This is a genomic window from Arthrobacter sp. zg-Y238 (assembly GCF_024385525.1).
GTDB classification, from domain to species: domain Bacteria; phylum Actinomycetota; class Actinomycetes; order Actinomycetales; family Micrococcaceae; genus Arthrobacter_B; species Arthrobacter_B jinronghuae.
Genome location: NZ_JANFLU010000010.1, coordinates 1 through 115,343 on the forward strand (window position 1 = coordinate 1; position 115,343 = coordinate 115,343).

Consider the following 115,343-nt stretch of genomic DNA (forward strand, 5'->3'; position numbering starts at 1 on the left):
GGGGGCCGGCCCCGCACCCTGCGGGCCTCAACACCACCCCGGGGGGCGGCCCCCCCCCCCCCCCCCCCCCCCGCTTTGGGTTTAACTCAACCGCGTCCGGTGAGCTTCTGCCAGCGGGCAGACAGACCCCAGCGGGTCACGTTGGCCATTGCCTCAACGACAATATTTCCGCTCATCTTGGAGTCACCGAGTTCGCGTTCGACGAAGGTGATCGGCACCTCGGTGATCTTCAGGCCCAGGCGTGCCACGCGGAAGGTCATATCCACCTGGAAGCCGTAGCCGACGGACTCGACGGCGCCCAGGTCCAGCTGCTCCAGCGTGCCGCGGCGGAAGGCCCGGTAGCCGGCGGTGATGTCCCGGACGGGGATGCCCAGCATGAACCGCGAGTAGGTGCTGCCGGCGCGGGAAAGCAGCTTTCGGTGCAGCGGCCAGTTGACCACCGATCCCCCGGTGACCCAGCGGGAACCGATGACGAGGTCGGCGCCTGCCTTGGAGGCTTCAAGCAGGCGGGGCAGCTCCTCCGGGCGGTGCGACCCGTCAGCGTCCATTTCGACCAGGATGTCGTAGCCGCGTTCCAGGCCCCACCGGAAGCCGGCAATATAGGCCGCGCCGAGGCCTTCCTTGCCCTTGCGGTGCAGCACATGCACCTTGGGATCGTTGGCAGCGGCTTCGTCGGCATAGCCGCCGGTGCCGTCCGGGCTGTTATCGTCCGCAATCAATACATCCGAATCTGGAACTGCGTCCCGCAGCCGCTTCAGTGTGATGGGGAGCGACTCGATCTCGTTGTAAGTGGGGATGATAGTCAGGACACGCACTCAGTAAGCCTTTCAGCGGACGCACGCCGCGTTGTTCGCGGCAGGGACGGGGTTACTCCCCCGGCAGACTATCCAGTATATGGGAGTACGCGGCCCCACGGGTCAGCACCGCGCGGCCCCGGACAGCGCAACCGGGCGGATCCAGCCGTCTTCGGGCCAGTTCCGGCGAACTGCCGGCCCTGTTTTCTACTGACGGTTGAATCCACCCGGTTGTGTGATGCTGGACCCGGTAACCGGCACCCGCGGAGCATCCGCCCCGGTGCGCGTAGTACGGGCCATGGCAGCGCGGGCCGGCCGGAGCATCACCCGGCCACCGTCTGGAAAAGAGCTCCGGACGGTGACCGGGATACCTCAAAAAGCCGGTCCCGACTACAGTCCTCATAGCCTACGTGCTGTCGAGCCCCTGTCAATAAGGCTCCTGACTAGGACGTTTACACATCAATGCAGGTCAGACGCGGTGCGGAGAAAGCCGGAGCAGGCAGGTAGTTTCGCTGTTCAGGCAAGATCCGGAGCGCGGTAGAGCTCCCGGCCGTTATGGACCGTCTGCAGGCAGCGCGGCTCGTCCCCGTTGTCCAGTGCGGGTAGCAGCGGAGTGCCGGCGCGCGGATCCGTGCTCCAAGCGGATACGTTGGCATCCGGTGTCTGGACCATCAGTTCCTGCACTTCCCAGAGCGCGAAGGATGCGGGTGCTCCGGCGGCCAGCTGGCCCCTCATGAAGTTGGTCTCCCCGGCTGCCCGCCAGCCCGCCCGGGTATGCCCAATGAACGCTGCCCGTGCAGAGACCCGCTCCTTCGGGTTGGAATGCGATACGGCGGCCCGCACGCCGGACCAGGGGTCCAGCGGGAGGACGGGTGTGTCGGACCCGAGGGCGACGGGCACACCTGCGGAGAGCAGTGAGGCCATCCGGTTCATGTTCTGCCGTCGGTCCCCGAGGCGCTGTTCATACAGTCCGCCGGGATGCCCCCAGGCCGCATCGAATCCGGGCTGCAGGCTGACGCTGACGCCGAAGCGCAGCAGCTCGGCAATGGCGGCGTCGTCGGTCAGTTCCGCGTGCTCCAGCCGGTGGTGGGCTGCCCGGACGGCCGGTTCCCCGACGGCCTCGGCAGCCAGGCGCAGCCCGGCCAGCGCGGTGTCCATCCCGGCGTCGCCAATGACGTGGAAGCCGCCCTGCAGTCCGGCCTTCGTCATCAGCTCCAGGTGCCGCCCTGCCTGTTCCGGCGTCAGGTACATGGTGCCGGTGCTGTCGGGACGGTCAGCGTAGGGCTCACGCAGCGCAGCCGTGCGGGCGCCGAAGGACCCGTCAATGTTCAGGTCGCCGGCCAGGCCCAGCAGCCGGCCCTCAAAGAAGTCCACCAGTCCGGCTACCTGCGCCTCGGTCTCCACCAGCTGCCCCCAGTACGGGAGGATCTGGGGCAGCGCCTCGTCGCTGAGGGGCCCGTCCAGGCCCAGCAACCGGCGAAGGTCCTCCGGCGGTGCGATGTGCGGTGCGGCCATTTCAGCGACGGCCACCACCCCGCGGGAGGCGGCATGCTTCAACGCGGCCAGCTGGAAGACGCCGCGCTGGTCCGGATCGGCGTTGCGGGCCACGGTGCGGGCGGCGTCGTGGGCGGCACGGACTACGAAGCCGTTGTCCCACCCGTCGTACTCCTGCAGCCGGAGTTCGGCCGCCAGCGTGCCGGAGACGGCCGCACAGTGCACATCGGAGCGGGAGAGGTACACGGCGCGGTTGCCGGAGGCCGCGTCGAGCTCGGCGGCGGTGGGCGCCCGGCGTTCCGGCCAGCGCGATTCGTCCCAGTTGGATCCGAGGATCAGGCCGGTGGTCCCGGCCGCATGGTTCCGGAGCTTGTCCAGCAGCTCGTCAAGGGAGGCGCATCCGCTCAGGTCCAGGGTGACCAGGGACATGCCCAGCTCGGTGGTGTGGACGTGGGAATCCACGAACCCGGGCGCCACCAGCGCTCCGTGCAGGTCCACCACGTCCATCTTGCTGTCCTGGATGGAGGTGGCGGCCTGTTCCGACCCCACCCAGGCGATGGTGTCGCCGTCGACCAGCATTGCGGTGGCAAAGGGATCGCCGGCGCTGTAGACGGAACCGTTGCGGTAGAGCGTCAGGGTGCGGGCGCTCGGGATGGGACTGCCGTTCAAGGACTCACCTGTTTCTGTAGGGCGATGGAGGGGGGCGGCGGTTTAGTCGCCGACGTTGGAGTAGGCGACGACGCCGCGCCGCACCAGGGAAATGGCGTCCAGGAAGCGGCGGCGCATGCCGGGCGGCAGGTCCGGGACCTTGGCCAGCTGGTCCAGCATGTCGATCACCTGCTTGGCCCAGCGGACAAAGTCCCCTGCAGCCAGCTCAGTGCCGTTCAGGGCCACCTGCAGGTGCTTGCCCTTGACCCACTTGTACATGGGCCAGACCAGGCCCAGTTCCGGTTCGCCGGTCTGCGGCAGCCGGGACGCCTCTTCGAGGTCCGTGAGCTCGGACCACTGTCGGATGACGATGTCCACCGCCGACTCCAGCGAAACGCTGGGCATCTTCGGCCGCAGCCCGCGCTCTTCCCGCTTGGCCTGGTAGACCAGGGCGGAGGCAAGGCAGGCCAGTTCGGCGGCGTCGAGGTCATTGAAGGCCCCCTGCTCCAGGGAGAGGGCCACGAGGAGGTCCTTTTCGCCGTAGATCCGCCGCAGCTTCTGTCCGGCCGGGGTCACGGCGTCGAAGCCGGACTCGTCCGGGGCCACGTAGCCGTACCGGGTAAGCACCTCGCAGACCCGGTCGAAGGTCTTGGCAATGGTGTTGGTACGGCCCCGGATCTGTCCGACGAGGTTGTCGGTTTCCCGGCGCAGCTTCCACCAGCGCTCGGCCCAGCGGGCGTGGTCTTCCCGTTCGCTGCAGCCGTGGCAGGGATGCGCCCGCATTTTCCGGCGCAGCTCAGCGATCGCTTTTTCCTGCCGCTCCGTGCCTGCCGTGTGCATGGCACTGGTGCGGGCCGACGCCGGCCGGGGCGGCCGATGGTCGTGCAGCGCGTTGCGCAGGGACGAGGCCAGATCGCGCCGGTCCTTGGGCGAGCGGGCGTTGAAGGACTTGGGGATGCGGATGTGCGAGACCGGTTCAAGGGCGTCATCGATGTCGGCAGCGCTGATCCGCCGGATCTGCTTGTCCTCGGTCAGGACGGCCGGCCGCACCTCGCGGGCGGAGGCATCCACGTCCAGGACGACGGCGTGGCCGGAGTTCCGGCCGGCGGGAAGGAACACGATGTCCCCGGGACGCAGGTTCTCCAGCGAGGCTGCGGCGTAACTCCGCCGGTTCCGGGCCTTGGTTTTTGACGCGGTGCTCTCCAGGTCCGAGAGCTGCCGGCGCAGGGCCGCGTACTCGTTGAAGTCCCCCAGATGGCAGGTCATCGCCTTTTCGTAGCCGGCAAGTGATTCTTCGCGTGAACGCACCTGCTTCGCCAGGCCCACCACGGACCGGTCCGCCTGGAACTGCGCAAAGGAGGATTCGAGGATCTCGCGGGCCCGTTCCCGGCCGAACTGCGCGATGAGGTTGATGCTCATGTTGTAGGTGGGCCGGAAACTGGAGTTCAGCGGGTACGTGCGCCGCGAGGCCAGGCCCGCCACGGCAGCCGGGTCGGTGCCCGGCTGCCACAGGACCACGGCGTGGCCCTCGACGTCGATCCCTCGGCGCCCTGCCCGGCCGGTCAGCTGGGTGTACTCTCCGGCGGTGATGTCCACGTGCGCTTCGCCGTTGAACTTGTCCAGCTTTTCCAGCACCACTGACCGTGCCGGCATGTTGATGCCCAGGGCCAGCGTTTCGGTGGCGAAAACCGCGCGGACCAGCCCGGCAGCGAACAGGCGTTCCACCACTTCCTTGAAGGTGGGGAGCATGCCGGCGTGGTGGGCGGCGAAACCGCGCACCAGGCCCTCGCGCCAGGTCCAGAAGCCCAGCACCTCGAGGTCTTCTTCGGGGATGTCCTGGGTGGCTTCGTCCACCACCCGGGCAATCTCGCGGCGCTCGTCTTCGTTGGTCAGCCAAAGCCCCGAGTCGACGCACTGGCGCACAGCACCCTCGCAGCCGTTGCGGGAAAAGATGAAGGTAATGGCAGGCAGCAGGCCGTTGCGGTCCAGTTGGGCGATGACCTGCGGCCGCGATGCCCGCTGGATGCGCGTGATCGGCGGCCCGCCGTGGCCGCCCGGCCGTCCGCCGCGGGAGGAGTCACGGCGTCCGCCGCGGGAGGAACCGCGCGGACCGCCCCAGTGGCCGCGCTGGCTGACACGGGACTCGGCACGGGCCAGTTCCATCAGCTCGGGGTTGACCCGGTAGCGTTCCTTGGCACCGGGCTGTTCATCGGCTGCCTCGTCGAAGGAAACATCGGATTCGAACAGGTCGAAGATGTCGCGGCCGACCATCACGTGCTGCCAGAGCGGAACGGGCCGGTGCTCTGAAACCACCACGTCGGTGTCGCCGCGGACGGTGTCCAGCCAGGCGCCGAATTCCTCGGCATTGGACACGGTGGCGCTGAGTGAAACCACCCGGACGTCGGAAGGCAGGTGGATGATGACCTCTTCCCAGACCGCACCGCGGAACCGGTCCGCCAGGTAATGGACCTCGTCCATGACCACGTAGCCCAGGTCCATGAGGGTGTCCGAGTTCGAGTACAGCATGTTCCGCAGCACTTCGGTGGTCATCACCACAACGTCGGCGTCCGGGTTGATGCTGGTGTCTCCGGTCAGCAGGCCTACCCGGTCACTGCCGTAGGCCGCTGCCAGCTCAGTGTATTTCTGGTTGCTCAGGGCCTTGATAGGGGTGGTGTAGAAGGCCTTCAGGCCCTTCTGCAGGGCCAGATAGACGGCGAACTCCCCCACCACCGTCTTGCCGGCCCCCGTGGGAGCTGCGACCAGGACGCCGCGGCCGGCTTCGAGGGACCGGCAGGCTTCCGACTGGAAAGCATCCAGTTCGAAGCCCAGCGACTGCTCGAAGACCCCCAGCTGGGTCTTGGCATGTTCGGAACGTTGTTTTGCGGCAAGGTACCGCTCCGAAGGAGAAGTCATGAACCAAGCCTATGCGCTGCGCCCGCCGCGGTACGCCAATATCATCGGTGGGCGAACGCGCCCGGGGCCTTACAGCTTGTCAATGGGGGTGGCGGTGTCCGCTTCGGCCTCCACGGCTGCTTCCCGCTCCGCCTGCTTCCGGACCCGGCGCCGGTCATTGAGCAGGCAGATGCCCACCGCTACGGCGAACAGCAGCAGCAGCGGCGCGGCGAGGTAGAACATGCTTAGGGCGTCCGCGCCGGGGGCGGCCATAGCGGCGAAAAGGCAGATCAGGAACACCGTGATCCGCCAGTATTTGATGATGGTCCGCCCGCTCAGCAGGCCGGCGAGGTTCAGGCCCACCAGGAACACCGGAATCAGGAAGGCGATGCCGAAGGCCAGGAGCAACCGCAGCACGAAGGCCAGGTAGACCGAAGCCGTAATGACGTTGGACCCGCCTGCGGGCGTGAAATCGGTAAGGACCCGCACCGCCTGGGGCAGGATCAGCCATGCCAGGACAATACCGCCGATGAACAGCGGAACGGCGGCGGCCAGGAAGCCCAGGGCCGCGCGGCGTTCCTTGCGCTTGAGCCCGGGCGTGATGAACGCCCAGGCCTGATAGAGCCACACCGGGCTCGAGGCCACGAGTCCGACGAAAACCGACACCTGGACCATCTGGTCGAACGGAGTTGCCACGCCTTCGAAGTTGATGGTGGTGAAACGGCCGCCGCTGTTGCCGGCGTCCAGGAGCGGCCGGGTCAGCGCCTCAAAAACGGGCAGGTAGACGAAGAAGCCGCCCACGGTCCCCAGGACCACGGCGATGGCGGATTTGAAGAGCCTGTTGCGGAATTCGCGCAGATGCTCCTTGAGGGCCATCCGCCCTTCGGGGTTGGATTTGCGCCCTTTGCTCAGCGCCACGGCTGCTAGCGGCTGGTTGGCGGGTTACCCGCAGAATCCGCGGACCCGCCCGGGGTTCCGGTGGGCGGAGTCTGTCCGGGGAAGAATGTCTGTTCGGACGCCTTCGGCTGCGGTGCGGGCGGCACTACCTTGCCCTCCACCGGATCGGTGGACGCCGTGTTAGAGGGACCGTCGTCCTTCATCTGGCGGACTTCGGATTTGAAGATGCGAAGGGACTGCCCCAAGCTCCTTGCCAGCCCCGGAAGCTTCGGAGCGCCGAAGAGCAGAATGGCCAGTACAACAATGACGATGATTTGCCAGCCTTCAAGCCTCATGGCGGTGTCCTTTCGTTGGGAAATATTCTATGTCAGAGTTCCGGGAAATCCCGCCACGCACGCGGCTGTCCCTTGGCGGTGCGCCGCTCGATCCGGCGCAGGCGCCGGGCTTCCCGGCGGGCCGCCTTGCCGGCGTCGTAGGCCTTGCGTGCCTCGTCCGGCTCCGTGAAGATGCCGGCAGGCTCTTCCCGGAGGACGGAAGACGGGACGGTATCCGGAGTGCGTAGGGACAGCTTCGCAGATGCGGCTTCGAATTCCCGGAGGATACCGAGGAACCTTTGGAAGAGCCGGTAGCCGATCAGGGCGTAGAAGGCCGCCGCGCCTGCCGCGAGGGCAAACCAAATGAGTATCCAGGACCACCAAGGCATATCCCAAGCATAGTGGAGACTGCCGGCCCGGCCCGACCGGCACCTAGGCAGGCGGATAATTTCCGGCAGCTTCCTGCAGCCAGGCCAGGGTGGCGGAACGCAGCTCGTCCGGCGCTGCAACCGCGGCAGCTCCGCCCAGCCGGGCGGTGAAAGCCGGAATCCAGCCGGTATCCGCCGTGCGCAGTTCCACCGCCGTCCGTCCGTCCGCCAGCGGGGCCTGCCGTTCGGCGTCGTAGGCCTCGGCCACCCAGAGGGCGGCGGGGTCCAGGACCAGCGTGACCCGGTGATCCAGGGGGCCCGGAGTGAACAGGCTGGCGGGGAACGCCGCTCCGGGCTCCGGGGCGTGGGTCAGTGCCGGGCCGGTGTCCCGCACGCCGTGGATCCGGTCAACGCGGAAATTCCGCGGAGCTTCCGCCCGGTGGCACCATGCTTCCAGGTACCAGGTGTTGTCCACGGAGAAGAGCCGCCTCGGGTCGACGGTGCGGAGAGTGACTTCGTCGCGGCGCGGAACCAGGTAGCGAAGTTCAAGCTGGCGCGTACCGCTGATCGCCTGCTGGAGTTCGGCCAGTACGGCGCCGCCGGACGCATCGTCCAGGCGGGCCGCGACGGCGGTGCCGACGCCGCCGGCCTCCCCCGCCGCCTCGGTCAGCTTCTCCAGGGCGCTGGCAACCGCTGCGGAGGAACCGATACCCGGCAGGGCCGACAATGTGTCCAACCCCACGATCAGGGCCGCGGCCTCATCCATGCCGAAACGGACCGGCTCGGAGAGGTTCTCGGCGTTTTCGATGTAGATCCGGTCGTCGTCGAAACTGACGTCCATCAGCCCGTTGGGATAATGCCGGGGGCCGCTCACGAACAGCAGGGCCAGGTCCTTGCCCAGCTGTTCCTTGCTGACGCCAAAGGCAGCGGCGGTCTCGTTCATGTCCGCCCCCTGGTTCGCCAGGACGTAGGGCACCAGGTCCAGCAGGCGGGTGAGGTGGTCCTGCGCCCCCGACGCCGGACGGCGGGCCGGAGCGGCGGATACGGCCAGTTCGAACTCTGGCAGCGGCCGGCGCTGGGTTTCCAGGGCCCGCGTGAGGGCGGTACGGACGGCGTCGGCGAATTCGGCCGGTTCGACGGCGACGGCAGCCGCGCCGAGGGCGGCAGTGTCCGCGGCCAGCGCATCCAGGTCGCGGACCCGCAGGTGCAGCCGGTCCCGGCGTGCCTCTCCGGGCTCGATGGATTCCGCCTGCAGCCGAAGGGCCGCCCCGGCGCCGGGGTCCACATCCACTGCTGCCGGCCGCGGTGCGTAAACGTCGTCCAGGGAGGCGAGCGAGGTGTCGATGTCGAAGTCCGCCGGCACCGTGTAGGCGCCCGGCCGCAGCCGTACCGGCCCTTCCATGCGGGAGAGCCGGAAGATCCGTTCCGCGCCGCGGTCCAGGTCGTAGCCCACGAGGTACCAGTGGCCGAAGCGGCTGCCCATGCCCCACGGCTGGACCTGCCGGACGGACTGCTCCGTGCTGCCGACCGGCCGGTAGCCGAAGGTGACCGGGGTGCGGGTGGTGGCGGCACGCCAGATCTCGTCGAAATGCGCGTCATTGGTGCGGATGCTGGGCTGCAGGGGGATGGTCGCGGCGTCGTCGGGAAGCACTCCCCGGGCGTGGAGCTTGCGCAGGGCGCGGGCGGCGGCAGAGCCCAGCGAGGCCTGGTCCCACATGCGGGCGGCCAGGGTCAGGACGGCGGACTCCTCGGGCGTGAACCGGACACCCGGAAGCCGGTACGCGTCCTGCCGGATGCGGTAGCGCTGGGTGGTGTTGTCCTCGAACAGGGTCTCTTCGCTGTAGGACTCCACCGGGATGCCCTGCTCGCGCAGGAAGGCCTTGTCCCGGTCGAAGAGTTTTTCCCGGGCATCTGCCGTGGAGGCTTCGGAATACAGTTCAATCTCTTCGAACAGCTCGTGCTTGGTGAAGCCCCTGCGCGTGGACAGCAGCGCAATGACCAGGTTCAGCAGGCGTTCGGTTCTCTTGGCGGACACGGGAGCTAATCTACCTTCCTTCCGGGCCGGGACATGCGAAAGGGCGGAACCGCCGTCACAGGTGACAGCGGTCCCGCCCTTGGCAGGAGGGACGGATCAGCGGACGCCGAGCAGGTCCACTACGAAGATCAGCGACTCACCCGGAGCCACGGCGGAACCGGCGCCCCGGTCCCCGTAGGCCATCGAGGAGGGGATTTCGAGCCGGCGGCGGCCGCCGACCTTCATGCCCAGCAGTCCCTGGTCCCAGCCCTGGATGACCTGGCCAACGCCCACACGGAAGTCCAGGGGCGTGCCCCGGTTCCAGGACGCGTCGAACTCTTCGCCGGTGGAGAAGGCCACGCCCACGTAGTGGGTGGAAACCGTGTCTCCGGCCTGTACTTCCCGGCCGTCGCCTACCACCAGGTCCTCAATGACGAGATCCGTGGGGGCATCGTGGGCCGGGAAATCGATTTCCGGCTTCTCGCGGTCGTATTCACGCTTTCCGAATGACATTGGTGCTCCTTATGTCTGGTGGGTAAGGAGTTAAGGCTACTTGACTTCCTTGATGTCCACGACGAAGACCAGCGGACCCGAGGGGCTGCTGCCGCCGGCGGGATCGCCGTAGGCAAGCTCGGACGGCAGGACGAGCAGGACCTTGGAGCCGGCCTTCTGCTCGGCCAGGCCGTAGGTCCAGCCCGGAATTACGTTGCCCAGGGGGAACTCGGCAGGCTCGCCGCGCTCGTAGCTGGAGTCGAACGTCTCGCCGTCCCGCAGGCCGACGCCCAGGTAATCGGCTACAACGGTCCCGGTGGATTCGAGCACCGGACCGTCGCCTTCTTCAAGGACCTTTACCACCAGGCGCTCCGGTTCCTCGGCGCCTTCCGGGATGGTGATGGACGGGGTGCCGTCTTCAGCGAAGGTAACCTCGGGGAGCTTTCCTTCGGCTTCAAGGGCATCGACGTCTTCGCTGCTCATCAGCAGGGTGCCGTCGGCGTTCCGGGCAGCGGCTTCGTCCGGGGTCAACGTCGGGACCGTGTCCATCGCATCAGTGATCGTGAAGACGAGGAAGTTCGCTTCGGTTCCTGATTCCTCGTTGGCCGGAATGTAATACGCGAAGTCGGAGCCCACGGGAGCACCCAGCAGGGCGTCATACATCTGTGAATTGCCGGTCTTCAGGCTCTCGTTCACGGCGATGCCTTCGGCGTTCTCGGCACTGTAGGTTTCCTGGCCGACCGTACCGTCTTCCGGGTTGACGATCGCGAGGCGGATCATTGCCGTCTGGCCATCGGCTACTTCGTCGCCGTCCCCGTCGTTGATCCGGGTCAGGGTGGGCTCCTCGACGCTCAGCGGCTCGTCGAACTCGACGCTCGGGACGGAGGTTTCGTCGTCGCCCCGCTCGATCTTCACGGAGGACAACGGCCCGCTGCTCTTGGCCTCGTCGTCGCCGGAGCAGGCGGTGAGGAACAGCAGGAAGGGCAGGAGGATTGCTAGTACTTTACGCACAGTACTTCTTTCAGTGGTGGACAGTGAGCAGGGCGGCCTTACCGAAGTTGCCGGTACGCCGGGCAGACAGACGCCGCGCGGCCGCAATACGCCCCAGAGTAGCCGGTCCAGCTGGATGAAGCCTAGGTGAGGCGCTGCGGCGGCTGCGGCGGACCGTGGCGAAGAGGAATCAGAGAGTGGAAAGCAGTGCCTCGACCCGTTCATCGACGGACGCGAAAGGATCCTTGCACAGCACCGTCTGCTGGGCCCGGTCATTGAGCTTGAGGTGCACCCAGTCCACCGTAAAGTCGCGGTTGGCGGTCTTGGCGCGCCGGACGAAGTCGCCGCGCAGCTTGGCACGGGTGGTCTGGGGCGGCTGGTCCACGGCTTCCTTGATATCGCTGTCCTCCACCACGCGGGCCGTTTCCCCGCGGGACTGCAGCAGGTAGAACAATCCGCGGCGCCGGGAGATATCGTGATAGGTCAGGTCGATCTGGGCCAGGCGCGGGGAAGACATCTCGAGTCCGTGCCGCTCAGCCACCCGGTCCACCAGTTTCTTCTTGATGGCCCAGTCGATTTCCGTGTCGATCCCTGAGTGGTCGCCGGAATCGATGGCGTCCAGCGTGCGTGTCCACAAATCGATGATCCGTCCGACATGCCGGTTGTGCTCGCCGTTGGCAGCGACGAAGTCCTGGACCCGCTGCAGGTAGATGCGCTGCAGGTCCAGCGGCGACATGGTGGAACCGTTGGCCAGTTTCAGCGGCTGCCTGCCGGAGAGGTCATGGGAGGTTTCCCGGATGCTGCGGATCGGGTTCTCCAGGCGGAGGTCCCGCATCAGCACGCCGGCCTCGATCATCCGCAGCATCAGGTCAACGGACCCGGCCTTAAGGAGCATGGTGGTCTCGGACATGTTCGAATCCCCGGCGATCACGTGCAGCCGGCGGTAATGCTCGGCGTCGGCGTGCGGCTCGTCCCGGGTGTTGATGATGGGCCGGGACCGTGTAGTCGCAGAGGAGACGCCCTCCCAGATGTGGTCTGCCCGCTGGGAAAACGCGAAGAGGGAACCGGACTGGGTCTTCAGCACCTTTCCGGCACCGACCAGCAGCTGGCGGGTGACCAGGAACGGAATGAGGACGTCCGCCAGCCGGGAGAATTCGAGGCGGCGCGGAATGAGGTAGTTTTCGTGGCTGCCGTAGGAGTTGCCGGCGGAATCGGTGTTGTTCTTGAACAGATAGACGCTGCCGTTGAAGCCTTCCGCCTTCAGCCGGTCCTCCGCTTCCTCCACCAGGTCTTCCAGGATCAGCTCGCCAGCCCGGTCATGGGCCACCAGCTGTGCCAGATCGTCACATTCCGCGGTGGCGTACTCCGGGTGCGAGCCGACGTCGAGGTAGAGGCGTGAGCCGTTGGTCAGGAAGACATTTGATGAGCGGCCCCAGCTGACAACCTTGCGGAAGAGGTAGCGGGCCACTTCCTCGGGGGAAAGGGGACGCGAATCGGGGCCGGAATAGGCGATGCCGAATTCCGTTTCCACTCCATAGATCCTGCGGTCCATCAGTCTCCTTCCGCGCTGGACAGCAAACGGTCCAGCTCAACGGTGTTTATCCTGCGGAACGCCCTGACGGTGCCGCGGGTGGAAAGCGGGTCCCGGTCCAGGACGGCGACCTCCAGCAGGCCGGCGCCCAGGGGCTCTGGTGCCTGCCCGTCGCCCGAACCATTGGCTGTGCGCGTGGCGGAAAGCGCCTGGACCGCCGTCCGGATGGCGGAACCGAAATCCGCGTCCTGGTTCCACGTCCGGCTGAGGGCCTCGTTGACGATCTCCGCCTGCCCGCCCATCACCGTGTAATTGCTTTCATCCGCGATGGAGCCGTCGAAGTTCAGGCGGTACAGACGGTCCGTATACGGGTCCTCCCCTACCTCTGCGACGGCCAGCTCCACTTCGAACGGCTTTCCCTCGGTGGTGAAAACGGAACCGAGGCTCTGCGCGTAGACGCTGGCCAGCCCGCGCGCGGAGACGTCGTCGCGGGAATAGGAGTAGCCGCGCACATCCGCGAACCGGATGCCGGCCTGGCGCAGGGACTCGAATTCGTTGTACTTGCCGACGGCGGCGAAACCGATCCGGTCATAGATTTCGCTGAGCTTATGGAGGGACGGTGAAGGGTTCTCCGCCACCAGGGCAATCCCTTCCCTGCAGGTCAGGACCACCACCGACCGTCCCCGGGCGATGCCTTTGCGGGCGAAGTCTGCCCGGTCCTTCATCAGCTGTTCGGGCGAGACGTAGAACTGCTGGGTCACGGCTACGCCTCCAGTCCGGCGGCGGTGCGCCTGGAGATGAGTTCACGGGAGAGTTCCTGCAGTTCCCGTTCGGGGATCTCCCGGTTGCCGGCGCTGTTGACCACATAAACCACCGGCCACAGCCGCCGGACCATGTCCGGGCCGCCGGTGGCCGAGTCGTCGTCGGCCGCGTCGTACAGGGACTCCACGGCCACCCTGACCGCATCCTCCTCGTCCAGGTTCGGCTGCCAGAGTTTCTTCAGGGCGCCGCGTGCGAACACCGAGCCGGAGCCGACGCTGTGGTGCTCGTATTCCTCATACCGGCCTCCGGTCACGTCATAGGAAAAGAGCCGTCCGGTCCGCCGCTGGGTGTCGAACCCGGCAAAGAGCGGGACGACGGCCAGGCCCTGCAGCGCCAGCGGAAGGTTGGAGCGCACCATGGCCGCGAGCCGGTTGGACTTGCCGTCCAGGCTCATGGGAGTTCCTTCTATTTTCTCGTAGTGCTCCAGTTCCACCTGGAACAGCCGGATCATGTCCAGGGCGAGCCCTGCCGTACCGGCGATCCCCAGCACGGAGTAGTTGTCCGCCGGAAAGACTTTCTTGATGTGCCGGCTGGCGATCATGTTGCCCATCGTGGCCCGCCGGTCCCCTGCCATCAGGACTCCCCCTGCATAGGTGAGGGAAACGATGGTGGTGGCCTGCGGGGCCAGCTCCCCCGCCGAGCCGTTCGACGCCGGTCCCAGGGATCGGGAGGACGGCAGCAGCTCGGGGCGGTGGAGGGCGAGATGGTCGGTGAAGGAAGAGGACGGGGCTTGATGGATGGAGGCGGCGGGGTCCCGGGGGGCCATCCGTTACTGACCGCCCTTCTGGATGAAGCCGCGGACGAACTCTTCGGCGTTGCTCTCCAGCACGCCGTCGATCTCATCCAGCAGGTCGTCCACGCCTTCAGTCTCGGTGGAAGCTTCCGCTTCGGCTGCGGGGGGCGGGACGGCCTCGGTTTCTTCTTCTTCGACGGGATGCGTTCCGGTGTTTTTGCGGTCCTGGGTTGCCATGATGCCTAGCCCTTTCTTGCCCGGGGGATGAATCCTAGTCCTATGGTGCCACGGCGGCGTCGGAACCGGTCAGGAGTCTGGCGACAAAATCCTCCGCATCGGCTGATGTGTTGAAAAGTTCCTCGGTCAGGGCCCTGGTGCCGCGCAGCGGCTCGCGGGTAGGGATCCGCTGGAGCCGCCGGCGGGAGGGAAGTTCGAAGATGATCGAATCCCAGCTGGCGCCGATCACTTCCTTGGGGAACCGGGTAAGGCAGTTCCCGCGGAAGTAGGCACGGGTGTCGTCGGGCGGGGAGGTAACGGCGCGGGCAATCTCCTCGTCGGTAAGCACCCGTTCCATCTGCCCACGGGCCGCCAGCCGGTAATACAGCCCCTTCTCCGGGCGCATATCCGAGTACTGCAGATCCACCAGGTGCAGCCGGGCGTCTGACCAGGCCAACCCGTCGCGCTCGCGGTAGGCCTGCAGCAGCTTCAGCTTCGCCACCCAGTCCACGGCAGCGGCGGCCTCCAGCGGGTCGCGCTTCAGGGTGCCCAGCAACGCGGACCAGCGGGCCAGTATGTCTTCGGTGTCTGCGTCCGTTGGGCCGCCGGCGCGGGAGTGCGCCGCTGCTGCTTCGAAGTAGATTTCCTGCAGGTCCAGGCCGCTGACCATCCTGCCGTCCGTCAGTTCCACCAGCTGTTCCAGCGACGGGTCGTGGCTGATGGCCTGCAGTGCGCCCACCGGGTCCCGGAGCTCGACGTCGGGGGCGCTGCCGGCTTCGATCATGGACAGGACAAGCGAGGTGGTGCCGATCTTCAGCAGGGCGGAAACCTCGCTGAGGTTCGCGTCCCCGATGATGACGTGCAGGCGCCGGTATTTTTCGGCCACCGCGTGCGGTTCGTCCCGGGTATTGATGATTGGTCGGCGGATGGTGGTTTCCAGTCCCACTTCCGTTTCGAAGAAGTCCGCCCGCTGGCTCAGCTGGAATCCCTGGCGCTGGTTGTTGGTGCCGATGCCCACCCGGCCGGAACCGGCGATGACCTGGCGGGAAACGAAGAACGGCACCAGCCCGCGGACGAGGGCTCCGAAGGGAACGCTGCGGGGAACAAGGTAGTTTTCATGCGACCCGTAGGAGACGCCCTTGTTGTCGGTGTTGTTCTTGTACAGGTTGACCGGAGCGAATCCCGGCATCCTGGCGATATGCCGCATGGCGGACAGCACCACCATGTCCCCCGCCTTGTCCCACAGCACGGCGTCGCGGGGGCGGGTGACCTCGGGCGAGGAGTACTCCGGGTGGGCGTGGTCCACGTACAGCCGCGCACCGTTGCCCAGGACCATGTTCATCAGCACCGGGTTGTCCTGCGTCTGTTCCCCGTAAAGTGCTGCGGGTCCGCCGCCCTCCATGGCGATCTGTTCGGCGTCCAGCACTGGCGGTTCGTCGGTCAGCTGGGTGGGATCCGCAGCGGCACGGGGCACCGCGAATCCGCGGGCATCGTTCAGCGGCGCCTCGTCGGTGTAGTCCCAGCGGGTGCCCGACAGGTTGCCCGCTCCGGTCCGCAGCGTGGCCGCGTACGCGTTGACTATCTGGCTGGACAGGACGGTGGCGTTCGCGGACGGCAGGGACGGAGCGAGCACGCCGTACTCGGTTTCCGTCCCCATGACACGGCGCACGGTCACAGATACTGTCCCGGGTTGGCCGCCGTTTCGATGGTCCGGCCCGGTTCCTGGCCGGCCTTGCCCTGGACGATGGTGCGGATGTAGGTGATCCGCTCGCCCTTCTTCCCCGAGATCCGTGCCCAGTCATCCGGATTGGTGGTGTTGGGCATGTCCTCATGCTCGCGGAATTCGTCCACCACGGCACGCATCAGGTGTTCGATGCGCAGGCCGCGCTGGTGCAGCTGCAACAGGTCCTTGATGGCGTACTTCTTGGCCCGGTCCACCACGTTCTGGATGACGGCGCCGGAGTTGAAATCCTTGAAGTAGAGCATCTCGGTGTCGCCGTTGGCGTAGGTGACCTCCAGGTATTCGTTGGCCTTGTCCTCGGCGTACATCTTCTCCACCGTGCGCCGGACCATGTCGTTGACCGTTTCCACCGGGTCGTAGCCGTGCTCGGCCAGGTCGTCGCGGTGCAGCGGCAGGTCCGGGGTCAGGTACTTCGCGAAGATTTCCGCCGCGCCTTCGGCGTCGGGCCGCTGGATCTTGATCTTCACGTCCAGGCGGCCCGGACGCAGGATGGCCGGATCGATCATGTCCTCCCGGTTGGAGGCACCGATGACAATCACGTTCTCCAGCTTCTCGACGCCGTCGATCTCGCTGAGCAGCTGCGGAACAATGGTGGTTTCGACGTCGGACGATACCCCGGTGCCGCGGGTGCGGAAGAGCGAATCCATCTCGTCGAAGAACACCACCACGGGGCTGCCGTCGGAGGCCTTCTCCCGGGCGCGGCCGAAGATCAGCCGGATGTGGCGCTCGGTCTCCCCCACGTACTTGTCCAGCAGCTCGGGTCCCTTGATGTTCAGGAAGTAGCTGCGGGCACCAAGGGTGCCGGTCTGCTCCATCACCCGTGCCGCGAGGGCGTGGGCCACGGCCTTGGCAATGAGTGTCTTGCCGCAGCCGGGAGGGCCGTAGAGCAGGATGCCCTTGGGCGGCTTCAGTCCGTGTTCGCGGTAGAGGTCAGGGTGCATGAACGGCAGCTCGACGGCGTCGCGGATCTGCTCGATCTGCGGGCCGAGGCCGCCGATGTCTGCGTAGGAGATGTCCGGAACCTCTTCGAGGACCAGGTTCTCCACTTCGCTGCGCGGGATCTTTTCCAATGCGTAGCCGATGCGGGTATCCACGGTCAGGGCATCCCCTACCCGGACCTTTTCCCGGCCCAGGGGCCCGTTGAGGCGCACTACGCGCTCGTCGTCGGCCCGTCCGATCACCAGTACCCGGTCCGGGTCCAGGAGCTCTTTCACCGTAAACAGTTCCCCTGCGCGTTCGAAGCCGAGGGCAGCAATGACGGTGAGGGACTCGTTCAACAGCACCTCCTGGCCCGGGACGATCTGTCCCAGGTCCAGGAGGGGCGAAACGGCTACCCGGAGCTTGCGGCCGGACTGGATGATGTCCAGGCTTTCCTGCACTGCCGCGATGGTTGTCACGCCGGGTTCCGCTTCGCGGCGCTGGTTCACTCCGATGACGGTGCCGAAGCTGAAGGGCGTTGCCCCCTCGTTCTCCAGGGCATCCTTCAACCGGATGATTTCGGCTTTCGCGGTCTCCAGCATGGTCACGAGCCGGGCGTTGTTGTGCGTAAGGGCAGCGAGCTGCCGGTCCAGATTCCGGAGTTTGTCCCGAAGGACATTCAATTGGCGTGCTTCGGTGCCTGCTACAGCCGCTGCGGACACCGGGCGGGATCCCCCGGTCCCGGGTCCAGCGTTTTCGGGTTCAGCCATGATACCGACCGCCTTCACGTAGCTCTGGGTCTGTCCAATGACAGTAACCCAGCGCTGCGCAAGATACACGGGGTCCGGCGTCTTGTGTTTCGCCGGTTACCCCCGCTATGGGGTATCTGTCTCCTGCTGGAACTTTTCGGCGTTTTCGAGGGCTCCGCGCTGCACTGTGGAACTGGCATCCTTGGCCGCACGGCGCAGCTTGTGGGCGGAGACTTCCCGCTCACCCACTGCCGCGGGAGTCCAGGCGTTGAGATCCTCTTCGCTGAAGTTGGTCTTCGACGCACGGCGCTTGGCGACCAGGCCGGTGGCGCCCTCTGCGAGCCGGCGCGCGGTGAGCAGGAAACCGGTGTGGGCCACCATGCGGTGGTCCGGGCGTACGGCCAGGCCCTCCAGGTGCCAGCCGCGGACCATGGATTCCCAGCCATCCGGCTCGGTGAAGCGGCCGTCGGCCCGGATGGCTTCCGCGGTGCGGGAGAGCTGGGTGACGGTGGCCACGTAGGAGATCCACACGCCGCCCGGGGCGAGCACGGTGGCTACGGCGTCGGTGCACTCCCAGGGGGCGAGCATGTCCAGGACCACGCGGTCCACGCTGCCGGGCTCTTCGGTCTTGACGACTTCGTCCTGGAAATCCCCGAGGGTGATGTCCCACGCCGGATGCGGTCCGCCGAAGAAGGTCTCCACGTTGCCGCGGGCGATCTGCGCGAATTCCTCGCGCCGTTCAAAGGAGTGCAGGCTGCCGTGGTCGCCCACTGCACGCAGCAGCGAGATGCTCAGGGCGCCGGAGCCGACGCCGGCTTCGACCACGCGGGCGCCGGGGTAGATGTCCGCCATGGTGACAATCTGGGCCGCATCCTTGGGATAGACGACGGCGGCGCCGCGCGGCATGGACAGGACGAAGTCCGAGAGCAGCGGGCGCAGGATCTGGTACTGGTGTCCGGCCGTGTTGGACACGACGGACCCTTCGGGCAGTCCGATGACGGTGTCGTGCTGCAGGTAGCCGCGGTGCGTGTGGAAGGCGCCGCCCTCGGTGAGGGTGATGGTGTTGCGGCGGCCCTTCTCATCGGTGAGCTGGACCCGTTCCCCGGGCCGGAGCGGTCCCCTGCGGATCTCGGCCCCGTGGGGTGCAGCAGCGGCGGCCTGGTTATCGGCGTTCATGGTATTCCTTTGGTTCTCTTGCTGGATTATGGGTGCCGGCGTGCTTGTGCCGGCGGGGCGGTAAAAAGCGGGAGGTGTCAGCGCTGCGGCCGGGCGGGTTTCCCGGTGACGGCGGCGACGACGGCGGCTTGGCGCAGCAGGCCAGTGACCATTCCGTCCCGGTCAATGACCGCGTATTCGCTGCCTTGCAGTTTGGCCAGGTACTGGACGAGTTCCTGCCCGGCCGCGGCTTCGGGGACGTAGGCGCCGGCCGCCAGCGGGCGGGCGACGGCGCTCACCGGCACCTGGCCGGCCTGCTCGTCCGGAACCGAGGCGAGGGCCCCGCGGTCCACGACGGCCTCCGGCTGGCCGGTTGCGGCAGTGACCAGCACGGCGGCGTCCGGATACTGGCGGGCCAGCCGGAGCGCCTCGCCGACGGATGCCCGGCCGGGCAGGGAAACCGCCGGTTCCATCAGGGCACCGGCACTGACCTGCGGCAGCCGCAGGCGCACCCGCGCGTTGGAGATGGCAGCGCCGGCCCCCATCCAGAGGAAGCCGCACAGCAGGGCCGCCAACAGGACAAGGCTCAGTGCAGGCGCCTCTCCCCGGAGGTAGGGCGGAATGAAAACGGCAGCCAGGAGCAGGACCGAAATGATGCGTCCGGCCCAGCCGGCGGCAACGGTGCCGCGTTCCTGCGACCCGGTGATCTTCCAGACTGCGCTTTCCACAATGCGCCCGCCGTCCAGCGGCAGCCCGGGCAGGACGTTGAAAACGGCTATCAGCACGTTGGCGGACACAAAGATGAAGGTGACCAGCTCGGCCACGCTGCCTTCGGGAACCAGCTGCAGGACCCCGAATCCGGCTGCTGCCAGCAGGAAATTGGCTGCCGGGCCGGCCAGGGCAACCAGCAGGGACCGTCCCGGGGTGGAGCGCAGGTCCCCGAACTGGGTGTGTCCGCCCCACAGCGTCAGGACGATCTTGGAGGTAGGCCAGTGGTAGGCGCGGGCGGTTAAGGCGTGCGCCGCCTCGTGTGCCAGGACCGAGAGCAGCAGCAGGACCGCGTAACCCAGGGCCACGGCGAAGGCACCGGCGCCGAGGCGGGGGAAGGCCTCCCGTACCTGGGGACCGAATACCGCCACGATCAGCGCCGCGATGAGGAACCACGAATACGCCAGGGTCACCGGTACTCCGGCGATGCTGCCCAGCGGGATACCTTCCCGGCGTTCCGTTCCGGCGGGCCCGTTGCTGCTCACCTAGCGGACTCCAGGACGGAACCGGGAAGCAGCTCGCGCAGCTGGTCTATTCCGCGGCCGGCCAGGGACTGCCATTCATGCTCGAACGCGCCCGGCGGCAACGGAACGAAGTTGGGCACCGTCAGGGTCACCAGGCCGGCCGCCTGCGCCGAGGTTGCCCCGGGCAGGGAGTCCTCCACGGCGACCACGCAGGCCTTGTCCAGGTCAGGAACGGAGCCGGCAAGCGTGTCGAAGGCCAGCTGATACGGCTCGGGATCCGGCTTGCCGTTGCTGACCATGTCACCGGTCACCACGACGTCGAACGTTCCGGCGGGAAGGGCGCGGATAATTTCCCGGGCCAGCACCGGCTCCGACATGGTGACCAGGGCGCAGGGAATATCCGCTGCCTGCAGCTCCGCCAGCAGTTCGCGGGCACCCGGGCGCCAAGGCACCTCGCGGCGGACCTGTGCCGCAACCTGGCCGATCAGCCGGTCGATGATCGCGCGGTTTTCCAAGGGGACACCGGCTCGCTGCAGCATACCCGCGCTGACCTCCAGGGCCTGGCCGACCATTGCCTCGGCTTGGGCATCCGTCCAGCCGACGTTGAAACTCGAGGTCAGTTCCTTTTCGGCGGCGATCCAATACGGCTCGGTATCCACGAGGGTGCCGTCCATATCCCAGAAAACAGCCTGCAGTGCTGCGTCGGCGTGGCTGTGGGAAGAATCTTCTGCGGAAAGGAGGGGCATGTCCTAAGTCTACGGGGCGGCGGAAGCCGGTGTTTCTTTTGCTCTCCGCGAAGCGCCGTTGCCCGGTCCTGACATGCGGGGCGGACGGGGCATAGTGTGAAGTGGTGAGCAATACCGAAGGCTTTGAAGCCACAGGCCTCCAGGACTTTTTTGGCGACGGGACGTCCTCCGAACGCGTCACGGTGATGCTGGCCGCGTTCGAAGGCTGGAATGATGCGGGTGAAGCAGCCTCCGATGCCCTGAAATTCCTGAGCCGGCACTGGGACAGCGAAAAAATTGCCAGTATCGACGCGGACGAATACTACGACTTCCAGTTCACCAGACCGTCCCTGAAACGGACGGCTTCCGGCGGGCACCGGATCAAGTGGCCGACGACGCGCATCTCCCGTGCCGAGGTGCCGGACAGCAACCTGGACATCATCTTCGTCACCGGCGTCGAACCGTCCTACAAGTGGCGGGCCTACACCGCCGAGCTCATAGCCCTGGCCAAGGAACTGGATGTGGACTGCATTGTCCTGGCCGGTGCGCTGCTCGCCGATGTTCCGCATTCCCGGCCCATCCCGGTCAGCGCTTCCTGCGAGGAACCTGACCTGCAGGAAAGCCTGAGCCTGGAGCCGTCCTCCTACGAGGGGCCGATCGGGATTGTGGGCGTGGTGTCCGAGATGGCCGGCCTGGCGGATATTCCCTCCATCTCGCTCTGGGCAGCCGTACCGCACTACGTGGGGCAGGCGCCCTCGCCCAAGGCGCAGCTGGCGTTGCTGAACCGCATCGAGGAGCTGCTGCAGGCGCCCCTGGATACGCATCTGCTGACCGAAGAGGCCGAAGCCTGGGAACGCGGCGTGGATGAACTCGCCACCGAAGACCCCGAGGTTGCGGCGTACGTCCGCCAGCTGGAAGAGGCCAAGGACACCGCCGATCTTCCCGAAGCCAGCGGCGAATCGATTGCCCGTGAATTCGAGCGGTACCTGAAGCGCCGCCGCCGGGACTGAGTCCCGGCGGCTGGACGTCCCTGGAACTGAGCCCCTAGAGCTGGAGTCCGAGCAAGGCGTTCAGCGCGGAACAAACGAGTTCGGCGCCGGCCTGGCTCCCCTTCGTTTCGCCGCGGACCGCTGCACCGGCCCAGGCGTCGACGGCCTGCAGCGCGGCCGGAGCATCCAAGTCATCAGCCAGTGCGGCGCGGATCTGCTGCAGGAGCGCGGCGGCGTCGTCATCATTGGTGAACTGCAGGGCCTTCCGCCACGCCACCAGGCGTTCCTCTGCCCGCCGCAGCTGGTCTGAAGTCCAGAACCAATCGGTGCGGTAGTGATGGGACAGCAGCACCAGGCGGATGGCTGCCGGCTCCACTCCCTCGGCACGCAGCCGGGAAACCAGGACCAGGTTGCCCAGCGACTTGCTCATTTTCTCGCCGTCGAGCCCCACCATGCCGGCATGGGCGTAGTGCGAGGCCAGAGGCGTACCCTCGCAGGCAAAGGCGTGTCCGGCACTCATTTCGTGGTGCGGGAAGACCAGGTCCGAGCCGCCGGCCTGCACCGTGAAGGGACGGGGCAGGAAACGCTGGGCGATGACGGAACACTCGATGTGCCAGCCTGGACGTCCGGTGCCGAGCCGGCCGCCGTCCCAGGACGGCTCACCGGTCCGGGCCATGCGCCACAGCAGCGGGTCCAGGGCGTTCCGCTTGCCGGGACGCTCCGGGTCTCCCCCGCGCTCCGCGAAGACCGGCAGCATCTGTTCCCGGGTCAGGTGCGAGACCTGTCCCAGCCACCAGGCATCCGGATCCCCTTCAGCCAGACGGGAAGCGGCGTCGACGTCGAAGTAGAGGTCGCCGTCGGGCTCTCCGCCGTTGCCGGAAACCCGGTAGGCCAGGCCGCGGTCCATCAGGTCCTCCACCACCGGCACGATCCACTCCACTGCCTCTACAGCGCCGATGTAGTGGTCCGGGGCCAGGACGTTCAAGGCCTCCATGTCATCACGGAAAAGCTGGGTCTGCTCCTGCGCGAGCTGCCGCCAGTCCGCACCGGTGGCGTTGGCGCGCTCGAGCAGCGGATCATCGACGTCGGTGACGTTCTGGACGTACCGGACGGTGTGTCCGGCGTCGCGCCACTGGCGGTTGAGCAGGTCGAACGCCACGTAGGTGGAGGCGTGGCCCATGTGCGTGGCGTCGTACGGAGTGATCCCGCAGACGTACATGCTCGCGTCCCCGCCGGGACGCACGGTCACCCTGGCCTGTGCGGCCGTGTCATAGAGCCGGACGTCGTCCGACTTTCCGGGCAGGGAGGGCAGGGAGGAAGATTTCCAGGCAATCACCCTTCCACTCTAACGGGCACGGCTAGGCGGTAAGGACGCCGAAGCCCAGGAGGAGGTAGATGCAGATGCCGAGGAGGATGCGGTACCAGACGAAGAGGCGGTAGCTGCGGGTGGAGACGTAACGCAGGAACCAGCCGATGATGATGAAGCCCACAACGAAGGCGACCACCGTAGCGGCACCGGTCTGCAGCGCGGTGTAGGGCATGGGCTCGTCCAGCGACTTGACCAGCTGGAACAGGCCGCTGCCGAACACTGCGGGAATGGCCAGCAGGAAGGCGTACCGGGCCGCGGCTTCACGGGTGTAGCCCATGAGCAGCCCGGCGGTAATGGTGCCGCCTGACCGGGAAACGCCGGGGATCAGCGCCAGGGCCTGGGCAAAGCCGTACAGGATGCCGTGGCGATAGGTGAGCTGGTCCAGTTTGCGCTGCTGGCGGCCGACCGCGTCGGCTACGGCCAGAATGATGCCGAAGACAATCAGCATGGTGGCGACGATCCAGAGGCTGCGGAAGGTGCTTTCGATCTGGTCCTGGAAGAGCAGGCCCAGGACCACGATGGGGATGGTGCCGATAATGATCAGCCAGCCCATGCGGGCATCCGGATCATTGCGGGGCACCCGGCCGGACAGCGAACCGAACCAGGACTTGATGATCCGGACAATGTCCTTCCAGAAATACACCGCGACGGCGGTTTCCGTGCCCAGCTGGGTGATGGCGGTAAAGGCCGCTCCCGGGTCCTGTGCCCCGGGCAGCAACTCCCCCACGATGCGCAGGTGTGCGCTGGAGGAGATGGGGAGGAACTCTGTCAGACCCTGGATCAGGCCAAGGAAGATCGCTTCAAACCAATTCACACCTAAGACTCTAATAGACTCCTGTGACGCATCCGTTCACCCGTGGCGGCCGCTACCGGTTGGCTGAGCGTCCCAGCGGGCCGTTGTCCTGGTCTCCGGCAGCTGTCGGATCCTGCGGAACTTCGTCCACCTCGTCCGCGGCGTCGTAGTCGCCTTCGTCCTCATCGTCTTCGTAGATCTCCAGCGGCGTCACTTCGCCGTAGGCGTCGTAAAGGACTTCCTCATAGACTTCGAAGGCATCGGCGATGGCCAGGTACGCGCTTTCGACCACCGGATCCTTCTCACCGCGTCGTGCGGCCGCGGCCGCGAGGTGCTCCTCGAACGCAGTGACAAGGGACTGGAGCGCGATGCGCGGATCTATGCTCATGACCTAGACGTTATCGGTAAAGTAGGGAAAATTGGAGGGAAATGCGCGAACAAATTCTTGCACCTGATGTCTCCCGCCGGCGCGAAAATTCCCGGGACTACGAGTACCTGGTGGTGTCGGTGGACCCGAACGAATCACTGCCCGATGCCCGGCGCCGCCTCGTGGAGCACGCCGAGTACGGCAAGTGGGAACTGCACCGGAGCCGGATCTACAGCGGCGGCGGACGTCGGTTCTGGCTGCGCCGAAGAGTCCTGCGCGTCCAGCGGACCACCTAGCCTCCGCCCGCCGGTTCTTACTCCGCCGGGCCCAGGACCGCGTTGGCCACGCTGCCATGCACCGAATCCTCGCTTGAGGGGTGGAACATGCCGGCGAGGACGTCACGGTAGAGCCGTTCCAGTTCGGAGCCCCGGAAATAGCTGCGGCCGCCCGCAACCCGAACGGCGGTCTCCACCACGCCGCGCGCCGTTTCGGTGGTCCGGTACTTCAGGCCGGAAAGCAGCGGGAACCAGTAGCTGCCGTGGTCGGTGCCTTCCTCAAGATCCCGTGCCACTGCTCCGAGCTGCAGATGGACGCCGTCCATCCGCAGCGCGGCGTCGGCAATCTTCCAGCGGGTAGCGGGATCCGCCGACGCCGGAGTGCCCTCGCGCCCGACGCGCCCGGAGGCTGCCTCAACGGCCAGTTCCACGGCGCGGTCCCCGATGCCCGTATAGACGGCGGACAGCAGGGTTTCGAACAAGGCGAAGATTCCGAAGACAAAGGCATCCCCGTGCGGGCCCACCGGCGTCGTGCGGACCATCCGTGCGGCCGGCACCACGGCGTTGTCCAGGTGGGTGGTGCAGGACTGGCTGGCCCGCATGCCCATGGTGTCCCAGTCATCCGCGATGGTGATGCCCCCGGTACCGCGGTCCGCGAATCCGAAGACCAGCCGTGGCTCCTCCGGGTCCGAGGAGTCCTTTCCGAAGATGCCCAGCCGGGTCCAGGCCGGGGACAGGCTGGTGAAGATCTTGGTGCCGGTGAAGGCGTAGCCGCCGTCGCCCGTGGGACGGGCCGCGGTGTGCGAATCGAAGAGCACGGCGGGGTTGCCGGGCTCGGACACTCCAAAGGCAAACAGCTCGCCCGCCGCCGCCTCGCGGAGGACGAAGTCCAGCGAGTTATCCCCCGCCAGGGCGAGCAGGTGCGCGACGCCGCACCAGACCAGGTGCATGTTCACAGCCAGTGCCGTCGCCGGAGCGGCGGAAGCCAGGAGCCGCTGGCAGGAGACGACGTCGGGAATCCCCAATCCGGCTCCGCCCTCGTCCTTTGAGGTGAACAGGGCGAGGTAGCCCGCGGCGCGCAGGTCCGTCAGGTCCTGGGTGAAGAAACTGTTGGTTTCGTCATAGCCTGCGGCACGGGAGCGCAGGCGCTCCAGCAGTTCCGGGGTGAGGATATCGGCGGCGGCCGGCAAGGGGTTCTCCTTCGGGAGGCGGGAAGGGATCAGTAGTCGGTCAGCAGGCGGGACAGGACCCGGGTGCCGAACTTCAGGGAATCCACCGGCACCCGTTCATCAACGCCGTGGAACATGCCCGTGAAGTCCAGGTCCGCCGGGAGGCGCAGCGGGGCGAAACCGTACCCGGTGATGCCCAGCCGGCTGAGGGACTTGTTGTCCGTGCCCCCTGAGAGCGTGTAGGGCAGCACCGGAGCACCGGGATCCTCTGCCTGCAGGGCGGAGATCATCGAGTCGACCAGGTTGCCCTTGAACGGCACTTCGAGGGACACGTCCTGGTGCTCGTAGCTGATGTCGATGCCTTCGCCGGCAAGTTCGCGGATGGTGGCCAGCACCTGTTCCTCCTGCCCGGGCAGGGTCCGGGCATCGATCAGGGCCTCGGCGGTGCCGGGGATGACGTTGTGCTTGTACCCGGCCTTCAACACGGTGGGGTTGGAGGTGTTCTGCAGGGTGGCGCCCACAAACCGGGCTACGGTGCCCAGTTCGGCAAGGATCCGGTCCGGGTTCTCCGGATCGAACTCGACACCGGTCAGTTCGGTGACGCCGTCCAGGAAGGCGCGGGTGGTATCCGTCAGCTCGATGGGCCAGGGGTGGCTGCCGATATTGGCGACGGCGCGGGCCAGCCGGGTGACCGCGTTGTCGGTGTTGATCTGGGAACCGTGCCCGGCACGCCCGTGGGCCACCAGCCGCAGCCAGGAGATGCCCTTTTCCGCTGTCTGCAGCAGGTAGGTCCGCTTCCCGCCGATGGTGGCCGAGAAGCCGCCCACCTCGGAGATGGCCTCCGTGGCGCCGTCGAACAGTTCCGGGCGGTGTTCCACTGCCCAGCGTGCACCGTAGTCGCCGCCGGCTTCTTCGTCGGCGAAGAACGCGAAGACGATGTCCCGCCGCGGACGTGTTCCGGTGCGGGCCATGGAACGCATAACGGACAGGATCATGGCGTCCATGTCCTTCATGTCCACGGCCCCGCGGCCCCAGATCAGCCCGTCCCGTTCCTCGCCGCTGAACGGGTCCACCGTCCAGTCCGCTTTCTGGGCCGGAACCACGTCAAGGTGGCCGTGGACCACGAGGGCGGGCAGGGAGGAGTCGGTGCCCTCCATCCGGGTCACTACCGAGGCGCGTCCGGGAGCAGACTCGAACAGATCGGCGGACAACCCGGCTTCTTCGATCAGTCCGGCGGTGTACTCGGCAGCGGCACGCTCCCCCGGGCCGGAGTTGTCACCGAAGTTGGAGGTGTCGAAACGGATGAGCTCCTGGCAGATCCGGGCCACCTCGTCTTCGGCGCGGGGCTGCTCGGCACGGACGTCTGTAGGCATGTGCTTCTCCTTCGATGAACTGTGCAGCCAGCTTAGCCAGAGCAACGGCAGGATGGGCCGTATTTCGCGGCAACGGCAGGCCAACAGGCCTCCGGCTTGGGCCGATTCGTGGTTCACGCATAAACCGTGTTAGAGTTTTTCCCGTTGCTTCCACAGCTTTTGAACAACTGAAGAGCCTGTGGAGATCACCCAGCGCGGGTGGCGGAATGGCAGACGCGCTAGCTTGAGGTGCTAGTCCTCTAACGAGGGTGGGGGTTCAAGTCCCCCTCCGCGCACAGTGAAGTCCTCCCGGAATCCACGGATTCCGGGAGGACTTTTTTGTTTGTCCGGAACCGTCCGCTGTGATCTTTGACTCACATCGCCTGCCGCCCTTCGGTACCCTCGCACCATGGACGGCAGCGGAGTCTTTAATCTCCTGCTCGTGGCTTTTTTCATTCTGCTGGGCGGAATCTTCGCCGGCGCGGAGATGGCGCTGGTGTCCCTCCGGGAGAGTCAGATCAACGCCATCGAGCGAACCGGGAAGCAGGGTAGGCGAACAGCACACCTGGCCCGCAACCCCAACCTGTTCCTGTCGGCGATCCAGATCGGCGTGACCCTCTCCGGTTTCTTCTCGGCCGCTTACGGTGCCTCGGCGCTGGCCCCGGCCGTTGAGCCCGTGCTGCGGCAGTGGGGGCTGCCCGAGTCCGCGGCGGAGGCAACGGCGTTCATTTTGCTGACCCTCGTGGTGGCCTATCTGTCCCTGGTGTTCTCGGAACTGGTGCCCAAGCGGCTGGCCATGCAGAATGCGGTCCTCTACGCCCGGATCCTCTCCCCCGCACTGAACCGGTTTGCCATGCTGATGCGTCCCGTCATCCGGCTGCTGTCCTTTTCGACCGATGCCGTGGTGCGCCTGCTGGGCGGAAATCCGAACGTCAAGACCGTGCCGGTGAGCAGCCAGGAATTGTGGGACATGGTGGCGGCGAGTCCGATGCTCGCCGAGGACAGCCGCAGGATTCTTTCGGACGTCTTCGGAGCAGGCACGAGGCTGGTGCAGGAGGTGATGCGGCCCCGGACCGAAGTGGTTTTTGTCCGGGCAGACCTTCCGCTGGAGGAAGCAAGGAACCGGGTGCGGCACCAGCCCTATTCCCGCTACCCGGTCACCGGCGGATCGGTGGATGACATCCTGGGGTTCATCCACGTCCGGGACCTGATGCCGGACCCGGAGGCGGCGGGTCCGGATAAACGCACCGTAGCCGACATCCTGCGGCCGGTCCTGTTCCTGCCAGGGACCGCAGCGGTCCTGCCGTCCCTGGGCAGGATGCGCCGGGAGAACAGCCACATCGCGATCGTGGCGGATGAATACGGCGGCACTGACGGCATTGTCACGTTGGAAGACCTGGTGGAGGAACTGGTGGGGGAAATCTACGACGAGTACGACACAGTCCGGGACCCCGAGGACCGTTACCGCAGGGAAAAGGGACAGCTGGTGGTGGACGGCGCACTTATCCTGCAGGAATTCGAGCGGCTCACGGGCGTCGGCCTGCCCGAGGGCCAGTATGAAACGGTGGCCGGGTACATCCTGGAGCAGCTGGGCCGGATGGCCCGGCCCGGTGACGCGGTGCAGGCGCCGGGCTGCCGGCTCGAGGTACTGGGCGTGCGCGGACGGCGGATCGGTGCGGTCCGGGTAATTCCGGCAGCATCCGGGTAAACCGCCACCGCAGCCCATTGCCTAAAGACGGCGCCACCGCGCAGAATACCGACCAACGCGGCATCCCTGAACGTCCGGAAGGACAGCCATGGCTGACATCAAGGCGGAAACCGTCCAGCCCGAGCTCAAGCGGGTCATGGGCACCAAGCTGCTGCTGCTCTTTATTGTCGGCGACATCCTGGGCACCGGCGTCTACGCCCTGACCGGACAGGTGGCCGGCGAAATCGGCGGTGCAGCCTGGGCGCCGATCCTGCTCGCTTTCGCGGTAGCGACGATTACTGCTTTGTCCTATCTCGAACTGGTGACAAAGTATCCGCAGGCCGCCGGTGCAGCCCTCTACACGCATAAGGCCTTCGGCGTGCATTTCCTGACCTTCCTCGTGACCTTCGGGGTGCTGTGCTCCGGTATCACTTCCGCGTCCACGGCGTCGAAGTTCCTTGCCGAGAACTTCATGGTCGGATTCCACCTTGGGTGGGGGCAGACCGGGGTCACCGCGGTCGCTGTCACCTTCATGCTGCTGCTGGCCGTGGTGAACCTGAGGGGCGCCGCGGAAAGCGTGAAGTTCAACATCGTCCTGACGGCAATTGAGCTGACCGGGCTCCTGATCGTGATCGCCATCGGGTTCTGGGCCATGGGCCAGGGCAATGTGGACTTCTCCCGGGTGGTCGTGTTTGAAACGGAAACCGGCAAGAGCGTGTTCCTCGCCCTCACGGGTGCCACCGCCCTGGCGTTCTTCTCCATGGTCGGCTTCGAGGACTCGGTGAACATGGCGGAAGAAACCCGCGATCCGGTGAGGATCTTCCCGAAAGTGATGCTTACCGGCCTGACCATCACGGTCTCGGTCTACCTGCTGGTGTCCATTGCCGCCGTCGCCGTGGTGCCGGTGGGGCAACTCTCCGAATCCGCCACCCCGCTGCTGGAGGTGGTGCGTGCCGGTGCCCCCAACCTTCCCGTGGACGTTATCTATCCCTTCCTGTCCATCTTTGCCGTCGCCAACACCGCCCTGATCAACATGCTGATGGCCAGCCGGCTGCTCTATGGCATGGCAAAGCAGGATGTCCTGCCCCGCGGGCTGTCCGCGGTCCTGCCCGGACGCCGCACCCCCTGGGCGTCCATTGCGTTTACGACGGCGATCGCGGTGGGCCTGATCATCGTGGTCACCAACTTCATGGGCCGGGAAACGGTGACGGCACTCGGCGGGACCACCGCACTGCTGCTGCTGGCCGTCTTCACGGTGGTGAACATCGCGTGCATCGTCCTGCGACGAACGCCGATCGACCGGCCGCACTTCCGCTCCCCCGGCATCATGCCCTTCATCGGCGCCGGAACCTGCGCCTTCCTGCTTGGCCCGTGGGCGCAGGATGCCATCGAGTACCGGATTGCCGGGTTGCTGCTGCTGCTCGGACTGGCGCTGTGGGTGCTCACCTGGATCTGGAACCGGGCGGTCAAGGCGCGTAAAACCCGTTTCAGCGACCCCTCGCAGCTGAGCTGAGCGAGCCAGTGGCGAAGCAGGCAGGAAGAAGGAAACCATGACCGTCGTCGTCGGATACGTACCTACACCGGAGGGGGAAACAGCGCTGCGCGCCGCGCTCCGGGCGGCGCGGGACCTGGCCACCGGACTCGTGGTGGTCAACGTGGAGAGCACGCGCAAACCGCGGCCGGAACATACCCCGGATTATCTGCAGACGCTGACCGGGGTCCTGCAGGGCAGCGGGGTTTCCCATGTCCTGCTTCACCCCATGGGGGATTTTGATGCCTCCGAGGAAATCCTGAAGGCCGCCCAGGACCACGGTGCGCAGTTGGTGGTGCTGGGGATCCGGCACCGGACGCCGGTAGGGAAGCTTTTCCTTGGCAGCACGTCCCAGCGCGTGCTGCTGGAGGCTGCCTGCCCGGTCCTGGCGGTCAAAGCGGGCCAGGCGTGAGGCCTGTTAGTCCTGGAGCTTGGCCAGTACCGCTTCGATTCCGGTGAACGTCTCCACGAAGGACGTGGACAGGGGCGACAGGCCCAGTCGGATGCCGTCCGGATTGCGGTAGTCCGGAATGATCCCCTGCTCCCAGAGTGCGGCGGTCACTGCTTTGAACTTCGGATGGTCGATGGTGATGTGGCTGCCGCGGCGCTCCGGATCGCGCGGCGAGGCCAGCACGACGCCGCGCGGAGCCAGCAGCGCATCAACGGCCGTGACAGCGTATTCGGTAAGCGCCTGCGACTTCGCGCGCACTGCCTCCATGCCGGCCTCCCGGAGCAGGGCAATCATGTCCTGCATGGCGAGCATGCCCAGGATGGGAGGGGTGCCCGAGACCAGGCGGCGGATGCCCTCGGCCGGAACATAGCCCTGCGCCATGCCGAACGGGTCACTGGAACCCAGCCAGCCCTGGATGGGCTGGGAGAAGTCCGCCTGATGGCGGGCCGCCACGTAGGCCCAGGCCGGGGCGCCCGGGCCGCCGTTGAGGTACTTGTAGCTGCAGCCGACGGCGTAGTCCGCTCCCTCGGCGTCCAGCTCGGCGGGTACGGCACCCACCGAATGGCACAGGTCCCACAGGACCAGCCCGCCGGCGTCGTGCACGATTTTGTTGATGGCCGCTGAATCGGCAAGGTACCCGGAGCGGTAGGCCACGTGGCTGAACACGGCCAGCGCCGTCTGCGGGCCGACGGCGTCCGCCACGGCTTCGGCGCTCACTCCGCCGGCGTAGTCGGCGGACGCCCAGCGCAGGGTCAGGCCGCATTCGCGGGCCACGCCTTCGAGGACGTACCGGTCCGTCGGGAAGTTGTCGGCATCGAGCAGGATCTCGGTACGGCCGGGACGGGCGGCGACGGCGGCCCGTGCCAGCTTGTACAGCAGCACGGTGGTGGAATCCGCCACGATGCACTGGCCGGGGGCGGCACCGAGCGCCACCTCGCCGAGGGCATCGCCGATCCGGCCGGGCAGTTCGAGCCATTCCTCGTCCCAGCCGCGGATCAGGCGCCCGCCCCACTGGCGGGAGACGAAGTCCTGGAGGTTTTCGGCGGTGGCACGGAGCGGGCGGCCGAGCGAATTTCCGTCCAGATATGCGTGGACTCCCTCCGCCGGCAGGAACCGGTTCCGGTATCCGGCGAGGGGGTCTGCGGCGTCGAGTTCCTTGGCGGCAACCAGCAGGCCGGGAGCATCAATCATGAGGGAACCTTAGCATCAGGCGCATCCAAGCCCGTCCGCTTCCGGGTGCTGCCGGAGGCGGACGGGCTCTGGGGCCGGGGGCTCAGGCCCGGGCTGCGGCCAGCGGAGTTACCGAACCGGAGAAATGCCGCCGGTGGGAACGCGGGTTCCAGCCCGTGAAGGTGGAGCCGGACCAGCCGCCGGGCGTCTGCTCGTCCGAGATGGCCACGGCCACGGTCGCCGGCAGGAACACCGGAGCCTCGAAGTCGATGGTCCACTGGAACGGGCCCTCGTGGGTCTGCACGGAATCCGCGACGACCCGTGAGGCCAGGTACATGCCGTGGGCCAGTGACTGCTTCATGCCCAGCGCCTTCGCCGACAGGCGGCTCAGGTGGATGGGGTTGAAGTCGCCGGAGACCCGGGCGTAGTTGCGTCCGGCGTCGGCACCCAGGCGCCACAGCGCCGTCGGGAGCGGGGGAACGAATTCCGCGCGCACCGCAGACTTGTCCGGGCGGTCGAACTTCGGCAGGAAAACACCCTTGGCCAGATAGGTGGAACGGCCCCGCCACACGGTTTCCGGGCAGCCGTCGGCCTCAACGGTGACCTCCGCGACGAGTTCCACCTGGGTGCCGGCACGGTGCCCGGCGAGGTTCTCCGCCCACGCCGTAACCGTCAGCGCTTCGCCGTAGTGGATCGGCCGCAGATGCTGCACCTCATTGCGCAGGTGCACCATGCCCAAAAGCGGCAGCGGGAAGTCCTCGCGCGCCATCAGGCTCATGGCCACCGGGAACGCGAAGGTATGCACGTAGCCGGTGGGCAGGTAGTCGCTGGCGCTGTGCTGGACCAGGCGCTGGAAATCGGTGAGCCGGGCCAGGTCCACGGACGCCCCGCGGACCACGTGCCGGTCCGCCGTCAGCGTGCCCGCGGCCTTCGACGGTGACAGGCGTGACTTCGCCGCGCTCCCCACCGCACCGGCGTAAAGCCGCCCGAGCGTGGGAATCTCGCTCAGCTGGGTGTCGGTCATGCGCCCACCATGTTCTGACCGCAGACCCGCACTACCTGGCCGTTGACGCCGGCTGTGGCGTCGGAGGCGAGGAAGGAAATGGTTTCGGCCACGTCCACCGGCAGGCCGCCCTGCTGCAGGCTGGACAGCCTGCGGGCCACCTGCCGGGTAAGCGCGGGAATGGCAGCGGTCATGTCGGTTTCAATGAAGCCCGGTGCGACGGCGTTGATCGAGCCGCCGCGCGGTGCCAGCAGCGGGGCGGTGGCCCGGACCATGCCGATGACGCCGCCCTTGGAGGCTGCGTAGTTGGTCTGGCCGCGGTTGCCGGCAATGCCGCTGGTGGAGGCCAGCGAAACGATCCGGCCCTCGGGGCTGAAGCCGCTCGAGGCGAGGAAGGTTTCGTTCATCCGCAGCTGCGAGGCGATGTTGACGGCAATGACCGAGCCCCAGCGGGCTTCGTCCATGTTGGCCAGCAGCTTGTCGCGGGTGATGCCGGCGTTGTGGATCACGATGTCCAGGTGCCCGTAGCGTTCGACGGCGTGGGTGAGGATGCGGTCCGCAGCGTCTTCGCGGGTGATGTCGACCTGCAGCGCGGTGCCGGAGATTTCGTTGGCCACCTTCGCCAGCTGCTCCCCCGCGGCCGGCACGTCGACCACAATTACGGAGGCGCCGTCGCGGTGCAGCACGCGGGCGATGGCCGCACCGATGCCGCGGGCGGCACCGGTGACGACGGCGACCTTGCCGGCGAGAGGCGCGTTCCAGTCCTGCGGAAGCTCACCGGCATCGGAACCGACGGTGATGAACTGGCCGTTGACGTAGGCACTCTTGCCCGACAGCAGGAACCGCAGTGCGGCCGCCACCGAGGGGGCCGTTGCCTGTACGCCGTTGGCCAGCACGATGCCGTTCGCCGTCGCACCGCCGCGCAGTTCGTGCGCAATGGAACGCAGGGTGCCGTCGACACCCTGGCGGGCCGCGGCGGCGGCCGGGTCCTGGGCTTCCGCGGCGGGCCGGGAAACGGTGACGATCCGTCCGCCGGGAGCCAGGTCCCGCAGGGCTGCGCCGGCGGCCAGGGTCGGTTCGCCCAGGTCCGTAGGCGCCGCGGCGTCGTCGACCACAATCAGGATGGCGCCGAGCTTTTCCTTCGGCGTGGCGTGCCGGCGGACGTCCTGGTCCCAGTCAAGGAGCAGGCGGGAGAGCTCATCGGCGGCAGTGCTCTTTCCGAGCACAAGCACCGGGCCTGGCACCAGGGGCTTGGACGGGTCGAAGCGGCGCAGGATGGCCGGCCGGGGCAGGCCGAGCTTCTTGGACAGCTCCTTGGTGAAACCGCTGTTTACGAGGTTCAGGTAGGTATCACTCATGATCAGCGCGCCTCGAGGATTGCGACGAGGCCCTGGCCGCCGGCAGCGCAGATGGAGATCAAGCCGCGGCCCGAACCCTTTTCATGCAGCATCTTGGCCAGCGAGGCCACAATTCGTCCACCGGTGGCGGCGAAGGGGTGCCCGGCTGCCAGCGAGGAGCCGTTGACGTTGAGCTTGCTGCGGTCGATGCTGCCCAGCGGCGCATCCAGGCCCAGCCGGGTGCGGCAGAATTCCTCGTCCTCCCAGGCGGCCAGGGTGGAGAGGACGGTGCCGGCGAAGGCCTCGTGGATTTCGAAGAAGTCGAAGTCGTCGAAGGTCAGGTTGTGGCGGGCCAACAGGCGCGGTACGGCGAAGGCCGGAGCCATCAGCAGACCGTCCTTGCCGTGCACGAAGTCGACGGCGCCGGCTTCTGCATCCACGATGTTCGCCAGCATCGGCAGGTCGTGTTCGCGGGCGTAGTCCTCGGAGCCCAGCAGCACCACGGAGGCGCCGTCGGTCAGCGGGGTGGAGTTGCCGGCGGTCATGGTGGCTTCATCGCCCAGGCTCTTGCCGAAGGCCGGCTTGAGCTTGGCGAGCTTTTCCATGGTGGTGTCGGGGCGCAGGTTCGCGTCCTTTGCCAGGCCGCGGTACGGGGTCACGAGGTCGTCGAAGAAACCGCGGTCGTAAGCGGCAGCCATGTTGCGGTGGCTGTTGAAGGCCAGCTCGTCCTGGGCCTCGCGGGTGATTTTCCACTGGGCGGTGGTCAGGGCCTGGTGCTCGCCCATGGACAGTCCGGTGCGCGGTTCGCCGGTGGACGGCGCGTTCGGGGACAGGTCCTTGGGGCGGATCTTGGCAACGGCTGCCAGCTTCTGCTTGGTGGTCCGGGCGCGGGAGAGGTCCAGCAGCGCACGGCGGAGGCCTTCGCTGACGGCGATGGGTGCGTCCGAGGCGGAGTCGACGCCGCCGGCGATGGCGGATTCGAGCTGTCCCAGCTTGATCTTGTTTGCCAGGCTGACCACTGTCTCGAGGCCCGTGGCGCAGGCCTGCTGCACGTCATAGGCGGGGGTTTCCGGCGACAGCGCCGAGCCCAGGACCGCTTCGCGGGTCAGGTTGAAGTCGCGGGAGTGCTTGAGGACTGCTCCGCCGGCTACTTCGCCGATCCGCTCGCCCTGCAGGCCGAAGCGGGCAATCAGCCCGTCAAGGGCGGCCGTGAGCATGTCCTGGTTGGAGCTGTACGTGTACTTGCCGCCCGAGCGGGCGAAAGGAATGCGGTTTCCGCCGATCACCACCGCCTTGCGCACCGAAGACCCGGCGCCGTTGTTCGTGGGTGTAGCTCGTGCGGGTTCAGGCTGTGCAGCCATTCGTCGTTCTCCTTGGGAGTCCATGGGGGTGGGTGTGACGCCAGTTACTGTAACCCAGCGTACCTGATACGCTCAGTATCGTGAACAACGCACTTGAAGATCCTTCCGCGCCGTCCCCGGCTGCGGACGGCCGCGCCCTCCGCTGGGAAGCGCACCGGGCCGAGCGCCGTCGTACCCTCATCAAGACGGCGCGCCGGGCCGTCCACACCCTGGGCTGCGCGGCGTCGATGGAAGAGATTGCCGCCGCGTCCGGGACCTCGAAGTCCGTCTTCTACCGCTACTTCGGGGACAAGGCCGGACTGCAGAAGGCCATGGGCGAAATGGCGGTGGCCCGGATGCAGGAAAAGATCCTGGATGCAGGCCGTACTGCCCCCTCCGCCAGGTCGGGGCTCCGTGCGATGGTCTCCGCCTACCTGCAGATGGCCGAAACCTCCCCCAACGTCTACCTGTTCGTGACCGGACAGCTGGCCGACGGCGGACCGGGACAGATCGACAGCACCCTCTCCTCCTTCTTCGAAGCCATCACCGCGATGATGGACTCGGCCATGCGCCATTACCTGGCGGGCCGGGAGGTTCCGCCCGAGGCCAGCGCTACCGCGCAGTACTGGCCTACGGCGGCACTCGGGATGATCCGGGCAGCCGGTGAGCGCTGGATTGCCGCTCCCCCGGGCCCCGGGAAGCCGACCGAAGAACAAATGACCGACCAGCTGACCGCCTGGCTCTTTGACGGCATCGGCTACGACCGGGGGCATCAGCTCCCGACCCCTCCAGCTACTCCCTCCAACCACGAGAAGGAAACGCAATGACGCAAACACTTTCCCCCACCGAACGGCAGCTCCCGGCCAGTGCCACGATCCGCGACAACGACGCCGCCGTCGTGGACGTCGAGTCGCTGGGCCGTGTCCTGCTCGGCAAATGGGCCGACAATCGGCTCGCGGCCCGCAAGATCGCCGGCATGGAAGCCATGCAGACTCCCGCGGGGCTGACGTATACCGAGCACCGTGAGCGGGTCATGGACCAGTTGAAGATCCTGGTGGAGAGCAAGTCCGTCCACGGCGCGTTCCCCAAGTACGTGGGCGGCGAAGACAGCCACGGCGCCAACGTCGCCGGCTTCACGGAACTTGTGGTGGCCGATCCGTCCCTGCAGATCAAGGCCGGCGTCCAGTGGGGTCTCTTCGGTTCCGCCGTGATGCACCTGGGCAACCGGGAGCACCATGAAAAGTGGCTGCCCGGCATCATGAGCCTGGAAATTCCGGGCTGCTTTGCCATGACGGAAACCGGACACGGTTCCGACGTCGCGAGCATCGCCACCACCGCGGAATACGACGCCGCGTCCGAAGAGTTCATCATCAACACCCCCTTCCGGGCCGCCTGGAAGGACTACATCGGCAACGGCGCCGTCAACGGCAAGGCCGCCGTCGTCTTCGCACACCTGATCACCCAGGGCGTGGACCACGGCGTGCATGCCTTCTATGTCGAGCTTCGCGACGACAACGGGTTCCTGCCCGGCATCGGCGGCGAGGATGACGGCATCAAGGGCGGTCTGAACGGCATCGACAACGGCCGGCTGCACTTCTCCAATGTGCGCATCCCCCGGACCAACCTGCTCAACAAGTACGGCGACGTCGCTGCGGACGGCACCTACACGTCCGATATCGAGAGCCCCGGCCGCCGCTTCTTCACCATGATCGGCACCCTGGTGCAGGGCCGCGTTTCGCTCGACGGCGCAGCCGTCAACGCGAGCAAGCTGGCGCTGAAGACGGCCATCCAGTACGGCACGGAGCGCCGCCAGTTCAACGGTGCTTCCGACATCAAGGAAGAGGTGCTGATGGACTACCAGCAGCACCAGCGCCGCCTGCTGCCCCTGCTGGCCACCACGTTCGCTGCAACGTTCGCGCACGAGGAACTGCTGCACAAGTTCGACGACGTTTTCTCCGGTGCCCATGACACCGACGAAGACCGCCAGGACCTGGAAACCCTTGCGGCGGGATTGAAGTCCCTGTCCACCTGGCACGCCCTGGACACGCTGCAGGAATGCCGCGAAGCCACCGGCGGCGCCGGGTTCCTGGCCGAGAACAGGTTCACCGCCCTGCGCGCGGACCTGGATATCTACGCCACCTTCGAGGGCGACAACACGGTGCTGCTGCAGTTGGTTGCCAAGCGCCTGCTGGCTGATTACGCGAAGGAATTCGCCGGTGCCGACTTCGGCGTCCTTGCGCGCTACGTGGTTGGCCAGGCCACGGACGTGACCCTGCACCGCACCGGGCTGCGCCGGATTGCACAGTCCTTCCGTGACTCCGGGTCGGAGAAGAAATCCGCCATTGCGCTGCGCGATCCGCGCACCCAGCATGATCTGTTGGCGGACCGCGTCGGCACCATGGTGGCGGAGGTTGCCACTGCACTCAAGGAAGCCCGCGGGCTGCCGAAGGACAAGGGTGCGGCGGTGTTCAACGAGAACCAGCACGCCCTGATCCAAGCTGCGCGCGCCCACGCAGAACTGCTCCAGTGGGAAGCCTTCACCCGGGGCCTGGAACGGATGGAGGACGCGGGCACCCGCCAGGTCATGACCTGGGTCCGCGACCTGTTCGGACTGTGCCTGATTGAAAAGAACCTGGGCTGGTACCTCATGAACGGGCGTCTGTCCGCGCAGCGCGCCCGCACCCTGGGGCCGTACATCAACCGCCTGTTGGCCAAGATCCGTCCGCACGCCCTGGACCTGGTCGACTCGTTCGGCTACGGCCAGGAACACCTGCGGGCCAAGATTGCCACGGGTGCGGAGAAGGTCCGCCAGGATGAGGCCATGGAGTACCAGCGCCTGCTGCGTGCCAGCGGCGCCGCACCGGTGGACGAAAAGGTCCTGATTGCCCGCAGGAAGGCTGAGCAGAAGAAGTCCCGGAAGTAGGTTTCCTGCGGTCCGGGCAGCCGGGCAGCTGAAAGCTGGGCAGCCGGGCAGCTGAAAGGGCGCTGTCGCACACACTGTGCGGTGGTGCCCTTTCTGCGTTCCGGCCGGGGTCCGGGGTTGAGAGTCCGCACAGCGTCCCAGTGGGTGGGGCCCCTGTTGCCTGGTGGGGTCCCACCAGTCACAGGAGCACCAATCTGTGGGACCCTCTGCGGCGGGGCAGGTCGCCGGGCCTGGGGCACAGCGTCCCACGATGTGGGGCTGGTGTTGCCTGGTTGGGTCCCATCAGTCACATGCGCACCAAACCGTGGGACCCTCTGCGGCGGGGCAGGTCGCCGGGCCTGGGACCAGCACAGCGTCCCACGATGTGGGGCTGGTGTTGCCTGGTTGTGTCCCATCAGTCACAGGAGCACCAATCTGTGGGACCCTCTGCGGTGGGGCGGGTCGCCGGTCCCCGGTCCGGACAGCGAAAAGGCGCCGCCGCAGCTGCGACGGCGCCTTTCGGGTGTTCCGGTGCTAGGCCAGGACAGAGCGGTACACGGCGAGGGTTTCCTCCGCGATGGACTCCCAGGAGAACTGCTCGGTGGCCCGGGCGCGGCCGGCCTCGCCCATCCGCTGTGCCAGCGCCGGATCGGTGACCACTTCGGTCAGCGCCTCAGCGAAGTCCCGCACGAACTTCTCGGGGTCCAGCGGCGTGCCGGTTCCGTCGGTGACCTGCTCGATGGGCACCAGCAACCCGGTGACGCCGGTATCGACGACCTCGGGAATACCTCCGGTGGCGCTGGCGACGACGGCGGTGCCGCACGCCATTGCCTCAAGGTTCACGATGCCCAGCGGTTCGTAGACCGACGGGCAGGCGAACACGGTGGCGATGGAGAGGATCTTGATCAGCTCGGCGCGCGGCAGCATGCGCTCAATCACCACGACGCCGGTGCGGGTGCGCCGCAGTTCCTCGATCAGCACTGCGGTTTCCGCAGCCAGTTCAGGCGTGTCGGCGGCGCCGAGGCACAGCACCAGCTGGACCTCCGGCGGCAGCAGCGCGGCAGCGCGCAGCAGGTACGGCACACCCTTCTGGCGGGTGTTGCGGCCTACAAAGACCACGCTGGGACGGTCCGGATCGATGTCGAAGGCGCGGACGCCGTCGGGGTCGATGTCCGGCTGCCACTGCTGCACGTCGATGCCGTTGTGGACTACCCGAACCCGCTCCGGGTCCACGTCGGGGTAGCTGCGCAGGATGTCCTGGCGCATGCCTTCGGAGACGGCGATGATGGCCGCGGCTGCCTCGTAGGCGGTTTTCTCCACCCAGGAGGACACGGCGTATCCCCCGCCGAGCTGTTCGGCCTTCCACGGACGCAGCGGCTCCAGGCTGTGGGCGCTGAGCACGTGCGGAACGCCGTGCAGCAGCGAACCCAGATGACCGGCCATATTCGCATACCAGGTATGTGAATGGACCAGGTCCGCACCGGCCAGTCCACCCAGGATTTCAAGGTCCGTCCCGAGGGTCTGCACGGCAGGATTCGCAGACTTCAGCTCCGCCGGCACCGCATAACTCTTTACTTTGGCTCCGTGGAAATCTTCGGGGCGCGGGGCCCCGAAACAATGCACATGGAGATCTACTTCTCCGGCCAGGACCCGGCTGAGCTCGGCAACGTGAACGCCTGCTCCTCCGTAGATTTCCGGCGGGAATTCCTTCGACACAATATCTACTCGCACTAAACCAACGTAGTGCACCGGGCAACCAGTGATCTAGTCTGAAGTCAGTAGACTTATTTTCGGAAGAGGTTCAACACAATGGCGCCAAAGAAGGTCCTGGCAGTAGTTCTCGCAGGCGGCGAGGGTAAACGGCTAATGCCGCTTACAGCAGATCGGGCTAAACCGGCGGTTCCCTTTGCCGGGCGCTACCGCCTCATCGACTTCGCACTTTCAAACCTGGTGAACTCCGGGTACCTGCAGATCGTGGTCCTGACCCAGTACAAATCCCACAGCCTGGATCGGCATATCTCCGAAACCTGGCGGCTTTCCACCCAGCTGCAGAACTATGTGGCTTCCGTGCCCGCACAGCAGCGCGTGGGCAAGAGCTGGTTCCTCGGCAGCGCGAACGCCATCTACCAGTCCATGAACCTGATCGAGGATGCCCAGCCGGACATCGTTGTCGTGATCGGCGCGGACCACGTGTACCGCATGGACTTCTCCCAGATGGTCGAGGCGCATATTGCCTCCGGCGCATCGGTGAGCGTTGCCGCCGTGCGGCAGCCGCTGCACCTCGCGGACCAGTTTGGCGTGATCGAAACCGATTCCGAGAACCCGGAGCGCATCGCTGCGTTCGTGGAAAAGCCGGAGACCACCCCGGGCCTGCCCGATGATCCGGGCAGCTTCCTGGCCTCCATGGGCAACTACGTCTTCAACACCGACGCCCTGGTTAAGGCACTGCAGTGGGACGAGGAACGCCTGGTCACCAAGCACGACATGGGCGGGGACATCATCCCCTACTTCGTGGAACGCGGCGACGCCGCCGTGTACGACTTCACCCGGAACATCATCCCCGGTGCCACCGGCAGCGACCACCAGTACTGGCGCGACGTCGGCACCCTGGACTCCTACTACGACGCCAACATGGACCTGATCTCGCCCCTGCCGGCGTTCAACCTGTACAACCTGCAGTGGCCCATCTACACGCGGCAGAGCATCTCCCCGCCCGCCAAGTTCGTGCGCAGCGCCTCCGACCAGGCCGGCACCGCCTTCGACTCGATCGTTTCCGACGGCACGGTGATCTCCGGCGGCAAGGTGACGGGTTCCGTGCTGGCGCAGGACGTCTATGTGGGCTCCAACGCAGAGGTGACCGACTCGGTGCTGATGGACAAGGTGCATGTGGGTGAAGGGGCGATCATCCGCCGCGCCATCATCGACAAGAACGTGCGGATCCCCGCCGGAGCCACGGTTGGTGTGGACCGGGAACTGGACCTCAGCCGCGGTTTCACCGTGACCGAATCCGGCCTCACCGTGCTCAGCAAGGGACAGCGCGTCCCCGAGGCCTGAAAAAATAGGTAGGAGCAGGGGCGCCGGGTGTGAGATTCCCCGGTGCCCCTGCCCCCGATACGGGTGCCTGCGGTCTTCTCCGGTATCCTCGGAAGGCGCACATGGTGCGCCTGCACTGTGGATCCTCCGGTGCCGATGAGCGTAAAGGCCCCAATGAGCACCCCTGAACTAAGCCCGGAAGAAATCCAGACAGCCCTCAAGGTCCTGGCTTCCATCCATGTCCTGGATGAAGAAAACCCCGACTACGTCGCGGTCCGGCGGGCCACCGCCAAGATGTTCAAGTCCGTGAAGAAGCACCGGAAGACCGAAAAGCGCTCCGCTATCGCAGAGGCGGACCGCGCCGTCGTCGCCCTCACCGCCACCGGCGCCGCTGACCGGATTGATGATGAAACCCGCGGGGCGCAGCTCACCACCGCCGCGCACGGACCGTCCGCCGGCACGCTGCTCAAGCCGCGCAACTGCTACATCTGCAAGCAGCCCTACACCGTGGTGGATGCCTTCTACCACCAGCTCTGCCCCGAATGCGCCGGCTTCAGCCACACCAAGCGGGATGCCCGCACCGACCTGACCGGCAAGCGGGCACTGCTGACCGGCGGCCGCGCAAAGATCGGCATGTACATCGCCCTGCGGCTGCTGCGCGACGGCGCGCACACCACCATCACCACCCGCTTCCCGAAAGACGCGGCACGCCGTTTCGCCGCGATGGAAGACTCGGCGGACTGGCTGCACCGGCTGCGTATTGTCGGCATCGACCTGCGCGACCCGGCCCAGGTCATCTCGCTGGCCGAATCTGTGGCGGAGGCAGGCCCCCTGGACATCCTGATCAACAACGCCGCCCAGACCGTCCGGCGTTCCTCCAACGCCTACCGGCCGCTGACCGACGCCGAACTGGCGCCGCTGCCGGATGGTCCCATGCCCGAGCTGGTGACCTTCGGCCACACCTACGACGCGCACCCCACGGCGCTGGCCGGATCAGTCGCCGCGCACCCGGTCCTGGCGGCCGACGCCGTCACAGCCCTGGCGCTCACCGCCGGCTCTTCCTCACTGGCGCGGATGGAGGCCGGAACGGCGATCGACGCCGGCGGGCTGGTGCCGGACACGGCGCCCATTAACAGCTGGACGCAGGTGGTGGACCAGGTGGACCCGCTGGAGATGCTCGAGGTGCAGCTGTGCAACGTCACGGCGCCGTTCCTGCTGGTCAACCGGCTCCGCCCCGCCATGGCGGCGTCCTCGGCGCGGCGGAAGTACATTGTGAACGTCTCGGCCATGGAAGGTCAGTTCTCCCGCCGCTACAAGGGACCCGGGCATCCGCACACCAACATGGCCAAGGCAGCGCTGAACATGCTTACCCGCACCAGTGCCGAGGAAATGCTGGAAACGGACGGGATCCTCATGACGGCGGTGGACACCGGCTGGATCACCGATGAGCGTCCGCACCCCACCAAGGTGCGCCTGGCGGAGGAAGGCTTCCACGCCCCGCTGGACCTGGTCGACGGCGCTGCCCGCGTCTATGACCCGATTGTCATGGGTGAAAACGGCGAGGACCAGTACGGCGTCTTCCTCAAGGACTACAAGCCCTCCCCCTGGTAGGACTTCCGTCCCGTCGTCGTGAGCTCCGGCCGACGACGGCGGGCGGACAGCCGCTGCACCGCCTTGCCGATCTCGGAGACCACCAGGACGGTGGCGCCGACGGCGAAGCAGAGGAACCACTGCGCCGAGGTCAGCGGCACCGTGTCAAAGATCCCCGCGAAGAAGCTCAACTGAACCACCAGGATCTGCAGCACCACCACAGCCACGAGGGAAACCCAGATGGCGCGGTTGGTGAAGGTCCGCAGGGTGAAGATGCTGCCGGTTTCGGAGCGGACGTTCAACAGGTTGAACACCTGGTAGAACACGAAGGTGGTAAACGCCATGGTGGTGGCGAAGTTGGTGCTGCCGGCGCTTTCGGGGAACCACCGCGGCGCATTGACCAGGACGGTACAGGTACCCACCGCCATCACGATGCCGAGCATTGTCAGCACGGCAATCCGCCTGCCCGTCAGCAGGGGCTCGGTGGCCGGCCGCGGCGGCCGTTTCATCACCTCCGGATCGGTCCGGTCCACGCCAAGCGCCAGGGCCGGCGGGCCGTCCATGATGATGTTCACCCAGAGGATCTGCAGTGCGGTGAAGGGCGCCCCTCCGGCGAAGCCGAAGGTTGCCGCTGCAAGGAAGATCAGCACGAAGCCCCAGGCAGTGGTCAGCTGGAACCGGACGAATTTCAGGATGTTGTCGTAGATGCCGCGGCCCTCTTCGACAGCCGCCACAATAGTGGCGAAGTTGTCGTCGGTGAGGATCATCTTGGCCGCGCCCTTGGACACGTCGGTGCCGGTGATGCCCATGGCAATCCCGATGTCGGCGCGTTTCAGCGCCGGAGCGTCATTCACGCCGTCGCCGGTCATGGCCACGATGTAGCCGTCCGCCTGAAGCGCCTCCACGATCCGGATCTTGTGTTCGGGAGAAACCCGGGCCAGCACCCCCAGCTGCGGCGCCTGCCTGCGCAGCTCAGTGTCATCCATGACATCGAGCGCGGTGCCGGCTGCGGCCCTGCCCTCGATCCCGAGGTCCCTGGCAATCGCCGAGGCCGTGATCAGATGGTCCCCGGTGATCATGTGCACGTCGATTCCGGCGGCCCGCGCCCGGGCAATGGCTTCGGCTGCCTCCTGCCGCGGCGGATCCAGGATCCCGACGACGGCGTACAGCACCAGGCTCGCTGCCTCGGCAAACAGTGCACCCGGGCTGGCCGGCAGGGGTGCGTCGAGCACCCGCCCCGCCACGGCCATGGTCCGAAGGCCTGCATTGGCCAGGGACTCCACGTCGCGGGAAATGCGTGCGCGTTCTTCGGCGTCCAGCGGGACCAGGCCGTCCGGGGTCTGCAGGAACGCGGTCCGGTCCAGGACGACGCCGGGCGCCCCCTTGACGTTGCAGTGCACGGGGGCTCCGGCGTCGTCGTCGCGGTTGAACGTGGCCATGAACTTGTAGTCGGAGTCGAACGGAACTTCCGCGACGCGCCGGTGGGTGGCCCGGGCGCCGGCGACGTCGATCCCGCCCTTTTCCGCCAGGACCACGAGGGAGCCCTCGGTCGGGTCGCCGGTCAGCCTGCCGTCCTCGACCGAGGCGTCGTTGCACAGCGCCATGGCCATGTATGCCTCCGGGGGCAGGGGGGCGGCCTCCCCGTCGGGGCTGAGGATCTTTCCGTCCGTGGAGTAGCCGTTCCCGGTCACCCGGAACCTGCGGCCCGCGGGCGAGTACAACCGCCGCACCGTCATTTCATTGAGGGTGAGCGTGCCGGTCTTGTCCGTGCAGATCTGTGACGTGCTGCCGAGGGTCTCCACGGCTGCGAGCTGCTTGATGATGGCCCCGCGCGCGGCGAGCCGGGAGGCACCCATGGCGAGGGTGAAGGCAACGACGGCGGTCAGCCCCTCGGGAATGGTGGCCACGGCCAGCGAGACGGCGGTCAGGAACAGGTCTTCCCAGCTGTCCCCGCGCAGCAGCCCCAGCACGAACACGAGGGCGACGACGGCGAAGGCGATGTAGGTCAGGACCCGCGCAAGCTGGTCGATGCTGCGCTGCAGGGTGGTTTTTTCCTCGCGGGTGCTCCCCAGCAGATGCGCAATGGTGCCGATCTGGGTGTCCATGCCGGTCCCCGTCACCAGCAGCACGCCGCGGCCGCGGGTCACATCGGTGTCCATGAACAGCAGGTTGACCCGGTCGGCCACCGGAAGCTGAGGATCTAAAAGCGGGGCGGCTGCCTTGTTGGTGGGCTTGGACTCGCCGGTGAGTGCCGCCTCGGCCACCTGCAGGCGCACCGCCTCCAGCAGCCGTCCGTCCGCCGGCACGCTGTCCCCGGCCTCCAGCAGCACGACGTCGCCGGGCACCAGGTCCGTGCGCTCCACGGTCACCGGGTTGCCGGACCGGAGCGCCCGGCAATTGTCCACCGACGCGTTGCGCAGGGCCTCCAGGCTGTTCTCGGCCCGTTGCTCCTGCACATAGTTCAGGGTGGTATTGAGGATGATGACCAGCAGGATCACCACCGGGGTTTCCCACTCCTGGGAGACAACGGCACTGACAACCGCGGCGATGATCAGGACGATGGTCAGCCGGTCCGAGAGCAGCGCAAGGATCTTCCGCCACACCGGTACTTTTTTACCCTCGGCGAGCTGGTTCGGCCCGTAGCGGTCCAGCCGGTTCCGGACTTCGCCGGCGTCGAGCCCGGCATCCGGGTTCGTGTCCAGCGCCGAGGCCACCTCTTCCGCGGGGAATAGCCACGGGGACTCCAGGACCTGCTGCTGCATGGAAACGCTTGGGACGCTTCCACTGTTGCCTTGCGAACTCATGGGTGCTTCCCGGTTCCTTGAGGATGGTGCCCTAATGGTAGCAACGCAGGCCGCGGCAGCAGTATGCCTACTGCGGGCCAGCCCGCGCCGGAGACACCGAAAGCCGGAGCGCGTTGGATGCGCTTTGGATAACTGACGCGACTGCGGCAGGGTGTAGACGTGCCAGAATCCCCCGCAGCCTCCTCCCCCGCACCGTCCTCCCGATGGGACCGCCTGCGCGGCACTGTCCCCGGACTGCTGACCGCGGCTGCCGCCGTCGTCGCGTCCTTCCTCGTACATCTGCTCCTGCCCGCGGTACCTGTCCTGACGGCTGCGGTGGTGCTGGGCCTGTTGGCGGCGAATGTACCCGGTAGTGCGGCCATGGCCGCCGGTGCCTGGAAACCGGGACTGGCCCTGGCTGCGCGGAAGTTCCTGCGCCTTGGAATTGTGCTGCTGGGGCTGAAGGTTTCGCTGGTCGACATCGCCGGACTGGGGTGGACAGCGCTGCTCCTGATCGTGGCGCTGGTGCTGGCGGCCTTTGCGGGCACGTACGGCATCTGCCGGTTGTTTCGCCTTCCAGGGGATGAACCGGTGCTGATCGCCGCCGGCTTCTCCATCTGCGGTGTTTCCGCCATCGGGGCGATGGCCGCAGTCCGCAGGACCCGCACCGAAGAAACGGTGGTGCCGGTCGCCCTGGTGACGCTTTGCGGCACGCTGGCCATTGCAGTGCTGCCGCTGGCCGGCAGGATGCTGGGCCTGCCGGCGGAAGTCTTTGGTTCCTGGGCCGGGGCGTCGGTGCACGACGTCGGGCAGGTGGTCGCCACCGCGCAGACCGCCGGTACAGCGGCGCTGGCGGCCGCCGTCGTCGTGAAGCTGGCGCGCGTAGTGCTGCTGGCACCGATGACCGCAGCCGCCGGGCTGCGGGCCCGGCGCGCGCAGCTTCCGCTGCAAGGCAAACGCCCTCCGCTGGTCCCTTTGTTTGTCCTGGGCTTCCTCGCGCTGATCCTGGTCCGTACCTGGGGCGTGCTGCCCGGGGCGGCGCTGGAAACCGCCGCCGTCCTGCAGGAGCTGCTCTTCGCCGCGGCGTTGTTTGCGCTGGGGGCCGGTGTCCGGGTGAGGGCGCTCTTCGCGTCCGGTGTCCGTGCGGCGGCAGCGGCGTTGACGTCGTGGGCCCTGATATCCGGCCTGGGCCTAGCCGCGGCGTTGCTGCTGGCCGGATAGTGGGACCAGGGTGCCGTCAGGGTAGCAACCAGCCCCTGCCCACCCAACTCCCCTGCCCACCCACCCACCCACCAAGGACTTGTGAGCCATGTCCGGAGAAGGAGTTGCGCAACACACGGTAGATGGCGCCCAACGGCGTCATGCCGCGCCGTTGCGAATCCGCCCGCAGCTCGCGAACTTGCCGGCTGCCGCCGGTCTGGTGCTGTGCGGGTTGATCCTGTGGGCCCTGCTGACCAACGTGGTGTTCCCGCACTACGGTGCTTCGCAGTACCGCACCGGGTGGGCACTGCTGGCCGCGGCAGTGGTACCGGGGCTGATGGCCGGGCTGTATTGGCTGCTGCGGAGAACCGCGGCGGCAGCTGCGCGGCACCGCCCCTGGACGTACCTGCCGTGGGCAGGGGTGTGGGCGCTGCTGCTGTGGATCCAGATGCGGGTGGCCTACGCCGTCCGGCTTCCCCCGGACTGGGATGCGTATGCCGTCGCCGATGCCGCCGCCGGGCTGGCAGGAAAAACGATTGACTCCGTGCCTCCCTATTTCGAGACCAACCCGAACAACCTGCTCCTGATGCTGCTGATAGCGGCGTACTACGAGCTGGCGCTCTCGCTCGGTTTTCAGGACCTGGGAATGATTACGGCATTCCTTAACGGGTCGGTGCTCTTCGCCGGGACGGTGCTGACGTATTGCGCGGTACGCATGTTGGGCGGCCGGATCGCCGCCGCCGTTTCGCTGGTGCCGACGACGGTCTTCCTGGTTCTATCGCCGTGGGCGGGAGTGCTCTACTCGGACACGGTCGGTGTTCTGTTCACCGTCCTGATCCTCTGCCTGCTCTTGGTATCCCGGCGCTCGGCCAGGCTTACCGTCCGTGTGCCGCTGTGGATCCTTGCGGGTGCGGTGGCCGCGGTGGGCTACGGGATCAAACCCACCGTGCTGATCTGTCTGGTGGCTGCCGGCATCACGGCGGTATGCCTGCTCGCCGGGCGGAAGGACACCCTGGTCCTGCTGCTCGCCGTGGTTATTGTCGGCGGGAGCTTCTTCATCGGTAACCGGCTGATTGCGGGCTTTGAGCAACGGAGCCCGGTGATTGCGTTCGACGTCCAAGACAATCCCCACGCGATGAACATGGGCCATTTCCTGAAGGTCGGCGCGCGCTCTACGGAGGGACCTCACGGGCCCTACTACGGGGCGTACAACGAGGATGATTACCAGAGTACGGTTGCCATCACCGGTGAAGAGGAGAAATTCCGCCAGGGCGTGCAGGCCTACCAGAACCGGGTGTCCGCCATGGGACCGGGCGGTTACGTTGCCTTCCTCCACCATAAGCTGGCATGGATTACGGGAGACGGATCCTTCTTTTCCTTTGGCGAGGGACGGATGACCGGGGAGAATTTCCTTTCATCGCGCCCCGCGGACCAAGGCATCCAGGACCTGTTCGGCAATACCCGTCCGAACTTTCAATGGATGCTCTCCATCTGGCAGGGAACCTGGTTCGCGATCCTTGCCCTCGTGTCCGTGCCGTTGTTCCTGCGGACGCCGCGCCTCCTGCGCCCGGAGCTGTCGGCAATGCGGATTGCACTGTTCGGATTGCTCCTGTTCCTTTTGCTCTTCGAGGCGCGTGCCCGGTTCCTCTATCTCTACGCACCGTATTTCATAGTGCTGGCCTCATTGTCCTTCTCCGCGGTGATGGAACGATTGCCCGGCAGCGGTTCGGAGCCGCGTAGGGGTCCGGTTACGGCGACCGTCGCATCGGACGGCACCGCCGGCGCCCGCAGAAGTGATTGAATGAACAGGTGCCTAACCAGAACCTGAGCCGTGACGAAGCCGCTCTGCGGTCCCGCCTGCTGTCCGTGACCTCCTACGATGTCCATCTGGACCTGGGCAATGCCCAGGACCAGGACGCCGCAGGCTTCCGGTCCCGAAGCACCATAACCTTCGGCTGTTCAGAGCCCGGTGCCGAGACGTTCCTGGACTTCATCCACGGCGGGGTGTCCTCGGTTGTCCTGAACGGGGCCGAACTGGACCTGGCAGACGTTGTGGGCTCCTCCCGGATCCGCCTGCCCGGCCTGCAGCGGCAAAACACCGTCACCGTCGACGGCACGGCCCTCTACAGCCGGAGCGGCGAGGGCCTGCACCGCTTCCGCGACCCGGCGGACGGGCAGATCTACCTCTACACGCAGTACGAGCCCGCCGACGCGCGGCGCGTATTTGCCGATTTTGAGCAGCCGGACCTGAAGGCGTCCTTCAGTTTCACGGTGACGGCGCCGAGTGGCTGGGAGGTGGCTTCCAACGGCGTCGAAACGCAGCGGACACCGCTGGGTGACGGCGCCCTGAGCCGTTGGGAGTTCGCTGCCACCCAGCGCATCTCCACCTACATCACCACGGTCCTCGCCGGGCCGTACCACCGCGCCGACGACGAGTGGTCGACCCGGCTCGACGACGGCACCGACCTTCGCGTTCCGCTGGCGGCGTACTGCCGTTCCTCCCTGGCCGAGTACTTCGACGCGGAAAACATCTTCGCGGTCACTAAACGGGGCCTGGACTACTTCCACCGCCTCTTTGCCTTCCCGTATCCCTTCGGGAAATACGATTCCGCCTTTGTCCCCGAGTACAACCTCGGCGCCATGGAGAATCCCGGACTGGTGACCTTCACCGAGGCATACGTGTTCCGCTCCAGGGCCACGGAGGCGCAGTACGAGGCGCGCGCCAACACCATCCTGCACGAGATGGCGCACATGTGGTTCGGCGACCTGGTGACCATGAAGTGGTGGGACGACCTGTGGCTCAAGGAGTCCTTCGCGGACTACATGGGGGCCCTGGCCGTGGACCGTGCCACCGACTTCACCAACTCCTGGGTGAGCTTCGCGAACCGGCGCAAGGCCTGGGCCTACGTCCAGGACCAGCTGCCCACCACGCACCCCATCGTGGCGGACATCCCCGATCTGGAGGCCGCGAAGCAGAACTTCGACGGCATCACGTATGCCAAGGGCGCCTCGGTGCTCAAGCAACTGGTGGCCTACGTTGGGTTCGATGCCTTTATCGAGGCTGCCCGGGGGTACTTCCGTGCCCATGCCTTCGGCAACACCACGCTCGCGGACCTCCTCAGTGCCCTGGAAACGGCGTCCGGCAGGGACATGGCGCTGTGGTCCAGCCGCTGGCTCCAGACCGCCGGCGTTCCGGTCCTGGTCCCGGAGACCGAAACCGACGACGCCGGTGCCTACACTTCCGTGGTTATCCGGCAGAATGCTCCGGATCCGGTCAGCGGCGAACAGGTCCCCCGGCCGCACCGGCTCCGCGTCGGACTGTACGATTTCGACGCCGCCGGAGCCCTGGTCCGCATTGACAGCGTGGAACTGGACGTCGCCGGTGCACGGACGGAGGTACCTGAACTGCTCGGCAGGCAGCGTCCTGCCCTTCTGCTGCTCAATGACGAGGACCTTACCTACGCCAAGATCCGTTTCGACGACGCGTCACTGGGCACGCTGCTGGAGTCCCTGCACCGGCTCACCGATCCCCTGGCCCGGGCCATCACGCTTTCAGCGCTGTGGAACAGCGTCCGTGACGGGGTCCTCAGTGCCAAGGACTATGTACGGCTGGTCCAGCGGGTGGCGCCGCAGGAAAGCGGTGCCGGCGTACTGCAGGTACTGCTGGACAATGCCCTCAGTGCCATTGAGTATTACGCACCGACGTCGCGGCGGGACGGACTGCGCGAGGAGTTCTACGCACACATTGCCGAGCAGTTGAAGACGGCGGCACCGGGCAGCGACCGGCAGATCATCTGGGCCCGGGCCGCCGCAGGGGCCGGGCGGCGCAGCAGCACCTACAACCGGCTGCTGCGCGGACTGCTGGACGGCAGCGCCGGCGTCGAGGGCCTGGCAGTGGATTCCGATCTTCGCTGGCGCCTGTGGGTTGCACTCGCAGCCACCGATTCCGCCACCCGCGCGGAACTGGACGCCGAACTGGAACGGGACACCACGGCGTCGGGACGGGTGGGCCACACGACCGCAGCGGCTGCCTTCCCGGATCCAGAGGTGAAGGCTGCGGCCTGGCAGGCGGCAGTCCATTCCGATCGCCTCTCCAACGAGCTGCTCTCGGCCACGATCACCGGGTTCGGCCTGGGCAGCCACGAGTTGCTGGACGGATACGTGGAGGACTATTTCGCCTCCCTCACCGAGGTCTGGTCCGCACGCAGCATCGAGCTGGCCTCCCGCGTGGTCGGCGGGCTCTACCCCGGGCACCAGGATGCAGCGCCGGGCATGGCACCGGCCGACCATCCCGTAGTGCAGAAATCGGTCGAATGGCTGGAGCTTCATCCCGGCGCGCCGGGCGCCCTGCGGCGGATCATCATCGAGCAGCAGGACCAGCTGCTTCGGTCCCTGCGCGTCCAGGCGGCCGGACTGTAGGTCCGGGGAGGCACCAGGCCCGGCGTCAGGCCAGCTGCGGCTTGGCGACGGTGAGGAGGATGGCCGAGTCTTCCAGGGCCGCGACGGAGTGCCGCGCCTGCGGAACAATCAGCAGGTCTCCCGCGGCGCCGTCCCAGGTGTTGCCCTCCGCGGCCAGGGCAACCCGGCCCTTGAGGACATAGACCGTGGCCTCGCCCGGATTCTCATGCTCGTCCATAACAAACCCGGCCCGGAGGGCAATCACGGTCTGCCGCAGCACGTGCTCGTGTCCGCCGTAGACAGTGGAGGCGCTGCGTCCGCTGGCCGCCTGCCGTGAGGATTCCATGTGTTGGCGGGCGAGGGCGGTCAGCGACTTTTTCTCCATCTCCGCAGTCTAGGCCTACGGACCGCCGCCGGGGTAGCGGACGGTCCGCAGGCCGGCGGGTTAGGGGACGCGGCTCAGCCACTCCGGGGTGTTGAACTTTTCGGCTACCTTCTGCTCCGCTAGGGCGAGCTCCTCGTCGGAGATCGACGCCTCGACTGCGCCGTAACGCGTGGCGAAGGTGTCCATCATGGTTGCAATGATGTCTTCGCGGGAAAGCCCGGTCTGCCGCTTAAGCGGATCCACCCGCTTCTTGGCGCTCGTAGTGCCCTTGTCGGAGAGCTTTTCCTTGCCGATGCGCAGCACCTCCACCATCTTGTCCGCGTCGATGTTGTAGGACATGGTGACGTGGTGCAGCATCCCGCCGCTGCTGAAGCGTTTCTGTGCGGCACCGCCGATCTTGCCCTGGTCCGTGGCCATGTCGTTCAGCGGCACGTACCAGGCGGAGATTCCGAGCTTCTTGAGGGATTCCATCACCCAGGCGTCCAGGAAGGGGTAGGAATCCGCGAAGCTGAGCCCGTCCACCAGGGACTGGGGAACGTAAAGGGAGTAGGTGATGGCGTTGCCGTGCTCCATGAACATGGCACCGCCGCCGGTGATGCGCCGGACTACGGTGACACCGTGCCGTTCCGCTCCCTCCGGATCCACCTCGTTCTTCAGGGACTGGAAGCTGCCGATCACCACGGAGGGCGACTCCCATTCCCAGAACCGGAGGGTGGGATTGCGCTTACCCGTGCCCACTTCCTCCGCCAGGACCTCGTCCATGGCTACGTGCATATGTGTGGACAGCGGGGTGGGCGGGATGATCTCCCACTGGTGGTCGCCCCAGCCGGTGGCCTTGCCGAGGGCGCGGCGTACGGTGGTGGCGACGGCTTCGGGCGAGAAACCGAAGAGGACCGTATCCGGGGACAACCGGGAGCGGACGGCTGCGGCAATATCGCCGAACGACGTCTCGGCAGGCAGGCCCTCAAGGGCGGCATTGATATCCCCGAGTGCTTCATCGGGTTCCAGGAAGAAATCGCCGCCAAGGGAAACGTCGGCCAGCTTGCCGTCACGGACTTCCAGGTCCGCTACAACGAGTTTGCCGCCGGGAACTTTGTATTCCCCGTGCCGGCGTCCAGTGTTATCCGTGCTTGCCATCAAGACTCCTTAGCTCCGAACCGCTCTGCCGGGACCGGACGGGCCCCCGTTACAGGGAAAGGCCCGCCGGGCTGATGCCGGCGGACCTTTCTCTAAGTACTGCTGTATTTCCGTGCTGGCTACTTCTTCGCGCCGAAGCCCTTGAAGCGGGCGTTGAAGCGCTCCACGCGGCCGGCGGAGTCCATGATGCGCTGCTTGCCCGTGTAGAACGGGTGCGATGCGGAGGAGATTTCCACCTCGATGAGCGGGTACGTGTTTCCGTCTTCCCACTCGATCGTCTTGGAGGAGGTGGCGGTGGAGGCCGTCAGGAAAGCGGTGTCGGACGCGAGGTCACGGAAGACAACCGGAGCATACTTGGGGTGGATATCAGACTTCACAGTTTTACCTTCTTTTGGTGCCTGGATTTTGCCAGGCACAGTGTGGTTGAAAGCTTTATCGGCCGTACATTCGGCCAGCAACCCATACTAGCGCATTTCCCGGACCCGGAGGAAACCCTTCGGCTCTCGTCTCAAGAGAGCGGGTGGGTGCCCCACTGGGCGTTGACGGCGGTGATCTTCGAGGTGATGCCCTGGTTAAGGCCGGTGATTTCAATCTGTACGGGGCGGTAAAAATCATCCAGGCACAGTGAAAAGGAACCGGCCGGAAGCACCGCGGATGAGCCTGCCGGAAGTCCGGTGCCGTTTCCGGGCTGCTGCGCCTCGCCCGTGTCGAAGCTCCCGCTGATCTGCGTGCAGGGCTTCCCGTCGAGCACTACCCCGTACCGGACGGTGACCTCTTCCGCCGGTGCAAGCAGTGCGGCCACTCTCTCCGGCCGGACGGTCAACTCGGCGGCATCGGCAAGGATCGCCGCGTAGGCCTCTTCAGCCGTTCCTTCCCGGTCCGCGGAAATGTCCTGGTTCTCCTTGTGCAGCACCCGCTGCCCCTCGCGGATGGTGATTGAGAGGTCCGCTTCCGTGTCCTGCAGGGTCATGGCGAAGTCGGGGCCGGTGGCGAACCGGACGCTGTACGTGCCGGCCGGGAGCCAGCTGGTGTCTGTCCGAAGGGTCTGGACGCCGCCTCCGCCCGCGGCCATGGCGGCGGAGACGCAGGCCCCCGCTTCGGCCCCGGACGCAGGCTCCGGATCCCGGCGAAGGAGCCACTGGCAGGCATCCTGGACCGGCTGCGGCATACCAACCTGGCTGCCGGTGACACCCACCTGCGTCGGCGGAGCGGTGGTTTCGGGAACGGGCGACGGCGGCCGGGTGGGATAGGGGGTGCGGGACGGCTCTGCGGCAACGGTGCCGGACGGCGCCGCTGAAGCCGATGTTTCCCGTTCCTGCAGTTGACCGGCGGTGGGGCCGCAGGCCGAAACGGTCAGCAGCAATCCGGCGCACAGCACCAGGACCTTGCCTGGCCGGGTGCTTGCACGGGATTCCATGGCAGCTCCGCTGGTCTCCTCGAAGGGTGGATGACTGCGCACAGTCTGGCACCTGAGGGACTGCAGGGTAAGGGCAGCGGACTGCCCGGCGGCATCAGGGCCGGCACTCCCAGAATGCCACGGCACTGGCAGCGGCTACATTCAGCGAATCGACGCCCCCGCTCATCGGGATGCGTACGGCCAGGTCGACGCCGGCGAGGGTGGCCTCGGCCAGTCCGTCGCCTTCCGTGCCGAGGACCAGTGCAAGGCGCTCGTCGCGGCGGGCGCTCAGTTCATCCAGGGTCAGGGAATCCTCGCGCAGTGCCAGGGCAGCAGTCACAAAGCCGGCTTCACGGAGCTGTTCGAGTTGTCCCGGCCAGTCCGTCAGCCGCACCCACGGAACCTGGAAGACTGCTCCCATGCTTACGCGGATGGCCCGGCGGTACAGCGGGTCCGCACAGCGGGGTGTCACCAGCACGGCGTCCACCTGCAGGGCAGCGGCGGATCGGAAGATCGCACCGATGTTGGTGTGGTCGACAATGTCTTCCAGCACCGCGATCCTGCGGGCCGTACCCAGCAGGCCGGGCAGGTCCAGGGGCGCAGGGCGTTCCATGGCCGCCAGGGCGCCCCGGTGCAGGTGGAAGCCGGTGATCTGCTCCAGGACCTCCGGCGTACCTACGTAGGCAGGCACGTCCGGGAACCGGGCCAGGACGTCCGCCAGGTCCGGAAGCCATTTCTCGGCCAGGAAAAAGGACCGCGGGCGGTGTCCGGCGTCGACCGCGCGGCGCAGGACCTTGGAGGATTCGGCAATGTACATGCCCTCCTCCGGTTCCCGCCGCTTCCGGAGGGAGGTGTCCGTGAGGGAGGTGTAGTCGTAGACGCGGGGATCGTCGGCGGACTCTAAATACTGGAGGTTCACCCGGAAACTGCTCCTAGCCGCGACGGGCAGTGGCCGAATACCGGCCGCCGTCGCGGCGCAGGTCCAGCGGCAGGTCAAAGGCGGTGCTCAGGTGTTCTTCGGTGAACACCTCTTCGATGGGACCGGACGCCACCACGCCGCCTTCGCGGAGCAGCAGGGCGTGGGTGAAACCGGTGGGGACTTCTTCCAGGTGGTGGGTGACCAGCACCATGGCGGGTGCTTCCTCGTCCCGGGCCAGTCCGCCGAGCCGGAACAGGAGGTCCTCTCGGCCTGCGAGGTCCAGGCCGGCGGCCGGCTCGTCCAGCAGCAGCAGTTCCGGATCCGTCATCAGGGCGCGGGCGATCTGGACGCGCTTGCGCTCCCCTTCGCTGAGCGAGGAGAAGCGGCGGTTCATGAAGGTGGACATGCCCCACTCGTGCAGCAGGCGGAAGGCGCGCCGTTCGTCGAGCTTTTCGTACTTTTCACGCCAGCGCCCGGTCATTCCGTAGGACGCCGTGAGCACCACGTTGAGGACTGTTTCGTCCTCGGGGATCTGCCCGGCAAGTGCCGCGGAGGCCAGGCCGATACGCGGGCGGAGTTCAAAGACGTCCACTGCGCCGAGGACTTCCTCGAGGATTCCCGCTACGCCTCGGGTAGGGTGCATCCGGCCGCTGGCAATCTGCAGCAGCGTGGTCTTTCCGGCACCGTTGGGACCCATAATGACCCAACGTTCCCCCTCCTTGACCTGCCAGTTAACGCCGTCCAACAGGTTTTTGCCGCCGCGGACAACGCTTACGCCGGCAAATTCAAGAACTTCACTCATAGCACTAGACATTAGGCTAAAGAAAGGGGCATTGGCGAAACGATGCGCCCGGCCGCCACGCAGACGCAGCCGGAGATCCCCGTACCGAACACGTACTTCCCCGTTGGACCGAGCAGAACGGAAACCATGCCGAACTCCCCCGAATACAGTGTCGTCAGCTACGGGCGGGACCTGTCCGACGCCTATCTGGGGGCGGTGCAGGGCGCCGTCTCCGGGTTGGGGGCACAGATCCTGGAACTGGAGAACGCTGCGGGGAACGGTTTCACCGTGTCCAAGCTTTATGTGGGGTACGACGGCGGCCTCCCCCGGCTGCGGCGCGCCGTCGCCGCAGCTGCGGCAGCCGTACCGGCACGGCCGGGCGGTGAGCAGAGCGCCGTGGTGCCGCCGTCGCTGCTTGAGGATGCCCGGAAGCTGCTGGTGCTGGACGTGGACTCGACCCTGATCAAACAGGAAGTCATTGAACTGCTGGCGGCGCATGCAGGACGGGAAGCGGAGGTCGCAGCGGTGACCGAGGCCGCCATGCGCGGGGAACTGGATTTTGCCGCGAGCCTGCATGCCCGGGTGAAAACGCTGGCCGGACTGCCGGCGTCCGTCATCGACGAAGTGGGGGCCAGGATTGAACTTTCCGACGGCGCGGAGCTGCTGGTGAAGGAGTTCCTTGCGGCCGGACACGGGGTTGCCGTGGTGTCGGGCGGTTTCACCCAGGTGCTTGACCCGCTGGCCGATCGCCTGCGGCTCAGCTTCCGCCGGGCGAACCTCCTGGAAATAAAGGACGGGGTGCTGACCGGCGCGGTGTCCGGGGAAGTCGTGGACCGTGCGGTCAAGGCGCGTTCACTGGCCGAGTGGGCGCGGGCCCTGGAGGTGGCACCCGGGTCCACTATTGCGGTGGGCGACGGCGCCAATGACCTGGACATGCTCGCGGCGGCCGCACTGGGAGTGGCGTTTAACGCCAAACCGGCAGTGCAGGCCGCCGCGGATGCCGTGGTGAACCTGCCCCAACTGGACGTGGTTCAGCACTTCGTGAAGCTTTAGGCGGGCCCGCCTGCCGCTCCCGCGGTCAGGTAGTCCGCACCGCCCACGTATTCGGTGTGGCCGGACGGAACATCGGCCGTGGCCATGCGCGCTACTTCGGCGCCGAACTCCTGCACCGAGTAAAGCCTTCCGGCTTCTTCGCGGCGGGCTTCGATGGCGCCCGGGTTGGCCCGGTCCAGCAGGGTGGCCGTCACGGTGCCTTCGATCATGTCACCCGAGACCACCACCAGGGTGATGCCCTTCTCTTCCAGCTGCGGGAGCATGCTGCGCAGTGCATCCTCGCCGGCACGCTTGCTGAGTGCGACGGCTTCGTATTCCGGCATGGTCGGCACCGACTTGATGAAGTGCGCCTGGTGGCTGGTGACGAAGACCACCCGCGAACCGGCAGGCATCACTTCGAGGGCAGCAGTGAGCATGTTGACCTGCGCGTCGCGGTTCAGCTTCAGCGCGTAGTTCTCTTCCACGCCGGTTTCCATGCCGCCGGAGGCATTGAGCACCAGGACGTCGAGCCCGCCGAAGTTTTCCTGCGCAGCGGCCACCAGGGCAGCTGTCCCCTCGGCGGCGGTGAGGTCTGCGCCAACGGCGACTGCGCGTCCGCCGGCTTCCTCAATGGCAGCCACCACCTTGTTGGCACGCGGTGCCTTTTGGCGGTAGTTGACGACGACGCCGGCACCCTCGGCTGCCAGGAACCGGGCCACTTCGGCTCCGATTCCGCGCGATGATCCGGTGACTATCGCTGCTTTGCCCTCCAGCAGACCCATGTGAACTCCTTGTTGTAGAAAGTATCTAAGCGTTCAGCTCTTTGAACCCATCCTGCCAGCCGGGAACCCGGCTGGCAGTTGAGGAAACCTCCAATGATTCCGGAGCGCCGCGTTGGGCCGGGCTAGTGCCCCATGCCCAGGCCGCCGTCGACCGGGATGACCGCACCGGAAATGTAGCCTGCCTCGTCGCCCGCAATCCAGCGCACCACGTTGGCAACTTCCTCCGGCTCGGCGAACCGGCCGGCGGGGATGGAGGACAGGTAGTTCTTCTGCGTGTCCTCGGGCAGGGCACGGGTCATGTCGGTGTTGATGAAGCCCGGCGCCACGACGTTGGCCGTGATGTTGCGGGAACCCAGTTCGCGGGTGAGGGAACGGGCAATGCCGATCAGTCCGGACTTGGAGGCGGCGTAATTGATCTGCCCGGGTGAACCGTAGAGCCCGACCACCGAGGAGATCAGGACCACCCGGCCCTTCTTCATCCGGAGCATGCCCTTGGACGCACGCTTGACCACCCGGAAGGCGCCCGTGAGGTTGGTGTCAATCACATCGGAGAAATCGTCTTCACTCATCCGCAGCAGCAGCATGTCCCGGGTAATTCCGGCATTGGCCACGAGGACTTCAACCGGCCCGTGCGCAGCCTCCACCTCGGTAAACGCGGCATCAACCGATGCCATATCCGTCACATCCGCCTTGACGCCCAACATTCCGTCGGGGACCTCGCCGCTGCGGTACGTGATGGCCACGCGGTCACCTGCGGCGAGGAACGACTTGGCGATTGCCAGTCCGATTCCGCGGTTTCCTCCGGTCACCAGGACGCTGCGGCCGGACTCGTTCTCTGTTGTGTTCTGCACGGATGTTCCTTCTTTCAGCCAGCGATTGGGGGTTGTCTCGATCCTACGTGCGCCGGATTCAACTTCTGCAACGCTGCTGCTAGTGAGAGAATGAACGAACCTGTTTGGAGGGTGAGGAAGACTACCGATGGCTACTGATGGCTAGGGACACGAACCGCGGGGAGAGCGTCCCCAGAATCACCGACGCACCCAGCCCGCACACGGACGAAATGCGCGCGCGCATGATCAAGTACAGCGTGTCCATGGGCATCCGTGTGGTCTGCCTGTTCCTGATGTTCTTCGTGCACGGCTGGTTGCTGTGGGTGGTGATTGCCGGAGCGGTGGTGCTCCCCTACTTCGCAGTCATCATTGCCAACGGAGGGTCGGATTCCCGCCTTATGACCGCCTCGGATGCGATGATTGACAGTCCGCCGGCCACAACGCTGGACGCTCCGCGGGCGGCGGAAGAACCCGGAGAAAGTCCCGAAACCACTGTGTTGCCGGGCGAAATCGTAGACAATGACTACGAAATCCATGACGACGAAGACAAGGCCTGATCCCCCAGCATGAACCTCCTCGACTCCCTCTCCGGCAACCCGGACACAGGCGCCGGCACCCCGGTGTGTTCCCGAAAGGCCTGCCGGCTCAACGCCGGCTGGCAGCTGCTGTGGAACAACCCCCGCATCCATACCCCGGAACGCCGCAAGACCTGGCTTGCCTGCGATGAGCACCGGGACTGGCTGGAGGATTACCTGCGTACGCGCGGCCTCTGGAAGGAAACTCTCCCGCTGAACGGCAGCACTGAAGGTGGTACGGCGTAGATGTACCGTTTCCTCTTTTCGGCCCGCTGGCTCGGCTGGTTTGTCCTCGTCTGCGTCCTTGCTGCTGCCTGTGTGGGTCTGGGTCAGTGGCAGATGGACCGCCGCGCAGCCTCCCTGGCCGATACCGACCGGATTGAATCCAATTACGACGCCGCGCCGGTCCCCTATGACGAGGCCAAGGACTACTTCGACACGTACGACGAAGCAGTCGAATGGCTGCCCGTGAAGCTTGAGGGAACGTACGACTCCTCCGAGCAGCGCATCATCCGCAACCGCCCGCTGAAGGGCCGGCCCGGCTACGAGGTCCTGGTGCCGCTGAAGCTTGATGACGGCACCAGCGTGGCGGTCAACCGCGGCTGGCTGCCGATCGGCGACGACGAGGCCGGCAGGCCGGACAGCATCCCTGCCGCCCCCGAGGGACGGGTGAGCGTGGTGGCCCGGATCAAGGCCGCCGAACCCACCCTGACCCGCAGCGCCCCTGAAGGCCAGCTGCCCTCGATCGACCTGGGCGCCTTTGCCGAGCAGCTGGACTATCCGCTGCATCAGGGCTCCTACGGGCTTATGGCCAGCGAGGACCCGGGGCCCGCCGTCGTACCCGAAAGCGCGCCGCGGCCGGAAGTGGACGACGGCCTGCACCTCTCGTATGGGCTGCAGTGGTACGGGTTCGCGCTGATGATGTTTATCGGGCTGGGTTACGCGGCACGGCAGGAAGCCCTGAACCGCTATTACGAGGGCATCGACGACGAAGACGAAGAGGACGACGACGAAATTATCGCCGCCCACCCGGCTCCGTCCCGGCGTCGTCCGCCGCGCCGCAGGAAGCGCGGACCCACCGGCGAAGAGGAAGAGGACGCGATCCTGGACGCTCAGGGGTTCTAGCCCCGACCGTTCCCCGCACACTCCCACTGGCACAAAGGCGGCCCTGCTCCAATCGGAGCAGGGCCGCCTTTTTGTACGGGGATGGGTGGGCGGTTAGGCCAGGGTCACCAGGTCAAGGTAGTTCTCGTTCCAGTGGTCCTCGTCGCCGTCCGGCAGGAGTACTACGCGTTCCGGGTTCAAGGCCGCAACGGCGCCCTCATCGTGACTGACCATCACCACGGCACCGGTGTAGTTGCTCAGGGCGCCCAGGATCTCGGCACGCGACGCAGGGTCAAGGTTGTTGGTAGGTTCGTCCAGCAGCAGGACGTTGGCGGAAGAAGCCACGATGGTGGCCAGGGCCAGGCGCGTTTTCTCGCCGCCGGAAAGGACTCCGGCCTTCTTGTTGACGTCGTCGCCGCTGAACATGAAGGAACCCAGCACGCTGCGGACCTCGGCGTCGTCCATGTCCGGGGCGGAGGAGCGCATGTTCTCCAGGACGGTCCGGTCTGTATCGAGGGTCTCGTGCTCCTGGGCGTAGTAGCCCACCTTGAGTCCGTGTCCGGCAATGACCTTGCCGGTGTCCGGCTTGTCGACGCCGGCCAGCATCCGCAGCAGGGTGGTCTTGCCGGCGCCGTTGAGGCCCAGGATGACTACCTTTGAACCGCGGTCAATGGCCAGGTCCACGTCGGTGAAGATCTCCAGGGACCCGTAGCTCTTGCTGAGGCCCTCGGCGGTCATGGGGGTCTTGCCGCACGGGGCCGGATCCGGGAAGCGGAGGGCTGCCACGCGGTCATTGGCGCGGACGGCGTCCAGGCCGCCCATCAGGCGGTCCACGCGCTTGAGCATGCTCTGGGCCGCGGAGGCACCGGACGCGCGGGCCTTCATCTTGTTGGCCTGGGCCAGCAGGATGCCGGCCTTCTTTTCGGTGTTGGCACGTTCGCGCTTGCGGGCGCGCTCGTCGGTCTCGCGCTGGACCTTGTAGCGCTTCCAGTCCATGTTGTAGATGTCGATGGTGGCGCGGTTGGCGTCCAGGCTGAAGACCTTGTTGACGGTCGCTTCGAGCAGCTCGGTATCGTGGCTGATCACGATCAGGCCGCCGGTGTGGTTCTTCAGGAACTCGCGCAGCCAGGCGATGGAGTCGGCGTCGAGGTGGTTGGTGGGCTCATCGAGGAGCATCGTCTCGGCGTCGGAATACAGGATGCGGGCCAGTTCCACGCGGCGGCGCTGGCCGCCCGAGAGGGTCTTCAGGGGCTGGTTCAGCAACCGGTCCGGCAGGGCCAGGTTGGAGCAGATGGTGGCCGCTTCGGATTCGGCAGCATACCCGCCGGCAGAGAGGAACTCGGACTCCAACCGGTCATAGCGGTTCATGGCCTTCTGCGAGATCTTCGGATCATCGCTGGCCATCTCGTCCTGGCACTTCTTCAGCTGCGCGGAAACCTTGTCCAGACCGCGGGCGGAGAGGATCCGGTCCCGGCCCAGCTGGTCCATGTCCGGGGTGCGCGGATCCTGGGGCAGGTAGCCGATGTCGCCTACGCGCTTGACGGTGCCGGCGGCCGGGAGGGCTTCGCCGGCGAGAACCTTGGTGAGGGTGGTCTTGCCGGCGCCGTTGCGGCCGACCAGCCCGATTTTGTCTCCCTTGTCAACACGGAATGAAACCGCTTCCATGAGCAGCCGTGCGCCTGCACGCAGCTCGAGACCAGATACGGAAATCACTCAGTGGACCTTTCGAAGGTTTTTGTATTGCAGATACGCTGCGCGGTGCGCGGGCCTTGAACGGTGGGATTCCACCGAGGCGGGAAGGGTCACATTGACCGGTCATGGGGGCCTGGTTGGCCGTAACAGCCTTTCCAGTCTAGCCGCCCATGCCCATTTGTAGAAAACCTCCAATGGAATCCCGCTCCGGCGCAGCTAATGTTCGAAACGCAATCCGGACCGTTTTTCTTCCCCTACAAGGAAAAGTGCAGCGATGAACAACACATCGGCCGACGCGCCGCGCCCTCTCTCCGGCACCGGCTCCGGTCCCCACGGTTCCCATGGCTCCCCCGGTTCACATTGGTCCCCCGGTTCACCGGGCGCGCCGTCGCGCTCCCGGTGGACCTCCGCGGACCTGTCCCTGATTGCCGTCTTCGCCGCCCTTACCGCCGTGTTCTCCATCCTTCCCGGCGTGCCGCTGGGGGCCGGTGTGCCGATCACCCTGCAGACTCTGGCGGTAATGCTTACCGGGATGCTGCTTGGCTCCGGGCGCGGAGCCGCAGCTGTGGGCCTCTTCCTGGCAGCGGGCCTGGCCGGCCTGCCGGTCTTCAGCGGTTTCCGCGGCGGCCTGGGTGTCCTGGCCGGGCCGTCGGCAGGGTATCTGCTGTCCTTCCCGGTGGCGGCTGCCGTCGTCGGCCTGCTGTCCGGACTGGTGCTGCGCCGCGTCCGCCGGGGGCGGACTGTCCTCCTGTTTGCCGCGGGACTGGCCACGAGCTTCGCCGTGGTGCATCCGGCCGGTATCGCGGGACTGATGCTGAACGGGCACCTGTCCTTCCCCGCGGCGCTGGCAGCGGACATGGCGTTCTGGCCCGGTGACGTGCTCAAGAACCTGTTTGCCGCCGCGGTGGCCGTCAGCGTCTTCAAAGCCTTCCCGCGCATGGCTGTTCGGGACCGCGGTGCCCGCTGATGTCCTGCATCCTGCTGCAGGACGTTTCCGTGGTTCCTCCCAAGGTGCCCGGGGAGTCTGCGGAACCGATCCTGCACCCGCTGTCGCTGAAGCTGGACACGCCCCGCACCGCCGTCGTCGGCGCCAACGGCTCGGGCAAGTCCACCCTGCTGAAGCTGCTGAACGGGCTGGTGCTGCCGGACACCGGCACGGTCAGCGTGGACGGCCTGGACACGGCGCGGCACGGAGCGGATGTGCGGCGGCGGGTCGGGTTCGTTTTCACCGATCCCCTCTCGCAGCTCGTGATGCCCACGGGGCGGGACGACGTCGAACTGTCCCTGCGTGCCTCGATCCGGAACAGGTCCCAGCGGCGCGCAGCGGCCGAAGTTCGGCTGTCGGCGCTGGGGCTGCTGGAACTGGCGGACCGAAGCATCTATGACCTTTCCGGCGGAGAACGCCAGTTGATGGCTCTGGCATCGGTGCTGGCGGTCGAGCCCGCCGTGCTGGTGGCAGATGAGCCCAGCACGCTGCTGGACCTGAGGAACACTGCCCGGCTGCGGGAAGTCTTTGCCTCCCTGCCGCAGCAGGTTGTCTACACCACCCATGACCTGGATTTCGCTGCCGACGCGGACCGGGTGCTGGTGATGGACAGCGGGCGGGTGGTGTTCGACGGCGGACCGCGCGAAGGTATCGCCGCGTACCGGGCGCTGGCGCTGGGGGTGGGATGAAGCGTTCCACTGGCTCAAATGACCTGCTGGGCGCCTACCGCCCGGGCACCTCTGAGGTGCATGCGGCACCGCTGGGAGTGAAGGCCGGCGTCCTGGTTGTGCTGTCCGTGGCTGTGCTGGTGCTGCGCTCCCCTGTGGTGTTGGCGGTTGCCACGGTCCTGGTGCTGGCCGCCTATGCCTGCGCCCGGCTGTTGCGGGAGGTCTGGGTGCCTCTGAAGCTAATGTGGCCTGTCCTGGTGCTGCTCGGGGTTTTCCAGTGGTGGGCGTCCGGCGTGTTGGCGGCGCTGCTGGTGACCGGCAGCATTGCGGTCTGCGTAGTGGCGGCCCGGCTGCTCACGCTGACCACCGCCCCTCAGGTGCTCCTGGACGGGCTCGTGTCGCTGGCCCGTCCGCTCCGACCGTTCGGTGCGGATCCGGAACGTTTCGGGCTGACCCTTGCGCTGATGCTGCGCAGCATTCCGTTCCTGCTCGGGTCCGCCCGGGACGTGCGCGAATCTGCCATGGCCCGCGGACTGGAGCGCAATCCCCGTGCGCTGACCGTTCCGGTGGTGATCCGTGCGGTTGCCTATGCCCGGCAAACGGGTGATGCGCTGGCTGCACGGGGCATCGGTGAGGACTCCTCCGACGCGAAGGTTGCCAAAGGCAACCGATAACCTGAGGGGCATGAGTTTCAATAACAACGCGCGTCTGGATTCCTCCCGGGTCAGTGATCGGCGCGGCAAGGGTAAGGGCATTGCAGTCGGCGGCGGACTGGGCGGCGGGCTGCTGCTGATCCTGTCCCTGTTCTTCGGATCGGACGTGATTGACGGGCTCGGGCTGAGCGACGGCTCCGGCGTAGCTGCCGGCGAGGCGCAGTCGGAGAGCATCGACACCTGCTTGAACGGCGAAGACGCCAACGAACGGCTGGACTGCCGCATTCTGGGCACTGCCGAAAGCCTGGACAGCTTCTGGGAACCGTATCTGGACGGATACGGCCTGACCTACACGGAGCCCGGCGTGGTGCTCTTTACCGACCGGACCACTTCCGGCTGCGGCACGGCGACCAGCGCTGTCGGGCCGTTCTACTGCCCGGCAGACGAGCAGACCTATTACGACACCGCCTTCTTCTCCGACCTCGTCACCAACTACGGTTCCTCCGGCGGTCCGTTGGCGCAGGAATACGTGGTGGCGCACGAGTTCGGCCACCACATCCAGCAGATCACCGGCTCCAGTGCGGGCCGGAACGCCGATCCTCAGGGTGCGGAGTCTGCCTCCGTACGCACCGAGCTGCAGGCCGACTGTTATGCCGGCCTCTGGGCACGGCATGCGGCGGACCAGCCGGCTCCGGGCTCGGACGTGCCTTTCCTATCGCCGTTCACCGAATCCGACATTAGTGACGCCCTCTCTGCGGCGTCCGCCATCGGCGATGACCGGATCCAGGCTTCGGCTACCGGGCAGGTCAACCCGGAGAGCTGGACCCACGGTTCCAGCGCCCAGCGTCAGGCATGGTTCCTTGCCGGCTATAACGACGGCGGCAGCCTGGAAACGTGCGATACCTTCAGTGCTGCGGATCTGTCCCGCCCGTAGGGCCTGTTCCGGGCGGCTCTATCCCGGGCGGTTCTATCCCGGATGATTCGTCTTCCCCTCGGGCCTGACCGAACCAAGTCGCGATGTCCCTAGGGCCTGACCCAACGCCCAACGTCCGTCTCGCCCTTGGGGCCGACCCAGTGCCGGGCCCCAAGGGGTGCGTTCGAACGAGGCGTTCGACTAAGGCAGTGCAGGTCAGAATGGCGCTACTGCCTCGGGCTCATCGTCCGGGTGCGAGGCCGGGTGCGGGTCCGGGTGCGAGGCCGGGGGCGGTGCCGGGTGTGGGTCCGGGGGCGGGTCCGGGTGCGGCGGTCCGAGTTCCAGGAACGGCTCGGTCCGGTAAACCCTTCCGGTCGGCGAAGTCCATTCGATCACCCCGGGTTCGGGCTGGCACGCTTTCCAGAAACCCAGGGTCTTGAAGCGGTGGTGCCGACGGCAGAGGTGCTCCAGGTTCCCGTGGTCCGTTGGGCCGCCGCGGGCCCAGTCGACCGTGTGGTCGATGTCCGCGTTCGCGGTGCTGACCCGGCACCCGGGGAACCGACAGGTTCCGTCCCGGGCACGGAGCCAACGGCGGAGCCCGGCCGGGACTTTCCGCCGCCTCCCTACCCCAAGGATTTCGCCGGTATGCGGGTCCTGGGCCAATCCGGTCCATCCGACGGCGTTCCTAGCGAGCCTGCGTGCCGCTTCGGCGCTGATGGGCCCGTAGCCGTGGAGTTCGGCGGGTTGGTCGTCGGCTCCGAAGAGGGTTTCGGCGTTGATCAGGACCATGATTTCCGTCCGAGGGACGGTTCCCTCGTCCGGTCCGTTTGGTCCGTTTGGTCCGTTTGAACGATCGGGGGCGCCCTCCGAGCCGCTGGCAAAGCCGGTTCTGTCCTCGTCCCGGGTGGCTGTGCCAGTGTCATTGCTGGTGTGGCCGGTGCCGGGTCGGACACCGGTCGCGTCTCGGGTTCCGGCCGTCGCGAAAAGTCCCCGGTGGCCGCCCATCAGCAGCTGAGCCAGAATATCCGCACGCAGTTGATCCGTGGTCCGGGAATCCCCGGCGGACTGTTCATCGCGGGCCGCAGTGCTGAGGGCCGTGTAGATCTGCTGGGCTTCTGCCGCCTGCAGATAGGCCGAGAGACAGGACATGCCGTCTTCTTCCCGGTCCAGGGTGACCTTGCGCTGCTCGAACGCGGTCAGGTGCCGTTTGTTGATGGTGTCCGGATAACGTTTCTCGCGCAGCCGGCGGGCCTTGGCGGAGAACTGGGCCCGGGTCTGCCCCTCCGCTGCCTTCAGCAGGTCCGCCTCGAATTCAGGGAGCGCCGCGGCGGGAACGTTTTGGCACTGGTCCAGTACCACCTGCGCGTGCTGGTAACTAAGCTGTCCTTCTTCCAGGGCGGTCAGGGTGGCGGTATGGGTGCTGCACAGTTCGCCCGCTTCGAACATCATCCGCTGGGCCGTGACCTGCGGGAGATTCAGGATGGCGGCGCATTCGGCCGCTGCGAGGCTGAAAGCGATCCCGGGTTTATCCCGCTCCGACGGGTCGAAGAAGTTGTGCCGGAAGATTTGCTCCATCTGGTTCAATAGGTGAGCCCGCTGCGCCTGCCCCCAGGAAATCAAATGCTCCATCCGGACCAAAGCATCGCCCACCATTTGGGCATCGAACGACTCAAGGTTCTGCAGGGCCAGAGTCCCGGTAAAGCCGTCCGGATACCCGCTGGCAGGACTCCCGGCTTCGGAGACACCGGCATCGGCGTCGCCGGCGTCAGGATCGGGAGCGGCGGAGGCGGAAGCTGCGGGACGGCCGGCCTCGGCGGGCCCGGCAGGGACGGGACCCTCGTCAGGGACGGCATGCTCAGCTGGCTCGGTGCCAGGCTTGGCCTCAGCGGCCACGGAAGGCTCGGCCTTCAGTTCTGCCCGGTACACCGACAGGCTGCAGGCCGAACAGGGCTCATCCGTTTCACCAGCGGTGCCGTCCGGCCGCTGGGCTTCACTGCCTGGTTCTTCGGTTGTCCATTCGGTGTTCCCGAGCTGATCCATACCTCACAATTTCATCCCGCACTGACATTCCCGGGCCAAAAACAGGCCCAACGGACCTGATCCGAAAACCGGAAATACCCGTCTTTTGAACGCAACTACCTACCCCGGACGCGCCAGTTGCGTTGGCCTGTTCACGGACCATCGACTCGGGCATCGGGGCGGTAGACACGGCCTACACCCAGCCCCTCAACTTAGGCTCCCGGCATTCCCACAGCAGTCGCAGGGATAGATGCGGCCAGCCAGACTCCTGAATCCGATTGGTAGAAAGATACCCCTTGGGCCACGGCCACCCGGGTATCCACCGTAAGGATCACGGGATCGGCGTCCTTGCGCTGTCCCACCTGACGAGCCTGCTCCACGGAGTCCGACAGATGGACGTATTGCCGCCGCATGGGCAGAATTCCGTCTGCGCAAATCTGCGGTACAGCAGCAGGTGAGGTCCCATGGAACAGCACCGCGGGCGGTGAACCGGGCTCCCCTGCCGGCTCCACCGGCACGGAGTGGCCGTGCACGGCACGAATTCGACCGTCCCTTATCTGGTGCCGTTTCTTCTCCGCTGCTTCAAGCACCTCGTGAAGCACCGCCTCGTCAACGGACTCCCACTCCGGGCCCAGCCGGTGCAGGGCGCTGAGCACCTCACTAACCGGCGCCCAACCCTCCGGATCCAGCTCCAGCGCATACTCTCCCGGAGCATGACGCAGCGCATGGGACAACACCCGGCTGATCTCTGTCCGGCTCGGTGCCTTAGCCATCGGTCCCACTTTCCTCAACGTGACAACTGACCTTCCCCGCGCAACAGGTGCCACGGATCCAAATCGACCACGCCGCACTCGATCATCCGGGCGTAAAGCGGCGGCAGGGGCTGCTCCGGCATCCTAGGCCGCCGGCTGTCCGACGTTAACTTCGGTGAAATCGCGGCAAAGCAGCCACCGGCCGTCCTGGAGCCGCCAGGATTCCAGCAGCAGTGCCCGCCCGGTCACGTCGCCGTCCGAACGGTACGTCATTTCGTAGAACACCACTGCTTCGTCCCGGCCGCGGGGCGTGACCGTCCGGAAGTCCGCATGCACGGTGCTCCCCCGCAGGGCGGACACGGTGCCGCCAAAACCTTCGCGGGCAGTCGCTGCATCAAACGGCTCAGTGATGGCTGCTTCGGACCCCAGCCAGCCGTGGTAATCCGGTGACAGGAAGGTTTCGATGGGAGCGCTGTCCCCCGAAGCCATGGCCTCGTTCCACGCCGCCAGATACTGGTCATGAAAATGGATGCTGTTCCCCATGGCGCACACGCTAGCACGCAGACAGGGCCGCTTCCCCGCATTGGGGAAACGGCCCTGCCTGTTGCCGGTTCAGCTACTAGGTGCAGAACCCTTTAGATGTTGAAGCCGAGGGCGCGCATCTGGTCGCGGCCGTCGTCGGTGATCTTGTCAGGTCCCCACGGCGGCATCCATACCCAGTTCAGGCGCCACTCATCAACGACGCCGTCCAGTGCCTGGGCGGTCTGCTCTTCAAGCACATCGGTCAGCGGGCAGGCCGCCGTCGTCAGCGTCATGTCGATCAGCAGTGCGCCGTCCTCGGCGTACTTCAGGCCGTAGAGCAGGCCAAGGTCAACGACATTCACCCCAAGCTCGGGGTCAATGACGTCCTTGAGAGCCTCTTCGACGTCCTCGAGGGACGTGGAGGCCAGATCGGAGTCGCTCATATTTGCTCCTTCAGCTGTCTTTACTACGCGCCGGCTGCGGCGTTGGCGCCGGTGAAGCGGTCGTAGCCTTCTTCTTCGAGGCGGTCGGCAAGTTCGGGGCCGCCCTGCTCGGCAATGTGGCCGTCAACGAAGACGTGAACAAAGTCGGGCTTGATGTAACGAAGGATACGCGTGTAGTGCGTGATGAGCAGCGTGCCCATGCCGCCCTTGGAGTGCTCGCGGTTAACGCCTTCGGAAACGATCTTCAGGGCGTCGACGTCGAGGCCGGAGTCGGTCTCGTCGAGGATGGCGATCTTCGGGTGGAAGAGTTCCATCTGCAGGATCTCCACGCGCTTCTTCTCGCCGCCGGAGAAGCCCTCGTTGACGTTGCGCTGGGCAAAGTCGGCGTCGATGCGAAGGTCGGCCATGGCCGCCTTGACGTCCTTGGTCCAGTGGCGCAGCGAGGGGGCTTCGCCGTCGAGCGCGGTCTTGGCGGTGCGCAGGAAGTTGGTCATGGTGACGCCGGGAACCTCGACCGGGTACTGCATGGCCAGGAAGAGACCGGCGCGGGCACGCTCGTCCACGCTCATGGCCAGAACGTCTTCGCCGTCCAGCGTGATGGAGCCGCTGTCCACGCTGTACCGCGGGTGACCGGCAATGGTGGAGGCCAGAGTGGACTTGCCGGACCCGTTGGGGCCCATGATGGCGTGCGTCTCACCGGTGTTGATGGTCAGGCTGACACCCTTCAGGATCGGCTTGCGGCCCTGTTCGGTCTCAATGCTGACGTGAAGATCCTTGATCTCAAGAGTAGACATGCGAGTTGGCTTTCTCCTTTGCACCCGCGGGTGCGTTACTAAGCTTTGGGGATGGAAGGCGAGAGGGTCCGGGTGCCGGATTACTCCGACACCCGGACTCGGTCTCAGTAGGCTCCGGAGGCTTCGAGCTCGCGCTCGACGGCGTCGGTGAGACGCTCTTCCAGGGCAGGTACCTTGATCTGCTGGATGATCTCGGTAAGGAAGCCCCGGACCACCAGGCGGCGGGCGGTGTCCTCGGGGATACCGCGTGCCATCAGGTAGAACAGGTGCTCGTCGTCGAACCGGCCGGTAGCGCTGGCATGGCCGGCACCCTCGATCAGTCCGGTTTCGATCTCCAGGTTCGGTACGGAGTCGGCGCGGCCGCCGTCGGTCAGCAGCAGGTTGCGGTTGACTTCGTACGTGTCGGTGCCTTCTGCTTCCTTGCGGATCAGGACGTCCCCAACCCAGACGGTGTGCGCGTCGCGGCCCTGCAGGGCTCCCTTGTACATCACGCGGGACTTGCAGTTCGCCACCGCGTGGTCCACGAACAGGCGCTGTTCCAAGTGCTGGCCGGCGTCGGCGTAGTACAGGCCGAACATCTGCACGTCGCCGCCGGTGGCGGTGAACTTGGAGGACGGGGTGACGCGCACCAGGTCGCCTCCGAGGCTCACGACGACGTGCTTGAACTTCGCGTCGCGGCCGATCTTGGCGTACTGCGCGGAGGCGTGCACGGCGTCGTCGTCCCAGTCCTGAACGGACACCACGGTCAGTTCAGCACCGTCGCCGACGACGATTTCCACGTTCTGGGACAGCACCGCGGAACCCTTGTGGTCCAGGACCACAACACCCTTGGAGAACTTCTCCGCGGTGATCACGATGTGCTGCGCGGCCGGATCCTTGCTGACACCGTTGATGGTCAGCGTGACGCTGCCGTCAACTACGGTCTCGGCGGGAATGGTCACGGCAGTGGCCTCGCGGAAGTCTTCCCACGCGGCTGCGGCAACCCGGTCTTCAGGGATGCCGGCCGAACCGATACGGGCGTCGGTGCGGGCAATGCTTTCGACCCGCACGCCGTCGGGGGCGACGACGGCCAGCTCGGGAGCCGTTCCGTCGAGGTCCGCGGTGTGCAGTCCGCGCAGGCGCTTGAGCGGGGTGAACCGCCAGTCTTCTTCGCGGCCGGTCATTCTGCCGAAGTCAGCCCGGTGGAAGGAGGTGGTGCGGCCGGCGCGTGAGCTGTCCGGGATGCCCTCTCCGCCACCATGGCTGTGGGACTTGCTGCTGTCGCCGCCCAGCGGTGAGGAGTCCTCGTTCAGCGGGGAGAGGTTTTCGCCCTCCTCGGTGAAGCCGTCAATGCGCACACGGTTGGTTTCCTTGGGGGAACCTACCTTCGCCTTGACCTCCTCCACTACATTGCTGACCTTTTCGGTCACGGTTTCGACGACGTCGTTAAGCTTCGACATTAACCGACGGCTCCTTCCATCTGGAGTTCGATGAGGCGGTTGAGTTCAAGGGCGTATTCCATCGGCAGTTCACGTGCGATCGGCTCGATGAAGCCGCGCACGATCATTGCCATTGCCTCGTCCTCGGGAAGGCCGCGGGACATGAGGTAGAACAGCTGCTCCTCGCTGACGCGGGAGACAGTGGCTTCGTGGCCCATGGTGACGTCATCTTCGCGGATGTCCACATACGGGTACGTGTCCGAGCGCGAAATGGTGTCCACCAGCAGGGCGTCGCAGCGCACGGTGTTGGCCGAGTGCGTGGCGCCTTCGCGGACCTGGACCAGGCCGCGGTAAGCGGCACGGCCGCCGCCTCGGGCCACGGACTTGGAAATGATGGAGCTCTTGGTGTTCGGGGCAATGTGGACCATCTTGGATCCGGTGTCCTGGTGCTGGCCCTCGCCGGCAAAGGCGATGGACAGGGTCTCACCCTTGGCGTGCTCGCCGACCAGGTAGACAGCCGGGTACTTCATGGTGACCTTGGAGCCGATGTTGCCGTCGATCCATTCCATGGTGGCGCCCTCGTGTGCAATGGCGCGCTTGGTCACCAGGTTGTACACGTTGTTGGACCAGTTCTGGATGGTCGTGTAGCGGACGCGGGCGCCCTTCTTCACGATGATTTCGACGACGGCGGAGTGCAGCGAATCCGACGTGTAGATCGGCGCGGTGCAGCCCTCGATGTAGTGGACGTAGGAATCCTCGTCCGCAATGATCAGGGTGCGCTCGAACTGACCCATGTTCTCCGTGTTGATACGGAAGTAGGCCTGCAGCGGGATCTCCACGTGGACGCCCTTGGGGACGTACACGAAGGAACCGCCGGACCACACGGCAGTGTTCAGCGAGCCGAACTTGTTGTCACCGACGGGGATGACGGTGCCGAAGTACTCCTGGAACATTTCCGGGTGTTCCTTCAGCGCGGTGTCGGTGTCCAGGAAGATGACGCCCTGGCGTTCCAGGTCCTCGCGGAGCTGGTGGTAGACAACCTCGGACTCGTACTGCGCTGCGACGCCGGAAACCAGGCGGCCGCGCTCAGCTTCGGGGATACCGAGCTTCTCGTACGTGTTGCGGATGTCCTCGGGGAGGTCTTCCCAGGTGTTGGCCTGCTTCTCCGTGGAACGGACAAAGTACTTGATGTTGTCGAAGTCGATGCCGGAGAGGTCTGCGCCCCAGGTCGGCATCGGCTTGCGCTCAAAGTACTTCAGGCCCTTCAGGCGAAGGTCCAGCATCCACTGCGGCTCGTTCTTCTTAGCCGAAATGTCGCGGACGACTTCTTCACTCAGGCCGCGGCGGGCCGTAGCACCGGCGATGTCCGAGTCTGCCCATCCGTACTCGTATGTACCGATGCCCTCGAGTTCGGGGTTCTTCTCCAGGATGTCTGAAATCACAGACTCCGGCACCATGGAAGGTGCCGTTGGCTTCTGGGTTACTTGATCCGTCATCACGGCCTTTCTTGCTGATGAATGGATGTGGACTGGTTGGTCTCGGCGTGCAGTGGAACCTGCGGCGCGGATCGGGTCCGACCCACGGGGATGTGGGTCGTACAAACGTGGCCGCCGCGGGAGAGGGTGGACAGTCGGCGGACGTCCACCTCCAGCAGGCGGGCAAAAACTTCGGTCTCCTTGTCACAGAAGACGGGGTAGGCCGTGGCGAGTCCCTGGATGGGGCAGTGCGCCTGGCACAGCTGAATGCTCAGCAGCGTGCTCTTTTTCGCGGTGGCGCCGATCATGGTGGTCGATGCGACGAAACCGTCCTTCGTCAGTTCGGCAGCCAGCGCTTCGGCGCGGTCGGCGAGTTCGGGACCGGCGGCGTCGACGACGGGCCGGTAACGTTCCTCCATCCGGCCGAACCGCTCCGCGGCAAACGCCTCGATCGCCTGGGGTCCAAGGGCTGCACCGAGCTGGCGAAGCGCCTCGGTGGCGATGTCGAGGTAGTCGTTACCCAGATGGGCCTGTCCCTGCGGGCTCAATACGTACCGCCGGGCGGGCCTTCCTGCACCGGAAGAGGAATTGCGGACGAGCTTGATCTGGATCAGGCCCTTCCCCGAGAGGGCGTCAAGGTGCCGGCGCACGGCGGCGGGCGTGAAGCCCAACCGTTCCCCCAGCTCCGCGGCACTGACCGGGCCGTGCTCCAGAACCGCACCCAGAACCTTGTCCCGGGTACGCTCCTCCGCTTCGCGGGCAGCGCTCGGCACGGCCGCCGCCTTAGTCTCAGAGTTGTTCACAGAATACACAACACAAGCATGACCTAATCTGTTCCCCGATTCCACTAAGGCAAGGCTTGCCATCGCCATGCTCCATCGCGCGCGTCCGCCCGTGCGGGGCCCTGTACTACCTAACGTAGAATATGCAGGTGCCTATCGATGAACCCTGCCTGACCATTAAAGGCCTAATCAAGGACTGCGGCCCGGTTGCTGGTCTCGACGGCAAAATGATCCGTGTGCTGGCCGGCGTCGACTTCACCGCCCGCCGCGGATCCGTCACTGCCCTCCTCGGTGCCAACGGAGCAGGCAAGACCACCACGCTTGAATGCGCCCAGGGCCTGCAGTCCATTGACGGCGGGGAAATCCGCCTGCTCGGACAGGACCCTTACCGTGCCGATGCCCACCTCCGCAGCCGCGTAGGCGTGATGCTGCAGGAAGGCGGGCTCCCGCCGTCGGCCCGTCCCGTAGCCCTGCTTGAGCATGTGGCCCGGATGTATGAGGCGCCCCGGCCGGTCGCCGAGCTTGTGGACCGCCTGGGCATCCGCAGCTTCGCCGACACTGGCATCCGGCGCCTCTCCGGCGGGCAGAAGCAGCGACTGGCCATGGCCGCGGCCCTGATCGGCCGTCCGGAGGTCCTTTTCCTGGACGAACCCAGCGCCGGCCTGGATCCCCAGTCACGCCAGATCGTGTTCGAGCTGATCTCCGAGCTGCGGGACGAAGGGCTCGGCATCATCCTCACCACGCACCTGATGGACGATGCGCAGAAGCTGGCCGACTATGTCTACATCATCGACGCCGGCAAGACCGTCGCCTCGGGTACCGTGGCCGAACTCATTTCCTCCACCGGCTCCACGGCCGAGCAGCGGTTGCTGACGTTCGACGCCGAACCCGGCCTCGACGTCGTCGCCCTCGCCTCGGGGCCGCTGCACCATCTGGAGGTGGAGGAAGCCGCGCCCGGGCACTACGGCGTCCGCGGTGCCCTGACTCCCCACGACCTGGCCGCACTGGCCGCGTGGTGGGCGGAACGGAACATTCTTCCTTCTTCAGTGCACATGGCTTCGCGTACCCTCGAGGACGTTTTCCTCGACCTGTCCGGAAGGACCATCCGTTGAGTGCTCCCGCATCGCTGCCCGCGCGCATCCTGAACCAGGGCCGCTATGAGGCCCTGACGATGCTGCGCAACGGTGAACAGCTGATCCTCGCCGTGGTCCTGCCGCTGCTGGCCATGGTGGCCCTGGTGGTCACCCCACTGCTGGACGGTTACGGAACCAGCCGGATCAACATGGCTGCCCCCGGCATCTTCGCCCTCTGCGCAATGTCCACTGCTTTTACCGGGCAGGGCATCGCCACCGGCTTTGACCGCCGGTACGGGGTGCTCCGCTACCTGTCCACCACTCCCCTGGGCCGCACCGGCCTGATTGCCGGGAAGGTCATTGCGGTCCTGGCCGTCCTGGTCATCCAAGTGGTGCTGGTCTCGGTTGCGGCGCTGCTGTTCGGCTGGCAGCCGGAGCTGAGCGGGTTGCTGCCCGCCGCCGTGCAGCTGGTGCTGGGCGCGGTGGCGTTCACTGCCCTGGGCCTCCTGGTCGCCGGGACCGTACGGCCCGAGGCCACCTTGGCCATTACCAATCTGCTGTGGATCCTCCTGGCTGCCGCCGGCGGTATCATCATCCCGGTAGGCAACCTGCCCCATGTACTGCAGCCGTTTATCGAGGTCCTCCCCTCCGCGGCCCTTGGTGACGCACTGCGCTCGGCCCTGATCGACTCGCAGTTCAACATTTCCGCCACGCTGATCCTTCTGGCGTGGACAATACTGGGCGGCCTGGGTGCTGTCCGCTGGTTCAAATGGAGTTAGAAACCGTGTCACAGACCTCGGCCGGTGTCCCCGCCCGGCAATCGAACAGTCCGCTACCGGTGGCCGGACGCCTCATCCGCAACCTTGCCGTTGCCTCACTGGTGGCCAACATAGTAATCGTGGTGACCGGCGGTGCCGTACGCCTGACTGCGTCCGGACTGGGTTGTCCCGAATGGCCGCTGTGCACGGCTGATTCGCTGGTCACGACCCCGGAGATGGGGCTGCACGGCGTCATCGAGTTCGGCAACCGGCTGCTCACTTTCGTGCTGACGGCCATTGCCTTCGCGATGGTCTTCTCCGTGTGGCGCCTGCGGTCCGAACGCCGCGATCTCTGGTGGCTTTCCGTTGCCCTGCTGGCCGGCGTCCCGGCCCAGGCCGTCATCGGCGGGATCACCGTCCTGACCGACCTCAACCCGTGGGTGGTGGGCCTGCACTTCCTTGCCTCCACCGTCATGATCACCGTGGCCGTGGTCATGGTGAACCGCTCAAGGCTTTCCGCGATGGATCTTCAGGCACGCCATGCGCCGCTGGCAGACAAGAGCCTCCGTCCCGTCCTGGGCGCCATCGGTGTCCTCTCCGCCCTGACCGTGGTGCTGGGCGTTGTGGTCACCGGATCCGGACCGCATGCCGGCGACCATGGAGCTGCCCGCAACGGCTTGAATCCGGATCTGATTACGCGCATCCACGTAGTGCCCGTTTACCTGCTGGTCTTTGCGCTGGCCGTGGCCCTGTACCTGGTGTTCCGCCGGGCGACCGATGCCCGGGTGCGCAAGGCCGTGATGGTGCTGACCGTCGTCGTACTGGCACAGGCAGCCATCGGCTACGTGCAGCACTTCCTGCACCTGCCCATTGCCTTGGTGGCCCTGCACATGCTCGGTGCCTGCCTGCTGACGGCCGCTGCGGCCCAGGCCGTCTACATCGGCTTCAACAAGCAGGTTCCCGGTGGAGCCGCCATCGCAGTGCGGCAGGCACGGCGGGCAGGAGCTGGCCGGAAGGCTGGGACCGTTCGCAAGTAACGGGCGCATGCCTATTGAAGGGCCGGACTCCCCGCGGGGTCCGGCCCTTCTTTCTTGTCCGGGGTACTGCGTGCGGGAGGGTTGTCGCCCGGTCGGTGTCCCACGCCCTGGTGCTGATGATGCGGGTGCGACCCCGGCAGCCCCAGGAGTCCCAAAGCCTGGGATGCTGGGGGTTGTCTCCCGCACGGCGTCCCACGCCCTGGTGTTGCTGATACGGGGGTGACCCCAGCAGCAAGAGGAGTCCCAAAGTGTGGGATGCTGTGCACGCAAGGGGTTGTCTCCCGCACGGTGTCCCGCTGCCAGGGAAACCTGTGTCGGGCGTGCTGGTTGTACAGATAACGGGGTTATGCGCGGGCCCGGGGGTGCTGGTTGTACAGATAACGGGGTTATGCGCGGGCCCGGCGTGCTGGTTGTACAGATAACGGGGTTATGCGCGGGCCCGAGGGTGCTGGTTGTACAGATAACGGGGTTATGCGACCTTCTTGGCCCCGTTATCTGTACAACCGGCGACAAGGGAAACCCATCGGGCCACGCGGTGCTCCCCGATGAGGAACGGGGTGCTGTAACAGGCACGTAGGACGTTCCGGGTTAGGCGGCTTCAATACTCCCTGCGAACTCTGCGAACTCTGCGAACTCTGCGAGCCGGGAACTTCGTTGCCGCCGTTCCGGAACGCCCGGAGCGCGCGTGGCAACCAAGAAGCCCGCAACCAAGAAGCCCGCAACCAAGAGTCCCGCACACAACAATGGCCGGACCCCGAAGGGATCCGGCCATCGGAAAGCGGAAGGCTAGAGCAGCGCGCCGCCCACGAACGGATCCACGGCCAGGGCCAGGAAGAGGATCGTGAGGTAGCTGATGGACAGGTGGAAGACCTTCATGGCGGACTTGTCATTGAGGTCTTCGCGCTGCGCCTTGGAGTGCAGCTTGTGGGCCTCGGCCACGAACCAGCCGCCGGAGAGCAGTGCGGCGATGGTGTAGACCCAGCCGGCACCGCCCACGGGAACCAGCAGCAGCGAGCAGGCCACGGTGGCGTAGGCGTATAGCACCACCTGGACGGAGACGAGCTTGGCGCCGGCCACCGCACCGAGCATCGGCACGCTGGCGTTGCGGTAGTCCTCGCCGTACTTCATGGACAGCGGCCAGTAGTGCGGCGGTGTCCACAGGAAGATGATCATGAACAGGATGATGGCCGGCCATTCCACCTTGTCGGTGACGGCAGCCCACGCGATGAGTACCGGCATGCAGCCGGCGGCGCCGCCCCAGACAATGTTCTGGGTGGTGCGGCGCTTGAGGATCAGGGTGTAGAAGACCACGTACAGGAGGATCGCGCCGAGGCCCAGGAGGCCGGTCAGCGGGTTGGCCCCGAACCAGAGCAGGGCAATGGCGACAACGCCCAGCACCCACGCAAAGACCATGGCTTCCCGCGGAGACACCTCGCCGGTGACCAGCGGACGGTTCTTTGTCCGCTTCATCAGCTTGTCCATGTCGCGGTCGATATAGCAGTTGAAGGCACCGGCACTGCCTGCTGCCAGTGCGCCGCCGATCATGGTGACCAGGATCAGGCCCAGGGAAGGAAGTCCCTGCTCGGCGAAGATCATGGTGGGAAGGGTAGTCACGAGCAGGAGTTCGATGACGCGCGGTTTGGTGAGCGCCACGTAAGCCCGGACCTTGCGGCCCGCCGTCATCTTCCCCGTGTTGACCGGAGACTCGGCATGCTGGGTAGTCACGAAGCGATCACTTTATCCAATCTGGAACGAAAAATCCGTCCTAATCATAACCTCTATCGGCTGTAGAAATCGAAGCATGGAATACGCATGCGCCCGCACACCTGCAGGAACCGGAACAGCTCAGGGCCGAAGGCCGGGATCATGTGACAGAGGCGGGCAGGACGCAGCCTTAGAGGATAAGGTTGGAACGGACCTTTCCCGCGGCTAATTAGGCTGCGGCACGGGAAAAGCAGCAAACAGTATTAAGCAGTATCTGCGGCGTTCGCTGCGGAACGCGGAACAAGTTATGCCGTAAACGCGGTATGGATTTGCGTCTGCGGTTGGTTGTAGTGGTAAAGGAACCGGACGCACTCCGTTCACGGGGGCTTCCGGGCATGTCCGGCGCTGTACGGCGCCGGTTGTCTGTAGAGAGAGGGGCCCGGTAAACGTGCCACATATGGAAGAGCAAGAACTGATCTGGACCGAGACAGACCGCAAGGCTGTGGACACTGTCCGCGTCCTGGCTGCCGACGCCGTGGAGAAGGTGGGCAACGGCCACCCCGGCACCGCCATGAGCCTGGCTCCGGCCGCCTACCTTCTGTTCCAGAAGGTCATGCGCCACGACCCGTCCGATCCGCAGTGGATTGGCCGCGACCGCTTCGTCCTCTCCCCCGGTCACACCTCGCTGACGCTCTACATCGAGCTCTTCCTTTCCGGCTACGGCCTGGAACTCGAGGACCTGCAGTCCCTGCGCACCTGGGGTTCCAAGACCCCCGGCCACCCCGAATACCGGCACACCGACGGCGTGGAAATCACCACCGGCCCGCTGGGCCAGGGCCTTGCGTCCTCCGTTGGCTTCGCGTTCGCGCAGCGCCGCCTGCGCGGCCTGCTCGACGCCGATGCTGCCGAAGGCACCAGCCCGTTCGACCACACCATCTGGGTCATCGCGTCCGACGGCGACCTGCAGGAAGGCGTCACGGCCGAGGCCTCCTCGCTCGCCGGACACCAGGAACTCGGCAACCTCGTGGTGATCTACGACGAGAACCACATCTCGATCGAAGACGACACCGACATTGCCTTCACCGAAGACGTGCTCAAGCGCTACGAAGCCTACGGCTGGCACACCCAGCGGGTGGACTGGACCAAGACCGGCGAATACGTCGAGGACGTTCACGAGCTCTACAACGCCCTGATGGCAGCCAAGGCCGAAACGAACCGGCCTTCCATCATTTCCCTGCGCACCATCATCGGCTGGCCTGCACCGAACAAGCAGAACACCGGCAAGATCCACGGTTCCGCGCTCGGCACCGACGAAGTGGCCGCACTGAAGGAAACCCTGGGCTTTGACCCGGCGAAGAACTTCGACGTCGACCCCGAGGTCCTCGAGCACGCCCGCCAGGCAGTGGCCCGCGGCGCCGAGGCCCACGAGAAGTGGAATGAAGGTTTCAAGGCCTGGGAAGAAGCCAACGCCGAAGGCTCCGCTCTGCTGGCCCGCCTGGAAAAGGGCGAGCTGCCGGAGGGCTGGGAAGCATCGCTGCCCGTCTTCGAAGCCGGCAAGGATATGTCCACCCGCGCGGCTTCCGGCAAGGTCCTCTCCGCCATCGGCCCGGCACTGCCGGAACTGTGGGGCGGCTCCGCCGACCTCGCCGAATCCAACAACACCACCATTGAAGGCTCCCCCTCCTTCATCCCCGCCGGGAAGCAGACCAACGCCTGGTCCGGCAACCCGTACGGCCGGGTGCTCCACTTCGGCATCCGCGAACACGCCGCGGCATCGATCGTCAACGGCATCACGATGCACAGCAACACGCGCGCCTTCTCCGGTACGTTCCTGATCTTCAGCGACTACCAGCGTCCGGCCATCCGTCTCGGGGCACTGATGGGCGTGCCTGCCATCTATGTCTGGACCCACGACTCCATCGGCCTGGGCGAAGACGGTCCCACCCACCAGCCCGTGGAGCAGCTCGCTTCGCTGCGCGCAATCCCGGGGCTCGACGTCGTCCGCCCGGGCGACGCGAACGAGGTGGCCGTCGCCTGGCGGACCATTCTTGAGAACACCGAGAACCCGGCCGGCATTGTGCTGACCCGCCAGAACATCCCCACCTACGCCCGAGGGGAAGGCGCAGCCACCGCCACCGAGTTCGGCTCCGCCGAAGGTGCCGCCCGCGGCGGGTACGTCCTTGCCGAAGCCGTCCGCGACGGCAGCGTCGTGACGCCGGACGTCATCCTGGTGGGTACCGGTTCCGAGGTCCAGTTGGCTGTTGAGGCCCGCGAAGCACTCGCCGCCGAAGGCGTAGCCGCCCGCGTGGTGTCCATGCCGAGCATCGAGTGGTTCAACAAGCAGGACAAGGAATACCGCGAGTCGGTACTGCCCAAGGACATCCGCGCCCGGGTTTCCGTCGAAGCTGGAATTGCCCTCGGCTGGCGCGAAATCGTCGGCGACGCCGGCCGCAGCGTCTCCCTGGAGCACTTCGGCGCTTCCGCGGACTACAAGACGCTGTTCCGCGAATTCGGCATCACCGCCGACGCCGTGGCGCAGGCTGCGCGCGACTCCCTCGCCGCTGCCGGCGGCAACGGATCCGCCCCCGACGGCACCACCGGCGCCGCTTCCGGAGCACAGTCCACCGAGACCGGCGACCAGCAGTAATCCCCTTACTTAAAGGAGCACCAACAATGACTTCCACTCCCACCGCCCGGCTTTCCGAAGCCGGAGTCTCCATCTGGCTGGACGACCTCTCCCGCGAACGGATTGTTTCCGGTTCCCTGAAGAAGCTCATCGATGAGCGCAACGTGGTCGGCGTGACCACGAACCCGAGCATCTTCGCAGCAGCCCTGGCCAACGGTGCGTCCTACGCCGCCCAGGTGCAGCAGCTTTCGCGCTCGGGTGCCGACGTCGACAAGTCCGTCTTCGAAATCACCACCGACGACGTCATCCAGGCCTGCGACCTCTTCGCACCGGTCTACGAGGCCACCAACGGCGTCGACGGCCGCGTGTCCATCGAGGTTGATCCGCGCCTGTCGCGTGACACCCAGGGCACCATCAACGAGGCGAAGGAACTCTTCGACAAGGTTGGCCGCGCCAACGTCCTGATCAAGATTCCCGCCACCCAGGAAGGCCTGCCGGCAATCACCGCCACGCTGGCCGCGGGCATCAGCGTCAACGTGACCCTGATCTTCTCCCTCGAGCGCTACCGCGAGGTCATCAACGCGTACATGCTCGGCATTGAGCAGGCTAAGGAAAACGGGCACGACCTCTCCACCATCCACTCGGTGGCGTCCTTCTTCGTCTCCCGCGTCGACGCCGAGATCGACAAGCGCCTGGACGGCATCGGCTCCGACGAGGCCAAGGACCTGAAGGGTAAGGCCGGCCTGGCCAACGCCCGCCTGGCCTACCAGGTCTTCGAAGAGCAGTTCGCCAGCGAACGCTGGCAGGTACTGGCCGCGGCCGGTGCCAACGCGCAGCGCCCGCTCTGGGCCTCCACCGGCGTGAAGGATCCGGCCCTGCCGGACACCCTGTACGTCACCGGCCTCGTGGCACCGAACTCGGTGAACACCATGCCGGAAAAGACGCTGGAAGCCACTGCGGACCACGGCGAAGTCACCGGTGACACCATCACCGGCACGTACGCCGAGTCCAATACCGTCCTGGACCAGTTGGACGGCCTTGGCATCTCCTACAACGACGTCGTGGAGCAGCTGGAGACCGAAGGCCTCGATAAGTTCGTGGTCAGCTGGGGCGAGCTCCTCCAGACCGTTGAGACCGCACTGGATACCGCGAAAGAGGCATAGGAAAAAAATGACAACTCTGTCCTTTGAAGCAGCCGGGGCGGCCAGCGTTGCCGTCGACGCCAAGGTGCCCGAACTCGTGGGGGATGAAGTCGCCTCCCGCCTCGTGGCCCAGGATCCCACTCTCTGGGGACCAGATGCCGAAGCCGAGGCGTCCATCCGCCTGGGCTGGCTCAACCCCGGAGAAAGCTCCCGGCCGCTCGTGGGACAGATCGCGGCGCTGAGGGAAGAGCTTGCCGCCGAGTCAGTGACCCGCGTGGTCCTGGCCGGCATGGGCGGCTCTTCCCTGGCGCCCGAGGTCATCACCCGCACCGCGGGCGTGGACCTGACAGTGCTGGATTCCACCGACCCGGACGTCGTTGCAGCCGCCCTCGGTGACCGGCTGGCTGAGACCGTCATTGTCGTGAGCTCCAAATCGGGTTCCACGGTGGAGACGGATTCGCAGCGCCGGGTTTTCGAACAGGCCTTCACCGATGCCGGTATCGACGCCAAGTCCCGCATTGTGGTTGTCACCGACCCGGGGTCGCCGTTGGACGCGGCGGCCCGCGAAGCCGGCTACCGCGCCGTCTTCAACGCCGACCCCAACGTCGGCGGACGCTACTCCGCCTTGACGGCCTTTGGGTTGGTGCCTTCGGGCCTGGCCGGAGCGGACATTGAAACCCTGCTGGACGACGCCGAGATGACGGCGGAAATCCTGCGGGACGACGCACCGGACAACATCGGCCTGGAACTCGGAGCGGCACTGGGCGGAACCGACCCGCTGCGCAACAAGATCGTGATCGTGGACGAAGGCTCCGGGCTGGCAGGCTTCCCCGACTGGGCCGAGCAGCTTATCGCGGAATCCACCGGCAAGCTCGGCACGGGCCTGCTGCCCGTCGCCGTCGAACCCGGCGCCCCGGAAATGGTATCCGGTGCCGGCGACGTACTCACCGTACGGATTGTCCCCGTCGATTCCGACGTCCTCCCCGAAGGAGACCAGGTAGTGGTTTCCGGAAGCCTGGGCAGCTCCATGATGCTCTGGGAATTCGCCACCGCGGTGGCCGGACGCCTGCTGAACATCAATCCCTTTGACCAGCCGGATGTCGAAGCTGCGAAGAAGGCAGCACGCGGACTGCTGGACGCCACTCCGGCGCCCACGGAACCGTCCTTCATCGACGGCTCCGTCGAGGTGCGCGGGCCGGCTGACCTCCTTGGCACGGCACACACCCTGCGCGGGGCGCTGGCAGCCCTGCTCCGTCAGCTCGGCACGGACGGCTACCTCAGCATCCAGGCCTACCTGGACCGTTTCCGGCAGGCCGAGCTGGAACAGATCCGGCCGGAGCTTGCTGCAGCCACCGGCCGTCCCGTCACCTTCGGGTGGGGGCCGCGCTTCCTGCACTCCACCGGCCAGTTCCACAAGGGCGGCCCGGCGCAGGGGGTGTACCTGCAGATCACCGGCAAGCCCGCGCAGGACATCGGCATCCCGGAACGGCCCTTCACCTTCGGTGAACTCATCAGCGCGCAGGCTGCCGGGGACGCGCAGGTCCTCGCGGACCAGGGCCGCCCGGTACTGCGGCTGCACCTGTTGAACCGCGACGAAGGGGTCCGTGAAATTGAAAACGTTGTGCGTTCCCTGGCCGCAGAAGTTAGCAGCAAGTAAATGACGGCCGCGGAAAAGACCAGGAAGGGCAACCCGCTCCGGGATCCACGGGACCGCCGGCTGAGCCGGATCGCGGGTCCGTCCTCCCTTGTGATTTTTGGCGTGACCGGAGACCTGGCCCGGAAGAAGCTCATTCCGGCTGTCTATGACCTGGCCAACCGCGGCCTGCTTCCGCCCAGCTTCTCGCTGGTGGGCTTCGGCCGCCGGCCGTGGAGCCACGAGGAGTTCGCCGCGCAGGTGAAGGAGTCGGTGCAGGCGTATGCCCGGACCGATTTCGATGAGGGCGTGTGGAAGCAGCTGGCCGAGGGCATCCGTTTCGTCGAAGGCGGCTTCGACAGCGACGAAGCCTTCGAGGACCTCAAGGCGACCCTCGAGGACCTCGATGAGCGACGCGGAACCCGTGGGAACCACGCGTTCTACCTTTCAGTGCCGCCCAAGTCCTTCGAACAGGTCTGCCAGCAGCTTTCCGGACACGGACTGGCTAAGACCTCCGAGGGCAAATGGCGGCGGGTGGTCATTGAAAAGCCGTTCGGCCACGACCTGGCCTCCGCGCGGGAACTCAACAATGTGGTGGAATCGGTGTTCCCCGCCGATTCGGTGTTCCGCATCGACCACTACCTGGGCAAGGAGACGGTCCAGAACATCCTGGCGCTGCGCTTCGCGAACCAGCTGTTCGAACCGATCTGGAACGCCAACTACGTGGACCACGTGCAGATCACCATGGCCGAAGACATCGGCATCGGCGGCCGTGCGGGTTATTACGACGGCGTGGGCGCGGCCCGCGACGTGATTCAGAACCACCTGCTGCAGCTTTTGGCGCTGACCGCCATGGAGGAGCCCATTTCCTTCAATGCGGAACACCTTCGCGCGGAAAAGGAAAAGGTTCTGGCGGCCGTCCGGCTGCCGGAGGACCTCTCGCGCAGCTCCGCCCGCGGGCAGTACACCGGCGGCTGGCAGGGCGGTGAGAAGGTTACCGGTTTCCTGGAGGAGGAAGGGTTCAACCCGGAATCCAAGACCGAGACCTTCGCTGCGATCCGCCTGGATATCAATACCCGCCGATGGGCCGGAGCGCCGTTCTACCTGCGGGCCGGCAAACGGTTGGGCAGGCGTGTCACCGAGATCGCCGTCGTCTTCAAGCGCTCCCCCAATCTGCTGTTCCGCGAACACGACGGCGACGACTTCGGCCAGAACGCCGTCGTCATCCGCGTACAGCCGGACGAAGGCGCCACCATCCGGTTCGGCTCCAAGGTGCCGGGTACACAGATGGAGGTCCGCGATGTCTCCATGGACTTCGGCTACGGGCACTCTTTCACCGAGTCCAGCCCCGAAGCCTATGAACGGTTGATTCTGGACGTGCTGTTGGGCGAGCCTCCGCTCTTCCCCCGGCACCAGGAGGTTGAGCTGTCATGGAAGATCGTGGATCCGTTCGAAGAATACTGGGCGTCGCTCGACACGCAGCCGGAGCCTTACGCTCCCGGCAGCTGGGGGCCGGACTCCGCCAACGAGCTGCTCGCCCAAGACGGAAGGACCTGGAGAAGGCCGTGATAGTAGAACTGCCGGACACCACCACCTCCAAGGTGTCCAAGGAAATTGTTGCCATGCGGGAAAAGGGCGGCGTGGTCACCCTCGGCCGCGTCCTGACCCTGGTGGTGGATACCCAGCCGGACTTCGTTGAGGAGGCCATCGCGGCCGCCAACGAGGCCAGCCGGGAACACCCGTGCCGCATCATCGTGCTGGCCGAGGGCAGCCCGGATGATGACACGCGCCTTGACGCCCAGATCCGGGTAGGAGGCGACGCCGGGGCCTCAGAGGTCATTGTCCTGTCCGGACACGGCGAACTGGCCGGCGAAAGTGAGTCACTGGTGTCGGCCCTGCTGCTGCCCGATGCACCCATAGTGGTCTGGTGGCCGCACGGAGTGCCGCAGGACCCGGCGCAGACGCCGCTGGGCTGCATTGCCCACCGCCGGATTACCGATGCAGCCACCGAGGACGATCCGAAGAAGGCGCTGCTGGGACTGGCGGACAGCTATGCTGCCGGGGACACGGACCTCAGCTGGACCCGGTTGACCAATTGGCGCGTCCAACTGGCCGCAGTCCTGGACGGCGGAGGAGCGGCCCTGGTCCAGTCCGTCATCGTCGAAGGTGCCTCGGACTCGGCCAGTACCTTCCTGCTGGCCGCCTGGCTGAAAAAGGCATTGGATGTACCGCTGGAAATCATTGAAGGGGAAGCCGGAACCGGTATCCACAGGGTAGTGTTTAGCCGCGGCGACGGAGATGTGGAGCTGGCCCGGCCGGACCAGGTCACCGCCCATCTGACCCAGCCCGGGCAGCCGGAGCAGCAGATTGCGCTTCCGCGCCGCACCCTGCGGGACTGCCTGGCGGAGGAGCTGCGCCGGCTCGATCCGGACGAGGTCTTCGGAGAAGTACTCACCGAGGGACTGGCCGCGTGCCTGTCCAAGGAAGGGGCGGACGCATGAAGCACTCCCCCAACGGCGTCAGCATCCACCCGGATCCGCAGGCGCTCGTCTCGACAACGGCAGCCCGGCTGATCACCAAGCTCGTGGACGTGCAGAGCCGGCGCGGGGAAGCCACCGTGGTCCTCACCGGCGGAACGGTGGGCATCGCGACCCTGGAGGCCGTGACGGCCAACCCGGCACGGACGGCAGTGGACTGGACAAAGGTCAACTTCTGGTGGGGCGATGAACGGTTCCTCCCCGCCGGCAATCCGGAGCTGAACTCATTCCAGGCGCGGCAGGCGATGCTGGATCCGCTTGGCGTCCCGGCCGGCCGCATCCACGCGGTTGCTTCCGCCAATGAGGTCGACACAGTGGAAGACGCCGCAGCCGACTACGCCCGTCAGCTGGCCGAAGCGGCTGCCGCCGAGCAGCTTGCGACCGGGTTCAGCGCCGTTGACCCGCGGCTCCCCCGCTTTGACGTCCTGCTGCTCGGGGTGGGCCCGGACGCGCACATTGCGTCCCTCTTCCCGGAAACCCCGGGCGTGCGCACCGTCGGATCCACCACCGTAGCCGTGCGGGATGCGCCCAAGCCGCCGCCCGAGCGGATCTCGCTTACGTTGGAGAGCATCAACACGGCCTCCGAGGTATGGCTGGGTGTCGCCGGCAATGACAAGGCTGGCGCCGTGGGCCTGGCTCTCGCTGGCGCAGGGGAAATCCAGGTCCCGGCCGCGGGAGCCCGCGGCCGCACCAAGACCCGGTGGCTGATTGACCAGGCTGCGGCGTCGCAGCTGTCCCAGCGGCTCTTCGACTCCGAGGACCCGGACGCAGGGGACGAGGACTAGGCCCGACCAGCGTTACAGAAAACGAATGGCCCCCGGAAAAATCCGGGGGCCATTCCTTTGGAGCTGTTGCTGCCTACGCTTCGCCGGCGAAGCTCTGGATCAGCCCGAGGGCCACGATGACCAAGCCCCAGGAGAGCGCCAGCGCCACCGTGAAGCGGTTCAAGTTCTTTTCGGCAACACCGGAGGATCCGAGGCTGCTGGTCATGCCGCCGCCGAACATATCCGACATGCCGCCGCCGCGGCCCTTGTGGAGCAGGATGAGCAGCGTCAGCAGCAGGCTCGTGATCGCAAGGAGCACCAGCAGGACGATCTTCAGAATTTCCACTTACGGCCTTTCGGGTGACTCATGGATTGGAGACGCCGCTGCGACGCCCTTCAGCTGCAGTTCAGTCAGTCACCAGATGTTGTTCGAACCTGACAATATTAGCAAATTCGCCTACATCCAAACTGGCGCCGCCTACCAGCACGCCGTCCACGTCCCGCTCCCCCAGAATGCTGGCCGCATTGGCGGCCTTGACCGAGCCGCCGTAGAGCAGGCGGGTCTTGGCGGCAACGGCATCGTCATACAGGTCAGCGATTTCGGCACGGATGGCGGCACACATTTCCTGGGCATCCTCGGGGCCGGCAACTTCACCGGTGCCGATGGCCCAGACGGGCTCGTAGGCAATAACAAGGCGGGACACCTGCTCGGCGTCCAACCCGGCGAGGTCCCGGCGGACCTGCTCCAGGGTGTGGATCACGTGGTCCCCGGCCTGCCGGACCTCGAGCCCTTCGCCCACGCAGAGGACGGGCACCAGGTTGTGGCGGTAGGCGGCCTTGAGCTTCTCGTTCAGCAGCTCGTCGCTCTCGCCGTGGACGGACCGGCGTTCGCTGTGGCCTACGAGGACGTAGCTGCAGCCGAGCTTGGCCAGGAACTGGCCGGAGATGTCACCGGTGTAGGCGCCGGAATCCTTGGGCGACAGGTCCTGCGCGCCGTATTCCACCTTCAGCTTGTCGCCCGCCACCAGCGTCTGCGTGCTGCGCAGGTCGGTGAACGGAGGGAACACCACAACTTCCACGCGGCCGTAGTCATGCCGTGCGTCGCTCAGCGTCCACGCCAGCTTCTGCAAAAGGGTGATGCCCTGGACGTGGTCCATGTTCATCTTCCAGTTGCCGGCGATCAGGGGTGTGCGGTCGAACTTGCCGTTCGTGGAGGTGGTCATGGTTACTCCGGTTTCTTACTCGCGGTGCACCGGCCGCTGGGCCGGGCGGGATGGGACATGCGGGTGCGGGCCCGCTGGGACAGCGGACCCGCACCTTGGGTTTTACTTGTCGAGGACGGTAAGGCCCGGAAGGGCCTTGCCTTCGAGATACTCGAGGCTGGCGCCGCCGCCGGTGGAGATGTGCCCGAAGTCGGCTTCCGAGAAGCCCAGCTTGCGGACGGCCGCAGCTGAATCGCCGCCGCCGACCACGCTGAAGCCGCTGGAGTCCTTCAGGGCCTGGGCCACGGCACGGGTGCCGTTGGCGAAGGCTTCGAACTCGAACACGCCCATCGGACCGTTCCAGAAGATGGTCTTGCCGTGGCGGATCCGCTCAGCGAAGGCCGCGGCGGAATCGGGACCGATATCCAGGCCGATACCCGACGCGCCGAACCGGCTGTTCTCGATGCCGTCCGCAGGAACGGTGTCGACGTCGGCATCCGCAGCGAACTTGTCCGCCACCACAATGTCGGTGGGCAGTACAAACTCGCAGCCGACCTCCTTGGCGCGGCTCAGGTATCCCTTCACATTTTCGATCTGGTCTGCCTCGAGCAGCGATGCGCCGACCTTGTGGCCCTGTGCGGCCAGGAAGGTAAAGACCATGCCGCCACCCACCAGCAGGTAGTCGGCCCGGTCCATCAGGTTCTCGATCACTGCCAGCTTGTCGGACACCTTGGAGCCGCCCAGAACCACCACGTAGGGCTTCTCCGGGTTCTCGGTGAGGCGCTTGAGGACCTCAACCTCGGTGTGCACCAAACCGCCTTCGTAGGCGGGCAGCGCCTCGGCAACGTCGTAAACGCTGGCGTGCTTGCGGTGCACGGCGCCGAAGGCGTCATCCACGTAGGCACCGCTGCCGCCGGCCAGGGCTGCCAGCTCCCCTGCCAGCGCCTGGCGTTCTGCATCGTCCTTGGAGGTTTCGCGCGGATCGAACCGGATGTTCTGCAGCACCAGGACGGACCCGGCGGCCAGCGAGGATGCCAGTTCGCGGGCGCTGTCGCCCACCACGTCTTCGGCGAACTCCACCGGGAACGGGGACAGTTCGGCGAGGCGGTCGACGGCGGGACGCAGCGAGTACTTCTCATCCGGCTTGCCCTTCGGGCGGCCGAGGTGGGCCATCACAATAACCTTGGCACCGTGCTCCACCAGGGTCTGCAGGGTGGGAATCGACGCCCGGATACGTCCGTCGTCGGTAACCCGGCCGTCGTCGAGCGGGACGTTCAGGTCTGAGCGGACGAGGACGTACCTGCCGTCAACGCCTTCGCTGATCAGGTCGGGGAGAGTTTTGACAGTCATGTCTACCTTTGCGTACTCGGTTGATTAAAGCTTTGAGCCAACAAGCTTGGTGAGGTCCACCAGACGGCAAGAGTAGCCCCACTCGTTGTCGTACCAGCCCACGACCTTCACCTGGTTCCCCATAACGCGCGTCAGGCCCGAGTCGAAGATGCACGAGGCAGGATCGGTGACAATGTCGGAAGAGACAATCGGCTCGTCGGTGTAGCGCAGAATGCCCGCCAACGGACCGTTGCCTGCGGTCTTGTAGACATCATTGATCTGTTCCACCGTGGCCTCCTTGGAAACCGTCACGGTGAGGTCGGTGACCGAACCGGTGGGCACCGGGACGCGCAGCGCGAAGCCGTCCAGTTTGCCGTCGAGGGCCGGCAGGACGAGGCCGATGGCCTTGGCGGCGCCCGTGGTGGTGGGGACGATGTTGAGGGCTGCGGCGCGGGCGCGGCGGAGGTCGCGGTGCGGGCCGTCCTGCAGGTTCTGGTCCGCGGTGTACGCGTGGACGGTGGTCATCAGGCCGCGTTCAATGCCGAACGCCTCGTGCAGGACCATGGCCAGCGGGCCGAGGCAGTTGGTGGTGCAGGAGGCGTTGGAGATGATGTTGTGCGACGCGGGGTCGTAGTCGCCGTCGTTGACCCCCATCACGACCGTGAGGTCGGCACCCTTGCCCGGGGCGGAGATCAGGACCTTCTTGGCGCCGGCATCGATGTGCTTCCTGGCGTCCTCGGCCTTGGTGAAGAATCCGGTGGACTCAATGACGATATCCACGCCCAGATCGCTCCACGGGAGGTTCGAGGGATCCCGTTCGGCGAGGACACGGATGGTCTTACCCCCGACGACGATGTTGCCCTCGCTGACTTCGACGTCGGCCCCCAGGCGTCCGGTGACGGAATCGTACTTGAGGAGGTGGGCGAGGGTCTCGGGGCTGGTGAGGTCATTTACCGCGACGATGTCGAGGTCGGCGTTCTGCTCCAGGGCCGCCCGGAAATAGTTGCGGCCAATACGCCCGAATCCGTTGATTCCAACACGAGTAGTCACTGTTCTGTCTCCTTGAGTAGGGGTTCAATCGAGAGCTGTGTGACCTCAGGGTAAGAAGCCACCGGACTAACTGCGGCCTGACACTTCCGCTTGGGAAAACCCTTCCGGCCGCGGCGCCGTGGCCCCGTCCCGCCGGTGCCCGAAGGCTCCGGGCGGGACCGGACCTACGGATTTATCTTACGCGTCACAGTCTCCGTAGGGACCGGGGCACCCGCACAAATGTGCGGCAAAGGGGCAGACTAGGCCGGGACGATCAGGCTCTTGGCACCGGTGCGGGCGGCGTCGAAACGTGCGGCGACGTCGGCCCAGTTGACGATGTTCCACCATGCCTTGACGTAGTCGCCCTTAACGTTGGCGTAGTCGAGGTAGTAGGAGTGCTCCCACATGTCGAGCATCAGCAGCGGAATGGTTCCCACCGGGACGTTGCCCTGCTGGTCGTAGAGCTGCTCGATGACGAGGTTCTTGCCCAGCGGTTCGTAGGCCAGGATGGACCAGCCGGAGCCCTGGATGGAGTTGGCCACGGCAGTGAACTGGCCGCGGAAACCGTCGAAGGAACCGAAGAACTCATCGATGGCTGCTGCCAGTTCGCCTTCGGGCTTGTCGCCGCCGTCCGGGGACATGTTGTTCCAGAAGATGCTGTGGTTGGTGTGGCCGCCCAGGTGGAAGGCCAGATCCTTGGAGAGCTTGCCGATGGTGCCGAACTCGCCCTTTTCACGTGCCTCGGCCATCTGGGCCAGAGCCGTGTTTGCGCCGGCCACGTAGGTGGCGTGGTGCTTGTCGTGGTGCAGTTCCATGATGCGTGCGGAAATGTGCGGCTCAAGGGCCGCGTAATCGTACGGCAGTTCCGGCAGTGTGTATTCGTTCACGAAAATCCTCCGTTGGTGTCGGATCAATGTTCCGGACGGAATTCCCGTCCGGAAACTCGTTGTGCCGCCGAAGGGCAGCAGGCTTCCATCCTATGCAATAACGCTATTCATCCAACATTTCCGGAGTGACGCTGGACTCAGTACCTGGAATGCCCAGTTCCGCTGCGCGCTTGTCCGCCATGGCCAGGAGCCGCCGGATCCGTCCGGCAATGGCGTCCTTGGTCATGGGCGGGTCGGCGAGGTGTCCCAGCTCGTCCAGGCTGGCCTGCTTATGCGCCACGCGGAGCTCGCCGGCGTAGCGCAGGTGCTCCGGGACGTCCTCGCCGAGGATCTCCAGGGCGCGCTCGACCCGCGCGCCGGCGGCAACGGCAGCCTGTGCGGAGCGGCGCAGGTTGGCGTCGTCGAAGTTGGCAAGCCGGTTCGCGGTGGCCCGCACTTCTTTGCGCATCCGGCGCTCTTCCCACACCATGAGCGCGTCATGCGCACCCATCCGGGTGAGCAGGGCAGCGATGGTGTCGCCGTCGCGGATCACCACCCGGTCCACGCCGCGCACTTCGCGTGCCTTGGCGGCAATGCCGATCCGACGGGCGGATCCGACCAGGGCCAAGGCCGCTTCAGGTCCCGGGCAGGTGACTTCAAGCGAGGACGACCGTCCGGGTTCGGTAAGGGAACCGTGGGCGAGGAAGGCGCCCCGCCAGACGGCCTCCGCGTCGGCTGCGGAACCGTTGACCACGACGGAGGGCAGCCCCCGCACCGGACGCCCGCGGGCGTCCAGGAGGCCGGTCTGCCGGGCGAGCGATTCGCCGTCCTTCACCACCCGAACCACGTAGCGGTTGCCACGGCGCAGTCCGCCGCCGGACACCACAATGATGTCGCTGGCGTGGCCGTAGACCTCGGCAATGGCTGCCCGCAGCCGCCGGGCTGTCGAAGCCAGGTCAACCTCGGCTTCGATGACTATCCGTCCGGAAATGATGTGCAGGCCGCCGGCAAAACGCAGCATTGCCGACACCTCGGCCTTGCGGACTGAGGATTTCTTCACGTCCAGACGTGACAGTTCCTCTTTTACAGCTGCGGTTAACGCCACAAATACACTCCTAATTCTCCCCAAAAATATCGTGGAAGGCGGTCGCGAGGCGGAGCGGATCATGGATCGGACGCCCCGACGCTGCCCCTACCTTACCGAAGACCGCACGGCCGCCCAGTTCTGCTACTGCATCTTCAAAGGCAGCTTTGTCCGCCACCACCGACGGATCCACCAGCACGGCGTCCACCTTGAACTCCGGCGCGTAGCGGCGGATTACCGCCAAATGGTCGACGGCTGTCATTCCGGACGTTTCGGTGGTCTCATTGCTGAGGTTCATGGTCAGGCAGCGCTTGGCGGATGTGGCGCACAACGCATCCCGAAGCTGCGGCAGCATCAGATGCGGCAGGACAGACGTGTACCAGGAGCCGGGTCCCAGGACCACCCAGTCGGCCAGCTCGATTGCTTGGAGCGCTGCCGGGCAGGCCGGGGCATCGACCGGCAGCAGCCGGACGTCGCTGACGTTGCTGCGGACGCCGGCAGCGGCGAGGCTGGCCTGGCCGCTGATGGTCTCGAACACGTCTCCGTCCTCGGTGCGCCGAAGGACATCACCTTCAATGGTGAGCGGCAGCGTGGACATCGGCAGCACCTGGCCGCGGGCACCCAGCAGGGCGCCGGCCCACTGGAGTCCGGCAACGGGATCCCCCAGCAGCTCCCAGAGCGTGACAATCAGCAGGTTGCCGAGGGCATGGTCATCCAGGGAACCTTCGACCCCCGGCTGGGAACGGAAGCGGTGCTGCATAACGTCTCGCCAGGTGCGACCCCAGTCAGTGTCGTCGCAGAGCGCCGCCAGGGCCATCCGCAGGTCCCCGGGCGGAAGGACGCCGAGTTCACGGCGGAGGCGGCCGGAGGAGCCGCCGTCGTCCGCAACCGTAACGATGGCGGTGAGGTCGGTGGTGAGCAGGCGGAGGGCGGAGAGAGATGCGGACAGTCCGTGGCCGCCGCCGAGCGCGACGATTGATCCGCCGTCGCTCTCACGCCCCTGCCCCTGGGGAATCAGGGGCAGGGGTCCGGTGAGGAAGGACATTACTCGCGCCCCAGATCCCGGTGGTGGGAGCTGACGGTCACGTGCGGAAGCTGCGCCAGGCGCTTGGCCAGCTCCTCGGTGACGGCAACGGAGCGGTGCTTACCGCCCGTGCAGCCGACGGCGATCGTGGCGTAGTGCTTGTTTTCCCGGCGGTAGCCGTCAATGACGGGCTCCAGGGCGTCAACATAACGGTCGAGAAACTCCGCGGTGCCCTTGGCCTGCAGGACGTAGTCGCGGACGTCTTCGTCCAGCCCGGTGTGCGGGCGCAGCTGCGGGACCCAGTGCGGGTTGGGGATGAAACGGACATCGGCAACGTAGTTTGCGTCCACCGGCAGTCCGTATTTGAAGCCGAAGCTCATGACATTCAGGCGCAGCACAATCGGGCCGGACTCCGTGAACAGCTCGGTGACCGTCGTGGCGAGTGCGTGGACATTCAGCTTGGAGGTATCCACGATGATGTCGGAGGACTCCCTCAGCTCCTTCAGGACCTCGCGTTCGACGGCGATGCCGTCCAGGATGCTGCCGTCCTCCTGGAGCGGATGCGGCCGGCGTCCCTGTTCAAACCGGCGGACCAGGGTGGAATCATCGGCGTCGAGGAACAGCAGGCGGTAGGTAACGCCGGCGCTACGCAGGTTGCGCAGGGCTTCGCGGATGTCCTGGAAGAGTTCCTTGCTGCGGACGTCAACCACCACGGCCAGCTTCGGGATGGACTGCGGCATCCGGGACACCAGTTCGGTGAGGGTGCCCAGCATCATCGGAGGCAGGTTCTCGACGACGTACCAGCCGTGGTCTTCCAAGGCATTGGCAGCGGTGCTGCGCCCGGCGCCAGACATGCCCGTGACTACGAGCAGCTCCGATTCCTCCGGTTTGACTACGGTCAAGCCGTCCTCTTGCGTCATTACTGATCCCATCCTGATTGTCCCTGCTTTTCGAAGAACTCCGAACGGTTCGAAGCTGACACGCCGGTTCCCAAGCCTAACTAAGTTTCCAGGATTTCGCCGGTGGCCATATTGACCGCCGGAACTCCCGCCGTTTCCTTGTCGGCCAGACGGCTGCGCAGGTTGGCGGCCATGGCCGGGCCGATGCCCGGCACCGCCAGGAGTTCCTCCTCGGTGGCGGCACGCAGCTTCTTCACCGACCCGAAGTGCTTGAGCAGTGCCTGCCGCTTGGACGGCCCCAGTCCGGGCACATCATCGAGCAAGGACGCGGTCATGGACTTGCCCCGCTTCTGCCGGTGGAAGGTGATGGCGAAGCGGTGTGCCTCATCCCGGACGCGCTGGAGCAGGAACAATGCCTCGGAGGCCCGCGGGAGGATCACCGGGAAGTCGCTGTCCGGAACCCAGACCTCCTCAAGGCGCTTGGCCAGCCCGACCACCTGCACGTCGGTGATGCCCAGATCCGCGAGGGCCTTCGACGCCGCTGCGACCTGGGGCTGGCCGCCGTCCACCACCACCAGGTTCGGCGGGTAGGCGAACTTCGCCTTGGGCGCCGGGGTGAGGGTGTCGGTCAGCGGCTGGACATCGCCGTCGCCGCCGCGCTCGTCCCGCAGGTCCGCCGGTGCATCGGGGTCGGCGGCGGGATCCGCGTTCTCCGCAAGGTAATTGCGGAAACGCCGGGAGATGACGTTGTACATGGAGGACGTGTCATCCCGGGCGGCGTCGCCGGTGATCGAGAACTTGCGGTAGTCCGATTTCTTCGGCAGGCCGTCTTCGGCCACCACCATGGAGGCAACCACATTGGTGCCCTGCACATGGGAAATGTCGTAGCACTCGATGCGCAGCGGCGGCGAGGGCAGGTCCAGGGCCTCCTGCAGTTCCTGCAGCGCAGCGGAGCGGGTGGTGATGTCCCCGGCCCGGCGGCTCTTGTGCAACCGCAGGGCATCGGCGGCGTTGCGGGCAACGGTCTCCATCAGGGCCTTCTTGTCGCCGCGCATGGGCACCCGGATGTCCACGCGTGCCCCGCGCAGGCCGCCCAGCCACTCGGCGAGTTCCTCGGCGTCCGGCGGCAGCACCGGGACGAGGACCTGGCGGGGAATGCGGTCGGTCGAGTTCGCCTCGCCGTAGACCTGCTGGATCAGGTGCTCCACAAGATCAGCCGTGTCGTTGTCCTCCACCTTCTCCACCACCCAGCCGCGCTGGCCGCGGATGCGCCCGCCGCGGACGTGGAACACCTGGGCCGATGCCTCAAGTTCGTCCTCCTCCAGGGCGAAGATGTCGGCGTCCGTGTCTTCGCTGAGGACCACGTTGTTGCGTTCGAATACTTTCCGCAGGGCCGAGATATCGTCGCGGAGCCGGGCGGCGGTTTCATAGTCCAGTTCGGCGACGGCGGCCTGCATTTCCTTCTCCAGGCTGGAGATGAAGCGCTTGCCCTCGCCGGCCATGAAGTCGCAGAGTTCCGCGGCCAGCTCGCGGTGGTCCTCTGGGCTGATCCGTCCGACGCAGGGGGCGGAGCACTTGTCGATGTAGCCGAGCAGGCAGGGCCTGCCCGTGCGCTCGGCGCGCTTGAAGACGCCGCTGCTGCAGGTGCGGACGGGGAAGACCCGGAGCAGCGTATCCAGGGTTTCGCGGATGGCCTTGGCCGGATAGAACGGCCCGAAGTAGCGGGTGTCCTTACGCCGGTCCCCGCGCATGACCTGGGCGCGGGGGTACTTCTCCCCCATGGTTACGGCCAGATAGGGGTAGGACTTGTCGTCCCGGAACATGATGTTGAACCGGGGGTTGAATTCCTTGATCCAGGTGTATTCCAGCTGCAGCGCTTCGAGTTCGGTGCCCACCACCGTCCACTCGACGCCGGCCGCGGTATGCACCATGGCCCGCGTCTTGGGCATCAGCCCGCGCGGGTTGGCAAAATAGGAGTTCAGGCGGGAGCGGAGGTTCTTCGCCTTGCCCACGTAGATGACCCGGCCGTGCTCGTCCCGGAAGCGGTATACGCCCGGGGCCGTGGGGATCTCCCCTGTTTTCGGCCGGTAGGTTGCTGGATCTGCCACCTCTCCATCCTACGTTCGCCTTTCTCCTGACCCGGACGGCGGCTCGGGGTTTCGCGGGGCGCTGAACAGGCCCCGCCGCTGCCGGCGCCGGTGCGCGTGTTTGCCCGGCTTTCGTTATAGGGTCTGATGCGACTGGGTCCGGGGGGGGGCTCCGGCTTTTGTGAGCGAGAGGGATGCAATGGGTTTTGCGCGAAGTACTTCGATCCACGCGATGCCGGGGGTGACTGTCCACGTTTCCACCGTGACCGTCACCACGTACGTGGGGCGGACGAGGCTTCTCGGGGCAACGCCGGTGTCGACACTGGCGGGACAAGCCTCCCTTGGGTCCCAGATGCTTAACGCATCCGGTCAATACTTCGCACCCGCTCCCGGAACCCCCGCACCCGCGGCGAGGCCGGGTTTGCTCGCACCCAGGGAAGAAAAGGCCCTCTACGCCTACGGGGTGACCCGCACGGCCGCCGGGCTGGACCCCCTGGTGCTGCAGCATCCCGTATACGGGCAGGCAGCTGCGGCCCTGCTGGGGCTGCGGCTGCTGCACGCCGGAGATCACGAGGCGTGTGTCCGGCATCTGCAGAGTGCTATCCATGCTCCCGAGCCTGTCGAAACCAATCTGTTTGTCCTGAAGTACCTCCCCGGCTTTAGTTTCACCCTGGAAATAGCGGGCGGCGTGAGCGTTCGGCTTCCTTTGACGAACGCCGCGCTCACCCTGGCACTCGCGGAGGGGCTCCAATCGCTGGGGAGGGGTCCCGAAGCCATCCAGTACATTGAACAGCTTGAGCCGACGCTTCCGGCGCTGCTGAGCCTTACCGAGCTTTATTCGGATCGCCGCGACTGGGAAGAGGTTCTTCGGTTGACCGACGGGGTCAACGTGGACTCAGACGTCACCGCTTTGCTGGCTATCCTCAGGTCCCAGGCGCACCTTGAACTCGGTCACCGGGTGGCAGCCGAGGAATGTTTGGAACCCGTGACAGAGAACCGCGGGTTGTCCAGGAACGTCCGCTTCAAAGCTTTGGTCCTCCGCTCGAATATTCACCTCGCGGAGCACGAGTACGGCCCGGCCGTTGCGGACCTGGAGAAGATCCTGGCCGAGGACTCGCAGATTCCGGGGATCCGCGAGGCCATCGCGAGGTTCAGGAAGATCAGCCAGGACAAGGTTGAGGCCGAACCGGTCCCGGCAAAGCGTACGGGCGGCCGGGCGGCAGGCTTCTATCCGGATCCCGAAGGTGTTGCACCGTTTCGCTACTGGGACGGGGAAGCCTGGACCTCCCGGGTCCGCATGACGCAGTTGTAGGAGGGCCCGGACGCCTGGCTACCCCTCCGGCCGGTTCCGGTTGTAGCTGTCGGAACGCTGCTGGCCGCTGAGCTCGGCGATGGCGTCCATGACCCGGTCGGTGGCCTGGCGGCGGGCCGGCAGCGCATGCTCCGGACCGGTCTTCTGGAAGTACAGCGGCTGCCCCACCTTCAGGGTGAAGTGTCCGGGCTTGACGGTTTTCTTGCCGGCGGGCTGCAGTTTGTCGGTGTCGATGAGCCCCACCGGCACCACCGGCGCCCCGGAGGTCAGCGCCAGCCAGCCCACGCCGGTGCGGCCGCGGTAGAGCAGCCCGTCGCGGGAGCGGGTGCCTTCGGGGTAGATCCCGACGCCGCCGCCCTCCTCGAGGATGTCCAGCAGGGTCTTGAGTGCCGCAACGCTGGCCGCCTGCTGGTCGCGCTGCACGGGAATGGAACCGACGCCCTCGAAGAAGCTTTTCATCGCGAGTCCCTTGAGGCCGGTACCGGTGAAGTATTCGGCTTTGGCGAAGAAACCCACTCGGCGGGGCAGCAGGGCCTGGACCAGGACGCTGTCCAGGAAGGACTGGTGGTTGCAGGCGACAATGAACGGCCCGTGAGCCGGAACGTGCTCAAGCCCGGTGATCGTGGGCCGGCAGAGACCGGCAACAAGCCCGCGGGTGCTTGCGCGGGTCAGGTTATACAGAACCATTCAGTGCCGCTCCGTTCTGTGCATAGGCCAGCACAGCATCGGCCAGTTCTTCCGCGGTGTCAACGACGACGGCGGCCCCCGCCGCTTCGAGCTCGCCGGCGGCAGCGAAGCCCCAGGAGACACCGATGCAGTCGATTCCGTTGGCAGCGGCTCCCTCGCAGTCGTGCCGGCGGTCCCCGATCATGACGGCACGGTTGTAGGAGCCCGCGTGTCGGTCCAGGGCGGCGCGGATGATGCCGGCCTTGCCGTCCAGCGCGGCTGCGGCCTGCTCGTCTGCCGGTGAGCCGTGTACGGAGGCGAAAAGGGTACCCATCCCCTGCACCCCGAGCAGATCCATGGCCAAGTGCTCGGGTTTCTGGGTGGCCACGGCCACGGTGTGCTCGGTGCGCAGCTTCTCCACCAGTTCCTGGATACCCGGGTAAGGCCGGCTCTGCGCCATGCCTGTCTGCCGGTAGCCCTGGCGGTAGTGCCGGATCACCGCTTCCAGGCGGTCCTGGGGAACGCCGGCAATTTCACGCAGGGACGTGACCAGCGAGGGGCCGACCATCCGGAAGAGGTCCGCCTCTGACGGCTGCGGCAGCCCGCAGGCAGTGAGGGCGGAACGGATGCCGCCCGTGATGGCACCGGCCGGATCAACCAGCGTTCCATCGAGATCGAACAGCACCAAAAGCCGGGGAGAAGTCACGGGCCTAAGTTTGGCATATCCGGGCGGCCTAAGGGAAAAAGGTATGCCCGGCGGAGTATATCTCCCGGGGGCCGATGTTCCCGGGACCGGGCCGGACATGCCGAAGGCCGGCGCCGCCCGCATGGGCGGCCACCGGCCTTCATTGGACTACGGGTTGAGGATCTCCGCCAGGAACGTCGCGGTGTGGCTGCCTTCCACCTTGGCAACCTTCTCCGGGGTGCCGGAGGCAACCACCTTGCCGCCGCCGGTGCCGCCGTCGGGGCCGAGGTCGATGATCCAGTCGGCGCTCTTGATGACGTCAAGGTTGTGCTCGATGGTGATCACGGTGTTGCCCTTGTCCACCAGTCCCTGCAGCACCTCCAGCAGTTTGCGCACGTCTTCGAAGTGCAGGCCCGTGGTGGGCTCGTCGAGGACGTAGATGCTGCGGCCGTTGGAGCGCTTCTGCAGTTCACTGGCGAGCTTCACGCGCTGGGCTTCGCCGCCGGAGAGCGTGGTGGCGGGCTGGCCCAGCCGGACGTAGCCCAGGCCCACGTCCACCAGGGTGTTCAGGTGCCGGGAGATGGGACCGAAGGCGGCGAAGAACTCCGCTGCTTCCTCGATCGGCATGTCCAGCACCTCGGCGATGTTCTTGCCCTTGTAGTGCACCTCCATGGTTTCCCGGTTGAACCGGGCGCCGTGGCACACCTCGCAGGGCACATACACGTCGGGCAGGAAGTTCATCTCGATCTTCAGCGTGCCGTCACCGTGGCAGGCCTCGCAACGGCCGCCCTTGACGTTGAAGGAGAAGCGGCCCGGCAGGTAGCCGCGGACCTTCGCCTCGTTGGTCTCGGCGAAGAGCTTGCGGATGTGGTCCCACACGCCGGTGTAGGTGGCCGGGTTGGACCGCGGGGTCCGTCCAATGGGGCTCTGGTCCACGTGGATGACCTTGTCCAGCTGCTCCAGGCCCTCGACCCGGGTGTGCCGCCCGGCGACGTGCTTGGCGCCGTTGAGCTTATTCGCCATGGTCTTGTAGAGGATGTCGTTGATCAGCGTGGACTTGCCGGATCCGCTGACACCCGTCACGGCCGTGAAGACGCCCAGCGGAACATCCACGTTCAGGTTCTGCAGGTTGTTTTCCCGCGCACCAACGATCTTCAGCTGGCGGGACTTGTCCACCTTGCGCCGCTTGGCCGGGATTTCGATCTTCTTGCGGCCGGACAGGTAGGCGCCGGTGATGGAACGCTCGTTGGTCAGCAGCTCGGCCAACGGGCCGGAGTGCACCACCTCGCCGCCGCGCTCTCCGGCGCCGGGGCCGACGTCGACAATCCAGTCCGCTTCCTGGATGGTGTCTTCGTCGTGTTCCACCACGATCAGGGTGTTACCCAGGCTGCGCAGCCGGATCAGGGTATCGATCAGGCGCCGGTTGTCCTTCTGGTGCAGGCCGATAGACGGCTCATCCAGGACGTACAGCACGCCGACGAGGCCGGAGCCGATCTGCGTGGCCAGGCGGATGCGCTGGGCCTCGCCGCCGGACAGCGTGGCTGCCGGGCGGTTCAGGCTCAGGTATTCGAGGCCGACGTCGAGCAGGAAGGTCAGGCGGGCCTGGATCTCCTTCAGCACCTGGTTGGCAATCTGTGCTTCGCGCCCGGTGAGGACCAGAGTGTTGAGGAAGTCCGCGGCTTCACGCAGCGGCAGGGCGCTGATCTCGGCAATGTTGCGGCCGTTGATCAGCACGGACAGGGACGCCGGGTTCAGGCGCGCTCCCCCGCACTCGGGGCAGGCGATTTCCCGCATGTACTCTTCGTACCGGTCACGGGCGTGGTCCGATTCGGTTTCCCCGTGCTTGCGGTGGATGTACTGGATGACGCCTTCAAAGCCGGTGCTGTACTTGCGTTCGCGGCCGAAGCGGTTCCGGTACTGGACCACTACCTTGTGGTCCTTGCCGTTGAGCACTGCCTCGCGCACCTTGGCCGGCAGCTTCTTCCAGGGCGTGTCCATGGAGAAGCCCATGTCCTTGGCCAGGCCGTCCAGCAGCCGGTTCCAGTACTCGGTGGTAGCCGTGCCCAGGGACCACGGGGCGATGGCCCCCTCGGCCAGGGACTTGGAAGGATCAGGAATGATCAGGTCCTCATCGACTTCCAGCCGGGAACCGATGCCGGTGCAGACCGGGCAGGCCCCGAACGGATTGTTGAAGGAGAAGGACCGCGGTTCGATTTCGTCGATGGCCAGCGGATGCTCGTTCGGGCAGGCCAGGTTCTCGGAGAAGGTTCGGGTACGTTCGCTGCTGTCCTCGGGGATGTCGACGAAGTCCACCACCACGCGCCCGTCGGCCAGACCGAGCCCGGTTTCCACCGAGTCCGTGAGCCGCTGCCGGATGCCGTCCTTGGCCACCAGGCGGTCCACGACCACTTCGATGTTGTGCTTGTACTGCTTGCCGAGCTTCGGCGGATCGGACAACTGGATCTGCTTGCCGTCCACCCGGGCACGGGAGTAGCCCTTGGCAGCGAGTTCCTTGAACAGGTCGACGAATTCGCCCTTCCGGCCGCGGACCACCGGGGCCAGGATCTGGAAGCGGGTTCCCTCTTCCAGTTCGAGGAGCTGGTCCACGATCTGCTGCGGGGTCTGCCGGCTGACGGGCTCGCCGCAGACCGGGCAGAAGGGCCGCCCCACACGGGCCCAGAGGAGGCGCATGTAGTCGTGGATCTCGGTGATGGTGCCAACCGTGGACCGCGGGTTCTTGCTGGTGGACTTCTGGTCGATCGAGACGGCGGGCGAAAGCCCCTCGATGAAGTCGACGTCGGGCTTGTCTACCTGGCCGAGGAACATGCGCGCGTACGCGGACAGGGACTCGACGTAACGCCGCTGGCCCTCCGCGAAGATGGTGTCGAAGGCCAGGGAGGATTTGCCTGAACCGGACAGGCCGGTGAACACGATCATGGCGTCCCGCGGCAGGTCCAGGTCAACGTTGCGGAGGTTGTGCTCGCGCGCACCTTTCACTACCAGGCGGGAAAGGTCATTGGCTTTATGCGGCACGAACGTGGTGTCAGCCGTCGGAAGAGTCGATTTAGGCACGTTTTCCACTGTAGTTCAAACGCCGATTCGAAAAAGTATTCGACCCCCCGGGTTTCGCCGCGGGCGAAGCCGAGCCGGCCCGGCGCGCCCGGGGTCCCACGGTTTGGGGCGGCTGGTACCGTCTGGGATCCCACCAGCATCAGCAGTGCCATCGAGTGGGATGCTGTGCTGTGGGGCTGCGTTGCGGGAACACGCCAGCGCGCAGAGTCGCAAGCCGGAGCGGTGGTTTCGGTTTACTGCAGGGCCGCCCGCAGGAGGGACACGGCGTCGTCATCCGAGACGCCGTTGGCCCGCACTGCCGCGGCATACGCGGCGGCAGCTTCCGCCACCCGGCCGCGGCCGGTATCGCCGCCCGCCGCGACAACCGTGCCGGCGCGGGACCGCGTGGTGACCACCTGCGCCTGCTCCAGCTCCCGGTAGGCCTTCGCCACCGTGTTGACTGCCAGTCCGAGGTGTCCGGCAAGTGCACGCACCGGTGGAAGCCGGGTCCCGATGGCGAGCCGCCCCTCGTTCACGGCGTCCAGGATCTGCAGGCGCAGCTGTTCGTAGGGCGGGACCGAGCTGGCAGCGTCGATCCGGACTCCTGCCAGCACACCGGCATCGTTGCCGGCAGGAGTCGGTGCGGTTGCATGGGTTGTGTCAGGCGTCATGCTGCAATGCTAGTGCCCGGCCGGATCGGCAGGTGCCGGGGTGTCCGCCGCGGCCGGCCCGGCGACGTCCGCCGCGGCCTCCTGAGCGGGTCCGGCAAACTGGGAGCGGTAGAGCTCGGTGTAGAACCCCTCGGCCTCCAGCAGCGCTTCATGGGTTCCCTGCTCCACAATCCGCCCGTCCCGCACCACCAGGATGATGTCCGCGTCCCGGATGGTGGACAGGCGGTGGGCAATCACGAAGCTGGTGCGGTCCTGCCGCAGGGCGTTCATAGCCAGCCGGATGGCGATTTCGGTGCGGGTGTCCACGGAACTGGTCGCTTCGTCCAGCACCAGGATGGACGGGTTCGAAAGCCAGGCCCGGGCGATTGTCAGCAACTGCCGCTGGCCCTGGCTCAGCGCCCCGCCGTCGTAGCCGAGCACGGTGTCGTAGCCCTCCGGGAGGGATCGGACGAAGTGGTCCACGTGGGTGGCCTGCGCCGCCTCGACAATCTGCTCCTCCGTGGCGCCGGGTGCGCCGTAGGCCAGGTTCTCCCGCACCGTGCCCTCGAACAGCCAGGCGTCCTGAAGCACCATGCCGATGTGGCTGCGCAGTTCCTCGCGGCGGAGTCGGGCAATGTCGACCCCGTCGATGGTGATGCGGCCCGCGTCCACCTCGTAGAAACGCATCAGGAGGTTGACCAGGGTGGTCTTGCCGGCGCCGGTGGGGCCCACGATGGCCACGGTCTGCCCGGGCTCCGCGGTGAAGGACAGCTGACGGATCAGCGGCGCATCGGGGCTGTAGCTGAAGGAGACGTCTTCGAAGGCCACCCGGCCCCGCACAGCCTTCAGGTGTTCGGGCCGGGAAGGGTCCGGCTGCTGCTCCTTCGCGTCAAGCAGGGCGAACACCCGTTCGGCGGAGGCGACGCCGGACTGGAGCATGTTGATCAGCCCGCCGAGCTGTCCCAGCGGCTGGCTGAACTGGCGGCTGTACTGCACGAAGGCCTGCACGCCGCCGATGGACAGCTGCCCGCCGGCAACCTGCAGTCCGCCGACGACCGCCACGGCCACGTAATTGAGGTTCGAGATGAACATCATGGCCGGCATGATGATGCCCGAGACGAACTGGGCGCGGAAGGCGGAGCGGTACAAACGGTTGTTGGCGGGGGCGAAGCCTTCGATGACCCGCTCCTGCTGGCCGAAGGCCTTCACCACGTCCTGTCCGGTGAACATTTCCTCGATATAGCCGTTCACCTCGCCGGTGGACTTCCACTGGGTTTTGAACTCTGCCTGCGAGCGCCGGGCAATGAGGACGGTGACCAGGGCCGAGACGGGCACGGTAATCACGGCGATCAGTGCCAGCAGCGGGGAGATGGACACCATCATTGCCAGCACGCCCGCGATGGTCAGGACCGAGGTGATGATCTGGGTCAGGCTCTGGGAGAGGGTCTGGGCCAGGTTGTCGATGTCGTTGGTGACCCGGCTGAGGACGTCTCCCCGCGATTGCTGCTGGAAGTGGGACATGGGCAGCCGGAACAGTTTGCCGTCGACGTCGCGGCGCAGCCGGTACATGGCGTTCTGCACGATGCGGGCGGTCACCCGTGCCTGGAACCAGCCGAAGGCGAAGGCCGCCAGGTAGATCCCCAGCACGCCGAGCAGGATCCCCGCCAGTCTCCCGAAGTCCAGCCCCTGTCCCGGGACCACGTCCATCGCCGCGAGCATGTCCGCCAGTTGCCGCTCCCCCGAGTCCCGCAGTGCCTGCACCTGGGCGTCCTTGGACATCCCCGCGGGCAGGCCCTGGCCGATGAAACCGTCGAAGATGACGTTGGTGGCCTCCCCGAGGATCCGGGGCGCGCTGACGGCGAGCGCCACGGAGACGACGGCGGCAACCAGTACCGCAGCTACCCGTATCCGGTCCGGTGCCATCAGCACCAGGATCCGACGGACACTGGCGGCGAAGTTCTCCGGCTTGACGGTTGCGGCAGCTCCCGGGCGTCCCCGTACCCCCGGCGTACTCATGCCACCTCCTCTGCGGTGAGCTGCGAAGCGACGATCTCCCGGTAGGTGTCCGAGGAAGCCATCAGCTCCGCATGGGTTCCCTGCCCCGCGATCCGCCCTTCTTCGAGCACCAGGATCTTCGCGGCGTCGGTAATGGTGTTCACCCGCTGTGCCACGACGATTACCGTGGCATCCCGGGTCTGCGGCCTCAGCGCCGCCCGGAGCCGGGCATCCGTGGCGAAGTCGAGGGCGGAGAAGCTGTCATCGAAGAGGTAGATGGACGGCCGGACCACCAGTGCCCGGGCAATCGCCAGACGCTGCCGCTGTCCCCCGGAGAAGTTGGCCCCGCCCTGTTCCACCTGATGGTCCAGTCCCCCCTCGGCGGCCCGGACGAAGTCAGCCGCCTGGGCGGTCTCCAGGGCCTCCCAGAGTTCGGCGTCGGTGGCGTCCGGCCGGCCGAAACGCAGGTTCGAGGCGATGGTGCCGCTGAAGAGGTAGGCACGCTGTGGCACCAGCCCGATGCCGCGGCGCAGCGAGGACAGGGTCACCCCGGCAATGTCCTGCCCGTCGACGGCAATGCTGCCGGAGGTGGAGTCGAGCAGCCGCGGAACCAGGTTGAGCAGCGTGGTCTTCCCCGCCCCCGTGGAACCGATGATGGCCGTGGTCTCCCCGGGCAGGGCCTCGAAGCTGAGGTTGAACAGCACCGGGTCCTCGGCGCCCGGGTAGCTGTACCCGACGTCGGTAAAGGTGAGCCTCCCGCCGTCGTACGCCAGTTTCCCCGCCCCGGGGGCATCCGCAACGCTGGTGCGGGTATCCAGCACTTCGAAGATACGTTCGGCACAGACCGCTGCACGGGGAAGCATCATGATCATGAACATGGACATCATCACCGCCATCAGGATCTGCATGATGTACGCGATAAATGCCGTAAGTGCACCGATCTGCATCTGCCCGGCGTCGATCCGGAACGCGCCGAACCAGATCACCGCGACCGTCGCGAGGTTGGCGACCAGCATGGCGGCGGGAAACAGCAGGGCCAGCAGCTGGCTCACCCGCAGCTGAGTGGAGGTGAGGTCCCTGTTCGCCCCGGCGAAGCGGTCCTGCTCGGAGTGCTCCCGGATGAACGCGCGGATGACGCTGATTCCCATGATCTGTTCCCGCAGGACCGAGTTGACCCGGTCGATCTGGCGCTGGGCCCGCCGGAACAGGGGAATCAGGCGCTTCAGCACCAGTCCTATCACCAGGAACAGTGCGGGCAGGATCAACAGCAGGATGCCGGAGAGCGGTATGTCCTGGTTCAGGGCCAGCAGCACCCCGCCCACCCCCATGATGGGAGCCGAAACCATCATGGTGAACGTCATCAGCAGGGTCATCTGCACCTGCTGCACGTCATTGGTGGTCCGGGTAATCAGCGACGGCGGGCCGAACAGCCCGACTTCCCGGGAGGAAAAGGTCTCCACATTGGTGAACAGGGCCGCCCGGATATTGCGGCCGGCGCTCATGGCCACCCGCGACGCCAGATAGGTGGCCGAGACGGAACACAGGACCTGGCCTGCCGTGACGGCAAGCATCCAGCCGCCCACCTGCATGATGACGTCCGTGTCCCCGGTAACCACGCCGCGGTCAATGATGTCCGCGTTCAGGGTGGGCAGATACAGCGTGGCGACGGTCTGCAGCAGCTGCAGGAGAACGACGGCGGCCACGGCGCCTTTATAGGGGGCCAGATTTTCCCGGACCAGCCTCAGAAGCATCCTTGCAACGTACGCCCGTCCGCGAGCGCAGACAATACCCGGGTAGGACTGCTGCCCCCAGGCCGGTGCGGGGCCGGATCGCTAGACTGGCGGAATGGAGGATCTGGAGAACATCACTATCCGCAGCGTGTCCGTCAGCGAAATGGACAACAACGTCTACCTGCTCACCGGTAAGGCGTCCGGTGCGCAGGTACTTATCGATGCCGCCGCCGACTTCCCCGCCATCCAGCGGCTGCTGGCCGAAGGTGCGCAGGACGCGGCGGTGCCGGCGAAGCTGGAACTCATCATCACCACGCACAGCCACTGGGACCATGTCCGGGCGCTCGCCGAAACGGCGGCGGCCACCGGGGCGAAGACCGCGGCCGGAACGGCGGACATCCCCGACATTGAGGTACCCACGCTTGTCCCCCTGGAGCACGGGGACATCGGCACGTTCCCCGACTTCGAGCTGGAGGCGATCTCGCTGCGCGGCCACACGCCGGGATCCGTTGCCCTGCTCTACCGGGACCCGCACGGACCGGCCCACCTGTTTACCGGGGATTCACTCTTCCCCGGCGGGCTGGGCAACACGCAGAAGGATCCGGAACGGTTCGCGCAGCTGTACCAGGACGTATTCGAACGTGTGTTCGATTATCTGCCGGATGACACCGTGGTGCACCCCGGTCACGGCGCCGGCACCACGCTGGGCGCCGAGCGTCCGCACCTGCGGGAATGGAAGGAACGCGGCTGGTAGCTGCCGCGTTCCTTGCCGTTAGGGTGCGCCGCTAGGCCGCGCCGCTAGCCCGCCTTCCGCCCCACCATAAACAGGCGCCGGAACGGAAAGACTGTTCCCCAGGCGTGCTGCGGGTAGGCCTCGCGCAGCAGCGCCGCGTATTCGGTTTCGAAGGCGGCGAAGTCGTCGGCGGACAATGCGTTGATGACCGGACGCAGGGCGGTGCCGCGTACCCATTCCAGGACCGGGTCCACGCCGGGCAGGACCTGGGAGTAGGTGGTCTCCCATGCATCCGCTTCGAATCCGGCCTCGGTGAAGAGGGCAAGGTAGTCCCGGGGTTCGTCCACGGCGTCGGCATGGCGCAGCACCCCCTCCAGCTTCGGGGCCCAGGCGGCGCTCGCCGCCAGCTCCCGCATCAGCACGTGCGAGGGTGCGGTGAAGTTGCCAGGCACCTGCACGGCCAGCCAGGCGCCGTCGTCGAGCTGCTTGGCCCACCGGCGCATCAGGTCCTGGTGGCCCGGCACCCACTGCAGTGCGGCGTTGGACACCACCACGTCCGTGCCCGGCTCCGGTTCCCAGTCCTCGATCCGGCCCTGCACGAAGTCCAGGTTCGACGGCGCGCCCTCCAGCGCCCGGGCCGAGTCGACCATCTCCTGCGAGGAATCGACGCCGGTGACCTGCGCCTGCGGCCAGCGGGCCGCGAGCGAGGCGGTGAGGGCCCCTGTGCCGCAGCCGAGGTCCACCACCCGGGCCGGGGAAGAAGCCGCTACCCGGGCCGTGAGGTCGAAGAACGGACGGTCGCGGTGCGAGGAGAACTGTGTGTACTTTTCCGGGTCCCATTTCATGCGCCCGAGCCTACCCGCCGCAGCCCGCGGAAAACGGGACCGGCACGTCCCCGTTAGTCTGGTATGGACATGAAACTTCTTGAGCAGCTTGCCTCCGGCCCGTCCAGCACCCGCACCATCGACCCCGACGAGACCTACACGTCCTTCCTGGAGTGGGTGGAGAGCCGGGGAATGTCGCTGTACCCGGCGCAGGATGAGGCAGTAATGGAGCTGGTGACGGGGAACAACGTCATCCTGGCCACCCCCACCGGGTCCGGCAAGTCCATGGTGGCGATTGCTGCGCATTTCCACGCCATGGCGCACGATGAGCGCAGCTACTACACCGCCCCCATCAAGGCCCTGGTGTCGGAGAAGTTCTTCGCGCTGTGCGAGATCTTCGGCGCCGAGAACGTCGGCATGGTCACCGGTGACTCCTCGGTGAACAAGGACGCCCCGATCATCTGCTGCACCGCGGAGATCCTGGCCAACATTGCCCTGCGCGAAGGCCCCGACGCCGACCTGGGCACCGTCATCATGGATGAGTTCCACTTCTACTCGGACCCGCAGCGCGGCTGGGCCTGGCAGGTTCCGCTGCTGGAACTGCCGCAGGCGCAGTTCCTGCTGATGTCCGCCACGCTGGGCGACATGACCCGGATCGCGAATGAACTCAGTGAACTCACCAACCGGGACACCGTCACGGTGTCTTCCGTGCAGCGGCCCATCCCCCTGCATTACTACTATGTGGAGACCCCGGTCCAGGAATCCCTCGAGGAGCTGCTGGCCACCAAGCAGGTCCCGGTCTACGTGGTGCACTTTTCCCAGATTGAAGCCATTGACCGGGCCCAGGCCCTGATGAGCATCAATGTCTGCACCCGTGAGGAAAAGGACCGGATCGCCGAGCTGATTGCCGGCTTCCGGTTCGCCCCGGGCTTCGGCAAGACGCTGAACCGGCTGGTCCGGCACGGCATCGGCGTGCACCACGCCGGCATGCTGCCCAAGTACCGCCGCCTGGTGGAGCAGCTGGCGCAGGCCGGCCTGCTGAAGGTCATCTGCGGCACCGACACCCTGGGCGTCGGCATCAATGTGCCCATCCGCACCGTGCTGATCACCGCCCTGTCCAAGTACGACGGCACCCGCACCCGGCCCCTGAAGGTCCGTGAGTTCCACCAGATCGCCGGACGCGCCGGGCGGGCCGGCTACGACACGGCCGGCACCGTCGTCGTACAGGCACCGGAACACGTGATCGAAAACGTCAAGGCCATGGCCAAGGCGCAGGCGAAGTTCGGCGACGACCAGAAGAAGCTGCGCCAGGTGGTGAAGAAGAAACCGCAGGCCGGTTTCGTGTCCTGGGGCAAGCCCACCTTCGAGAAGCTCGTGGACGGCACCCCGGAGCCGCTGACCTCCAGCTTCAACATCACCCACTCCATGCTGCTGAACCTGCTGGAGCGTCCGGGCGATCCGTTCACTGCGGCCAAAAAGCTGCTCACCAACAACCATGAGACCCGGTCCTCGCAGCTGGCCCTGATGAAGAAGGCCCTGAGCATCTACCGGGAACTGAAGACCGCCGGCATTGTCGAGGTGCTGCCCGAGCCCGACGCCGACGGCCGCACCGTCCGCCTGAAGGTGCACCTGCAGCCGAACTTCGCCCTCAACCAGCCGTTGTCCCCGTTTGCCATGGCCTCCCTGGAGATCCTGGATCCGGAGAGCCCGTCCTACGCCCTGGACGTGGTGTCCGTGATCGAGGCGATCATGGAAAAGCCGCGGCAGGTCCTCTCCGCCCAGGAGAAGAAGGCCCGCGGCGAGGCGATCGCCGCCATGAAGTCCCAGGGCATCGAGTACGACGAGCGCATGGCCCTGCTCGAGGAAGTCACCTATCCGCAGCCGCTGGCCGAGCTCCTGGAGCAGTCCTTCGAGGTGTACCGGTCCGGTGCCCCCTGGCTGGGCGAGTTCGAGCTCAGCCCCAAGTCGATTGTCCGCGACATGTACGAGCGGGCCATGAGCTTCGGCGAATACGTGCAGTTCTACTCGCTGGCCCGTTCCGAAGGCGTGCTGCTGCGCTACCTCTCGGACACCTACAAGGCCCTGCTGCACACCGTCCCGCCGGAACGGCTGCGCGAAGACCTGGAAGACATCATCGAGTGGCTGGGCGAACTGGTCCGCCAGACCGATTCCTCGCTGCTGGACGAATGGGAAGAGCTGACCAACGGCATCAACCCCGATGCGTCGGACGAACCGGTGCTGCCCCCGGTGCCGGACCGGCTGACCGCCAACGTGCGCGCCTTCCGGGTCATGGTGCGCAACGAGATGTTCTCCCGGGTGAAGCTCTTTGCCGACGAGGACGACCGCGCCCTGGGCGAGCTCGACGGCGACGCCGGCTGGGACGCCGACCGCTGGGCAGAGGTCCTGGACGCGTACTTCGAGGAACACGAGGACATTGACGACGGCCCCGACGGCCGCGGCCCGAACCTGCTGATCATCAAGGAACTGCCCGGCAAATGGGAAGTCCGGCAGATTTTCAAGGACCCGGCCAACCACCTGGACTGGGGCATCACCGCGGAAGTGGACCTGGCCGCGTCGGACGAGGCCGGCAGCCCCGTCATCAAGGTGATCACCGCCGGACGGCTGGATTAGGCTGGGCAGCATGCAGATCCGTCCCGCACGCCGGGAAGACGTCCCCGTCATCCTCGAGCTGATCCATGACCTGGCCATCTACGAAAAAGAGCCGCACGCGGTGAAGAACACCGTTCAGGCGCTGGAAGCTAACCTCTTCGGCGAGCATCCGGCCATCTTCGCCCATGTGGCGGTGGACCGGGGCGCGGTGCAGGGCTTCGCTCTCTGGTTCCTGAACTACTCCACTTGGGAGGGTGTGCACGGCATCTACCTCGAGGACCTCTACGTCCGGCCCGAAGCGCGGGCCAGGGGTATCGGGAAGGCGCTGCTGCGCACGCTGGCGGAGACCGCCGTCGAGCGCGGCTACGCCCGGGTCGAGTGGTGCGTGCTGAACTGGAACGAGCCCTCCATCGGCTTCTACAAATCCCTGGGTGCCGTCCCGCAGGATGACTGGACCACCTTCCGGCTCACCGGCGACGCGCTGGCCTCCTTCGGCGCCTCCCCGGAGGCGGCGAAGTGACGGCGGCCGTTCCGCACACGGCGTCGCGCACGTACCCGGTGCGCGGGATGAACGTGACGGACCACTGGTTCACGGTGCCGCTGGACCACGCGGTTCCGGACGGGGAGACCATTACCGTCTTTGCCCGCGAATACGTCGACGCCGAACTGCCCGCCGCCGAAGCGCAGGAGCTGCCGTGGCTGCTGTACCTGCAGGGCGGTCCGGGAGGCAAGGGCAACCGGCTGCTGCAGTTCGGCGGCTGGACGAAGGCCGCTTCCAAGCACTTCCGGATCCTGATGCTGGACCAGCGCGGGACCGGGCTCTCCACTCCGGCGGACCGGCAGACCCTGCCGCTGCGCGGAGACGCCGCGGCGCAGGCCGAGTACCTCACCCGTTTCCGGGCCGATTCCATCGTCGCGGACGCCGAGCTCATCCGGCAGGCGCTCGGCTCGGGTCCCTGGAGTACCTACGGGCAGAGCTACGGCGGCTTCTGCACCCTGAGCTATCTGTCCTTCGCGCCCCAGGGGCTGCGCGAATGCCTCATCACCGGCGGGCTGGCACCCCTGACTGGTCCTGCGGACCGGGTCTACGAGGCAACCTTCCGGCGGGTGGCCGCACGCAACGCCGAGTACTTCTCCCGCTACCCCGAGGACCGGGAAACCACTACGCGGATTGCCCGGCACCTCGAGTCCGTCCCGGAGTTCCTGCCCTCCGGGGAACGGCTGAGCGTACGGCGTTTCCAGATGGCCGGCTCCTATCTGGGCGGCAACACGCGGGTAGACGGCCTGCATTACCTGCTGCAGGAAGCCTTCATTCCCACCCCGGCCGGGGAACGCCTCTCCGACACCTTCCTGGAGACCGTCCACGGGCTGGTCAGCCGGGCGGCGAATCCGCTGTACGCGGTGATGCACGAGTCCATCTACGGCCACGGCGAAGCCACCAACTGGGCTGCGGAGCGCGTGCTGAAGTCCTTCCCCGAGTTCGAGCCCACGGCACCCGAGCCGCTCTTCACCGGTGAGATGGTCTACCCCTGGTACTTCGACGAGGACCCGGCACTGGTCCCGCTTCGCGACACAGCAGAATTGCTGGCCCGGAAGTCCGACTGGGACCCCCTCTACGACACCGGCCAACTGGCCCGGAACACCGTGCCCGTGGCCGCCGCCGTCTACACGGACGACATTTACGTGGACCGGGACCTCTCCCTGGAGACTGCCGGTGCCGTGAAGGGACTTCAGGCCTGGGAAACCGCGGATTTCCACCATGACGGCATTGCGGACGACGGCGAGGCCATCTTCAACCGCCTGCTGGACATGGTCCGCGGCCAGGACGCATAGGGTCGACCAACAAAAGGAAGGTCCCCGGTATACCGGGGACCTTCCTTTTGTTGGTCTTAGGGGCCGCTAGAGCGGACGGTCAGCGAGTTTCCGGACCCATTCCGGGGTGGGCTTGCCGAGCTTGCGGTCGGTGGTGAGGCGGAGCCGTGCGGCCCGGATCTGCACCCGTTCGCGGTCTCGATCTCGTTCAGGCTGGTCGGCGGGAGCCTTAGAACCGCGTGCCAGCGGCAGTGCTGCTGTTGTCATCGTCAGCCTCCTCCGTTCCGGGTGCGCTCGTGATGTTTTCATTCTGGCTCATATCGCCGGTCGAGTCCACTATCGCCGTCAGCGGGCGTGCCCACGCAATGCTGATGATAGCCGCTTCCTCGGTTCCGGCAAGGTCGCTCTGGGCCAGCAGGTCCAGGACGCCCAGTCCCGTCTCCTGCCGCCGGGGATCATCCGACAGGGAAGCTTCGATGGCCCACTGGGCGCGGGTCCACCATTCCGAGCGTTGATCCGCCTTCCGGCGCTGCTCCAGTGTCTTCCAGCCGATAAAGAAGGTCAGGGCGCCGGCGAGCAGGACCGCCAGCGGGCCAAGGGCAGCGAGGATTTCCCACCATGGTGCACTGTCGACGGAAAGAGCCGGAGCAGCATCCGGCAGCACCTCCGGCGGTACATCCGGAAGCGGGGAAGGCAGCGTCAAGAACATACCGCCAGCCTATCCGCCGCCTCTGACACCGCAGGGACCCGGGCAGCGCCCGCCTAGGCGTGCCCGGCGGCCTGCATCTGCCGCAGTTCCTTCTTCAGGTCCCCCACCTCGTCGCGCAGCCGGGCGGCCAATTCGAACTGCAGCTCGGCCGCAGCGGCATGCATCTGCTCGGTCATGGACGCGATCAGGCTGGTGAGGTCCTCGGCGGGAGCAGCTGCTAGACCGTCCTTCCGGACCCCCTTGCCCTTGCCCTTCGTCTTCTGCTTGGCCGCCTCCGCCAGGAGAGCCTTGGTGTCGGCGTCCTCGCGGGCCAGCTGGTCCGTGATGTCCGCGATCTTCTTGCGCAGCGGCTGCGGGTCCACGCCGTGCTTCTTGTTGTACGCCACCTGGATCTCGCGGCGGCGGTTGGTCTCGTCGATGGCCTTGGCCATGGAGTCGGTAATCCGGTCCGCGTACATGTGCACCTCACCCGAGACGTTACGGGCGGCACGGCCGATGGTCTGGATCAGCGAGGTGGAGGAACGCAGGAAGCCTTCCTTGTCGGCGTCGAGGATGCTGACCAGGGATACCTCGGGAAGGTCGAGGCCTTCCCGGAGCAGGTTAATGCCGACCAGCACGTCGAAGGTGCCCATCCGCAGTTCGCGGAGCAGCTCCACGCGGCGCAGCGTGTCGACGTCGGAGTGCAGGTATTCCACCTTGACCCCGTGCTCCAGCAGATAGCCGGTCAGGTCCTCTGCCATCCGCTTGGTCAGGGTGGTCACCAGGACGCGTTCATCCCGTTCGGTACGGGTGCGGATCTCGCCGAGAAGGTCATCGATCTGGCCCTTGCTGGGCTTCACCACCACCTGCGGGTCCACCAGGCCGGTGGGCCGGATGATCTGTTCCACGTAGCCGTCCGCCTTGGACAGTTCGTACTTGCCGGGGGTGGCGGACATGTACACGGTCTGGCCGATCCGCTCCAGGAACTCGTCCCATTTGAGCGGGCGGTTGTCCATGGCCGAGGGCAGCCGGAAGCCGTGGTCCACCAGGGTGCGCTTGCGGGACATGTCGCCTTCGTACATGGCACCGATCTGCGGAATGGTGACGTGGGATTCGTCCACCACCAGCAGGAAATCATCCGGGAAGTAGTCCAGCAGGCAGTGCGGGGCGGTACCCGGGCCGCGGCCGTCGATGTGCCGCGAATAGTTCTCGATGCCGTTGCAGAAGCCCATCTGCTGCATCATTTCGAGGTCATAGGTGGTGCGCATCCGCAGCCGCTGGGCTTCCACCAGCTTGTTCTGCGATTCCAGTTCCTTCAGCCGCACCTGGAGCTCGTCCTCGATCTGGCGGATGGCCCGGTGCATCCGGTCCTCGCCGGCCACGTAGTGCGACGCCGGGAAAACGTACATCTCCGTCTCTTCATGGATGACGTCGCCGGTCAGCGGATGAAGGGTGTAGATGTTCTCGATCTCGTCGCCGAAGAATTCAACGCGGATCGCGTTCTCTTCGTACATCGGGATGATTTCCACGGTGTCGCCGCGGACGCGGAAGGTGCCGCGGTGGAAGTCCATGTCATTGCGGACGTACTGCATGGCTACGAAGCGGCGCAGCAGGTCATCGCGGTTCATCTGCTGGCCCCGGCGCAGGGTCACCATTGCCTCGATGTACTCTTCCGGGGTGCCCAGGCCGTAGATGCAGGACACGGTGGCCACCACGATGACGTCGCGCCGGGTCAGCAGGGCGTTGGTGGCCGAGTGGCGCAGGCGTTCGACTTCCTCATTGATCGAGGAGTCCTTCTCGATGAAGGTATCCGTCTGCGGCACATAGGCTTCGGGCTGGTAGTAGTCGTAGTAGGAGACGAAGTACTCCACCGCGTTGTTGGGCAGCAGCTCACGGAACTCGTTGGCCAGCTGGGCGGCCAGCGTCTTGTTCTGCACCATTACCAGCGTGGGCCGCTGCACCTGCTCCACCAGCCAGGCCGCCGTCGCGCTCTTACCGGTACCGGTGGCACCGAGCAGCACAACGTCCTTCTCGCCGGCATTGATCCGCTCGGCCAGTTCCTTGATGGCGGTGGGCTGGTCACCGGCGGGCTTGTAGTCACTGATGACCTCAAACGGTGCCACGACTCTCTTGATGTCCTGCGCAAGACTCATGCCTATAAAACTACTCCGCTATGCGGACAGCCGTGGTCCGCTTTGCTAGGGGCTGAACTAGCGTCCAGTCCGGCTCCGCGCCTCGTTCAGCGGCACCAGCCGGGTCTCCCACAGCCGGC

Annotated in this window: 101 protein-coding genes and 1 tRNA gene (1 of these 102 running past the window's edge); 35 read left to right on the forward strand and 67 right to left on the reverse strand. The window is 66.3% G+C overall.

All coding sequences use genetic code 11. The features are described from left to right. Positions 1-86: 86 nt before the first annotated feature. The 18 genes from NNX38_RS08945 to NNX38_RS09030 form a co-directional block, all read right to left on the reverse strand. On the reverse strand, positions 87-815 hold the full coding sequence (locus tag NNX38_RS08945; RefSeq protein ID WP_255797679.1) for a polyprenol monophosphomannose synthase: 729 nt from the start codon (positions 813-815) through the stop codon (positions 87-89). Between the two features lie 495 nt (positions 816-1,310). Then, a complete protein-coding gene (locus tag NNX38_RS08950; RefSeq protein ID WP_255797680.1) occupies positions 1,311-2,957 on the reverse strand; it encodes an amidohydrolase in 1,647 nt (548 codons plus the stop codon). Between the two features lie 42 nt (positions 2,958-2,999). After that, positions 3,000-5,849 (reverse strand): RNA helicase, encoded by a 2,850-nt coding sequence (locus NNX38_RS08955; RefSeq protein ID WP_255797681.1) that lies wholly within the window; start codon positions 5,847-5,849, stop codon positions 3,000-3,002. Between the two features lie 69 nt (positions 5,850-5,918). Beyond that, complete coding sequence (tatC, locus tag NNX38_RS08960) at positions 5,919-6,746, reverse strand: twin-arginine translocase subunit TatC (RefSeq protein WP_255797682.1); 828 nt, start codon at positions 6,744-6,746, stop codon at positions 5,919-5,921. A 5-nt stretch (positions 6,747-6,751) separates the two neighbouring features. Beyond that, the gene (gene tatA / locus NNX38_RS08965) at positions 6,752-7,060 is read right to left on the reverse strand and encodes a Sec-independent protein translocase subunit TatA (protein ID WP_229951890.1); all 309 of its coding nucleotides are present in this window, start codon (positions 7,058-7,060) and stop codon (positions 6,752-6,754) included. A 32-nt stretch (positions 7,061-7,092) separates the two neighbouring features. Next, positions 7,093-7,428 (reverse strand): hypothetical protein, encoded by a 336-nt coding sequence (locus NNX38_RS08970; protein ID WP_255797683.1) that lies wholly within the window; start codon positions 7,426-7,428, stop codon positions 7,093-7,095. 43 nt (positions 7,429-7,471) lie between these two features. Then, a complete protein-coding gene (locus NNX38_RS08975; RefSeq protein WP_255797684.1) occupies positions 7,472-9,442 on the reverse strand; it encodes a WYL domain-containing protein in 1,971 nt (656 codons plus the stop codon). Positions 9,443-9,538: 96 nt separating this feature from the next. Beyond that, positions 9,539-9,934: an FKBP-type peptidyl-prolyl cis-trans isomerase gene (locus tag NNX38_RS08980; protein WP_229951893.1), complete on the reverse strand. Its 396-nt coding sequence runs from the start codon at positions 9,932-9,934 to the stop codon at positions 9,539-9,541. A 36-nt stretch (positions 9,935-9,970) separates the two neighbouring features. Then, on the reverse strand, positions 9,971-10,924 hold the full coding sequence (locus tag NNX38_RS16925) for an FKBP-type peptidyl-prolyl cis-trans isomerase (RefSeq protein ID WP_255797685.1): 954 nt from the start codon (positions 10,922-10,924) through the stop codon (positions 9,971-9,973). Positions 10,925-11,093: 169 nt separating this feature from the next. After that, on the reverse strand, positions 11,094-12,455 hold the full coding sequence (gene pafA, locus NNX38_RS08990; protein ID WP_255797686.1) for a Pup--protein ligase: 1,362 nt from the start codon (positions 12,453-12,455) through the stop codon (positions 11,094-11,096). Further along, on the reverse strand, positions 12,455-13,195 hold the full coding sequence (gene prcA, locus NNX38_RS08995; RefSeq protein ID WP_229951896.1) for a proteasome subunit alpha: 741 nt from the start codon (positions 13,193-13,195) through the stop codon (positions 12,455-12,457). The genes pafA and prcA overlap by 1 nt, the downstream gene beginning before the upstream one ends. Before the next feature lie 2 nt (positions 13,196-13,197). Further along, the gene (gene prcB / locus NNX38_RS09000; RefSeq protein WP_255797687.1) at positions 13,198-14,022 is read right to left on the reverse strand and encodes a proteasome subunit beta; all 825 of its coding nucleotides are present in this window, start codon (positions 14,020-14,022) and stop codon (positions 13,198-13,200) included. A 3-nt stretch (positions 14,023-14,025) separates the two neighbouring features. After that, entirely contained in the window at positions 14,026-14,226 is a 201-nt protein-coding gene (locus tag NNX38_RS09005; RefSeq protein ID WP_227921592.1) for a ubiquitin-like protein Pup, read from the reverse strand. A 40-nt stretch (positions 14,227-14,266) separates the two neighbouring features. Next, positions 14,267-15,862, reverse strand: a complete 1,596-nt coding sequence (gene dop, locus NNX38_RS09010; protein ID WP_255798156.1) for a depupylase/deamidase Dop — start codon at positions 15,860-15,862, stop codon at positions 14,267-14,269. A gap of 14 nt (positions 15,863-15,876) precedes the next feature. Then, positions 15,877-17,634, reverse strand: a complete 1,758-nt coding sequence (gene arc / locus NNX38_RS09015; protein ID WP_255797688.1) for a proteasome ATPase — start codon at positions 17,632-17,634, stop codon at positions 15,877-15,879. A gap of 105 nt (positions 17,635-17,739) precedes the next feature. After that, on the reverse strand, positions 17,740-18,789 hold the full coding sequence (locus NNX38_RS09020; RefSeq protein WP_255797689.1) for a tRNA (adenine-N1)-methyltransferase: 1,050 nt from the start codon (positions 18,787-18,789) through the stop codon (positions 17,740-17,742). A 77-nt stretch (positions 18,790-18,866) separates the two neighbouring features. Further along, positions 18,867-20,021 (reverse strand): site-2 protease family protein, encoded by a 1,155-nt coding sequence (locus tag NNX38_RS09025; RefSeq protein WP_255797690.1) that lies wholly within the window; start codon positions 20,019-20,021, stop codon positions 18,867-18,869. Beyond that, complete coding sequence (locus tag NNX38_RS09030) at positions 20,018-20,746, reverse strand: HAD family phosphatase (RefSeq protein ID WP_255797691.1); 729 nt, start codon at positions 20,744-20,746, stop codon at positions 20,018-20,020. Before NNX38_RS09030 ends, NNX38_RS09025 begins: the two co-directional genes overlap by 4 nt. A gap of 104 nt (positions 20,747-20,850) precedes the next feature. Here NNX38_RS09030 and NNX38_RS09035 point away from each other — a divergent pair, with 104 nt between their 5' ends. Next, a complete protein-coding gene (locus NNX38_RS09035; RefSeq protein ID WP_227921601.1) occupies positions 20,851-21,735 on the forward strand; it encodes a PAC2 family protein in 885 nt (294 codons plus the stop codon). A 34-nt stretch (positions 21,736-21,769) separates the two neighbouring features. On the opposite strand, the gene mshC is transcribed toward NNX38_RS09035, so the two are convergent. Genes mshC through NNX38_RS09050 form a run of 3 tightly spaced genes read right to left on the reverse strand, consistent with a single transcriptional unit; the run spans position 21,770 to position 24,264 of the window. Further along, on the reverse strand, positions 21,770-23,050 hold the full coding sequence (gene mshC, locus NNX38_RS09040) for a cysteine--1-D-myo-inosityl 2-amino-2-deoxy-alpha-D-glucopyranoside ligase (protein ID WP_255797692.1): 1,281 nt from the start codon (positions 23,048-23,050) through the stop codon (positions 21,770-21,772). A gap of 22 nt (positions 23,051-23,072) precedes the next feature. Further along, positions 23,073-23,897, reverse strand: a complete 825-nt coding sequence (locus tag NNX38_RS09045) for an undecaprenyl-diphosphate phosphatase (protein WP_255797693.1) — start codon at positions 23,895-23,897, stop codon at positions 23,073-23,075. A 52-nt stretch (positions 23,898-23,949) separates the two neighbouring features. Beyond that, positions 23,950-24,264 (reverse strand): hypothetical protein, encoded by a 315-nt coding sequence (locus tag NNX38_RS09050; RefSeq protein WP_255797694.1) that lies wholly within the window; start codon positions 24,262-24,264, stop codon positions 23,950-23,952. Positions 24,265-24,305: 41 nt separating this feature from the next. On the opposite strand from NNX38_RS09050, the gene NNX38_RS09055 reads away from it, so the two are divergent. Further along, positions 24,306-24,539 (forward strand): DUF5703 family protein, encoded by a 234-nt coding sequence (locus NNX38_RS09055; protein ID WP_229951905.1) that lies wholly within the window; start codon positions 24,306-24,308, stop codon positions 24,537-24,539. A gap of 17 nt (positions 24,540-24,556) precedes the next feature. Here the strand turns inward: NNX38_RS09055 and NNX38_RS09060 are convergent, their stop codons facing one another. Beyond that, a complete protein-coding gene (locus NNX38_RS09060) occupies positions 24,557-25,708 on the reverse strand; it encodes an acyl-CoA dehydrogenase family protein (protein ID WP_255797695.1) in 1,152 nt (383 codons plus the stop codon). Positions 25,709-25,737: 29 nt separating this feature from the next. Then, positions 25,738-27,060, reverse strand: a complete 1,323-nt coding sequence (locus NNX38_RS09065; RefSeq protein WP_255797696.1) for a M20/M25/M40 family metallo-hydrolase — start codon at positions 27,058-27,060, stop codon at positions 25,738-25,740. A 192-nt stretch (positions 27,061-27,252) separates the two neighbouring features. Between NNX38_RS09065 and NNX38_RS09070 the strand changes: the two genes are divergently transcribed. From NNX38_RS09070 to NNX38_RS09085, 4 genes are all read left to right on the forward strand, one after another. Beyond that, positions 27,253-27,335 (forward strand) — tRNA-Leu (locus NNX38_RS09070). Between the two features lie 113 nt (positions 27,336-27,448). After that, positions 27,449-28,747, forward strand: a complete 1,299-nt coding sequence (locus NNX38_RS09075; RefSeq protein WP_255797697.1) for a hemolysin family protein — start codon at positions 27,449-27,451, stop codon at positions 28,745-28,747. 88 nt (positions 28,748-28,835) lie between these two features. After that, entirely contained in the window at positions 28,836-30,239 is a 1,404-nt protein-coding gene (locus tag NNX38_RS09080; RefSeq protein ID WP_255797698.1) for an APC family permease, read from the forward strand. Positions 30,240-30,276: 37 nt separating this feature from the next. Then, positions 30,277-30,669 carry a universal stress protein gene (locus tag NNX38_RS09085; protein ID WP_255797699.1) on the forward strand — a complete coding sequence of 131 codons (393 nt, stop codon included), beginning with the start codon at positions 30,277-30,279 and terminating at the stop codon, positions 30,667-30,669. A gap of 6 nt (positions 30,670-30,675) precedes the next feature. Here the strand turns inward: NNX38_RS09085 and NNX38_RS09090 are convergent, their stop codons facing one another. The 4 genes from NNX38_RS09090 to NNX38_RS09105 form a co-directional block, all read right to left on the reverse strand. Then, complete coding sequence (locus tag NNX38_RS09090; protein ID WP_255797700.1) at positions 30,676-31,899, reverse strand: kynureninase; 1,224 nt, start codon at positions 31,897-31,899, stop codon at positions 30,676-30,678. 82 nt (positions 31,900-31,981) lie between these two features. Beyond that, a complete protein-coding gene (locus NNX38_RS09095) occupies positions 31,982-32,902 on the reverse strand; it encodes a MaoC/PaaZ C-terminal domain-containing protein (RefSeq protein ID WP_255797701.1) in 921 nt (306 codons plus the stop codon). After that, positions 32,899-34,239: a 3-oxoacyl-ACP reductase gene (locus tag NNX38_RS09100; protein WP_255797702.1), complete on the reverse strand. Its 1,341-nt coding sequence runs from the start codon at positions 34,237-34,239 to the stop codon at positions 32,899-32,901. The genes NNX38_RS09095 and NNX38_RS09100 overlap by 4 nt, the downstream gene beginning before the upstream one ends. Positions 34,240-34,241: 2 nt before the next feature. Continuing rightward, positions 34,242-35,579 (reverse strand): acetyl-CoA C-acetyltransferase, encoded by a 1,338-nt coding sequence (locus tag NNX38_RS09105; protein ID WP_229951914.1) that lies wholly within the window; start codon positions 35,577-35,579, stop codon positions 34,242-34,244. A gap of 80 nt (positions 35,580-35,659) precedes the next feature. Here NNX38_RS09105 and NNX38_RS16930 point away from each other — a divergent pair, with 80 nt between their 5' ends. Both NNX38_RS16930 and NNX38_RS09115 read left to right on the forward strand, forming a co-directional pair. Next, entirely contained in the window at positions 35,660-36,385 is a 726-nt protein-coding gene (locus tag NNX38_RS16930) for a TetR/AcrR family transcriptional regulator (RefSeq protein WP_255797703.1), read from the forward strand. Further along, positions 36,382-38,481, forward strand: a complete 2,100-nt coding sequence (locus NNX38_RS09115) for an acyl-CoA dehydrogenase (RefSeq protein ID WP_255797704.1) — start codon at positions 36,382-36,384, stop codon at positions 38,479-38,481. Before NNX38_RS16930 ends, NNX38_RS09115 begins: the two co-directional genes overlap by 4 nt. 513 nt (positions 38,482-38,994) lie before the next feature. Here the strand turns inward: NNX38_RS09115 and glgA are convergent. Beyond that, a complete protein-coding gene (gene glgA, locus NNX38_RS09120; RefSeq protein WP_255797705.1) occupies positions 38,995-40,191 on the reverse strand; it encodes a glycogen synthase in 1,197 nt (398 codons plus the stop codon). A 78-nt stretch (positions 40,192-40,269) separates the two neighbouring features. On the opposite strand from glgA, the gene glgC reads away from it, so the two are divergent. Both glgC and NNX38_RS09130 read left to right on the forward strand, forming a co-directional pair. Continuing rightward, positions 40,270-41,514, forward strand: coding sequence for a glucose-1-phosphate adenylyltransferase (gene glgC, locus NNX38_RS09125; protein ID WP_308219825.1), 1,245 nt, complete (start codon positions 40,270-40,272; stop codon positions 41,512-41,514). Positions 41,515-41,667: 153 nt separating this feature from the next. Beyond that, the gene (locus tag NNX38_RS09130) at positions 41,668-43,104 is read left to right on the forward strand and encodes an SDR family oxidoreductase (RefSeq protein ID WP_255797706.1); all 1,437 of its coding nucleotides are present in this window, start codon (positions 41,668-41,670) and stop codon (positions 43,102-43,104) included. On the opposite strand, the gene NNX38_RS09135 is transcribed toward NNX38_RS09130, so the two are convergent. Next, entirely contained in the window at positions 43,083-45,887 is a 2,805-nt protein-coding gene (locus NNX38_RS09135; protein WP_255797707.1) for a cation-translocating P-type ATPase, read from the reverse strand. The two genes, NNX38_RS09130 and NNX38_RS09135, sit on opposite strands and share 22 nt — an antisense overlap. A 159-nt stretch (positions 45,888-46,046) precedes the next feature. Between NNX38_RS09135 and NNX38_RS09140 the strand changes: the two genes are divergently transcribed. The 3 genes from NNX38_RS09140 (at position 46,047) to pepN (ending at position 51,485) form a co-directional block, all read left to right on the forward strand. Then, a complete protein-coding gene (locus NNX38_RS09140; RefSeq protein WP_370646408.1) occupies positions 46,047-47,087 on the forward strand; it encodes a YeiH family protein in 1,041 nt (346 codons plus the stop codon). Between the two features lie 88 nt (positions 47,088-47,175). Next, complete coding sequence (locus tag NNX38_RS09145) at positions 47,176-48,867, forward strand: hypothetical protein (protein WP_255797708.1); 1,692 nt, start codon at positions 47,176-47,178, stop codon at positions 48,865-48,867. Between the two features lie 8 nt (positions 48,868-48,875). Further along, a complete protein-coding gene (gene pepN, locus NNX38_RS09150) occupies positions 48,876-51,485 on the forward strand; it encodes an aminopeptidase N (protein WP_255797709.1) in 2,610 nt (869 codons plus the stop codon). 25 nt (positions 51,486-51,510) lie between these two features. Here pepN and NNX38_RS09155 read toward each other — a convergent pair whose 3' ends face one another. From NNX38_RS09155 to NNX38_RS09180, 6 genes are all read right to left on the reverse strand, one after another. After that, positions 51,511-51,849 carry a cupin domain-containing protein gene (locus tag NNX38_RS09155; protein ID WP_229951922.1) on the reverse strand — a complete coding sequence of 113 codons (339 nt, stop codon included), beginning with the start codon at positions 51,847-51,849 and terminating at the stop codon, positions 51,511-51,513. Positions 51,850-51,909: 60 nt separating this feature from the next. Further along, positions 51,910-52,986, reverse strand: a complete 1,077-nt coding sequence (locus tag NNX38_RS09160) for a biotin/lipoate A/B protein ligase family protein (protein WP_255797710.1) — start codon at positions 52,984-52,986, stop codon at positions 51,910-51,912. Between the two features lie 119 nt (positions 52,987-53,105). Continuing rightward, complete coding sequence (locus tag NNX38_RS09165; RefSeq protein ID WP_146361982.1) at positions 53,106-53,363, reverse strand: type B 50S ribosomal protein L31; 258 nt, start codon at positions 53,361-53,363, stop codon at positions 53,106-53,108. 131 nt (positions 53,364-53,494) lie between these two features. After that, entirely contained in the window at positions 53,495-54,445 is a 951-nt protein-coding gene (locus NNX38_RS09170; protein WP_255797711.1) for a hypothetical protein, read from the reverse strand. Positions 54,446-54,497: 52 nt separating this feature from the next. Then, positions 54,498-55,301 (reverse strand): RNA methyltransferase, encoded by an 804-nt coding sequence (locus NNX38_RS09175; RefSeq protein ID WP_255797712.1) that lies wholly within the window; start codon positions 55,299-55,301, stop codon positions 54,498-54,500. Between the two features lie 13 nt (positions 55,302-55,314). Next, entirely contained in the window at positions 55,315-56,103 is a 789-nt protein-coding gene (locus NNX38_RS09180) for an ABC transporter ATP-binding protein (RefSeq protein ID WP_255797713.1), read from the reverse strand. A 126-nt stretch (positions 56,104-56,229) separates the two neighbouring features. On the opposite strand from NNX38_RS09180, the gene serB reads away from it, so the two are divergent. Beyond that, on the forward strand, positions 56,230-57,135 hold the full coding sequence (serB, locus tag NNX38_RS09185; RefSeq protein ID WP_255797714.1) for a phosphoserine phosphatase SerB: 906 nt from the start codon (positions 56,230-56,232) through the stop codon (positions 57,133-57,135). On the opposite strand, the gene NNX38_RS09190 is transcribed toward serB, so the two are convergent. Continuing rightward, complete coding sequence (locus NNX38_RS09190; protein WP_255797715.1) at positions 57,132-57,896, reverse strand: SDR family oxidoreductase; 765 nt, start codon at positions 57,894-57,896, stop codon at positions 57,132-57,134. The genes serB and NNX38_RS09190 overlap by 4 nt on opposite strands. Before the next feature lie 122 nt (positions 57,897-58,018). Then, entirely contained in the window at positions 58,019-58,747 is a 729-nt protein-coding gene (locus NNX38_RS09195; RefSeq protein WP_229951929.1) for a beta-ketoacyl-ACP reductase, read from the reverse strand. A gap of 137 nt (positions 58,748-58,884) precedes the next feature. Between NNX38_RS09195 and NNX38_RS09200 the strand changes: the two genes are divergently transcribed. Genes NNX38_RS09200 through NNX38_RS09210 form a run of 3 tightly spaced genes read left to right on the forward strand, consistent with a single transcriptional unit; the run spans position 58,885 to position 60,426 of the window. Beyond that, entirely contained in the window at positions 58,885-59,283 is a 399-nt protein-coding gene (locus NNX38_RS09200; RefSeq protein WP_255797716.1) for a DUF3099 domain-containing protein, read from the forward strand. Between the two features lie 9 nt (positions 59,284-59,292). After that, positions 59,293-59,547, forward strand: a complete 255-nt coding sequence (locus NNX38_RS09205; RefSeq protein WP_255797717.1) for a hypothetical protein — start codon at positions 59,293-59,295, stop codon at positions 59,545-59,547. Further along, the gene (locus NNX38_RS09210) at positions 59,548-60,426 is read left to right on the forward strand and encodes an SURF1 family protein (RefSeq protein ID WP_255797718.1); all 879 of its coding nucleotides are present in this window, start codon (positions 59,548-59,550) and stop codon (positions 60,424-60,426) included. A 93-nt stretch (positions 60,427-60,519) separates the two neighbouring features. Here the strand turns inward: NNX38_RS09210 and NNX38_RS09215 are convergent, their stop codons facing one another. Then, positions 60,520-62,118 (reverse strand): ABC-F family ATP-binding cassette domain-containing protein, encoded by a 1,599-nt coding sequence (locus NNX38_RS09215; RefSeq protein WP_255797719.1) that lies wholly within the window; start codon positions 62,116-62,118, stop codon positions 60,520-60,522. Between the two features lie 253 nt (positions 62,119-62,371). Here NNX38_RS09215 and NNX38_RS09220 point away from each other — a divergent pair, with 253 nt between their 5' ends. Genes NNX38_RS09220 through NNX38_RS09235 form a run of 4 tightly spaced genes read left to right on the forward strand, consistent with a single transcriptional unit; the run spans position 62,372 to position 65,337 of the window. Further along, positions 62,372-63,064 (forward strand): biotin transporter BioY, encoded by a 693-nt coding sequence (locus NNX38_RS09220; RefSeq protein ID WP_255797720.1) that lies wholly within the window; start codon positions 62,372-62,374, stop codon positions 63,062-63,064. After that, complete coding sequence (locus NNX38_RS09225) at positions 63,064-63,771, forward strand: energy-coupling factor ABC transporter ATP-binding protein (protein ID WP_255797721.1); 708 nt, start codon at positions 63,064-63,066, stop codon at positions 63,769-63,771. The genes NNX38_RS09220 and NNX38_RS09225 overlap by 1 nt, the downstream gene beginning before the upstream one ends. Next, positions 63,768-64,424 carry an energy-coupling factor transporter transmembrane component T gene (locus NNX38_RS09230; protein ID WP_255797722.1) on the forward strand — a complete coding sequence of 219 codons (657 nt, stop codon included), beginning with the start codon at positions 63,768-63,770 and terminating at the stop codon, positions 64,422-64,424. The genes NNX38_RS09225 and NNX38_RS09230 overlap by 4 nt, the downstream gene beginning before the upstream one ends. Before the next feature lie 10 nt (positions 64,425-64,434). Continuing rightward, positions 64,435-65,337: a neutral zinc metallopeptidase gene (locus NNX38_RS09235; RefSeq protein ID WP_255797723.1), complete on the forward strand. Its 903-nt coding sequence runs from the start codon at positions 64,435-64,437 to the stop codon at positions 65,335-65,337. A 195-nt stretch (positions 65,338-65,532) separates the two neighbouring features. Here NNX38_RS09235 and NNX38_RS09240 read toward each other — a convergent pair whose 3' ends face one another. The 8 genes from NNX38_RS09240 to NNX38_RS09275 form a co-directional block, all read right to left on the reverse strand. Further along, entirely contained in the window at positions 65,533-67,356 is a 1,824-nt protein-coding gene (locus NNX38_RS09240; RefSeq protein WP_255797724.1) for an HNH endonuclease signature motif containing protein, read from the reverse strand. A gap of 191 nt (positions 67,357-67,547) precedes the next feature. Continuing rightward, complete coding sequence (locus NNX38_RS09245; RefSeq protein WP_255797725.1) at positions 67,548-68,108, reverse strand: RNA 2'-phosphotransferase; 561 nt, start codon at positions 68,106-68,108, stop codon at positions 67,548-67,550. Positions 68,109-68,231: 123 nt separating this feature from the next. After that, complete coding sequence (locus NNX38_RS09250; RefSeq protein ID WP_255797726.1) at positions 68,232-68,630, reverse strand: nuclear transport factor 2 family protein; 399 nt, start codon at positions 68,628-68,630, stop codon at positions 68,232-68,234. Between the two features lie 92 nt (positions 68,631-68,722). After that, positions 68,723-69,052, reverse strand: coding sequence for a metal-sulfur cluster assembly factor (locus NNX38_RS09255; protein WP_227921694.1), 330 nt, complete (start codon positions 69,050-69,052; stop codon positions 68,723-68,725). A gap of 23 nt (positions 69,053-69,075) precedes the next feature. After that, complete coding sequence (gene sufC, locus NNX38_RS09260) at positions 69,076-69,846, reverse strand: Fe-S cluster assembly ATPase SufC (protein ID WP_229951940.1); 771 nt, start codon at positions 69,844-69,846, stop codon at positions 69,076-69,078. 104 nt (positions 69,847-69,950) lie between these two features. Next, a complete protein-coding gene (sufD, locus tag NNX38_RS09265) occupies positions 69,951-71,285 on the reverse strand; it encodes a Fe-S cluster assembly protein SufD (RefSeq protein WP_229951941.1) in 1,335 nt (444 codons plus the stop codon). Beyond that, positions 71,285-72,760: a Fe-S cluster assembly protein SufB gene (gene sufB / locus NNX38_RS09270; RefSeq protein ID WP_304660392.1), complete on the reverse strand. Its 1,476-nt coding sequence runs from the start codon at positions 72,758-72,760 to the stop codon at positions 71,285-71,287. The genes sufD and sufB overlap by 1 nt, the downstream gene beginning before the upstream one ends. Beyond that, positions 72,760-73,512 (reverse strand): MarR family transcriptional regulator, encoded by a 753-nt coding sequence (locus NNX38_RS09275; RefSeq protein WP_255869319.1) that lies wholly within the window; start codon positions 73,510-73,512, stop codon positions 72,760-72,762. The genes sufB and NNX38_RS09275 overlap by 1 nt, the downstream gene beginning before the upstream one ends. Before the next feature lie 152 nt (positions 73,513-73,664). On the opposite strand from NNX38_RS09275, the gene NNX38_RS09280 reads away from it, so the two are divergent. The 3 genes from NNX38_RS09280 to NNX38_RS09290 are packed head-to-tail and all read left to right on the forward strand — an operon-like array spanning position 73,665 to position 76,389. Further along, positions 73,665-74,633, forward strand: a complete 969-nt coding sequence (locus NNX38_RS09280) for an ABC transporter ATP-binding protein (RefSeq protein ID WP_255797728.1) — start codon at positions 73,665-73,667, stop codon at positions 74,631-74,633. After that, positions 74,630-75,373 carry an ABC transporter permease gene (locus NNX38_RS09285; RefSeq protein ID WP_229951944.1) on the forward strand — a complete coding sequence of 248 codons (744 nt, stop codon included), beginning with the start codon at positions 74,630-74,632 and terminating at the stop codon, positions 75,371-75,373. The genes NNX38_RS09280 and NNX38_RS09285 overlap by 4 nt, the downstream gene beginning before the upstream one ends. Next, a complete protein-coding gene (locus NNX38_RS09290; protein ID WP_304661634.1) occupies positions 75,364-76,389 on the forward strand; it encodes a heme A synthase in 1,026 nt (341 codons plus the stop codon). Before NNX38_RS09285 ends, NNX38_RS09290 begins: the two co-directional genes overlap by 10 nt. Before the next feature lie 786 nt (positions 76,390-77,175). Here the strand turns inward: NNX38_RS09290 and NNX38_RS09295 are convergent. Then, on the reverse strand, positions 77,176-78,114 hold the full coding sequence (locus NNX38_RS09295; RefSeq protein ID WP_255797730.1) for a heme o synthase: 939 nt from the start codon (positions 78,112-78,114) through the stop codon (positions 77,176-77,178). 436 nt (positions 78,115-78,550) lie between these two features. On the opposite strand from NNX38_RS09295, the gene tkt reads away from it, so the two are divergent. Genes tkt through pgl form a run of 6 tightly spaced genes read left to right on the forward strand, consistent with a single transcriptional unit; the run spans position 78,551 to position 86,816 of the window. Beyond that, a complete protein-coding gene (tkt, locus tag NNX38_RS09300; RefSeq protein WP_255797731.1) occupies positions 78,551-80,740 on the forward strand; it encodes a transketolase in 2,190 nt (729 codons plus the stop codon). A 26-nt stretch (positions 80,741-80,766) separates the two neighbouring features. After that, on the forward strand, positions 80,767-81,882 hold the full coding sequence (tal, locus tag NNX38_RS09305) for a transaldolase (protein ID WP_255797732.1): 1,116 nt from the start codon (positions 80,767-80,769) through the stop codon (positions 81,880-81,882). Positions 81,883-81,889: 7 nt separating this feature from the next. After that, entirely contained in the window at positions 81,890-83,518 is a 1,629-nt protein-coding gene (locus NNX38_RS09310) for a glucose-6-phosphate isomerase (RefSeq protein ID WP_255797733.1), read from the forward strand. After that, positions 83,519-85,063: a glucose-6-phosphate dehydrogenase gene (gene zwf, locus NNX38_RS09315; RefSeq protein ID WP_255797734.1), complete on the forward strand. Its 1,545-nt coding sequence runs from the start codon at positions 83,519-83,521 to the stop codon at positions 85,061-85,063. After that, a complete protein-coding gene (locus NNX38_RS09320) occupies positions 85,060-85,995 on the forward strand; it encodes a glucose-6-phosphate dehydrogenase assembly protein OpcA (RefSeq protein ID WP_255797735.1) in 936 nt (311 codons plus the stop codon). Before zwf ends, NNX38_RS09320 begins: the two co-directional genes overlap by 4 nt. Beyond that, positions 85,992-86,816 (forward strand): 6-phosphogluconolactonase, encoded by an 825-nt coding sequence (gene pgl, locus NNX38_RS09325; RefSeq protein ID WP_255797736.1) that lies wholly within the window; start codon positions 85,992-85,994, stop codon positions 86,814-86,816. The genes NNX38_RS09320 and pgl overlap by 4 nt, the downstream gene beginning before the upstream one ends. 73 nt (positions 86,817-86,889) lie before the next feature. Here pgl and secG read toward each other — a convergent pair whose 3' ends face one another. The 9 genes from secG to uvrC all read right to left on the reverse strand — a co-directional run bounded on the left by secG (position 86,890) and on the right by uvrC (position 96,336). Beyond that, entirely contained in the window at positions 86,890-87,141 is a 252-nt protein-coding gene (gene secG, locus NNX38_RS09330) for a preprotein translocase subunit SecG (protein WP_229951952.1), read from the reverse strand. Positions 87,142-87,202: 61 nt separating this feature from the next. After that, on the reverse strand, positions 87,203-88,018 hold the full coding sequence (gene tpiA / locus NNX38_RS09335; RefSeq protein WP_229951953.1) for a triose-phosphate isomerase: 816 nt from the start codon (positions 88,016-88,018) through the stop codon (positions 87,203-87,205). A gap of 102 nt (positions 88,019-88,120) precedes the next feature. Continuing rightward, entirely contained in the window at positions 88,121-89,347 is a 1,227-nt protein-coding gene (pgk, locus tag NNX38_RS09340) for a phosphoglycerate kinase (RefSeq protein WP_229951954.1), read from the reverse strand. A 24-nt stretch (positions 89,348-89,371) separates the two neighbouring features. Continuing rightward, positions 89,372-90,376, reverse strand: a complete 1,005-nt coding sequence (gap, locus tag NNX38_RS09345) for a type I glyceraldehyde-3-phosphate dehydrogenase (RefSeq protein ID WP_255797737.1) — start codon at positions 90,374-90,376, stop codon at positions 89,372-89,374. Between the two features lie 239 nt (positions 90,377-90,615). Further along, on the reverse strand, positions 90,616-91,242 hold the full coding sequence (locus tag NNX38_RS09350) for a superoxide dismutase (RefSeq protein ID WP_229951956.1): 627 nt from the start codon (positions 91,240-91,242) through the stop codon (positions 90,616-90,618). A 103-nt stretch (positions 91,243-91,345) separates the two neighbouring features. Beyond that, on the reverse strand, positions 91,346-92,326 hold the full coding sequence (whiA, locus tag NNX38_RS09355; protein ID WP_227921727.1) for a DNA-binding protein WhiA: 981 nt from the start codon (positions 92,324-92,326) through the stop codon (positions 91,346-91,348). Positions 92,327-92,336: 10 nt separating this feature from the next. Beyond that, entirely contained in the window at positions 92,337-93,350 is a 1,014-nt protein-coding gene (yvcK, locus tag NNX38_RS09360; protein WP_255797738.1) for a uridine diphosphate-N-acetylglucosamine-binding protein YvcK, read from the reverse strand. After that, on the reverse strand, positions 93,350-94,249 hold the full coding sequence (rapZ, locus tag NNX38_RS09365; RefSeq protein ID WP_255797739.1) for an RNase adapter RapZ: 900 nt from the start codon (positions 94,247-94,249) through the stop codon (positions 93,350-93,352). The genes yvcK and rapZ overlap by 1 nt, the downstream gene beginning before the upstream one ends. 80 nt (positions 94,250-94,329) lie before the next feature. Further along, positions 94,330-96,336 carry an excinuclease ABC subunit UvrC gene (gene uvrC / locus NNX38_RS09370; protein WP_255797740.1) on the reverse strand — a complete coding sequence of 669 codons (2,007 nt, stop codon included), beginning with the start codon at positions 96,334-96,336 and terminating at the stop codon, positions 94,330-94,332. A 400-nt stretch (positions 96,337-96,736) separates the two neighbouring features. Between uvrC and NNX38_RS09375 the strand changes: the two genes are divergently transcribed. Further along, complete coding sequence (locus tag NNX38_RS09375; RefSeq protein ID WP_255797741.1) at positions 96,737-97,627, forward strand: DUF2510 domain-containing protein; 891 nt, start codon at positions 96,737-96,739, stop codon at positions 97,625-97,627. Positions 97,628-97,645: 18 nt separating this feature from the next. Here the strand turns inward: NNX38_RS09375 and NNX38_RS09380 are convergent, their stop codons facing one another. The 6 genes from NNX38_RS09380 to NNX38_RS09405 all read right to left on the reverse strand — a co-directional run bounded on the left by NNX38_RS09380 (position 97,646) and on the right by NNX38_RS09405 (position 106,425). After that, entirely contained in the window at positions 97,646-98,314 is a 669-nt protein-coding gene (locus NNX38_RS09380; protein WP_227921743.1) for a 1-acyl-sn-glycerol-3-phosphate acyltransferase, read from the reverse strand. Then, positions 98,301-98,999, reverse strand: coding sequence for an HAD hydrolase-like protein (locus NNX38_RS09385; protein ID WP_255797742.1), 699 nt, complete (start codon positions 98,997-98,999; stop codon positions 98,301-98,303). The genes NNX38_RS09380 and NNX38_RS09385 overlap by 14 nt, the downstream gene beginning before the upstream one ends. A 147-nt stretch (positions 99,000-99,146) precedes the next feature. After that, positions 99,147-102,050 carry an excinuclease ABC subunit UvrA gene (gene uvrA / locus NNX38_RS09390; protein WP_255797743.1) on the reverse strand — a complete coding sequence of 968 codons (2,904 nt, stop codon included), beginning with the start codon at positions 102,048-102,050 and terminating at the stop codon, positions 99,147-99,149. 233 nt (positions 102,051-102,283) lie between these two features. Next, positions 102,284-102,700, reverse strand: coding sequence for a GntR family transcriptional regulator (locus NNX38_RS09395; protein ID WP_255797744.1), 417 nt, complete (start codon positions 102,698-102,700; stop codon positions 102,284-102,286). Between the two features lie 9 nt (positions 102,701-102,709). Next, positions 102,710-104,695 (reverse strand): ABC transporter ATP-binding protein, encoded by a 1,986-nt coding sequence (locus NNX38_RS09400; RefSeq protein ID WP_255797745.1) that lies wholly within the window; start codon positions 104,693-104,695, stop codon positions 102,710-102,712. Beyond that, entirely contained in the window at positions 104,692-106,425 is a 1,734-nt protein-coding gene (locus tag NNX38_RS09405; RefSeq protein WP_255797746.1) for an ABC transporter ATP-binding protein, read from the reverse strand. Before NNX38_RS09405 ends, NNX38_RS09400 begins: the two co-directional genes overlap by 4 nt. Positions 106,426-106,519: 94 nt before the next feature. On the opposite strand from NNX38_RS09405, the gene NNX38_RS09410 reads away from it, so the two are divergent. Then, positions 106,520-107,158, forward strand: coding sequence for an MBL fold metallo-hydrolase (locus NNX38_RS09410; RefSeq protein WP_255797747.1), 639 nt, complete (start codon positions 106,520-106,522; stop codon positions 107,156-107,158). 44 nt (positions 107,159-107,202) lie between these two features. Here NNX38_RS09410 and NNX38_RS09415 read toward each other — a convergent pair whose 3' ends face one another. After that, positions 107,203-107,982, reverse strand: coding sequence for a trans-aconitate 2-methyltransferase (locus tag NNX38_RS09415; RefSeq protein ID WP_255797748.1), 780 nt, complete (start codon positions 107,980-107,982; stop codon positions 107,203-107,205). Positions 107,983-108,051: 69 nt separating this feature from the next. Between NNX38_RS09415 and NNX38_RS09420 the strand changes: the two genes are divergently transcribed. From NNX38_RS09420 to NNX38_RS09430, 3 genes are read left to right on the forward strand one after another with little or no spacing between them, the layout of a single operon-like run. Next, complete coding sequence (locus NNX38_RS09420) at positions 108,052-110,592, forward strand: RNA helicase (RefSeq protein WP_255798159.1); 2,541 nt, start codon at positions 108,052-108,054, stop codon at positions 110,590-110,592. A gap of 10 nt (positions 110,593-110,602) precedes the next feature. After that, positions 110,603-111,091: a GNAT family N-acetyltransferase gene (locus tag NNX38_RS09425; protein ID WP_255797749.1), complete on the forward strand. Its 489-nt coding sequence runs from the start codon at positions 110,603-110,605 to the stop codon at positions 111,089-111,091. A 47-nt stretch (positions 111,092-111,138) separates the two neighbouring features. After that, positions 111,139-112,404: an alpha/beta fold hydrolase gene (locus NNX38_RS09430; RefSeq protein WP_255798160.1), complete on the forward strand. Its 1,266-nt coding sequence runs from the start codon at positions 111,139-111,141 to the stop codon at positions 112,402-112,404. A gap of 66 nt (positions 112,405-112,470) precedes the next feature. On the opposite strand, the gene NNX38_RS09435 is transcribed toward NNX38_RS09430, so the two are convergent. The 4 genes in view from NNX38_RS09435 to coaE are tightly spaced (at most 57 nt apart) and all read right to left on the reverse strand, a layout consistent with a single transcriptional unit that may run on beyond the window. Next, positions 112,471-112,650: a hypothetical protein gene (locus tag NNX38_RS09435; protein WP_255797750.1), complete on the reverse strand. Its 180-nt coding sequence runs from the start codon at positions 112,648-112,650 to the stop codon at positions 112,471-112,473. Beyond that, positions 112,613-113,092, reverse strand: coding sequence for a hypothetical protein (locus tag NNX38_RS09440; protein ID WP_255797751.1), 480 nt, complete (start codon positions 113,090-113,092; stop codon positions 112,613-112,615). The genes NNX38_RS09435 and NNX38_RS09440 overlap by 38 nt, the downstream gene beginning before the upstream one ends. 53 nt (positions 113,093-113,145) lie before the next feature. After that, positions 113,146-115,224: an excinuclease ABC subunit UvrB gene (gene uvrB, locus NNX38_RS09445; RefSeq protein WP_255797752.1), complete on the reverse strand. Its 2,079-nt coding sequence runs from the start codon at positions 115,222-115,224 to the stop codon at positions 113,146-113,148. Between the two features lie 57 nt (positions 115,225-115,281). After that, positions 115,282-115,343 carry the final stretch of a dephospho-CoA kinase gene (coaE, locus tag NNX38_RS09450; RefSeq protein ID WP_255797753.1) on the reverse strand. The gene runs 559 nt beyond the window's last position, so only the last 62 of its 621 coding nucleotides appear in the window; the start codon falls outside the window, past its right edge — the gene reads right to left on this strand; the stop codon is at positions 115,282-115,284.

What these genes read in the sequence shown, in the direction of transcription:
- NNX38_RS08955 (WP_255797681.1), bottom strand. Translation starts at nt 5,849, where the DNA reads ATGACTTCTCCTTCGGAGCGGTACCTTGCCGCAAAACAACGTTCCGAA.
- tatA (WP_229951890.1), bottom strand. Translation starts at nt 7,060, where the DNA reads ATGAGGCTTGAAGGCTGGCAAATCATCGTCATTGTTGTACTGGCCATT.
- NNX38_RS08970 (WP_255797683.1), bottom strand. Translation starts at nt 7,428, where the DNA reads ATGCCTTGGTGGTCCTGGATACTCATTTGGTTTGCCCTCGCGGCAGGC.
- NNX38_RS08980 (WP_229951893.1), bottom strand. Translation starts at nt 9,934, where the DNA reads ATGTCATTCGGAAAGCGTGAATACGACCGCGAGAAGCCGGAAATCGAT.
- pafA (WP_255797686.1), bottom strand. Translation starts at nt 12,455, where the DNA reads ATGGACCGCAGGATCTATGGAGTGGAAACGGAATTCGGCATCGCCTAT.
- prcB (WP_255797687.1), bottom strand. Translation starts at nt 14,022, where the DNA reads ATGGCCCCCCGGGACCCCGCCGCCTCCATCCATCAAGCCCCGTCCTCT.
- NNX38_RS09005 (WP_227921592.1), bottom strand. Translation starts at nt 14,226, where the DNA reads ATGGCAACCCAGGACCGCAAAAACACCGGAACGCATCCCGTCGAAGAA.
- dop (WP_255798156.1), bottom strand. Translation starts at nt 15,862, where the DNA reads ATGGGGACGGAAACCGAGTACGGCGTGCTCGCTCCGTCCCTGCCGTCC.
- arc (WP_255797688.1), bottom strand. Translation starts at nt 17,634, where the DNA reads ATGGCTGAACCCGAAAACGCTGGACCCGGGACCGGGGGATCCCGCCCG.
- NNX38_RS09020 (WP_255797689.1), bottom strand. Translation starts at nt 18,789, where the DNA reads ATGAACGCCGATAACCAGGCCGCCGCTGCTGCACCCCACGGGGCCGAG.
- NNX38_RS09030 (WP_255797691.1), bottom strand. Translation starts at nt 20,746, where the DNA reads ATGCCCCTCCTTTCCGCAGAAGATTCTTCCCACAGCCACGCCGACGCA.
- NNX38_RS09050 (WP_255797694.1), bottom strand. Translation starts at nt 24,264, where the DNA reads ATGAGCATAGATCCGCGCATCGCGCTCCAGTCCCTTGTCACTGCGTTC.
- NNX38_RS09055 (WP_229951905.1), top strand. Translation starts at nt 24,306, where the DNA reads ATGCGCGAACAAATTCTTGCACCTGATGTCTCCCGCCGGCGCGAAAAT.
- NNX38_RS09065 (WP_255797696.1), bottom strand. Translation starts at nt 27,060, where the DNA reads ATGCCTACAGACGTCCGTGCCGAGCAGCCCCGCGCCGAAGACGAGGTG.
- NNX38_RS09075 (WP_255797697.1), top strand. Translation starts at nt 27,449, where the DNA reads ATGGACGGCAGCGGAGTCTTTAATCTCCTGCTCGTGGCTTTTTTCATT.
- NNX38_RS09080 (WP_255797698.1), top strand. Translation starts at nt 28,836, where the DNA reads ATGGCTGACATCAAGGCGGAAACCGTCCAGCCCGAGCTCAAGCGGGTC.
- NNX38_RS09085 (WP_255797699.1), top strand. Translation starts at nt 30,277, where the DNA reads ATGACCGTCGTCGTCGGATACGTACCTACACCGGAGGGGGAAACAGCG.
- NNX38_RS09090 (WP_255797700.1), bottom strand. Translation starts at nt 31,899, where the DNA reads ATGATTGATGCTCCCGGCCTGCTGGTTGCCGCCAAGGAACTCGACGCC.
- NNX38_RS09095 (WP_255797701.1), bottom strand. Translation starts at nt 32,902, where the DNA reads ATGACCGACACCCAGCTGAGCGAGATTCCCACGCTCGGGCGGCTTTAC.
- NNX38_RS09100 (WP_255797702.1), bottom strand. Translation starts at nt 34,239, where the DNA reads ATGAGTGATACCTACCTGAACCTCGTAAACAGCGGTTTCACCAAGGAG.
- NNX38_RS09105 (WP_229951914.1), bottom strand. Translation starts at nt 35,579, where the DNA reads ATGGCTGCACAGCCTGAACCCGCACGAGCTACACCCACGAACAACGGC.
- NNX38_RS09115 (WP_255797704.1), top strand. Translation starts at nt 36,382, where the DNA reads ATGACGCAAACACTTTCCCCCACCGAACGGCAGCTCCCGGCCAGTGCC.
- glgC (WP_308219825.1), top strand. Translation starts at nt 40,270, where the DNA reads ATGGCGCCAAAGAAGGTCCTGGCAGTAGTTCTCGCAGGCGGCGAGGGT.
- NNX38_RS09130 (WP_255797706.1), top strand. Translation starts at nt 41,668, where the DNA reads ATGAGCACCCCTGAACTAAGCCCGGAAGAAATCCAGACAGCCCTCAAG.
- NNX38_RS09135 (WP_255797707.1), bottom strand. Translation starts at nt 45,887, where the DNA reads ATGAGTTCGCAAGGCAACAGTGGAAGCGTCCCAAGCGTTTCCATGCAG.
- NNX38_RS09145 (WP_255797708.1), top strand. Translation starts at nt 47,176, where the DNA reads ATGTCCGGAGAAGGAGTTGCGCAACACACGGTAGATGGCGCCCAACGG.
- NNX38_RS09155 (WP_229951922.1), bottom strand. Translation starts at nt 51,849, where the DNA reads ATGGAGAAAAAGTCGCTGACCGCCCTCGCCCGCCAACACATGGAATCC.
- NNX38_RS09160 (WP_255797710.1), bottom strand. Translation starts at nt 52,986, where the DNA reads ATGGCAAGCACGGATAACACTGGACGCCGGCACGGGGAATACAAAGTT.
- NNX38_RS09180 (WP_255797713.1), bottom strand. Translation starts at nt 56,103, where the DNA reads ATGAGTGAAGTTCTTGAATTTGCCGGCGTAAGCGTTGTCCGCGGCGGC.
- serB (WP_255797714.1), top strand. Translation starts at nt 56,230, where the DNA reads ATGCCGAACTCCCCCGAATACAGTGTCGTCAGCTACGGGCGGGACCTG.
- NNX38_RS09190 (WP_255797715.1), bottom strand. Translation starts at nt 57,896, where the DNA reads ATGGGTCTGCTGGAGGGCAAAGCAGCGATAGTCACCGGATCATCGCGC.
- NNX38_RS09200 (WP_255797716.1), top strand. Translation starts at nt 58,885, where the DNA reads ATGGCTAGGGACACGAACCGCGGGGAGAGCGTCCCCAGAATCACCGAC.
- NNX38_RS09205 (WP_255797717.1), top strand. Translation starts at nt 59,293, where the DNA reads ATGAACCTCCTCGACTCCCTCTCCGGCAACCCGGACACAGGCGCCGGC.
- NNX38_RS09210 (WP_255797718.1), top strand. Translation starts at nt 59,548, where the DNA reads ATGTACCGTTTCCTCTTTTCGGCCCGCTGGCTCGGCTGGTTTGTCCTC.
- NNX38_RS09220 (WP_255797720.1), top strand. Translation starts at nt 62,372, where the DNA reads ATGAACAACACATCGGCCGACGCGCCGCGCCCTCTCTCCGGCACCGGC.
- NNX38_RS09225 (WP_255797721.1), top strand. Translation starts at nt 63,064, where the DNA reads ATGTCCTGCATCCTGCTGCAGGACGTTTCCGTGGTTCCTCCCAAGGTG.
- NNX38_RS09230 (WP_255797722.1), top strand. Translation starts at nt 63,768, where the DNA reads ATGAAGCGTTCCACTGGCTCAAATGACCTGCTGGGCGCCTACCGCCCG.
- NNX38_RS09235 (WP_255797723.1), top strand. Translation starts at nt 64,435, where the DNA reads ATGAGTTTCAATAACAACGCGCGTCTGGATTCCTCCCGGGTCAGTGAT.
- NNX38_RS09240 (WP_255797724.1), bottom strand. Translation starts at nt 67,356, where the DNA reads ATGGATCAGCTCGGGAACACCGAATGGACAACCGAAGAACCAGGCAGT.
- NNX38_RS09245 (WP_255797725.1), bottom strand. Translation starts at nt 68,108, where the DNA reads ATGGCTAAGGCACCGAGCCGGACAGAGATCAGCCGGGTGTTGTCCCAT.
- NNX38_RS09250 (WP_255797726.1), bottom strand. Translation starts at nt 68,630, where the DNA reads ATGGGGAACAGCATCCATTTTCATGACCAGTATCTGGCGGCGTGGAAC.
- NNX38_RS09255 (WP_227921694.1), bottom strand. Translation starts at nt 69,052, where the DNA reads ATGAGCGACTCCGATCTGGCCTCCACGTCCCTCGAGGACGTCGAAGAG.
- sufC (WP_229951940.1), bottom strand. Translation starts at nt 69,846, where the DNA reads ATGTCTACTCTTGAGATCAAGGATCTTCACGTCAGCATTGAGACCGAA.
- sufD (WP_229951941.1), bottom strand. Translation starts at nt 71,285, where the DNA reads ATGTCGAAGCTTAACGACGTCGTCGAAACCGTGACCGAAAAGGTCAGC.
- sufB (WP_304660392.1), bottom strand. Translation starts at nt 72,760, where the DNA reads ATGACGGATCAAGTAACCCAGAAGCCAACGGCACCTTCCATGGTGCCG.
- NNX38_RS09280 (WP_255797728.1), top strand. Translation starts at nt 73,665, where the DNA reads ATGCAGGTGCCTATCGATGAACCCTGCCTGACCATTAAAGGCCTAATC.
- NNX38_RS09290 (WP_304661634.1), top strand. Translation starts at nt 75,364, where the DNA reads ATGGAGTTAGAAACCGTGTCACAGACCTCGGCCGGTGTCCCCGCCCGG.
- tkt (WP_255797731.1), top strand. Translation starts at nt 78,551, where the DNA reads ATGGAAGAGCAAGAACTGATCTGGACCGAGACAGACCGCAAGGCTGTG.
- tal (WP_255797732.1), top strand. Translation starts at nt 80,767, where the DNA reads ATGACTTCCACTCCCACCGCCCGGCTTTCCGAAGCCGGAGTCTCCATC.
- NNX38_RS09310 (WP_255797733.1), top strand. Translation starts at nt 81,890, where the DNA reads ATGACAACTCTGTCCTTTGAAGCAGCCGGGGCGGCCAGCGTTGCCGTC.
- zwf (WP_255797734.1), top strand. Translation starts at nt 83,519, where the DNA reads ATGACGGCCGCGGAAAAGACCAGGAAGGGCAACCCGCTCCGGGATCCA.
- pgl (WP_255797736.1), top strand. Translation starts at nt 85,992, where the DNA reads ATGAAGCACTCCCCCAACGGCGTCAGCATCCACCCGGATCCGCAGGCG.
- tpiA (WP_229951953.1), bottom strand. Translation starts at nt 88,018, where the DNA reads ATGACCACCTCCACGAACGGCAAGTTCGACCGCACACCCCTGATCGCC.
- pgk (WP_229951954.1), bottom strand. Translation starts at nt 89,347, where the DNA reads ATGACTGTCAAAACTCTCCCCGACCTGATCAGCGAAGGCGTTGACGGC.
- yvcK (WP_255797738.1), bottom strand. Translation starts at nt 93,350, where the DNA reads ATGTCCTTCCTCACCGGACCCCTGCCCCTGATTCCCCAGGGGCAGGGG.
- rapZ (WP_255797739.1), bottom strand. Translation starts at nt 94,249, where the DNA reads ATGACGCAAGAGGACGGCTTGACCGTAGTCAAACCGGAGGAATCGGAG.
- NNX38_RS09380 (WP_227921743.1), bottom strand. Translation starts at nt 98,314, where the DNA reads ATGGTTCTGTATAACCTGACCCGCGCAAGCACCCGCGGGCTTGTTGCC.
- NNX38_RS09395 (WP_255797744.1), bottom strand. Translation starts at nt 102,700, where the DNA reads ATGACGCCTGACACAACCCATGCAACCGCACCGACTCCTGCCGGCAAC.
- NNX38_RS09400 (WP_255797745.1), bottom strand. Translation starts at nt 104,695, where the DNA reads ATGAGTACGCCGGGGGTACGGGGACGCCCGGGAGCTGCCGCAACCGTC.
- NNX38_RS09405 (WP_255797746.1), bottom strand. Translation starts at nt 106,425, where the DNA reads ATGCTTCTGAGGCTGGTCCGGGAAAATCTGGCCCCCTATAAAGGCGCC.
- NNX38_RS09410 (WP_255797747.1), top strand. Translation starts at nt 106,520, where the DNA reads ATGGAGGATCTGGAGAACATCACTATCCGCAGCGTGTCCGTCAGCGAA.
- NNX38_RS09415 (WP_255797748.1), bottom strand. Translation starts at nt 107,982, where the DNA reads ATGAAATGGGACCCGGAAAAGTACACACAGTTCTCCTCGCACCGCGAC.
- NNX38_RS09420 (WP_255798159.1), top strand. Translation starts at nt 108,052, where the DNA reads ATGAAACTTCTTGAGCAGCTTGCCTCCGGCCCGTCCAGCACCCGCACC.
- NNX38_RS09425 (WP_255797749.1), top strand. Translation starts at nt 110,603, where the DNA reads ATGCAGATCCGTCCCGCACGCCGGGAAGACGTCCCCGTCATCCTCGAG.
- NNX38_RS09430 (WP_255798160.1), top strand. Translation starts at nt 111,139, where the DNA reads ATGAACGTGACGGACCACTGGTTCACGGTGCCGCTGGACCACGCGGTT.
- NNX38_RS09435 (WP_255797750.1), bottom strand. Translation starts at nt 112,650, where the DNA reads ATGACAACAGCAGCACTGCCGCTGGCACGCGGTTCTAAGGCTCCCGCC.
- NNX38_RS09440 (WP_255797751.1), bottom strand. Translation starts at nt 113,092, where the DNA reads ATGTTCTTGACGCTGCCTTCCCCGCTTCCGGATGTACCGCCGGAGGTG.
- uvrB (WP_255797752.1), bottom strand. Translation starts at nt 115,224, where the DNA reads ATGAGTCTTGCGCAGGACATCAAGAGAGTCGTGGCACCGTTTGAGGTC.